Origin of the sequence: Streptomyces sp. NPDC058371, from assembly GCF_042723265.1 — a bacterium.
Taxonomy (GTDB): domain Bacteria; phylum Actinomycetota; class Actinomycetes; order Streptomycetales; family Streptomycetaceae; genus Streptomyces.
Window position 1 is genome coordinate 173,214 of the sequence record NZ_JBHXJC010000011.1, and the last position, 109,513, is coordinate 282,726.

Below are 109,513 nucleotides of genomic sequence, written 5' to 3' on the forward strand. Positions count from 1 at the left end.
GGTGAGCAGGTGCTGTTCGCCGAGCACCTCGCGCCGCGCCTCGTACACCTCGCGGAACTCCTGCTCGGCGGACTCCAGTTGGCCCCGCTCCTTCAGAAGGTCGGCCAGATTGTGGCGGACCACCAGGGTGTGCGGATGCATGTCCCCGAGCAGCCTGCGGCGGACCTCGAACACCTCGCGGAACTCCAGCTCGGCGTCGCCCGGCCAGCCCCGGTCGCGCAGGACGGTGGCGAGGCCGTAGCGCGCCGCGACCGTCTCCGGATGGTCCTCGCCGTAGGCGTCGCCGCGCAGCCGCAGCACCGTGCGGAACTCGCCCTCCGCCTCCGTCAGCAGGCCCCGGTCGCGCAGCACGTCGGCCAGGTCGTGGCGGACCGCGAGCGTGCCGGGATGGCGCTCGCCGAGCACCTCCACGCAGGTACCGAGGGTGTCCCGCAGCTCCTCGTCCGCCCGCCGGAACATGCCCCGCTCGTGACGCAGCCGGGCGAGGTCGTGGCGGGTGGCCAGGGTGTCGGGGTGCCGTTCGCCGAGCTCGTGCCGATAGGCGTCGAGCAGCAGTCCGTACTCCTCCTCCGCCTCGGCGAGCAGCCCCCGCTGCTGCTTCATCCGGGCCACGCCCTTGCGCGCGGCCAGGGTCAGCGGATCGCCCTCTCCGAGCAGCGCGCGGCGGGTCGCGTACACCGTGCGGTACTCGGCCTCCGCCTCCGCCGGCCGGCCCCGGTCGCACAGCAGCTCCGCCAGCGCGTACCGGGCGTCGGCGGTCTCACCGGCCGTGTCCCCGAAGAGGGACCGGGTGTCGTCGAGGACCGCCCGCACCGAGGTCTCGGCGGCGGCGAGACGGCCGCGCAGCTGGAGCAAGTGCGCAGCCGCTGAACGGACTTCGAGCGCGTCCGGGTCCCGGGGGCCGCAGGCTAGGACGACCGGTGCGCAGGCGTCGAGGACCGCCTCCGCCCGGTCCAGCCAGCCGACCTTGAACAGATGGCGCGCCCCGGCCGCCGCGGCCCGCAGCGCCTTGGAGACCAGCTCGTCGTCGGCCTCGTAGGGATCGTCGATGAGTGCCAGCGGGGCGTCGCAGTGCGGCAGCAGGAGTCGCCAGCGCGGCCAGTCCTGCGGGTCGCCCTCGCTCAGCTCGGCGGTGGCCGAGACCACCAGGTCGGCGACGACCGAGGCGTACTGCGCCAGGTGCTCGGTGAGATCCCGCTGGTGGCGGCCCGCGTCCCGGACCAGCGGATGCAGCAGCAGCGTGCGCGCGACGTCCCCGCCCCCGCGCGGGGTGTGCAGCTCGATCAGACCGAAGTCCGCCAGTGAGGTGAGCGCGGTGAACAGCTCCTGCGCGGTGACACCCGGCAGCAGCGACGACTCGGCGAGCCGGTCGGGGCGCAGCAGCCCGACGAGCGGGACCGGCGCCTCGCCCAGACAGCACAACAGCCGCATCAGCGGCCGGGCCTGGTCGATGCCACGCCGTTCCAGCAGGTCCAGCGAGAGCTCCCAGGTGCGGCTCACCTGGACGGCCGAGGTGGTGCCCGGCTGTCCCGGCGGCTCCTCGTCGAGAAGTTCCGTGAACCGTTCGTCGAGGGCGGCCCGGTACTCGGCGTACGTCCGGATCGTCTGCGTGCCCGGCCAGGCGGGGAACGCGGAGGCCGCCGCGAGGTGCGCGCCCGCGATCCGCAGCGCCAGGGGCAACCCGCCCAGCCTGCGGGCGAGTTGCTCCGCGTCCGCCCGCGGCCCAGACCGCTCACCGGCCAGATCCAGCAGTACGTCGGTGGCGTCACCCTCGTCCAGGGCGTCCACGGGGTGCAGCGTCGCCCACGGGCCCCAGGTCGCGGGGCTGCTGTCCCGGCTGGTGATCAGCACCAGGCCCGGCAGTTCGGCGGCCGGCCGGATCCATCCGGTGCCCTCCGCCAACCTCCCCTGCGGCGCGAGGTGTTCGGGCTCGTCGGCGTTGTCCACGATCAGCAGCCAGGGGTACGCCGTGTCGCACAGCCGCCGCCAGAGCAGATCCGTCGCGCTCGAACGCCCCGACCAGGCACGGTCGATGAGATCCGCGGGCGTACCGAGCGCGGCGACCACCTCACGCATCCCGGCGCTCAGCACGGCCGGGTTGCCCGCGGTCACCCACCACACGTCGACGCCCAGCGCGGCGGCGTACGCGGCGATCTCCAGCGCCACCGTCGTCTTGCCGCTGCCGCCCATGCCGTGCAGCACCCGCACGCCCGAGGTCGGCTTGCCCACGAGCTGCTTGAGGGTGTCGAGGAGGGCCTCCCGGCCGCGGACCCGGCGGTCCAGGCGGCCCAGCGGAGGAGCGACGGTGAGCGCCCCGGGCGGACGCTGCGGCACGGCGGCGGGGCCGAGCTGGAACCGGGCGTCGGGAGCGTGAATGACGGTCACGGACGACGCGGACGACCCGAACTCCGCGACGAACGCGCCGAGATGGTCGCCGAGCGACGGGTCCCGCGCGATCAGGCTGCGCAGTGTGGCGTGCCACTGGTCCTGCTGCTCGCGCAGCACCAGCTCACGCCGGTCGGGGGGCGCCGCGTCGATCGCCGCACGGGCGCGGTCCAGGTCCGCCATGCTGCCCCGGCCCAGGATCCGCGTGAGTCTGCGCCGGGCGGCCGACCACGCGTCGGTGGTCATCAGCCCCACCATCGTGCCCGCGGCAGCGGCGGCGGTCTGAGCGAAGAGATCAGCCCCGAACAACGAGGACCCCCTGTCGGCACACCCCTCGACGGCTCTGTCCGAACTGTGTTCAGGTTCTCATGTCGCCCGCGAAAAAGGTGACTTGAGACCGTTCCGGCCACCCGGGCCGCCCCTTGCGACCGCGCGCCGGAACGCGGTGGGCCGTCGGTCCGGGCGTCGGCCGACGCACGGCACCAGCCCCGGGTGGGGCACGGGATCAGTCCGGGTGGGGCACGGGATCAGTCCGGCTGGGGCACGGCGTCAGTCCGGGTGCGGCCCGGGAAGGACCCGTTCCGGAGCCCTCGCAGGGCCCTTTACGTCCGAATTCACGCGATGGTGTGATCATGTCTCGGCCCGCGGATGCTCCCGGGAGGCCCTGGGTAGGGCCGGGCCATGACGCAGCCGTTCGTACTCCCGCACTTCTACATGCCGTATCCCGCGCGGCTGAACCCCCATCTCGACGAGGCCCGCGCGCACACGACGGAGTGGGCGCGCGGGATGGGAATGCTGGAGGGCTCCGGCATCTGGGACCAGTCCGACCTCGAGGCGCACGACTACGGCCTGTTGTGCGCGTACACGCACCCCGACTGCGACGGGCCGGCGCTGTCGCTCATCACCGACTGGTACGTGTGGGTGTTCTTCTTCGACGACCACTTCCTGGAGACCTTCAAACGCAGCCAGGACCGCGAGGGCGGCAAGGCCTACCTGGACCGGCTCCCGCTCTTCATGCCGCTCGACCTCGCCACGCCCGTGCCGGAGCCGGAGAACCCGGTGGAGGCCGGCCTCGCCGACCTCTGGGCGCGCACGGTGCCGGCGATGTCCCTGGAGTGGCGCAGGCGCTTCGCCGTCTCCACCGAGCACCTGCTGAACGAGTCGCTGTGGGAGCTCTCGAACATCAACGAGGGGCGGGTCTCCAACCCCGTCGAGTACATCGAGATGCGCCGCAAGGTGGGCGGCGCGCCCTGGTCCGCGGGACTCGTCGAGTACGCGACCGCCGAAGTACCCGCCTCCGTCGCCGAGTCGCGGCCGCTGCGGGTGCTGATGGAGACGTTCTCCGACGGAGTGCATCTGCGCAACGACCTGTTCTCCTACCAGCGGGAGGTCGAGGACGAGGGCGAACTGAGCAACGGTGTCCTCGTCCTGGAGACGTTCTTCGGCTGTGGGACACAGCAGGCCGCGGAGACGGTCAACGACATCCTCACCTCACGGCTGCACCAGTTCGAGCACACGGCACTCACCGAAGTGCCCGCCCTCGCCCTGGAGAAGGGGCTCACCCCGGACGAGGTCGGGGCCGTCGCCGCGTACACACAGGGTCTGCAGGACTGGCAGTCGGGCGGTCACGAGTGGCACCTGCGCTCCAGCCGCTACATGAACGAGGGAGCGGCCTCGGGACCGCTCTTCGGCGCCGGCGGATTCGGCACCTCCGCAGTCGACGTCGGTGCCCTGCTCTCCGCCGCCGGGGCCGAGCGGCTGCGGTCGTACACCCATGTCCCCTTCCAGAAGGTCGGCCCGTCCCTGCTGCCCGACTTCTACATGCCGTTCCAGGTGACGCTCAGCCCGCACCTGCAAGGCGCCCGGCACCGCCTCACCGGCTGGATGCACGGCATGGGCATGCTCCACGAGGGCGTCTGGGACGAGGACAAACTTGACGCGTACGACCTGCCGTTGTGCGCCGCCGGCATCCATCCGGACGCCACGGAGGAGGCCCTGGACCTCGGTTCGCAGTGGCTGGCCTGGGGCACCTACGGCGACGACTACTACCCCCTCGTCTTCGGCAACCGCCGCGACCTGGCCGCCGCCCGGCTGACCACCGCACGCCTCTCGGCCTGTATGCCCGTCGACGGCGAGGAGATCCCGGTCCCGGTCAACGGCATGGAGCGCGGGCTCGTCGACCTGTGGGCGCGCACGACGGCGGAGATGACACCGGACGCGCGGCGGACGCTGCGGGCCGCCGTCGACGTGATGACGGAGAGCTGGGTGTGGGAGCTCTCCAACCAGCTCCAGAACCGCATCCCGGACCCGGTCGACTACCTGGAGATGCGCCGCGCCACCTTCGGCGCCGACCTCACCATGGGCCTGTGCCGCCTCGGCCACGGCCCGAAGGTCCCGCCGGAGGTCTACCGCAGCGGCCCCGTGCGATCCCTGGAGAACGCGGCCGTCGACTACGCGATGCTCCTGAACGACGTCTTCTCGTACCAGAAGGAGATCCAGTACGAGGGCGAGATCCACAACGGCATCCTCGTGGTGCAGAACTTCTTCGGCTGCGACTACCCGACCGCCCTGGGCGTCATCCACGATCTGATGACCCAGCGCATGCAGCAGTTCGAGCATGTCGCCGCGCATGAACTGCCCATCCTGTACGAGGACTTCAAGCTCTCGGAGGAGGTACGCGGAATCATGCAGGGCTATGTTGTGGAGCTGCAGAACTGGATGGCGGGCATCCTGAAGTGGCACCAGGACTGCCGCCGTTACGGCGCTGCGGACCTGGCCCGCCGCGCCCACGGCTTCGTGCCGGACCAGGTGCCGGCCCTGCCCTTCAGCCGGCCGGCGACCGCGCTGCCCGCGTCCGCCTGACCGCTGCCCGGCCCGCCTCGGAGAGCTCCGCGAGGAGCCCCGAGGCGGCTTCGGTGACCTCGCGGACCTCTTCGGCGAGGGAGCCGTCGGCCCCGGCGGCAGCGGCCACCTCGTCGTGCTCCTCGACGACGAACACACCCAGGTTCGTACCGCGCCAGTGCGCCGAGGGGCCGTCGGCCGGCTCGGCCAGCCCCTCGCGCAGCCGCGCCAAGGCCCTTATGGCGGACGGCAGGTGACCGCTGTCCCGCTCCAGTCGGGCGAGCTTCAGCAGGGCCGGGACGCGGCTCTGGGCCGTCCCCTGGAGCGCCACGTACAGGCGCTGGGCCCGCAGCGCCTGGCAGGAGTCGCCCAACCTCTCGAACCGGTGGGCCAGGGCGTTCAGTTCATCCGCGTCCGAGCTGCCCGGACGCCTGCCCTCGCGCGCGTTCACGAACGCGCGCAGGTCGATCTCGTCGAGCGCGCGTATCAGGGTGACCCGGACCAGCTCGTCCCTTCCCTGCGCCTGCGCGAGGTCGGTCCAGGTGAACGAGGGCTCGTCCGAGGGGTCGGTGCCGAAGAGGGAGTCGTCGAGGCCCTGCGCCCATGCGCGCAGTGCGTCCCCGTCCGCGCCGGGCTCCGGCATCCCGCCCAGCCCGCAATAGGTGTCGTACGTCGTCTCGCGGGCCTCGTGCAGAAGCGGCAGGTCCTCGGTCCGCCCGTGCAGTCCCACCAGGACGGCGGCGAGCCGCAGTTCGTCGGTCATCGAGGCGTCCGCCTCGTGCCGCAGCAGATGGCGCAGCAGGGCCAGGTCGCTGTCCCGGCGGTCGTACTGGGCGGCGCGCAGCGCGAGTGCGCGGCGCGCCGGGGCGTGCGCCACCTCGTCCCAGGACCGCCCCTCGCGCAGCAGGGACAGATCCGCGCGGCCCGGCGCGAGCACCGTCTCCCACAGCGGGGGGCGGCGGTGCCCCTCGAGGAGGCGGTAGGCGCCGCCCTCCTCGGCGTTGAGGAGCAGGAAGTCCGGCTCGGTGCGCAGCAGTGCGGCGTGCAGCCTGGTGACGAGCTCCACGGGCGGGCGCTCCGGCAGGCCGAGTGCCGTGCGCAGCTCGGTGCGCTCGGCGTCGATCCCGTAGGACTCCCGGATCTCCTCCTCCGTCTCGGCGATCCGCGCGAGGATGTGCTCCTCGCCGTCGCCCGGCGCGAGATCCACGTACTCGAGCCGGCCGGGCAGGCCGATCAGGATCTCCAGTGCCTCGTCCACGCTGTTCCCGATGAGCCCGGCCGCACCCTCGGAGTCGGCGTACAGCACGGAACCGTCCGCGCACACGAAATACGTACCCCCCGTGTCGTCGCCGGCGACGGGCTCCAGCGGACCGCCCGACGCGAGCCTGACCTCCTCGACATGGTCCGCGCGGGTCAGGTCGAAATCGAACGGGAAGGCGGCCAGCGCGGCCAGACGGGCGTCCCGGCGGAGCAGCTGGAGGGCACGGTCGGTCATGTCGAGGAACGTAACAGCCACCTCTGACGGCCCATCCGCCCAGGACCGTGGCGCGGGCCACGCGGGCCTGGGCGTCCCTGGCGGCGGTGCGCGGTGCGCGTGGGGCAGCTGGCGCGCGGACAAACTTCTCGAACATGGACAACAGTCTCACTCGTTAGGGAATCGTCGCGCGCCGGAGCGCCGGGTAGAGCATCTGCCGGAGGCGAGCCATGGAACAGACTGCGTTGCGTCCCAAGCCGATGCCGGGCCGCGAGCCGGGCGACGGCCAGAAGCCGGGCGGCGGCCCCCGGCGCCCTCATGCCGCGCGCCGGCGCGGCCGGCGGCTCATGACCCTGCTCTTCGGCCTGTTCGTCGGGACGGTCCTGGTGCTGGCCGGCGTCGGACTCGGCACCGTGGGCGCCACGGTGATCGGGATGAGCAAACTGGCCGACCTGCAGAAGCAGGCCGGAGCCGGCGCGCCGGGACTGCCCGCGCACCCCGGCAAGCCGGGATCGTCCGGACAACCGGGGTCCTCCGGGCAGTCGGGGCAGCCGGGGAAGCCCTCCGGGCCGGTGCCGTCCACCGGCTCCAAGTCGGCTGCGGGCAGCGGAAGTCCGGTCCCGGGGAAGGAGCAGGCCCGGTCCATGCTCGGCATCGAGGCCGTGGACGCCCCCAAGGGCGCCGGAGCCGTCGTCGTCGGTGTCCACGTACCCGGCCCGGGCTACACCGCCGGCCTGGTCCGCGGTGACGTCCTGGTCGCCCTCGGCGCGACCCGCGTCGGCTCGGCCGCCGACCTCGCGCGGGCGGTCGCGTCCGCGCCCCCCGGCACGGCCGTCACGCTCACCGTGCTGCACGCCGACGGCAGCCGGCAGCGGCTGACCACGACCCCGGGCGTGGTCACCTGATGGTCGAGCAGTCGGTGAGCGGCAGCCGCCGGGACGGAACTCCGCGAACCCGGGGGCCGCCTCTCGGCGGCGCACCTCCCCGGGAGCCGGCCACGGCCTCAGGGCCTGTGTCCGGCGGACCATGCCGGAGGCGCGGGACCGTCCGGTGCCGTTGCTCGGACCGGGCCGATCCGCCGGACAGGCCCCAACCGGCTCGCGCCCGCCGCGGCGGAGGGGCAGGATGCTGCCCGGAGCCCCCTGGGGAAGTCCGGACAGACGGAGGTATGCATGACCGGCACGCCCGCGCCTTTCACCGCAGGTGACTACGAGGCCCGGATGCGGCAGGCCGCGGAAGCCGCCGCGCACGCCGGACTGGACGGTGTACTGGTCGCGCCAGGGCCCGATCTGGTGTGGCTGACCGGATACCGGCCCGTGGAGACCGAGCGGCTCACCGTGCTGGTGCTGCGGCGCGGGCAGGATCCCGTGCTGGTCGTGCCCACCCTGGAGGCCCCGGACGCGGCAGCGGCGGCCCCGACCCTGGCGCTCCGTGACTGGACCGACGGCCAGGACCCGTACGAGGCGACCGCGTCCCTCCTCGACGCGAGCGGCGGCTTCGGGGTCAGCGACAACGCCTGGGCCATGCACCTGCTCGCCCTCCAGAAGCGGCTGCCGGACACGCGGTACGTCTCCCTCACCGAGGCCCTGCCGATGCTGCGCGCCGTCAAGGACCCGGCGGAACTCGAGCGTCTGGCAGCCGCCGGAGCGGCCGCGGACGCCACGTACGAGGAGATCGTGAAGGTTCCCTTCGCCGGCCGGCGGGAGACGGACGTCGCCGCCGATCTCGCCGATCTGCTGCGCCAGTTCGGGCACTCCCAGGTCGATTTCACGGTCGTCGGCTCGGGCCCGAACGGTGCCAACCCGCACCACGAGGCCGGCGACCGCGTCATCGAGCGCGGCGACATGGTCGTCCTCGACTTCGGCGGTCTCAAGCACGGCTACGGCTCCGACACCTCCCGCACCGTCCACGTCGGCGAGCCCGACGACGAGGAGCGCGAGGTGCACGACATCGTGCGCGCGGCCCAGGAGGCGGGGGTCGCGGCGGTCACACCGGGAATCCTGTGCCAGGACGTCGACCGGGCGGCCCGCGCGGTCATCGAGGACGCCGGATACGGCGACCGCTTCATCCACCGCACCGGCCACGGCATCGGTGTCACCACCCATGAGCCGCCGTACATGATCGAGGGCGAGGAGCAGCCCCTGGTACCCGGAATGTGCTTCTCCGTGGAGCCGGGCATCTATCTTCCCGGCCGCTTCGGGGTACGGATCGAGGACATCGTGACGGTGACCGAGGACGGCGCACGCCGGCTCAACACCACCTCCCGTGAGCTGGTGGTCGTCGACTGACCGGCGGACCATGAGGAGAGGCACCAACCACTTCCCTCGAACGGCGACGGCGCGACCATGACCCAGGCATCGACACCGACCGCGGACACCGTCCGCCGACTGGTCCGCTCCCTGCTCGCCGAGGGCGGGGCGGCGGGCGCGGGACCGGACGTCCGGCCCGTCTCCGAGGGCGGCGAGCACGCGACCTGGTGGATCGGCACGCGCCATGTGCTGCGGCTCGCCCCCGACCGTGACGCCTCCCTGCGCCAGCGCCGCGAACTGCGCCTGCGCGACCTCCTCCGCTCGCACCTGCCCGTCGCGGTCCCGGCGAGCGTCGCGCACGGCGAGTGGGCCACCGGCCTGAGCTACACGCTCGACACCAGGCTGCCTGGCGGCAGCGCCGAGGAGCAGACCGTCTCGGCCGTGGGCGAGGCGGATCTGGCGGGGCTGCTGACCGGGCTGCGCGAGATTCCCCCGCGGCAGGCCGAGGCGCTCGGCGTCCCGGGCGCCGAGCCGCGCTCCCTGGAGACCCTGCGCGCGGCCGCCGCCGAGGCGGCCCAACACCTCGCCGCCGCCGACGAGTTCGACCCCGCCCGGCTCGGCCGGCTCACCGCGCCCGCGGCGGTGCAGCTCGCCGCCCAGGCCGGCACGGCGGTCCTCGTGCACCACGACCTCAAGGGCGAGCACCTCATCGTCAGCGCCGACGGCCGGGTGCGGGGCGTCCTCGACTGGACCGACGCGGTGACGGGCGACCCGGCCGAGGACATCGCCGGGCTCGCCGTCGCCGTCGGGGCACCCGCGGCCGTACGCGCGGCGACACTCGCCGGGTACGGGGCGCGCCCCTGCCTGCGCGGACTGTGGCTGGGCCGCTGCGACACCGTGATCCGCCTCGCCGACCGGCTGCGGGGCACCGACGACAGCCCCCTGCCGCTGCTGCGGACCCAGCTGCGCCGGGCCTGGGAGCCGATCCTGCTGGAACGGGTCACGGACCTGCAGGAGGGAGTGGACGAGACGCCGTAGCGGCCTCGCGGGCCCGGCGCAGGGCCCGCCGTCATGGCCTTCTCGCGCCTGCGTCGGCCCGCCGTCATGGCCTTCTCGCGCCTGCGTCGGCCCGCCGTCATGGCCTTCTCGCGCCTGCGTCGGCCCGCCGCCATGGCCTTCTCGCGCCTGCGTCGGCCCGCCGTCACGGCGCCTTCTCACGCCTGCGTCAGCACCACGCAGGACTCGCCCGGGAGGCTCAGCAGTCCGTCCGTGCCCGGAGCCTCCACGGGCTCCCACGCGGCGAGCACGCGTACGTGCCGGATGCCCAGCGGGATCACCGCCGGCTCCTTGCCGAGGTTGAGGGCCACGCGCACGTCACCGCGTCGCAGGGCGAGCCAGTGGCCCGCCTCGTCGTACGCCACCTTGACCGCGGCGAGGTCGGGGTCCGAGAGGTCGGCGTGACGGTGGCGGAGGGCGATGAGATCGCGGTACCAGGCCAGCACGCGCGCGTGGAGCCCGTCGCCGTGCCCGGGGTCCGGCTCGGACCAGTCGAGGCACGAACGGTCCCGGGTCGCCGGGTCCTGCGGATCGGGGATGTCCTCCTCGGCCCAGCCGTGCGCCGCGAACTCGCGCCGCCGGCCCCGGCGCACGGCCTCCGCCAGCTCCGGGTCCGTGTGGTCCGTGAAGAACTGCCAGGGCGTGCCCGCGGCCCACTCCTCGCCCATGAACAGCATCGGCGTGAAGGGGCCGGTGAGCGTCAGCGCGGCCGCGCAGGCCAGCAGCCCGGGGGAGAGGGACGCCGAAAGCCGGTCTCCCTGGGCGCGGTTGCCCACCTGGTCGTGGGTCTGGGTGTAGCCGAGCAGGCGGTGGGCCGACACGCGCGTGCGGTCCAGGGGGCGGCCGTGGTGGCGTCCCCGGAAGGTCGAATACGTTCCGTCGTGGAAGTAGCCCGACGTGAGCGTCTTCGCGAGCGCCGCGAGCGGGGCCCGCGCGAAGTCCTCGTAGTAGCCCTGGGACTCACCGGTCAGCGCCGTGTGCACACAGTGGTGGAAGTCGTCGTCCCACTGGGCGTGCAGGCCGAGGCCGCCCTCCTTGCGGGGGGTGATGAGCCGCGGGTCGTTGAGATCCGACTCCGCGATCAGGAAGAGCGGCCGGCCCAGGTCGGCGGCGAGCTCGTCGACGGCCGTCGACAGCTCCTCCAGGAAGTGGCACGCGCGCGTGTCCACCAGTGCGTGCACGGCGTCCAGGCGCAGGCCGTCGAGCCGGTAGTCGCGCAGCCAGGCCAGCGCGCTGCCGATCAGATACGCCCGCACGTCGTCCGAACCCGGGGCGTCCAGGTTCACGGCCGAGCCCCAGGGCGTCTGGTGCGTGTCCGTGAAGTACGGTCCGAACGCGGGGAGATGGTTGCCCGAGGGCCCCAGGTGGTTGTGCACGACGTCGAGCACGACTCCCAGGCCGAGCTCGTGCGCCCGGTCGACGAAACGCTTCAGCGCCTCGGGGCCGCCGTACGGCTCGTGCACGGCCCAGAGCGAGACCCCCTCGTACCCCCATCCGTGCCGCCCCGGGAACGGGCACAGGGGCATCAACTCGACGTGGGTGACGCCCAGTTCCGCGAGATGACCGAGCCGCTCGGCGGCCGCGTCGAGCGTCCCCTCGCGCGTGTACGTGCCCACGTGCAGCTCGTACAGCACCGCACCCGGCAGCGCGCGCCCCGCCCATTCCACGCGCCAGCCGTACCGCTCCTGGTCGACGACCGCGCTCAGCCCGTCCGGGCCGTCCGGCTGGCGCCGGGAGCGCGGGTCGGGCAGTACGGGTCCGTCGTCCACCGCGAACCCGTACCGCGTCCCGTCCCGCGCGTCCGCCTCTCCCGTCCACCACCCCACGCGCGCGGGATCGCGCTGCAGCGCATGCGTGGTGTCGCCGCAGTGGAGCGTCACCCTGTCGGCCTGTGGTGCCCACACCTCGAACTGCACGGACGGTTCTCCCTCGTCTGCTCAGCGTGACGTAGCCCGTCCATCCTGCGTCATCCGAGATCAATTCGCTTTTGAATCCACCCTTTTGCCGCGCCGAAGTGCCCTGTCGGCCGTTTCCCCGTCGACCCGCTTTCTGGACACCCTGCCCGCGCTGTCCGACAATCACCACTGTGACGTCGTCCTTCGAGTTCCACACGTACCCCGCGCGGTTGTCGGACGCCGAGCGTGACAGGGCGCTGAAGGTGCTCCGTGACGGCGCCGCCCTGGGGCGCCTCTCGCACGACACGTTCATCCGGCGCATGGAGCTGGCGCTCGCCGCCCGCCGGTCCGACGAACTCGCCGTGCTCACCGCCGACCTGCGGCCCGAGAGCCGCTGGTCGCGGCTGGTGTTCGGCAGTGTCGAGGCCGTCTCCGGCTTCGGCGTGCGGCTGCGCAGGGCCTGGTGGGCCGAGCGGCTGCCCAAACTGCTGCTGCCGCACCCCGAGAGCGGCTATCCCCTGCGCATCGGCCGTGACCCCGCGAGCGGTCTGCGGCTCAATCACGAGACGGTCTCCCGTGTGCACGCGGAACTGCGCCGCCAGGGCGGCCTGTGGGTGCTGCGCGACCTCGGCTCGACCAACGGCACGTCCGTGAACGGGCGGCGGGTGATCGGCGCCGCCGTCGTCCGGGACGGCGACCAGGTGAGCTTCGGGCGGATGGACTTCCGGCTCTCCTCGGACTGACGCGAGCGGTTGTACGGCGCCGGGCGCTGCGCGAGCCGTCGTGCGGGCGCCGGTGGCTGATGCGAGCCGTCCCGGGGGCGCGCGACTCAGGCACGAGCCGCCGAGCCGTTGCACGGGACCCCGCGACCGACGCGAGCCGTCGTGCCGGCGCGCCCGTCGGCCGAGCTCTGGCCTGGGATTTACGCTGCGAGTTCGACAACTCCCGGGTCGTTCCGCGGTGTTGACGTACCCCTGGAGCCGTGACTGACTGTGCGTACGTGCGTACACCAGGCACACCAGGTGAACCGACGGCACCACGCAGTGGAGGTGTGCCCTGCCGCCACTCCTCCGCTATCCGACCCTGGACGAACTGAGCGCCCGCGCGGCCGCGCTCGTCGCCCGCCACCCGAAGGACGCCAGGCTGCGCCGCGCGGGGACATCACGGGCAGGCAAGCCCCTGTGGCTGCTCTCCGTGGGCCACGGCAGCCGTCAGGCCCTCGTCGTCGCCGGACCGCACGCCAACGAGCCGGTGGGCGGTGCCACCGTCCTGCGGCTCGCCGAGCGGGCCCTGGCCGACCCGCGGCTGTGCGAAGGTGCCGACGCCACCTGGAACCTGCTGCTCTGCCTCGACCCCGACGGCGCGCGCCACAACGAGCGCTGGCTCTCGGGCCCGTACGCCCTCGGTCACTACTTCCGGAACTTCTTCCGCCCCGGCTTCATGGAACAGCCCGAGTGGCTGCCCGAGGGCGCGGAGCGCGCCGCCCTGCCCGAGACCCGCACCCTCCTGGAGCTCCAGGACGAGCTGCGGCCCTTCTTGCAGTGCTCCCTGCACGGCGTCGACGTGGGCGGCGGCTTCGTGGAGCTGACGCGTGACCTGCCCGGCCTCCCGCAGCGCGTCGCGCACACCGCCGCCCGGCTCGGCATTCCGCGCGAACTCGGCCCGTACGACACCCTGTACTGGCCGACGCTCGGTCCCGCCGTCTACCGCATCCCGCCCCCGCGCCGGGGCGACCTCGCCGCCGCCATCACGGAGGCCGCGGTGCAGTCCACGTGGTTCCACCCGCATCCGTACGGCACGGTGACGGCCGTCGTCGAGGCGCCCATGTGGGGCGTGGCCGCCGTGGAGGACGCCCTGCCCGCCGCCGACGGCGACGCGGTGCTGCGTACCGTGAGCCGGTCACTGCGTCACGACACGGGGCTTCTGGAGGGCATACTCGCGCGGCTGCGACCATCGCTGGGCGCCGTGCCGGACGCGGCTCGCCTCCTCGCGCCGGTCGACGACTATTTACTGGTCGGCCCCGGGCTCGCCGACTCATGGGATCCCGACACGCACGCGGACGGCACCCGGTCGCTGCCCCCGCTCAACACCGCCCGCCTCACGGCGCTGGGCATCTCGGGGCGCCGGGTCGCACTGCGTACCGCGGGACTGCTGCACCAGCTGGCGAGCGGCGCCGGGCCCGACGCGGCCGGTGTGCTGCCGGAGCTCGACCGGCTGATCGACGCCTGGTGCGCCGACTACCACGACGGTTACGAGGCGTGCTGGGTACCGGTCGCCCGCCAGGTCGAGTTCCAGGCACGCGTGGTGCTCGCCGCCTTCGAACTGGCCGGGCGGTACGCGCCCGCGCACTCCCATTCGGGTGAGCCCGGGTGGGGCTCGGGGGCCGCCGTGCCGATGCACCGGGAATGACGAGAAGCACTCACGCGGTACGTGGCGCACTGCTGGCGGCGACGGCCCTCCTCGCGGTGGGCCTTGTTCCGGCCCAGGCGGCGCCCCGGCAGACGATCCCGGACAACTGGCTGTACCTCACCGTCACCACCGGCGACACCCGCTCCAACGACACCCGCGGCACGCTGCTGCTCTGCGACCCGCCCCAGGGCCATGTCCGCGCGGTACAGGCCTGCGAGGAACTCCGGGCGGTGCAGGGCGACATCTCCCGCATCCCGCTCAGCGCCGACGCCGTCTGCCCCATGATCTACGCGCCGGTGACCGTCTCCGCACGCGGCGAGTGGTCCGGCCGCCGCATCGAGTACGGCCGCACCTTCGCGAACTCCTGCGTGATGAGGGCGGAGACGCGGGCGGTGTTCGCGTTGGCGGGGTGAGGGGTGAGGGGTGAGGGGTGAGGGGTGAGGGGGTGCGGCGGTGAGGACGCCCCCACGCCCCCCACAGTCTCGTACGCCCCGGGCCCGCCCCTCGCGCCCGCCCGTCACCCCCGCCACTCATCCACCCGCCACGCGGCCTCCTCATGCCGCCCTGTCGCGGGCGTGGCGCGCCGCCGCGATCACTGTGCGGGACTGGTGCTCGACCTGGTGCTCCAGTGGTACCCAGCGGGCGCGGAAGCGCTCGGCGAAGGCCTCGCTCCAGAGGGCGACGAGCTCCTGGAGGCGCGGGGCGGCGAGGTCGTCGGCCTCCTGAAGCACGCGCAGCAGCATCGCGGCGGCCCGCAGCGGCAGCCGTCGGCCGAACGCGTCGACGCTCCCGATGTACGCCATCGTGCTGTCCGGAGGCGGGCCATGGACCCAGTCCCCGGCCAGCCCCGGCACCAGCTCCAGCGCCCACTTGGCGGCGCGCAGCAGCGGCCCGTCGGGACCCGGCAGCCGCGGCATCGCCTCGGCGAGGATCCGCTCCACCTGCGTCGCGTCCCGCGTCAGCCGGCCCGCGAGGTGCCTCAGCGCGGCGACCGGGGCGGGATGCGGGGCCGGATCGTCCACGAGGTCGCTCGCCCACATCGGCACCTCGACGACCGCCGTGAGACCGCCGTACCGGTGGGCGTGGTACCAGGTGCTGTGCCGGGCGTCGTCGGGCATGCTCGGGTACGCCGCGTCCGAGCCGGGCGCCGGCATCACATGCACCCCCGGCCCCGAGGCGGGCCAGCCGGCGGCGTCCGAGGCACCCGTCTCCACCGGGATGTGCAGCTCCGCCGCGGACTTGGCGAACGGCTCGGCGAGCCCCGGGATGTCCTTGGTCAACTGCACCCAGCTGCCGCCCAGGTCGGTCCCGTGCAGGGTCACCTGGAGGTAGGGCCGCAGTTCGTCGATGACCCGCGTGAGGGCGCGCGTCTCGGGCGGCAGCCGGTCGGGCGGCAGCACGGAGGGCGACCACTCCGGCTGCTCGGGCCCCGCCGGGCGGAAGAAGCCGAGGTGGTAGTCGAGCAGGGTGCGCGGCGCCGGCGTCACATGCAGGCTCGCGCCGTCCGGGTCGGCGCAGAGCAGGAAGTGCCATGACGTGTCGGCCCGTAACTCCCGCTCCTGGACGACACGTTCGGCCAGCGCCAGCAGCGTCGAACCGCCGGTGGGCTCATTGGCGTGCGCGCCGGCGACGACGAGCACGGCGCGGGGCGCATGCCCTACGGACAGCAGGTGCAGCGGCCTGCCCGCGCGCGAGACGCCGACCTGTTTCAGCCCGCACAGCGCGGGACGGTGAGCCGTCAGCGCCCGCGCTGACGAGACGAGTTCGATCACACTGGGGTAGCGATGCTCCGGCAGGAGACTCACCCCCGACTTGTCCGCCCGACGTCGCATCCGCAGTACTCCATGTATTGGATGAACTGTCAAGGATTTGCCGGGGCGGCTCCAGGGGGCGCCAGGGGGCATTTACCGGCAGCGGGGGGTACCGCACTGCCGCTACCGCTACTCCGCGCCCCGAACCACTGACTCCATGGGGCCCGGCGAGGTAAAAGGGCGCCGTTTGGTTGCCCGGGGAGGCCGTGCCCCCGGACCGGTCACTGCTGATGCAGACCGCGCCCCGCGAGCGTGAGGAACGCCTCGCCGACCGCCTCCGACAGTGTCGGGTGCGCGTGGATGTGCCGGGCCACGTTGGACGGTTGCGCGTCCCAGCCGACGATCAGCTGGCTCTCCGCGACCATCTCGGAGACGTTCGGACCCACCAGGTGCACTCCGAGCACCTGCCCGCCGCCCTGCTCGGCGATCACCTTCACCATGCCGCCCTGGCCGTGCACCATGCCCTTCGCGACGGCGGTCAACGGCATCGTGTTGACGTCGACCTCGTGCCCACGCGCGCGTGCCTCCACCTCGGTCAGGCCCACCGACGCGGTCTGCGGGGACGAGTACGTGACCCGGGGCACCGCCGCGTAGTCGACCGGCCCGGAGGGGACGCCGGCCAGTGTCTCCGCCACCAACAGGCCCTCGGCGAACGAGGCGTGGGCCAGCCCGAGTGACGGCGGGGGCAGCAGGTCGCCCACGACATGGATGCCGGGTACGGCCGTTTCCAGGCGATCCCAGTCGGCCGGCGCCACGAAGCCGCGCTCATCGGGAGCGAGCCCCGCCGCCGCCAGGTCCAGGCCGTCGGTGACCGGAGTCCGTCCGACGGCCAGCAGGAGCCGCTCGGCCTCCACGGTGCGGGTCTCGCCGCGGGCGGTGCGCACCCGCGCGCGTACCCCGTCCTCCAGCGGTTCGGCGTCCAGCAGCCGTGCCCCCACCTGCACGTCGATGCCGCGCTTCTTGAGACCGCGCGTCAAGTGGCGGCTCACGTCGGCGTCTTCGAGCGGCACCAGCCGTTCGGCGGCCTCCACGAGCGTCACCTCCGCGCCCATGGAGCGGTGGAACGAGGCGTACTCGACGCCGATCGCCCCGCCGCCCAGGACCAGGACGGACGCGGGGAGCCCGGGCGCGAAGAGGGCGTCGTCGCTCGTCACCACGCGCCGCCCGTCCGGCGTGAGCCCCGGGAGCGTACGCGGGCGAGAGCCGGTCGCCAGCACGATCCCGCGGCGCGCGGTGAAGTCGCCCGCGCCCGCTACCCGTACGCTCCGGGGACCGGTCAGCCGGGCGGTGCCGCGGACGACCCGCACGCGCGCGTGGGCGAGGTGAGCCTCGACTCGGGGATGAGCCTGCGTCAGATGGAGTACTTCCTGACCGTCGTCGAGGAGGCCTCGTTCACCCGGGCAGCGGAGGCCCTGCACGTCACCCAGCCCGCGCTCTCGCACCAGATCAAGGCCCTGGAGAAGTCGGTCGGCGGCCCCCTCCTGGAGCGCATGCCGCGCGGTGTGCGCCTCACGCCCATGGGCCGCGCTTTCCGGCCCCACGCCGAACTCGCCGTGCGCAGCGCCGCCCAGGCCCGGCGCGCGGCCGCCGGGGCCGAGGGCGGCGAACTGCACATCGCCGCCGTCCACTCCGTCGCCGTCGGTGTCCTCCCCGACGTGTTCGCGCGCTGGCGTGCCCTCCACCCCGGCGTCCTGCTGCACCTGCACGAGTACGCCACGTCTCAGGTCCTGGAGGAACAGGTCGAGCGCGGTGCCGCGGACCTCGCCGTCGGGCCCGCGCCGACGGACTGGCCCGGCAGCGTCGTCCCGGTGGGCGAGGAGGAGATCGTCGTCGTGGTGCCCTTCGACGACCGGTTCGCGGGCCGTACGACGGTCCGGCTCACCGAACTGTCGGACCGCCCCTGGGTCCGCTGTGCCATGGAGCCCGTCGTCCACGGACAGCGCTTCCTCGACTGGGCCTGCGGACAGGCCGGCTTCCGGCCGCGTACGGCCGAGTTCACCGAGCACACCTCGACCGCCGTACGCATGGCGGCCGCCGGGGTCGGCATCTGCACGGCGCCTTCGCACCTGGTGCGCGACGCGGTCGGCGAGGACTGCGCGGTGCTCTCCGTCGACCCCGCCTGGAAGCGGCCGCTGACCGTCTTCTCGCGCGTGCCGCTGACGGGAGCGGCCGAGGCCTTCGGCGACCTCCTGCGCCGTTCGTGGTCCTACGGGACGGCGCCGGCGTCACCCGTACGGGCGTACGTGGACTGCGCTCCACCGTCCGCGGTGGTCGGCTGAGCACAGCCGCGCGCGATTCTCCGCGCGCAGACACCGAGGCGGGAGGCCGGCGGTGCTGTGTCCTCACGGTCTGCCCGGCGGTGCCACGCCCCTGGCCCCGGCGCTCGAGAAGCCACCCCCGCGCCCGGCCCCGGCGAGTCTGCGCGCGCCCGAGATCGAGTCCGACCCGTTCCCGCTCTACCGCAGGCTCCGTGAGAGCTCGCCGCTCGTGTACGACGAGGCCTTCGGTGCCTGGCTGATCAGCCGGTACGCGGATGTACGCGCCGCTCTCGCGGACCCCCGGCTCGTCACGCCGGGGGAGCGGCCGCTCGCGCACACCGAGGGCGCGGAAGCCCTGCTGCACTCGGCGCTCCAGGAGGGGGCCCTCACCGCCGGGATCGGGCGGGTCGCCCATGTGCTCGCCAGCCGGCTGTCCGCGCGGCAGGAGGCAGACCTCGTCACCGAGTTCTGCCAGTGGCTGCCGGCCGCCGCGGTGGTCGTGGCGCTCGGTCTGCCGCGCGAGGCGACCGCACGCGTCCGGGACTGGTGCCTGCGGGGTGGCGGGGTCCCGCACGTGACGGCCGCCGTGCACGGTGGCACGAAGGACATGGGGCGCGCCGGCGGGGGCAGTCCGCGCGCCGGAGGCGGCCTGCGCGAGGCTCCCGGCGGCCCCTGGGACGCCCTGCTGCGCCCGCTGGTGGCCCGTCGCCGGACGCATCCGCGCGCCGATCTGCTCTCGGTGCTGTGCACCGCCCGGGTCGACGGCCGTCCGCTGCCGGACGCGACCGTGACGGGCCTCGCCGGGACGCTGCTCGACGCGGCCGCGGGGACGGGCCACGCCCTCGCGTCGTTCCTGGCCAACCTCATTGATCGTCCAGGCCAGTTGGAGCTGATCCGCGCGCATCCCGGGTTCATCTCCGGGGCCTGGGCGGAGTCCCTGCGCCGCGACCCGCCGCTGCACATCGTCCTGCGCCGGGCCGCCGAGCCGGTCGGCGCGATACCCGCGGGAGCGACCGTCGCCTGTCTGCCGGGCGCGGCCGGCCGGGACCCGGCCCGCTTCACCGACCCGGACCGCTACGACGCCTTCCGGGCCGACGCCGAAGACTTGGCGCGCGGCACCTTCCGGACCGACGCCGAGGGACCGGCGTACGGCGCTTTCCGGAGCGACGCCGGGCACCTCGCGTACGACTCCTTCCGGGCCGACGCCGGAGACCTGGAGCACGGCGTCTTCCGGACCGACGCCGAGGGACCGGCGTACGGCGCTTTCCGGAGCGACGCCGGACACCTCGCGTACGACTCTTTCCGGGCCGACGCCGAACACCTCGCGTACGGCGCCCTATCGGCCGACGCCGGGGTGTCGGCGTACACCCCCCTCGGGATCCGCCCCGGCAACCCCGGCGCCGAGTTGGCCCGCCGCACCGCCGAGCACGGGCTGTGTGCGCTGCTCGCCGCGCTGCCGCAGTTGCGCTGGGTGCCCGGCTTCCGGCCCAGGCCGGAGGGGCTGGTCAGCCGTTCACCCCGGAGCCTTCTGGTGCGCCTTCGCTGACGTCGGCGATCCGCTCCAGCAGCACCACCGGCAGTTGCGCGAAAAGCTCCTCCACGCGTGCGTGCCCGGTGAACTCCCGCCCCGGGACGAGCAGATCGGCCCACCGGCCGCGCGGCAGCTCCAGACGCGTGTCGCGCCAGCCGCCCGCCTCCGCCAGCCGCAGGGACAGCCGCGTGACGGCCGTGATCACCTCCCCGGAGCGGACGAACGCCACGCAGTGCCCCGCCCCCGGACCCGTGGCCGGCAGTGGCGTGTACGTCGCCGCGTCGCCGAAGACGCCGGGGCGCCGCCTGCGCAGCCGCAGGGCGGCCGTGGTGAGCGCCGCCTTCGCGGACGGCAGCTCCTGCGGAGCGAAGGGCTGTCGGTTGTCCGGGTCGACGAGGGCCCGGTACTCGCCCTCGGTGCCCTGGTAGAGGTCCGGTACGCCCGGCATCGTCAGGTGGAGCAGAGCGGCCCCCAGGACGTTGGCCCGGATCCACGGCTCCAAGGTGCCCCGGAAGTCGTGCACGCGCTGCCCAGGGGCCCCGCACGGGCCTTCCTCGACGAACGCCGCGACCTCCTCCTCGTACGCCTGGTTCTGCTCGGTCCACGAGGTGTGCAGCCCGGCTTCCCGGACGTGCTTGAGCAGGGCCCCCCGGACCCGGTCCCCGTCCGCGGGGCCGAGCCCGAAGACCGTCTGCCAGGCCGCCCACGCGACCTGCGGGTCGGGCACCCCGGCCCCGACGCGGGTCACCTCGGCCAGCACGTCGGCCCACTGATCCGGGCACTCGGTCAGCACGGAGAGGGCCGCACGGACGTCGGCGCTGCGTTTCGTGTCGTGCGTCGACAGCACCGTGCCCGTGGCGGGCCAGTCGCGCTGCACGCGCGCGCAGTAGGCGTGAAAGTCCTCGGGTGACACGGCGGGACTGCCCGGGTTTCCGCCCACCTCGTTCGTCGACAGGAGCGGCACGTAGCGGTAGAACGCCGTGTCCTCCACGGACTTGGCGCGCAGCGCGGACGCGGTCTGCGCGAACCGGGCCCGGAACTCGGCGTGCCCAGGCTCGTCCCCGGCCCGCCCGACCACCAGGTTCCGTACGACCTCCACGGCCTGTGCCTCCTCGGGGACCGTGAAGACCGTACGGGCCTCGGCCGCGGCCTCCTCGGTGACGACGGACGCCGCGTCCCCGGAGGTGTACGGCCGGTACACCTCGAGGCGGACCAGGAGCTCGCGCAGCGCGGTGCGCAGGGCCCAGGGCGCGCGGTCGCGCAGGACCGGGTCCGGCGAGGCCGCGCACAGCCGGCTCGCAGCGCGGGTGAGCCGGTCGACCTCGGCGGCCAGTTCGTGCGTGACGACCTTGTACGCGGCGCGCCGCACCGTCGCTTCGTAGTGACCGCCCCGGTCGGCCTGCGGCGCCGCGAACCGGCGGTACTGGCCGAGGAGTTCGCCCGCGCCCGCCGGGTCCGTGAAGAGGCCGTCCACGTGCCGCAGGGCGTCGTACCCGGTGGTGCCGGCCACGGGCCAGGCCGCGGGCAGCGGCTCCCCGTCGGCGAGGATCTTCTCGACCACCGTCCAGCGGCCGCCCGTGGCCTTGTGCAGCCGGCGCAGGTACGCGTCGGGGTCCGCGAGGCCGTCGGGGTGGTCGATGCGCAGCCCGTCGACGACGCCCTGGTCGAGCAGCTCCAGGATCTTGCCGTGCGTGGCGGCGAACACGTCGGGGTCCTCCACCCGCACCCCGATGAGCTCCGAGATGGTGAAGAAGCGCCGGTAGTTGAGCTCGGTACGGGCCAGCCGCCACCACACCGGGCGGTACCACTGCGCGTCGACGAGCTGCGGCAGCGGCAGCTTCTCGGTGCCGGCGCGCAGCGGGAAGACGTGGTCGTAGTAGCGCAGGACGTCGCCGTCGGCCTCGAGGTGCTCGATCTCCGTCCCGAACGGCTGTCCGAGCACCGGGAGCAGTACTCGGCCGTCCTGGGCCTCCCAGTCGATGTCGAACCAGCGCGCATACGGTGAGTCGGGGCCCTCGCGCAACACCTCCCACAGCGGGCGGTTGTGCCGCGGGGACATCGCCATGTGGTTCGGCACGATGTCGACCACCAGGCCCAGGCCGTGCTCCCGCGCGGTGCGGGCCAGCGAACGCAGGCCCTCCTCGCCGCCCAGTTCCTCCCGCACGCGCGCGTGGTCCACCACGTCGTAGCCGTGCGTCGAACCGGGGACGGCCTCCAGGACGGGGGAGAGGTGCAGATGCGAGACGCCGAGCGAGGCCACGTACGGCACGGCCGCCTCGGCGGCCCGGAAGGTGAACTCCGGTTGCAGCTGCAGCCGGTACGTCGCCGTGGGGGCCACCAGCGGGTCAGGACGCTCAGATGTCATGGGAACCTACGTACCCGCCTGGCCGCCTTTCGTGTCATCGACGCATGCGCGGGCACGCTCGCGGGTGGTTAGTTTCGACCGATGGGGACTTCCGGGCAGCACGGCACGCTGAAGACGTACCGCACGGTGATCGGGCTGACCGGCCCGTCGCTGCCCGTCGTGTCCTTCCTCGGCCGGCTGCCGACCGCCACCGTCCAGTTCGGCAGTGTGCTGCTCGTCGCCCGGACGAGCGGCTCCCTGGCCACGGCGGGTCTGGTGGGGGGTGCGCTCGCCGTCGGACAGGTCTCCTGCGGCCCGCTGGTGGGCCGGCTGGCGGACCGGCACGGCCAGCGCACCGTCTCCCTCGTCTTCTCGCTCGCCAACGCGCTCGCGATCGCCGCCCTGGTGACGGGGGCAGTCGTCCGGCTGCCCGTGGTGCCCCTGGCGCTGCTCGGCGTCCTCGCCGGCGCGAGCGTGCCCCTCATCGGCCCGCTGGCCCGGGCCCGGGTGGTCGCCCTGGCCCGCGGCACGGAGGCGGACGAGGCCACCGTCGATGCCGCCCTCTCCTTCGAGGGCACACTGGACGAGATCTCCTTCGTCCTGGGACCCGCCCTGGTGGGCGTCGCGTCCGTGCTCGCCCACCCCGCGTACGCGCTGTCCGGCGCGACGGTCCTGGCGGCCGTCTGCGGCACCGCCTTCGCCCTCCACCCCACGGCCACCGCGGTACGCCCGGCGAAGCCGCCCGTAGCGCCCGGAACACGGCGTCCGTCGGAGCCCCCTGTGCCGGCCGGGCACGGAACACGGCGTCCGTCGGAGCCCCCTGTGCCGGCCGGGCACGGAACGCCGCGTCCGCCGGAGCCGCCTGAGCCGCCCGCGCTCCCGCGCCCGCCTGAGCTACCGCGCCCGCCCGAGCCGCCCGCGCCCGAAGCGCACGGAACACCGCATCCAACACGCGCGCGTGCCGCCCGCACGCCCCCCGCACGCCCGCGCATGCCCCGCTCGGTCCACGCCCTCCGCGCCGCCCTCGCGCTCCAGGGCGCCATGTTCGGGGCCTGCCAGGCCGGGATCACCGCGCTCACCGACCGTCTCGGCCGGCCGGATCAGGCGGGGCTCGTGTACGCCGCGATGGGCGTCATGAGTGCCGTGGCGGGGCTGTCCATGGCGGCGGTGCCCGCTCGCTGCGGACTGCGCGCGCGGTGGCGGGCGGCGACCGCCGCGTCCCTCCTGCTGTCGCTGCCGCTGCTGTGGACGGAGACCCTCGGGGGCCTGTACGCCGTCATCACGGTCCTCGGCATCGCCTACGCGCCCCACCTGATCACGGTGTTCGGGCTCACCGAGCGGGCAGTGCCGCCGACCCGGCTCGCGGAGGCGATGGCCTTCGCGACGAGCGCGATCGTCGGCGGTCAGGCGCTCGCCGTCGCGGTCACCGGCCGGCTGGCCGAGTCGTACGGACCCGCCGCGGCCTTCTCCGTGGGCAGCACGGCCGCCGCGCTCACCTGTGCGATCGCGCTGACGGTGCGTCCGGCGACGTACTCGCGAAGGCCGTACAGGGAGGGGCGTACGACGGAAGGGCACGACACGGGGAGGGCGGCGCCAGAAAACGCCCTCCACGCGCGCGTGCCCTCCGGCACCGATCATGTCCCCGGCCGGGCGGACCGCTCACTCACCGGCCGGGCACTCCACTCCGGCAACGACCCCGGCTAGGCGGGTCGCTGCAGCACCGTCATACTCCGGTCCACCAGGGTCAGCCGGTCGCCGGCCTGGATCTTCGGGCCGGTCTCCGGGGCGGCCGCCCCGTCCGCGCGGGCGGTGTCGACGACCACCTGCCACTGCCGCCCGTGATCGACCGGAACCACGAACTCCAGTGTCTTGGGCGAGGCGTTGAACATCAGCAGGAACGAGTCGTCCGAGATCCGCTCGCCGCGCGGGCCCGGTTCGGAGATCGCGTTGCCGTTGAGGAAGACGGTCAGCGCCCGCGCCTGCGCGGAGTCCCAGTCGCGCTGGGTCATCTCCTTGCCCTCCGGGGTGAACCAGGCGATGTCCGACAGGTCGTCGTGGGTGCCCTCCACCGGCCGCCCGTGGAAGAAGCGCCGGCGCCGCAGCACGGGATGGTCGCGCCGCAGCCACACCATCGCGCGCGTGAAGTCCAGCAGCTCGCTGCCGTCCTCGGGCCACGGCACCCAGGAGAGGTCGCCGTCCTGGCAGTAGCCGTTGTTGTTGCCGCGCTGGGTGCGCGCGAACTCGTCGCCGTGGCTGAGCATCGGCACTCCCTGGGAGAGCATCAGCGTCGCCAGGAAGTTGCGCATCTGGCGCCCCCGCAGCTCCAGCACGGCCGGGTCGTCGGTCTCGCCCTCGGCTCCGCAGTTCCAGGACCGGTTGTGGCTCTCGCCGTCGCGGTTGTCCTCTCCGTTGGCGTCGTTGCGCTTCTCGTTGTAGGAGACGAGGTCGTGCAGGGTGAAGCCGTCGTGGCAGGTCACGAAGTTGATGGAGGCGAGCGGGCGACGGCCGTCGCCCTGGTAGAGGTCGGAGGAACCGGTGAGCCGGGACGCGAACTCCGCGAGCGTGCGCGGCTCACCCCGCCACATGTCCCGCACGGTGTCCCGGTACATGCCGTTCCACTCGGTCCACAACGGCGGGAAGTTGCCCACCTGGTAGCCGCCCTCACCGACGTCCCAGGGCTCGGCGATCAGCTTCACCTGGGAGACCACCGGGTCCTGCTGCACCAGGTCGAAGAAGGAGGACAGCCGGTCCACCTCGTGGAACTGCCGGGCCAGCGTCGCCGCGAGGTCGAAGCGGAACCCGTCGACGTGCATGTCGGTCACCCAGTAGCGCAGCGAGTCCATGATCATCTGCAACACGTGCGGGGAGCGCATGAGCAGGGAGTTGCCGGTTCCCGTGGTGTCCATGTAGTAGCGCGGATCGTCGGTGAGCCGGTAGTACGACGGGTTGTCGAGCCCCTTGAAGGACAGCGTCGGGCCCAGGTGGTTGCCTTCGGCCGTGTGGTTGTAGACGACGTCCAGGATGACCTCGATGCCGGCCTCGTGCAGCGCACGGACCGCCGACTTGAACTCCAGGACCTGCTGTCCGCGGTCGCCCCAGGAGGCGTACGCGTTGTGCGGGGCGAAGAAGCCGATGGTGTTGTAGCCCCAGTAGTTGTTCAGGCCCATCTCCACCAGACGGTGGTCGTTCACGAACTGGTGAACAGGCATCAGTTCCAGGGCGGTGACGCCCAGTTTGGTCAGGTGTTCGATGATGGCCGGGTGGGCCAGCGCCGCGTAGGTGCCGCGCAGCTCGTCGGGCAGCGCCGGATGTTTCATCGTGAGGCCCTTCACATGGGCCTCGTACAGCACGGTGTGGTGGTACTCGGTGCGCGGCCGCCGGTCGTCGCCCCAGTCGAAGTACGGGTTGACCACGACCGACGCCATCGTGTGCGGCGCCGAGTCCAGGTCGTTGCGCTTCTCGGGCGCCCCGAAGTGGTAGCCGTAGACCTCCTCGCCCCACTTGATCTCGCCGCTGATCGCTTTCGCGTACGGATCCAGCAGCAGCTTCGCCGAGTTGCAGCGCAGCCCGCGCGCCGGCGCGAACGGGCCGTGCACACGGAAGCCGTACCGCTGCCCGGGCATGATCCCCGGCAGATACGCGTGCCGTACGAACGCGTCGGTCTCCCGCAGCTCCACCGCTGTCTCCGAGCCGTCGTCGTGCAGCAGACACAGCTCGATCCGGTCGGCGGCCTCCGAGAAGACCGCGAAATTGGTTCCGGCGCCGTCGTACGTCGCGCCGAGTGGATACGCCTCTCCAGGCCAGACCTGCATGGATACGACTCTTCCAGTAGTGCTGTGCCCCTGGGGGCGACTCCGGCCCGAGTCTTCCTGAAAGTAGGGGAACCTCCTAGGACTTACGGCCCTCTTACCCAGTGACCGGGGCATACGCGGTATGCCGAACCAGTGGGGCTCCAGGGACCACAAGTAACACAGGGGGAGTAGGGGGAGAATGTGCGCAAGATAGTGCAGCGCCATCTCGGCAAGGTGGTGGCGGGAGCGGCCATCGCGGTGGCCGGGACGGCGGCGATGGTCGCGGTCACGCTGCCGGGGGCGGCGGGAGCCGACGACTCCGGGGGCACCAAGGGGGCCGGCCAGTCCGCCCAGGGGGCGGGACAGGAGCAGGGGGCCGCGCAGCCGGGCGTCGTGGAGCAGGCGCCGGCCGAGGGCGACAAGGGCAAGGGCCGCGACCCGCTGACCGACGACGAGACGAAGCGGGTCGAACAGATCGCGCTGAACCGGCAGCTGTTGTCCTCCAGTGAGAACGTCGAGGGGGACCGCGGTCCGCAGCGCATCGGCGTCGACCTCGCCGAGCCCGAGGCGGACGAACTGGACGATCCGAACGCGCCTCGCCGCGCCGACGTCCGGTTCTACGACTACAAGGACGACACGCTCGTCACCAAGACCGTCAACCTCGACACCGGCAAGGTCGAGCAGACGGACACCCAGCGCGACGTCCAGCCGCCCATCAGTCACGACGAGATGGTCGAGGCCGCCCAGCTGCTGATCGCCGACCCGCTCGGCACCGGCCTGAAGGCGGACTACAAGGACGCCACCGGCAAGGAACTGACCTCGCCCGACCAGCTGATGCTCAACAGCATGGTCTACCGGGCGACTTCGGGCGCGCAGCCCGCCGTGCTCGCCGACTGCGGCAAGCACCGCTGCGTACGGCTGTTCCCCAAGGTCACGAACGGGCCCTGGATCGACAGCCGCGACCTGGTGATCGATCTGAGCGCCCGCAAGGTCGGCAAGCTCGGCTGAGCCGCGGCGCGGTTGACCACCGCTCGCCCGCACACCGGCCGTCTTTCCGGCTCCGTCCGTCTTCCGTGCTCTTCTTTCGTGCTCTTCTGCAAGGGAGTCACTTCTTCATGCGCGTCAACAGATTCAGCCGTGCCCGCAGCCGGACGGCGGTGGGCCTCTCGGTGGCCGCGCTCGCCGTCGGCGCGACGACCGCCGCGGGGCCGGCCGTCGCCCAGCCCAAGGCCGCCCCCACGGCGGCCGCCGACTGCAGCGCGGCGTACAAGATCGAGCAGACGCTCTCCACCGGCACCACCTGGCGGATGTGCTGGCACTACGAGAGCGAGGCCGGGCTCGTCCTGGAGAACATCTCGTACCAGCCCAAGGGCGAGGCCCAGCCGATCAAGGTCCTCACCAGCGCCAAGCTCGCCCAGATCCATGTGCCCTACGACGACGGCAAGGCCGAGTACAGCGACCTCACCGGCGCCGGCTTCGGCCAGGGCCTGATGAACATGGCCCCGGGCGAGTGTCCCGGCGGCTCCATCAAGACGGTCAAGGTCCCCGAGGCCTGGGACCCGGCGCACGCCAACGTCAAGGGCCTGTGCGCCACGACGCGTTCGCGCGGCCACGCCTACCGCATGCAGGGCGACACGGCGAACAAGGTCTGGCAGACCCAGGGCAAGGACCTGCTCGTCTACACCGTCAACCAGGTCGGCTGGTACGAGTACATCACCGAGTGGCGCTTCCAGGACGACGGCACCCTCCACATGAACGTCGGCGCCACCGGCAGCCTCTCGCCGGGCGACTACAACGCCGGTGACGGCCGCGGCTGGCCGATCGGCAAGAACGCCACGTCGTACGCCACCAGCCACAGCCACAACGTCTTCTGGCGGCTCAACTTCGGCCTGGACGGCTCCTCCAAGAGCAAGGTCGAGCAGTACGACTCCGTGGTCAGCCCGCCCAGAAACGGCAACGAGGGCCCGACCAACAAGACCACCCGCACCAAGGTCACCAAGGAGCTCGCCGGTGACGCCAAGAACATGCGCTGGTGGCGCGTGGTCAGCAACTCCGGCAAGAACAAGGACAATCACGCGCGTTCGTACGAGATCGTCCCGGGCGCCACCACCAAGTACCTCGGCCGTCCGTACACCAAGCACGACATCTACTTCACCGAGTACAAGAAGTGCGAGCAGTTCGCCAGCGACAACCTGCGCAACTGCGGTACCGGCGGCGGCAAGTCCGTCGACAAGTGGGTCAACGGGCAGACCCTCACCCATCCCATTGTCTGGATGAACGTGGGCTTCCATCACGTCGCCCGTGACGAGGACCAGCAGCCGATGCCGGTCCACTGGCAGGGATTCTCGATCGCCCCGCGCGATGTCACCGCTATGAATCCGCTCACTCCGGCCGACCTCGCGGACCAGAACGGGCAACCCCGAGAAGGTAGTTGAGAAACGACCTGTCCATCGGGCTGCACCGCCGACCGGTCCCGGAGTACCCTTCCTTGATCGTTGATTGGGGCCTGGCCCCTGGGGAGAGCTCGGGGGAGCGGAAGGCGGTGCGCGGGTGGGCTCGGGAGGGCTGGAGTTGCCTCCTGGTGACGAGGGTCACGAGGGGAACTCCACAGATGTCCCGCCCGGCGCGGTGTCCCTGGCACGGCCGATGGAGATGGGTTCCATTGGACCGGAACTGGACTGGGGGGCCGACGCCTGGCGCGAGGTGCGTACGCGCGCCCAGCGGGCCGGACGGGCGTACATCTGGCTGAATCTGGTCGAACAGCGGCTGCGCGCGGTCGTGGCCGCTGTTCTCCGCCCCATCTACGAGCCCGTCCACGGCGACGAGTGGGTGGTCGCCGCGGCCGGACCCGCCGGCCAGGAGTGGGTGCAGCGCGCGGTCGCCGTACGCGAAGTCAGCCGCCGCAAGGGCTACTTGCTCGACCCGGCCGACGACAACGTCCTCAGCTTCCTCACGCTGCCCCAGCTGCGCGAGCTGATGGTGCAGCACTGGCCGTGCTTCGAGCCGTACTTCGACGAGCGCCGGGACGTCGAACTCGCCCTGGACGAGCTCGAAGTCACCCGGAACGTGGTCTCCCGCAACCGCGCTCTGTCCGAGGCCGTTCTGGCCCAGGCGGAGCGCGCCTCGGCCCGGCTCCTGGAAATCCTCGGCGCGGGCAGCGACGTCCCGTCCGCCCGCCGGCTGCCCGTCGACGCGGTCGAGAATCTGGTGGGCGACCGGTACGCGGACGTCGTCGCGGTCCACTCGGACCGGGTACGGCTGCTGCGGCAGTTCCCCGCGGAGGACCTCTTCGGCGGCGCCCGCCGGCTCGACGCCATCGGCATCGGCCTGAACCTGCTGGTGCAGAACTTCTCCGGGCGGCGCCTCGTGCGGCTGGCCGAATCGGGGTGTCGGGTACGGCTGCTCTTCCTGAACCCCGCCTCCAGCGCGATCAAACGGCGCGAGCGCGAACTGGGCATCAAGCGCGGCGAATTGGGCCGTGCGGTCGAGATGAACATCCTGCACATGCGCCGGGTCAGGGCACGGCTGCGCGATCCCGGTGCCTTCGAGATCCAGGTCTTCGACGAGACACCGCGCTTCACCGCGTACCTCGTGGACGGTGACGGCTCGGACGGTGTCGCGGTCGTGCAGTCCTATCTGCGCCGGACCCGTGGGATGGAGGCGCCGGTGCTGGTGCTGCGCGGCGGGGGCCGAGTGGTCAAACCGGATGAGGCCGGCGAAGAGGGCCTTTTCCCGACATACCGCGAGGAGTTCGAGGTCGCCTGGGCGGATTCGCGGCCGGTGTCCTGAAGCGGGTGTTCCCGAAGTTGGTGTTTCTGAAGCGGGTGGCCGGGAGCGGGTGGCCGGGAGCTGTTGGCCCGGGCCGGGGCCGCCGGGCTCCCGCTCGTCGGCGGGCCCGGGTGAGCGCTCCCGGTCCGGGTGAAGCGGAATGCGGTCCTCGGATTGTCAGTGGTGCATGGGATCGTGGAGACCACTGGGGGAAAGCACCACAAAGAAGGGGGGCCGCCCATGGGCTGGCACCGGGAGCTGCTGATCGGCTTCGACCTGGAGACGACCGGCACGGACCCGCGCGAGGCGCGCATCGTCACCGGGGCGGTGATCGAGCTCAGAGACGGGGAGCCGGTCGGGCGCCGCGAGTGGCTGGCCGATCCGGGCGTGGAGATTCCGGCGGACGCCGTGGCGGTGCACGGGATCAGCAATGAGCGGGCGGCGGCCGAGGGCCGGCCGGCCGACCAGGTCGCCGACTCCATCGCGGCCGTCCTCGTCGGCTACTGGGAGGCGGGCGTTCCGGTCGTCGCGTACAACGCGGCCTTCGACCTGACCCTGCTCTCCGCCGAGCTGCGGCGCTACGGACTGCCCTCGCTGCGCGACCGCCTGGGCGGCATGGAGCCGGCCCCGGTCATCGATCCGTACACCATCGACCGTTCCGTGGACCGCTATCGCCGCGGCAAGCGGAATCTGGAGGCGGTCTGCACGGAGTACGGGATCGCGCTCGACTCCGCCCATGACGCCATGGCCGACGCGCTCGCCGCGGCCCGGCTGGCGAGTGCCATAGCCGGCCGCCACCCGAAGGTCGCGTCCCTCGGCCCGGCGGAGCTGCACCGCCGCCAGATCGAGTGGTACGCGGAGTGGGCGGCGGACTTCCAGAGCTTTCTGCGCCGCAAGGGGGACCCGGCGGCGGTGGTGGACGGGGTGTGGCCGTTGCGGGACCTCGCGGACGAGACGGTCTGAGGGGCGCCCTCGGAAGACGCGACCGTCGGTAGACGCGACCGTCCGGTGCCGGTCGCCCCGAACACGCCGGTGCCCGGGGCGGAACGGCGTCGCCGGAGCAGCGCAGGCTCCCCGCAGAGTCCCGTCCTCAGAAGGGATACCAGCGCACGGTCTCGTCCCCGTCCCGCAGTGACGCCACCCGGCGCTCGAACTCGGCGAGGGCCTTCGGATTGGCCGGCGCGTGCTGGGCGACCCAGGCGCAGCTGGCCGTCTCACGGGCGCCGCGCAGCACACCGCAGCCCTCCCACTCGCGTACGTCCCAGCCGTAGGTCTGAGTGAAGGAGTCGTACGCCTCGGCGGGCAGCCCATAGCGGTCGCGGGAGAGAGCCATCACCACCAGGTCGTGCTCGCGCAGATCGGCCGAGAAGGTCTCCAGGTCGACCAGGACCGGTCCGTCGGGTCCGGCGTGGACGTTGCGGGGCAGCGCGTCGCCGTGGATCGGGCCCGGCGAGAGATGCGGGCGGAGGGCGGCCGCGGCCGTCGCGAAGCCGTCGCGCCGCTCCCGTAGATACGCCGCGTCCGCGGGGTCGATCGCGTCGCCCGCCAGGCGCAGCCAGCGCTCGACACCGCCCAGCAGTTCGCGCGGCGGCAGAGTGAACGGAGGGGAGGGCAGCGCATGGACGACCCGCAGCAGTTCCGCCAGGTCCCGGGGTTCCGCGGGGCGTACGGGATCGGGCAGCCGGTGCCACACCGTCATCGGATGGCCGTCCACCAGCAGCGCCTTCGGCTCGGCGGCCCGCACCGCGGGTACGCCTTCCTCGGCGAGCCAGGCCGCGATGTCCAGCTCCCGGCGGGCGCGGTCGAGGAGTTCGGCGTCGCGTCCGACCTTGACCACCAGGTCTCCGGCCGCGAAGACCGCGTTCTCGCCCAGGGCAAGGAGCTCCGCGTCCCGTGCCGGACCGGGCAGCACCCCCGTGGCGGCCAGCACGTCCCGCGCCCGCGCCTCGTCCATCCTTCGCCTCCGTGTCGTCGTGTGTACGGCGTTCTGGTCACGCTGTGTTGTGGTGTGGACGGCGTATCGGTGGCGCCGTGCCGTCGGGTGGGCGGCGCCGCACTCACGCCGTGTCTCCGGACGTACCGGAGTGCGTCCGCGTACGGGAGCGCGTTCCGGCCATCCGTCGGTCAGTGTCGCATTTGCACAGGTCGGACAGGTCACAAGGGTGTGCGCGCTGCCTTGACGCCGTGTCAGTCCGTCAGGACCATGACGGGGGCCGCCGGGGCGGCCGGATCCGCACGAGCCGCCCAAGGAGCCGAATCCGTGACAGTGGCGACCGCGACGAAGCGGTCAACGAAGCGCGCGCCGCGAGACGGCGGGAGCCCACCTCCCGCCGACCACGGCGCCTGGTTCCTCGTACTGCCCGCGCTGATCCCCATCCTGGTGCTCAGCGTGGGGCCGCTGCTCTACGGGATCGCGCTGGCGTTCACCGACTCCCAGTCGGGCCGGACCGCGCCCACGCAGTGGATCGGCGCGCTCAACTTCCGTGATCTGGGGCACGACACGCTGTTCTGGGACTCGTTCCGGATCGGCCTGGTCTGGGCGTTCGGGGTGACGGTGCCGCAGTTCCTGCTCGCGCTGGGGCTGGCCCTGCTGCTCAACCAGGACCTGAGACTGCGCTGGCTGGCCCGGGCGCTGGCGATCATTCCGTGGGCGATGCCCGAGGTCGTGGTCGGCATCATGTGGCGGCTCGTCTACAACCCGGACGCGGGCATCCTCAACGAGACCCTGCGCGATCTGAGCCTCGGCGACGGGCGTGACTGGCTGTCCGGACTGGGCACGGCCCTGCCGGCGGTGATCGTCGTCGGCATCTGGGCCGGGATGCCGCAGACGACGGTCGCCCTGCTCGCCGGTCTGCAGAACACCCCGCGCGAGCTGCACGAGGCGGCCGCGATGGACGGCGCGGGTGCCTGGCGCCGCTTCCTGACGGTGACCTGGCCGGCTCTGCGCCCGGTGGCCCTCGCGATCACGGCCCTCAACTTCATCTGGAACTTCAATTCCTTCGCCCTGGTCTATGTCCTCACCAACGGCGGGCCGGGCGGCCGGACGCGGCTGCCGATGCTGTTCGCGTACGAAGAGGCGTTCCGTTACGGGCAGTTCGGCTATGCGGCGGCGATGGGATGCGTGATGGTCGCGGTGATCTCGGTGATCCTCGCCCTCCAGCTGGTGGGCCGGCTGAGGGGAGGCGACGACCAGTGAGCGCCGTGCCGCGGGCGAGCAAGCGTGCCTCGGGTCTGCGTACCAGCGGACAGGCCCGCGCCGGACAGTACCTCGCGCTGCTCGCGTATCTCGTCTTCCTCGCCTTCCCCTTCCTGTGGCTGATCTCCACGGCCTTCAAACCGCCGCGCGAGCTGGCCGGCCTGCACCCGACATGGATCCCCAAGGACCCCACCCTCGCCAACTTCCGGCAGGCCTTCGACGAGCAGCCACTGCTGCACGCCGCCCTCAACTCCCTGATCGCGGCGCTCGGGGCGGCCGTGATCGCCGTTCTGATCGCGACCCCGATGGCCTATGTGATGGCCCGGCGCCGGACGCTGCTGGCGAAGGCGGCCACGGGATGGGTGGTGGTCAGTCAGGCGTTCCCGTTCGTACTGGTGATCATCCCGCTGTTCCTGGTCCTGAAGAACCTGCGGCTGATCAACTCCGTGCCCGGACTGATCATGGTGTACGTGGTGTGGGCACTGCCGTTCGCGCTGTGGATGCTGGTGGGATACGTACGGGCCGTGCCCACCGAGCTGGAGGAGGCGGCGGCGGTCGACGGGGCGGGGAAGGTGCGCACGCTGGTCTCGATCACCGCGCCGTTGCTGGCGCCGGGGATCGTGGCCACGGCGCTGTTCGCGTTCATCAGCGCGTGGAACGAGTTCTTCTTCGCGCTCGTACTGCTCAAGACCCCGGAGAAACAGACGCTGCCGGTCGTCCTCACGCACTTCATCGGCGCGGAGGGGGTCGCGGACCTCGGCCCGCTGGCCGCCGCGGCGTTCCTCGCGACGCTCCCCTCCCTCGTCATCTTCGCGGTCATCCAGAAGCGGATCACGGGCGGCATGTTCGCCGGGGCGGTGAAGAGCTGATGCGGCGCAGGCGCTGGATCCCGGTGCTGGCCGCGCTCGGGCTGCTGCTCGCCGGCTGCTCCGGCGACGGCGGGTCCGAAAGCGGTGGCCCGGTGACTCTCCACTTCCAGTCGCTGGCCTGGCAGCAGGAGTCCGTCACCGCCAACAAGGAGCTGGTGAAGGAATGGAACGCCACGCACCCGGACGTCAAGGTCGAGTACGTGCAGGGGAGTTGGGACAGCATTCATGACCAGCTGCTCACCTCCTTCGAGGGCGGCGAGGCGCCGGACATCATCCACGACGCCTCGGACGACCTCGCCGACTTCGCGTACGGCGGCTATCTCGCCGACCTGAGCGAGCTGTTGCCCGAGCGGCTGAAGTCCGCGATCCCGCAGCGCAGTTGGGACACGACGACGTTCGGTGGCGGGATCTACGGGGTGCCGTTCCTCCAGGAGCCACGGGTCCTGATCGCCAACGCCAAGTGGCTCAGGAAGTCGGGTGTGCGGATTCCGACGCCGGAGAAGCCGTGGACCTGGGAGGAGTTCCGGGAGATCGCGAAGCAGCTGAGCGGCAAGGGCACCTACGGGGTCGCCTGGCCGCTCAAGGAACCGGTCTCGGCGACGCTCAACCTCTCCTTGTCGGCGGGCGGCCAGTTGTTCCACCGGGGCGAGGACGGCAAGGTCACGGTCCGCTTCGGGGCCGCCGACGCGGTGGTGCCCCGGACCGTCCGCGACGAGGTGAACACCGACAGGAGCGCGTCCAGCACCACGCTGGGCATGGGCGGCTCCGACACCCTGCCCGGGTTCTTCGGCGGCAAGTACGCGATGGTCCCGCTCGGCTTCTCCTACCGGCAGCAGCTCGCCCAGCAGGCACCCAAGGGCTTCGACTGGCAGGTGCTGCCCGCCCCCGCCGGCGCCGGAGGACTGGCCCAGGGCGTCAGCCCGCAGACGCTCTCCATCGCCGAGGACAGCCCGCACAAGAAGGAGGCCGCCGAGTTCATCGACTTCCTGCTGCGGCCCGCGAACATGGTCCGGCTCGCGCTCGGCGACTGGATGCTGCCCACCGGCACGGAAGCCCTCAAGGACCCGGCCCTGCACACCACCAAGGACGACTGGGCGACCGGCACCGCACTGGCCGCGCAACTGCGCTCGGCGCCCGCCCAGTCCGTCCGCGGCTACGCCGAGTGGAAGGACAAGGTCGCGACGCCCGCCTTCCAGGAGTACTACAGCGGAGCGATCGGCCTGGACGAGCTGAGACACCGGCTGGAGAAGGACGGGAACCTGGTGCTGGCGCGCTATCAGCGGTGAGTCGGCCCGCGGCGCGGGCCGCGCAGCCGTCCGGCATACGCCGCCGTCCGGCATACGCAGCCGTGCCGCCGTCCGGCACGCGCAGCCGTGCAGTCGTCTGGCATACGCAGCCGCACGGCACGCGCAGCCGCCCGGCGCACGGCTGCCACACAGTCGCCCGGCGCACCCAACGACACTGCCGCGCCGCACCGCCCTGGCTGACGTACGGACCCCAGTGCGAGCCCACGTGGAGCCCTGCGGGCTCCCGTGGGGGCATGCTCAAATAGGCTGCACGAGACGTCTCGTCTCGCTTAGCCTCGCGTCATGACCACTCCACGCGCCCATATCGCCATGTTCTCCATCGCCGCCCACGGCCATGTGAACCCGAGCCTCGACGTCGTACGGGAGCTCGTGGCCCGTGGGCACCGCGTGACCTACGCGATTCCGCCCTCCTTCGCCGAGAAGGTCGCCGAGACCGGGGCCGAGCCCAAGCTCTGGAACTCCACGCTGCCCACGGACGATGATCCGGACGCATGGGGGACCGAGTTGATCGACAACATCGAGCCGTTCCTGGCGGACGCCCGCCAGGCCGAGCCGCAGCTGGCCGCGGCATACGCGGGGGACGAACCGGACCTCGTGCTGTACGACATCACGGCGTACCCGGCCCGGATCCTCGCCCATCGCTGGGGCGTCCCGATCGTCCAGCTCTCCCCGAACCTGGTGGCCTGGGAGGGGTACGCGGAGGAGGTCGGCAAGCCGATGTTCGAGCCGCTGAAGCGGACTCCGCGCGGCAAGGCCTTCTACGACACCTTCGGCCGCTGGATCGCCGACCACGGCATCGAGCTGAGTGTCGAGGACTTCATGGGCCGGCCGGACCGCTGTCTCGTCCTGATCCCCAAGGCGCTCCAGCCGAACGCCGACCGGGTCGACGAGGGGCGTTACACGTTCGTCGGCGCCTGCCAGGGCGACCGGTCCGAGCAGGGCGACTGGCAGCGCCCCGCCGGCGCCGAGAAGGTCCTGCTGGTGTCGCTGGGGTCCAGCTTCACCAAGCAGCCGGACTTCTACCGGGCCTGTGTGCAGGCGTTCGGAGACCTTCCGGGCTGGCATGTGGTGCTCCAGATCGGCCGCTTCGTCGATCCGGCGGAGCTCGGTGTGATCCCCGCCAACATCGAGATCCGCTCGTGGGTACCGCAGGTGGCGGTCCTTCGTGAGGCCGACGTGTTCATCACCCACGCCGGTGCCGGCGGCAGCCAGGAGGGACTCGTCAGCGGCACGCCCATGGTCGCCGTACCGCAGGCCGTCGACCAGTTCGGGAACGCGGACATGCTCCAGTCCCTCGGTGTGGCCCGCCATGTGCCGATGGAGGAGGCGACGGCGGAGACGCTGCGCGCGGCGGTGCTGGCGCTCGTCGACGATCCCGAGGTGCACCGGCGTCTGAAGGAGGTTCAGGAGGAGATGGCGGGGGAGGGCGGAACGCGCCGGGCCGCGGACCTGATCGAGGCGGAGCTGCGCGCGACGCGGCACCCCGCGTGAGGCGTGCGTCGATCTCCGGACGGCCCGTATGCGGTGGAATGTCACCGTCCGCGGGGCTCGGCGCTCCGGCGCGTGACGGTTGCACGGAAACTGTGAAGTCCTGGCGCCCTTTGGATAACGGTCGGGTCATTCGATAACGCTCGGGTAACGCAGGCGCTGCCCAGGAAGTGCACGGACTCGTCCGAGCAGTTCGACCGTTACCCCCCGAGGAAGGTTGCGCAGGCGGGATCTTGTTCCTGGGGGCAACGGCTTCTTAGCGTGAGATGAATTCCAGTCGAACGCCAGGAAGTTGACCCATGCGATCCCCACGCCGAGACATTCCGCCGCTCATCGAGGTCCGACGTATCACGCAGAAGAAGCGCGACGCATGGTGGACCGTGTTGCTGGTCGACCCGGTCGCCACGCCCCTGGTCCGCCAAGTCGCGCTGCGCACCCGGATCACGCCCAACCAGATCACCTGGGGCGCGTTCCTGCTGGGGCTGGTGTCGGCGGTCTGTTTCGCCTTCGGTGACTGGCGCTGGCTCATCGCCGGCGCGGTCGTCTACCACCTGAGCTTCATCCTCGACTGCGTGGACGGCAAGGTCGCCCGGCTGACCGGTCAGGGCTCGGTGTTCGGGGCCTGGCTGGACTTCGTCTTCGACCGCATCCGGGTGCTGGTGTGCGGGGTGGCGCTGATGGCCGGGCAGTACGAGCGCAGCGGCGAGACGGTCTACATCTGGCTGGCCCTGGCCGTCGTCGGCCTGGACACGCTCCGGTACATCAACTCCCTGGAGATCTTCAAGATCCGTCACTCGATGCGCAAGCAGATCAAGGCCCGCCTGCGGGAGGCGCGCCGCGCCGAGAACCAGACGGAACTCGCCTTCATGGAAGACCTGTTGCGGGACAACCCCGAGGCGGACATCGAGCAGGACCTCCGCACGTCCGCGGCGGCGCAGGACACCGCCGCCACCCCCGCCACCCCCGCCACGACCGAGGCGGCCACTTCCGCCACGGCCCAGGCCGCCACCCCCGCCACGGCTCAGGCCGGAACCCCCGCCACGGCCGACGAGACGGACGAGACCAACGAGATCGACGAGACCAACGAGACCGACGGCACGGACGCCCCGGGCAGCCTCCCGCCCACCCGAGTCATCGACCTGCACCAGGAGTTCCGCCACCGCTTCCCCGTGTATCTGCGCGCCCGCGGCTTCCTGCTGCGTCATCGCATCCGCACCCACCTGATCAGCGGGATCGAGTTCCAGATGGGCGTGTTCATCGTCGGACCGCTGCTCGACTCGGTGATCGAGGCGACCATCGTCTCCGGCGCCCTGTTGCTGGTCTTCGAACTCGCCATCATCTACAAGCTGTTGCTCTCCACCCGCGACTTCACCCGCACCATCGACTCCTTCGACCGCGACCACGTGACGACAGCGGCCTGAACCGACAGCAGAGTGGCCGGGGTGCGTGCACCCCGGCCACGTACAACAGGTGAAGCGGTCAGACCCCGACCCGCTCGCCCTCCACGGCCGGCGGGTGCGGCGGCTCGGCGACCGGCTCCGGCGACTCGTCGTGGGTGAGGTCGGGCAGGCGGTGCAGCCACTTCGGGAGGTACCAGTTGCGCTCGCCGAGCAGCGCCATGACCGCCGGGAGCAGCACTCCGCGGATGATCGTCGCGTCGATCAGCACGGCGGCGGCGAGGCCGACGCCCATCTGCTTCATGGACTGCATGGACAGCGTGCCGAAGATCGCGAAGACGGCGACCATGATGACGGCGGCGCTCGTGACGACACCGGCCGTGGTGACCACGCCGTGCTGGATGGCGTCCCTGGTGCTGCGCCCCCGCAGCCGTGCCTCACGGATCCGCGAGACGACGAACACGTGGTAGTCCATCGAGAGTCCGAACAGGATCACGAAGAGGAACAGCGGCAGCCAGGTGATGATGGCTCCCACACCCTCCGCGCCCACCAGCGAGGCGCCCCAGCCGTGCTGGAAGACGGCGACCAGGATGCCGTAGGCGGCGCCCACGGACAGCAGGTTGAGCACGATCGACGTGATCGCGATGGTCAGGGAGCGGAAGGACAGCAGCATCAGCAGGAAGGCGAAGACCACCACGAAGGCGAAGACCGGGACCACCGAGCCGATCAGCTGGTCGTTGAAGTCCTGGTTCCCCGCGACCTGTCCGGTGATCGGCGCCTGGACGCCGTCGACCTTCCCGAGCGTGTCGGGCCGCACCGTGTCGCGCAGCAGCTCCAGGCTCCTGCCGGCCTTGTCCTGATCGGAGCCGCCGACCAGCGGGACGTACACGAAGGCGACGTTCTGCCCGTCGTGCACCTTGATCTCGACCGGGCCTCGGGTGGCACCCGAACTGATCGCCTCCGCACGGAAGTCGGCGAGCGCCGTCTTCACCTCGGCGGCGTTGATGTCCTCGGCCTTGACGATCACCTCGGCCGGCTCGGAGCCGCCGGGGAAGGCGTCGTTGACCCGGTTGTACGTCCCCACGATCGGCAGGGAGTTGCCGAACTCCTGGTCCAGCGTGAGGTTCTGCGTCTTCATGCCGAGCGCGGGTGCGGCGATGGCCAGCAGGGCGCCGGCCGCGACGAGCAGCGAGATCGCGGGCTTGGCGAGCACGACCCGGAGCACGGCGCCCCAGAACCGGCTCTCGCCGTTGCCCTTGGGCGCCCCGCCGTTCCTGCCTCGCTTGGCCCGGTGCAGGAAGGGGATGCGACCCTTCTCCACGCGCTCGCCGAGCAGCGAGAGCAGCGCCGGCAGCACCGTCACGGAGCCGACCATGGCGACCGCCACGACCATCAGCGAGGCCAGGCCCATCGCCTCGAACTCGGCGAGTCCGGTGAAGAGCATGCCGGCCATCGCCACGCACACCGTGACACCGGAGACGATGATGGCCCGGCCGCTGGTCGCGGCGGCGATCCGCAGCGCGGTATCGGCGTCCCGGCCGGCCTCGCGCTCCTCGCGCTCGCGCCGCAGATAGAAGAGGCAGTAGTCGACACCGACGGCCAGACCCACCAGGAGCATCACGGAGTTGGCCGTGTCGCTCATCGGCATCACATGGCTGACGATCCCCATCAGGCCCATCGTCGCCATGATCGCGGTGACCGCGAGCGCCACCGGAAGCAGTGCCGCCACCAGCGCGCCGAACGCGATCAGCAGGATGCCGAGGGCGACGGGTACGGCCGAGAGCTCGGCCTTCTTGAAGTCGTCTCCGAAGGCGTCGGCAAACGTCTTCATCATGCTGGCGCCGCCGATCTCCTCGATCCGCAGCTCGGCGTGGTCCTTCTGCACCCCCTCGACGGCCTTCAGCACCGGCTCGACGCGATCGCCCGCGGTGTCCGAGTCGCCGCGCATGTCGAACTGCACCAGCGCGCTGCGGCCGTCCTTGGAGATGGTCTTCGTGTCGTACGGCGAGGTCACGTCCGTGACCTCGCCGGTCGCGTCGACGGCCTCGACGACGGCGCTGACGGCGCTGCGGAACCCGGCGTCCGTCGCCTTGGCCCCCGCGTCCTTCGCCTGGATCAGGACGCTCTCACTGGCCGGTTCCTCGATCCCGGCGTCCTCGATGATCTTGGCGGCGGTGTGCGTCTCACCCTTGAGCTGGTCGCTGTCCTTGACGTCGACGCGCCCGGCGGCCGAGCCGAGGCCCATCGCCAGGACGACGAACAGCACCCATATACCGACGGCCGCCCATCGGTGCCGGGCGCTCCAACTGCCCGCCCGGGCGGCGATCCCCCGCACCCTTGTGTCTCCGCTCCCCATGACGGGCCTGCCCCCTCGTATGCCGGTGCCGGCCCCCTGCCGCCACCTTTCGTTCTGAAGGTATGGGCCGAATAAGGCCATCTCCTCGTGCTGTTCGATGAACCGGCGGGGGCCGGACTCCACCCCTCGGACCCCGTCCCCTCAGCAATGCGGACGACAGACGCCCCTTACACGTAACCGGGGATCTCGGGGCTCTGGATCAGGGGCCGAAGCTGTGTCCGAACTGTGAGGCACGGCCCATTTTGTTATTGCGAACGCTTGTTGATTGGGTCACAGATGCATGAAGGGGTTGATCGGTGCGCGTCAATCGACCAGGGTTTCGAGCGAACCCACGGGTAATTTACGTTGCCTGAAAAAGGGTCAATCCCCCCACAAAACCCACGAGGAGAACCCTCTTCATGGCAACTCACCAGCGTGCTCGCACGTTTCGGCTGACCGCCGCCATAGCCACCGCCGCCACCGCGATCGGCGTCACCGCCTTCACCGGACCCTTCGCAGGTGCGAGCACTCCCGCAGAGGGCAAGGTGTACGGGCTCGACGCCAAGGGTGCCGTCTCCGGCAGCTATATCGTCCTGCTCGACGGCAAGGCGACCAAGACCACCAAGAGCGGCCTCGCCGAGGAGTACGGCGGCACACTGAAGCGCAACTACGGCTCGGTCGACGGCTTTTCGGCCTCCGGCCTCTCGGAGACCGAGGCCAAGCGCCTCGCCGCCGACCCGTCCGTTGCCAAGGTCGTCCAGAACAAGAAGTTCCACATCGACGCCACCCAGGACAACCCGCCGTCGTGGGGCCTGGATCGCATCGACCAGAGCGCCACCGCGGGCGACGGGAAGTACACCTACCCCGACTCCGCGGGTACGGGCGTCACCGCGTATATCATCGACACCGGCGTCCGTATCAGCCACCAGGACTTTGCCGGCCGGGCCTCGTCGGGCTTCGACGCCATCGACAACGACGACACCGCGCAGGACGGCAACGGCCACGGCACGCATGTCGCCGGCACCGTCGCGGGCCAGGCGCACGGCGTCGCCAAGAAGGCGAAGATCGTCGCCGTACGCGTCCTCGACAACTCCGGCTCCGGCACCACCGAGCAGGTCGTCGCGGGCATCGACTGGGTCACCCAGCACCACTCGGGCCCGTCCGTCGCCAACATGTCCCTCGGCGGAGGAGTGGACGAAGCACTCGACTCGGCGGTGAAGAAGGCCATCGACTCCGGTGTCACCTTCGCCGTGGCGGCAGGCAACGAGTCCGCGGACGCGAGCACCAGCTCCCCGGCCCGGGTCCCCGAAGCCCTCACCGTCGCCTCCTCCACCAAGGACGACGAGCAGTCCGACTTCTCCAACTTCGGCACCGGCGTGGACCTCTATGCCCCCGGTTCCGACATCACCTCCGACTGGAACACCGGCGACTCAGCCACCAACACCATCTCCGGTACGTCGATGGCCACCCCGCACGTCACGGGAGCCGCCGCCGTCTACCTCGCCGGCCACCCCGACGCGACCCCGGCCCAGGTCGCCGAGGCGCTCACCGGCGGCGCGAGCGCGGACAAGATCTCCAACGCCTCCGACGGCACGCCGAACAAGCTCCTGAAGATCGTCGAGTAACCGGCTCGGTCCCACCGGCCGCGGCCGTCGTGCCCACCCCCACGGAGCACGACGGCCGCTTTATGGTGTGCGGATGACGATGTATGCGGCGCTGCTGCGCGGGATCAATGTGGGCGGCAGCAAGAAGGTGCCGATGGGTGAGCTGCGCACCCTGATGCAGGGCCTCGGGTACGCGGATGTCGCCACGTATCTGCAGAGCGGCAACGCCGTGTTCGGCAGCGACCACGGCGACGAGGAATCGCTCGCCGACGAACTCGCCGCGGCCATCGAGAAGCACTTCGGCTTCACCGTCGGCGTGCTGGTGCGCGACCACGCCTATCTGAGGGCCGTGCGCGAGGCCTGTCCGTTCCCGGCCGCCGAGCTGGAGGGCAAGCAGCTGCACGTCACGTACTTCTCCGAGGCGGTCGACGCGGAACGCTTCGCCGCGGTCGCCCCGGCGGACTTCCTGCCGGAGGAGTTCCGCCTCGGCGACCGCGTCCTGTACCTGTACGCACCCGACGGCCTCGGCCGCTCCAAGCTGGCCCCGGTCCTGGCCAGGCCCCGGCTGCTGAAGGGCCTCACAGCCACCACCCGCAACTGGAACACGGTCGTCAAACTCGAGGAGCTGACGGGTGTCTGACCACAACCCCGCCGTCGAGGCGGCGATCCAGGGCGAACTGCGGCTGCTCGACCCGGAGATCCGCCGCTCGCCCGAACAGGTCGGTGCGCTGCTCCACCCCGAGTTCCACGAGTTCGGCGCCTCGGGCCGGCGCTGGGACCGGGCCTCGGTCATCGCCATGCTGGCCGCGTCCGCCGAGCCGGGAGTGCGGGCGAGCGTCACCTCGGGCATGCGGGGCGTCCAGCTCGCGGCGGACCTGGTCCACCTCACGTTCGACACCGAGCACAACGGCGCGCGCACCCACCGGAGTTCGCTCTGGCGCAGGATCGACGAGGAGTGGCTGCTCTACTTCCACCAGGGGACGCCGTTCAGCGCCGGCCGGCCGCGCGCAGGGTGACCTTCCGGACGCCGCCGTAGGTCGTGTACGAAACGATCTCGTCCGGGACCGTGAGGCGGGGGTCCCGGTAGAGACGCCGCAGTTCCTCCTCCGAGCCGGCATCGGCGACCGCGTCGGCCAGGACCAGGTCCGCCTCGGTGAGCGCCCCGTCGTCGAGGACCTCCGGGCCCCAGCCGTCCCAGGGGAGCACCTCGACGCCGTTCAGGGCGGCCAGGTCGTGCAGGACATTGCCCCGCACGAACCACAGCCCCTGGAGGCCTTCGAGGTGGCTCACCCCGAAGGTCGCCGCGTCGGCCCGGCCCGCCCGGCACAGCCGCCAGGCGTCACCCGCCACCAGGAACTGGTCCCTCGGCACGTCCAGCGGATCGAACGGCACCTGGTACGACGGGTCGAGGATCTGCGCGTCGACCAGCCGCCAACTCCCGTCCGGCAGCCGGTACTCGGCGACCCAGTGATCGTCGTGGAAGCCCACCGCGAAGTACCGGGCGAAGCCGCACCGGATCCGGGCCGCCGTGCCCGTGGCCCGCAGCAGCGAGCACAGCAGCAGCGCGAAGTCCCGGCAGGTGCCGACGAATCGCTCCTCCGGCGGGCGGGGGCGGGTGAGCGGGGCGTCGGACCGTTCGCGCAGGAGCCGCAGGATCTCGACGGCGTACCGGGACTCCGCGTCCTCGTGCAGCCGTTCCTCGGGGACGGCGTACCCGACGTGCGCGCACTCCAGCCGATGGATGATCAACTGCCGTACTACGGCGGCCAGTTCGTCCGGATCGCGGGGCAGTGCGTCCGTGTCGAGTCCACCGGGATCGCTGAACACGCTCTGTGTCTCATAGACGTCCATGCAGGGAGCCTCGGCTCTGCCCCAGGGGCAAGGTCAAGCCTGGGGCGCCGGTTTGCTCGGGGATGCGTCGTCCAGGCGGGTCAGGTCCGCCGCGGTGAGGCGGACGTCGGCCGCGTCCAGGTTCTCCTCCAAATGGGCCCGCGAGCCCGTGCCCGGGGTCGGGCACAGGACGGGGGAGCGGTGCAGCAGCCAGGCCAGGGCGATCTGCCCCGGTGTCGCCCCGTGCGCGGCGGCGATCTCGGAGCACACCGGGTCGGCCGTCAGTGAGCCGTTGCCCAGCGGGAACCACGGCAGGAACGCGATCCCGCGTGCCTCGCACAGCTTCAGCAGCGGCTCCGAAGTACGGTCCAGGACGTTGTAGCGGTTCTGCACCGAGGCGATGTCGGTCAACTCCAGTGCGGCTGCCAGCTGTTCGGCGTCAACGGTGTCGAGGCCGATGTGCCGGATCTTGCCCTCGTCCCGCAACTCGCCCAGCGCACCGAGCTGTTCGGCCATCGGCACCTCCGGGTCGAGCCGGTGCAGCTGATACAGGCCGATGGTGTCGAGCCGCAGCCGCCGCAGGCTCGCCTCGCACATCGCCCGCAACTGCTCGGGCCGCCCCGCGATGTGCCAGGCGCGGTCACTTGTCCGGACCACCCCGCCCTTGGTGGCGACCACCAGCCCCTCGGCGTACGGATGCAGGGCCTCGGCCACCAGCTCCTCGGCGATCGACGGCCCGTAGTTGTCGGCCGTGTCGATCAGCGTGACCCCGCGCTCCACGGCGCGGCGCAGCACGGCCACCGCGTCGCGCGCGTCCCCCCGCGGGCCCCAGTAGCCGGGACCGGTCAGTTGCGCGGTGCCGTACCCGAGCCGTCGCACCGTCGTGTCGCCGCCGAGCGTGAATCTTTCCGAGGCCATTTCATGGAGGGTACATACAGCTGTGCGAGGCTCATCCCATGCGCTACATCATCATCGGAGCGGGAGCCGTCGGCGGAGCCATCGGCGGCCGGCTGGCGGGGTCGGGCCACGAGGTGGTCCTGGTCGCGCGGGGTGCGCACTACGAGGCGCTGCGGGCCGACGGGCTGCGGTTCCTGGCCCCGGACGGGCCGTACACCTACCGGCTGCCCACGGTCGACGGGCCCGAGGCGCTCGGCGAGCTGCGCCTGGACGACGTGCTGGTGCTCGCGGTCAAGACCCAGGACAGCGAGGCGGCCCTGCGGGCGTGGGGTGCGGCCCCCGTGACGGGCGGCGGCACGGCGGCCGAGCGGCTGCCGCTGCTCTGCGCGCAGAACGGTGTGGAGAGCCAGCGGCTGGCGCTCCGCCGCTTCCGGCGGGTGTACGGCGTCTGCGTCTGGCTGCCCGCCACCTTCGTCGAGCCGGGTGTCGTGTCCGCCCCGGGCGCCCCGCTCACCGGCATCCTGCACCTCGGCCGCTATCCGCACGGCACGGACGAGACGGCCCACCGGATCGCCGCGGACCTGGCCCGCTCCCGCTTCGAGGCGCCCGTCGTGCCCGATGTGACGCGCTGGCAGTACGCCAAACTCCTCGGCAATCTCGCCAACGCGATCGAGGCGGTCAGCGGGCCGCTCACCGGCGACGAGGGCCGGGTGCTCCAGAAGCGGGTGCGGGCGGAGGGCGAGGCGGTGCTCGCCGCCGCCGGGATCGCGTACGCCGGTGAGGAGGAGCAGAGGACACTTCGCGCCGACAAGATCCGCTTCGAGTCGTTCGACGGCGCCGAGCGCGGCGGCGGCTCCTCCTGGCAGTCCCTCGACCGCGGCACCGGCACCATCGAGGCCGACTACCTCAACGGCGAGATCGCCCTCCTCGGCCGGCTGCACGGCGTACCGACCCCCCTGAACGACCTGCTCCAGCGGCTCGCGAACACCTTCGCGCGCGAGCGCAGGAAGGCCGGCTCGATGCCGGTCCCGGAGCTCGTGCGCCTCGCCGACGAAGCCGTCGCGACAGGCTGAACAGGCAGTTCCTCGCGACGGTCGCGGGGCTGTCGCGTTTGTTCAAGAGCGGCGCGCGCGGCGCTTCTAGCGTGGAAGGCATGAGCAATCCGTACAAGAACGTGCACCCGTACATGGTGGAATGCGCCGCCGAGGCGGCCCGGGTGGCCCGCGGGGTCACACCGGCGCAGCTGACCGAACCCACGCACTGTCCCGACTGGGACGTGCGCACGCTGGTCAACCACTGGGTCCTCTACACCTCGCACGGCATGGAGCACCGCGCCCTGCGCAAGGAGTTGCCCGAGGCGCTGACCGGCCGTGACTTCACCACCGATCCGGACTGGGCCGAGGCGTACGGCGCCCAGCTCGACCGGGCCGTCGCCGCCTGGGACGACCCGGACGTGTGGGAGGGCGAGGTCGACCTCGGCATGGCGGCGATGCCCGCGGCCGAGCTGGCCTCGATGATCGTCAAGGAGACAGCGGTCCACGGCTGGGACGTCGCCGTCTCCACCGGCCAGGAGTTCCGGATCTCCGACGGGGCGGCCCGGCTCGTCCTGGAGGTGGTCGAGACGCACGGCGAGCTCTACCGCCAGTACGACGGCTTCGCCGACCCGGTCGCCGTACCGGACGACGCGCCCGTCTTCGAGCGCGCGCTCGCGGCGAGCGGACGGGACCCCCGGCAGCCGGCGAAGGGAAGAGCGGACCACTGAGACAGCGGGAAGTGGACCACTGAAGCAGCTCCGGATTGGACCGGGTTCCTGAGCCATTCGGGAACTACCGTCGACATCATGACGAAGCACCCGCCGAGTACGGCGCCCACCCGCGTGGACTTCTACTTCGACCCCGCCTGCCCCTTCGCCTGGATCACCTCCCGCTGGCTCCTGGAGGTCGAGCGCACCCGTCCGCTCGACCTCCGCTTCCACGCGATGAGCCTCCACCTGCACAACATCGGCAACGAACTCCCCGACTGGTACCGGCAATTGGTCGACAAGTCGATCGGGCCGGTGCGGGTCGCGGTGGCCGCCGCGGAACTGCACGGCGAGAAGGTGCTCAGGGACCTGTACACGGCCTTCGGCACCCGCATCCACGAGTGGAAGAACGAGGACTTCGACGCGGTGGTCGCCGAATCCCTCGCCGAACTGGGCCTCCCGGCCGAACTGGCCGACGCCGCCCACGACCCGGCGTACGACGACCGTGTCCGCCGCAGCCACGACGCCGGCAAGGAACCCGGCTCCGACGGCTACGTGGGCACACCCACCCTCCACGTCGACGGAACGGTGTGGTTCGGACCCGTACTGCGCGCCGTGCCCCGGGGCGAACGGGCGGCGGAACTCTTCGACAGCTTCCGCGTGCTGGCCGCGCACCCCGACTTCTTCGAGCTGAAGCGGACCCGGACCGGCGGTCTCTCCTTCGACTGAGCCGCAGCCGCAGCCGCAGCCGCAGTCACAGCCCGAGCCCGAGGCGACGGGGACCCGGCCGCGTTACGCGCCGACCGCCGCCAGCGCCGGGAGTCGCGCCTGGTCGTACCGCTCCAGAAGGACGCGGGCCACCTCCGGTGCGGGACCGAGCACATCGGCGAGGACGTCGGCCTCGGCGGCGCCGCGGGCGATCCGGTCCGGCAGGTAACCGGGCGCCAGGACGTACGGCGCCACCGCCACGCGGGCACACCCGAGCGCCCGGAGTTCGCGCACGGCGTCCTGCGTGCGCGGAAGGGATGCGGAGGCGAACGCAGGCCGCACGGCGCACCAACCGGTGTGCCGCCACTCCCGCGCGATTTCAGCGATCACTGCGATCGCCTCCGGGTCTGAGGACCCCGCCGAGGCCAGCACGACCCCGGTCGAGGACTTGTCGGCGGGGCCCAGCCCCGCCTCGTACAGCCGGCGTTCCAGCGCGGCGGTCAGCAGCGGTGACGGGCCGAGCACCTCCGCCTGGCGGATGCGCAGCCGCGCGGGTGCCGCGCGCAGCACCGCCGGGATGTCCGACTTCGCATGGAACGCTCGGGTCAGCAGCAGGGGCTGCGTCACCACGTCCTGCACACCCTCCGCCGCCAGGGACTCCAACACCCCGTTCACGGACGGGATGTTGAAGTCCAGGAAGCCGGTCTCCACGCGCAGCCCCGGCCGCAGCGACCGCAGCCGCCGGACGAGGGCGTGCACCGTCGCGGCATGACGCGGGTCGCGACTGCCGTGGGCGATGACGACGAGGACGGGGTGAACCGGCTGGTGGCGCATGGGAGTTCAGCTCTTGACGAGGAGACCGCGGCTGCGCAGCACCCGCCGCTCCAGCGGACTGAAGATCAGCAGATCGATGGCGATGCCGACGAACAGGATGAGGAAGATGGCCAGGAAGACCATCGACATGGAACTGGCGTTGCGCCCGTTCTCCAGGAGCTGACCGAGGCCGACACCCAGATCGGGGGAGGAGGCGATGATCTCCGCCGCCATCAGCGAACGCCAGGCGAACGCCCAGCCCTGCTTCAGGCCCGCCAGATAGCCGGGCAGCGCGGCGGGCATCACGATGTGCCAGGTGCCGCGCAGGCCGGTGGCGCCGAGCGTGCGGCCCGCCCGCAGATACAGCGGAGGCACCTGGTCGACACCCGACACGAGACCGTTGGCGATGGACGGGACGGCGCCGAGCAGGATCACCGCGTACATCATCTTGTTCTCCAGGCCCAGCCAGATCACGGCCGGCGGCACCCACGCCACCGACGGCAGGGACTGGAGGCCCGAGAGAATCGGGCCGATGGCCGCGCGCACGAACCGTACCCGCGCCACCACCAGACCCAGCGGTGTGCCGATCACCAGCGCCAGCAGGAAGCCGAGCAGGCCGCGCGAGACGCTGGTCCAGATGTAGCCCAGCAGGGTGCCCTGCAGCCAGGCGTCCTCGACCTCGCCCCACACCGCGGACGGCGAGGGCAGCTTGGACGGGTCGGTGACGACCTCGAACGAGATCAGCCCCTGCCACACCACGAGGACCAGCGCCACGGCGATCAGTGGCGGCAGGGTCTTCTGGATGAACGTCTCCCGCAGCGGAGTACGGCTGTCGGCGGTGTCCTCCAGGGCGTCGAGGCCCGCCTCGAGGCCGCCGAGACCGTAACCGTCCTTGCTGTCCTCGACGGGAGCCTGCGGCGTTTTCGTCTCAGTGCTGGCCATGGCGGCGGATCTCCCCACGCAGTTCTTCGGTGATCTCGACGGACAGCTCCGCCACGGCGGCATCCTCGATCCGGCGCGGCTGCGGAATGTCCACCGTCCACTCGCGCGCGATCCGGCCGGGACGGGAGGAGAGGAGGACGACGCGCTGCGCGAGCCGTACCGCCTCGCGCACGTTGTGCGTGACGAACAGCACCGACACGTTCGTCTCGCTCCAGATCCGGGTCAGCTCGTCGTGCAGCACATCCCGCGTGATGGCGTCCAGCGCCGCGAACGGCTCGTCCATCAGCAGCAGTTGGCTGTCCTGCGCGAGCGCGCGGGCCATCGACACCCGCTGTCGCATACCGCCCGACAGCTCGTGCACCCGCTTCCCGTACGCGCCGTTCAGCCGTACGAGTTCGAGCAGCTCCTCCGCCCGGTCGCGCCGCTCCGTCTTCGCGACACCCCGGAGCTTCAGGGCGAGTTCGATGTTCTTGCCCGCGGTCAGCCACGGGAACAGGGCGTGCTCCTGGAACATCAGGGCGGGGCGCCCGTTCGTCCCGATGCTGCCCGCGGTCGGGGCGTCGAGCCCCGCGACCAGATTGAGCAGCGTCGACTTGCCACACCCGGAGGCCCCCAGGAGGGTGACGAACTCGCCCGGCGCGACATCGAGAGTGATGTCGTCCAGGACGAGCTGCCGCCCGGCGGGTCCGGAGAAGGACTTCGAGACATGCTCGATCCGGGCGGCGTGCGTGGCCGCCTCGGGTGCGCCGTCGGCGGCCTTGGCGAGGGTCGTGGCCATGGTCGTCACCTCCTGGGAACTCAACGTGTCTGTGGACGGACTTACTTGACGCCGAGACCGGCGTCGTCGACCGCGCTCTCGCCCTGGGCCTTGAGGACCTTGTTCAGGAGCGTGAGGTCGTAGATCCCGTTCAGATCGGGCTTCTCCAGGAGGCCGGCCCTGACCGCGTGATCGGCCTCGGTGTTGAGGGTGGAGGCCAGCGGGTCATTGGTGATCTGGATCGACTTCCAGGCCGGGTCGAGGACCTCGGCCGGGAGTGCCTTGCCGGAGTCGGCCTTCAGCTGGGCGTTCGCCGCGGCCTTCGCCTTGTCCGGGTTGGCGGTGATCCACGCGTTGGTCTTCACCGAGCCGTTCAGCACGGCCTCGACGACCTTCGGGTGCTCCTTCAGGAACTTCTGCGACACGATGATGTTCGTGATCACGAACTTCTTGTCGGGCCACAGCGACGACTCGTCGAGCAGCACCTTGCCGCCCTCGGCGACCAGCTTGGACGCGGTCGGCTCCGGCACCCAGGCGCCGTCGATGGAGCCGGACTTGTAGGCGTCCGGGGTGATCTTGTTGTCCGTGCGGACGACCGAGACATCGCCCTTGCCGCTCTGCGCGTCGACCTTCCAGCCCTGGTCGGCGATCCAGTTGAGGAACGCGACGTCCTGCGTGTTGCCGAGCTGCGGGGTCGCGATCTTCTTGCCCTTGACGTCCTTCAGGGACTTGATCTTCTTCGGGTTGACCACGAGCTTCACACCGCCGGCCGCCGAACCGCCGATGATGCGCAGGTTCTTGCCGTTGGACTTGGTGTAGCCGTTGATCGACGGCGAGGGGCCGATCCAGCCGATGTCGATCGAGCCCGAGTTCAGGGCCTCGATCTCGGAGGGGCCGGCGTTGAACGTGGAGTACTTCGCCTTGGTGGCACCCAGTTCCTTCTGGAACAGGCCCTCCTGGCGGCCCACGAGCGCGGTGGCGTGGGTGAGGTTGCCGAAGTAGCCGATCTTCACGGTGTCGAGACCGTCGATCTTCTTGGCACCGGCGGCGACGTTCTCCTTCGAGGAGGAGTCGTCCTTGGAGTCGGAGCCGTAGCTGCAGGCGGCGAGCGCGAGCAGGGGAAGTGCCACGGCGGCGGCAATGCCGCGACGAACAAGCACTGAGCGGTAGGCAGGCACGGGAGGTGTTCCTCTCGTTGGCCCGGCGGGTCACGGTCTCTCAGGTCGTGGCCGGGAGGTCGGCAGGTCTTCGTCCTGTCCGGGACGACGGGTGGGGGGACGGGGCGCGCAGGCAGTGCGCGTACGTCAGCGCGCACATCGCGCCACTCCGCCCTGCCCGCTGCCGAGGGCGCCGCTGCCGACGCGGCCGCCCTCCTTCGCGAACGTGGAGTAGAAGTCGGTGGAGGTCATGTCAGAAGTCCCACCCGTCGTCGTCGCCCTCGTCCTTGACCGGCTCCGGCGCGGCGAAGGACTCGCCGACCATGCCCGCGGTCAGCGTGGTGCCGTCCGCCGGGTCGATCAGGATGAACGAGCCGGTACGGCGGGAGTCGGCGTACGAGTCGAGCGGCAGCGGCTCGGCGGTACGGATCTTGACCCGGCCGATGTCGTTGGCGACCAGCAGACCCGGGTGCGGGTGCAGCGAGAGGTCGTCGAGGGTCAGCCGGGACGGAATGTCCTTGACGATCGCCTTGACCGTGCGGGTGCCGTGCTTGAGCAGCACCCGGTGGCCGATGGTGAGCGGCTGGTCGGCGACATGGCAGACGGTCGCCTCCACGTCCTGGGTGGTCGCCGGAGCGTCCTTGCTCGGCACGATCAGATCGCCGCGCGAGATGTCGATGTCGTCCTCCAGCAGGAGGGTGACCGACTGCGGGGTCCAGGCGACGTCGACCCGCTTGCCGAGCAGGTCGATCCCGGCCAGCCGCGTGGTGCGGCCGGACGGCAGGACGGTCACGCTCTCGCCGACGCGGAACGTGCCGGCCGCGATCTGGCCCGCGTAACCGCGGTAGTCGGGGTGCTCGGCGGTCTGCGGGCGGATCACGTACTGCACGGGCAGCCGTGCGTGGCAGTGGGCCAGGTCGTGGCTGACCGGCACGGTCTCCAGGTGCTCCAGGACCGTCGGACCGCCGTACCAGTCCATGTTCGCGGACGGCTCCACCACGTTGTCGCCGGTGAGCGCCGAGATCGGGATCGCGGTGATCTCGGGGACGCCCAGCTCGGACGCGTACGCCGTGAACTCCTCGGCTATCGCGGCGAACACGGACTCCTTGTACTCGACGAGGTCCATCTTGTTGACGGCGAGGACGACGTGGGGGACGCGGAGGAGGGCGGCGACGGCGGCGTGGCGGCGGGTCTGTTCGATGACGCCGTTGCGGGCGTCGACCAGGACGACGGCGAGGTCGGCGGTGGAGGCGCCGGTCACCATGTTGCGGGTGTACTGCACGTGGCCGGGGGTGTCGGCGAGGATGAAGCGGCGGCGTGCGGTGGCGAAGTAGCGGTAGGCGACGTCGATGGTGATGCCCTGTTCGCGTTCGGCGCGCAGGCCGTCGGTGAGCAGGGCGAGGTCGGGTGCCTCCTGGCCGCGGCTGTGCGAGACGCGCTGGACGGCCTCCAGCTGGTCGGTGAGGACCGACTTGGAGTCGTGCAGCAGCCGGCCGACCAGCGTGGACTTGCCGTCGTCGACGGAGCCCGCGGTCGCGAAGCGCAGCAGGGTCGTCGCCGACAACTGCTCGACCGACAGCGGCTGCGTGGGTTCGGTGGTGCTGGTCATGACTAGAAGTACCCCTCGCGCTTGCGGTCTTCCATCGCGGCCTCGGACATCTTGTCGTCGGCGCGGGTCGCGCCCCGCTCGGTGAGCCGGGAGGCGGCGATCTCGGCGATCACGGCGTCCAGCGTGGTGGCGTCGGAGTCGACGGCACCGGTGCAGGACATGTCACCGACGGTCCGGTAGCGGACGAGCCGCTTCTCGACCGTCTCGCCGCCCTTCGGGCCACCCCATTCGCCGGCGGTCAGCCACATGCCGGCCCGCTGGAAGACCTCACGCTCGTGCGCGAAGTAGATCTCGGGCAGCTCGATCTCCTCGCGGGCGATGTACTGCCAGACGTCCAGCTCGGTCCAGTTGCTGAGCGGGAAGACGCGGACGTGCTCGCCGGGCGCGTGGCGGCCGTTGTAGAGCTGCCACAGCTCGGGGCGCTGACGGCGCGGGTCCCACTGCGAGAACTCGTCGCGCAGCGAGAAGACCCGCTCCTTCGCCCGCGCCTTCTCCTCGTCCCGGCGACCGCCGCCGAAGACCGCGTCGAAACGCTCGGCCTGGATCTTCTCCGTCAACGGCACCGTCTGCAACGGGTTGCGGGTGCCGTCCGGGCGCTCCTTGAGGACACCGCGGTCGATGTAGTCCTGCACGGAGGCCACATGGAGCCGGAGTCCATGTGCGGCGACCACACGGTCGCGGTACTCGAGGACCTCGGGGAAGTTGTGTCCCGTGTCGACGTGCAGCAGCGAGAACGGGATCGCCGCGGGGGCGAACGCCTTCAGCGCCAGATGCAGCATGACGATGGAGTCCTTGCCACCGGAGAACAGGATCACCGGCCGCTCGAACTCCCCCGCGACCTCGCGGAAGATGTGCACCGCCTCGGACTCCAGGGCGTCCAGGTGGCTCAGCGCGTACGGGCTGCCCGTCTCTTCGGTGACACCGGCGACGGTCGTCATGCGAGGCCCCTCTCGGTGAGCAGCTGGTGCAGCGCGGCCGCGGACTCCGGCACGGTCTGGGTGTGGGACTCGATGCGCAGATCGGGCGCCACCGGCTCCTCGTACGGGTCGTCGACACCGGTGAGCCCGGATATCTCGCCCGCCGCCTGCTTGGCGTACAGCCCCTTCACATCGCGCACGGAGCACACCTCGACCGGCGTCGCGACATGCACCTCCAGGTACGCCGCGCCGCTGGCCTGATGCCGCTTGCGCACCGCCTCGCGGCTGTCCGCGTACGGCGCGATCACCGGTACCAGCGCCTTGACGCCGTTGCGGGCGAGCAGGTCGGCGAGGAAGCCGATGCGCTGCACGTTCGTGTGGCGGTCCTCGCGGGAGAAGCCGAGACCCGACGAGAGGAACTCGCGGATCTCGTCGCCGTCGAGCACCTCGACGCGGTGGCCCTCCTCGCGCAGCCGGCCGGCCAGCTCGTACGCGATCGTGGTCTTGCCGGCGCTCGGCAGACCCGTGAGCCAGACGGTGGCTCCGGTCGTCACTTGCTTCTCCTGGGAGTTCTCGGAGTTTTCGGAGTGCTCTGCGGACTCCGCGTTCTCGGTGTGCTGCGTCGACGTCGTCATCCGTGCAGCCCGCACTCGGTCTTGGAGCTGCCCGACCAGCGGCCGGCTCGTGCGTCCTCGCCCTCGGCCACCCGTCGGGTGCAGGGCGCGCAGCCCACCGAGGGATAGCCGTCCATCAGCAGGGGGTTGGTGAGCACCCCGTGCTCGGCCACGTACGCGTCCACGTCGTCCTGCGTCCAGCGGGCGATCGGCGAGACCTTGACCTTGCGGCGCTTCTCGTCCCAGCCGACCACCGGGGTGTTCGCCCGGGTCGGGGACTCGTCGCGGCGCAGCCCGGTCGCCCATGCCTCGTACGCGGTCAGGCCCTGCTCCAGCGGCTGGACCTTGCGCAGCTTGCAGCACAGATCGGGGTCGCGGTCGTGCAGCTTCGCGCCGTACTCCGCGTCCTGCTCGGCCACCGTCTGCCGCGGGGTGAGCGTGATGACGTTGACGTCCATCACGGCCTCCACCGCGTCGCGGGTGCCGATGGTCTCGGGGAAGTGGTAGCCGGTGTCGAGGAACACGACGTCCACACCGGGGAGCGCCCGGGAGGCGAGGTGGGCCACCACCGCGTCCTCCATCGAGGAGGTCACACAGAACTTCCCGCCGAACGTGTCCGCCGCCCACTGGAGGATCTCCAGGGCGGAGGCGTCCTCCAGGTCCCGGCCGGCCTGCTCCGCGAGCGCCTTGAGCTGCGCGGCGCGCGCCGCCTCGGGGTCCGTCTCCGTGTCCGTCCGGGCGTCTGCCTGAACAGTCGTCATGTCTCGTCCCCTCCAAGGTCGTTGTGCTGAAGGCCCCGGGCCAGCAGCCCGAGGAACTTCAACTGGAAGGCTCGATTGCACGCCGCGCATTCCCAGGCGCCGTGACCCTGCTCGCTGGGACGCAGGTCCTCGTCGCCGCAGTAGGGGCAGTAGAAGGGGGCCGCACGCTCGCTCATGACAGCGCCTCCTCGGAGGCGCGCGCCGCCCAGGTGGCGAAGCGCTCGCCGTCCTCGCGCTCCGCCTGGAAGCGCTTGAGGACCCGCTCGACGTAGTCGGGCAGCTCGTCCGAAGTGACCTTCAGACCACGGACCTTGCGGCCGAACCCGGCCTCCAGACCGAGTGCGCCGCCCAGGTGCACCTGGAAGCCCTCGACCTGGTTGCCCTGGTCGTCGAGGACCAGCTGACCCTTGAGACCGATGTCCGCGACCTGGATACGGGCGCAGGCGTTGGGGCAGCCGTTGACGTTGATGGTGACCGGCTCGTCGAACTCGGGGATGCGGCGCTCGAGTTCGTCGATCAGGGAGGCACCCCGCGCCTTGGTCTCGACGATGGCCAGCTTGCAGTACTCGATGCCCGTGCAGGCCATCGTGCCGCGCCGGAAGGACGAGGGCTTGACCCTGAGGTCGAGCGCCTCCAGGCCCTCCACCAGCGAGGCGACCTGGTCCTCCGCCACGTCGAGCACGATCATCTTCTGCTCGACGGTGGTGCGCAGCCGGCCCGAGCCGTGGGCCGCGGCCACCTCGGCGATCTTCGTGAGCGTGGTGCCGTCCACGCGGCCGACGCGCGGCGCGAAACCGACGTAGAAGCGGCCGTCCTTCTGCCGGTGCACACCGACGTGGTCGCGCCAGCGGGCGACCGGCTCGGCCGGCGCCGGGCCGTCGACCAGCTTCCGCTCGAGGTATTCGTCCTCCAGGATCTGGCGGAACTTCTCGATGCCCCAGTCGGCGACCAGGAACTTCAGCCGGGCACGGGTGCGCAGCCGCCGGTAGCCGTAGTCGCGGAAGATGGAGATGACGCCCTCCCAGGCGTCCGCGACCTCGTCCAGCGGAACCCAGGCGCCCAGGCGCTGGCCGATCTTCGGGTTGGTGGAGAGACCGCCGCCGACCCAGAGGTCGAAGCCGGGGCCGTGCTCCGGGTGGTGCACGCCGACGAAGGCGATGTCGTTGATCTCGTGGGCCACGTCGAGGAGCGGGGATCCCGAGATCGCCGTCTTGAACTTGCGCGGCAGGTTGGAGAAGGCCTTGTCGCCGATGAAACGGCGGTGGATCTCGTCGATGGCCGGGGTGCCGTCGATGATCTCGTCCTCAGCGATGCCGGCGACCGGCGAGCCGAGGATGGTGCGGGGCGTGTCACCGCAGGCCTCGGTCGTCGACAGCCCGACGGCTTCGAGACGGTTCCAGATCTCCGGGACGTCCTCGATGCGGATCCAGTGCAGCTGGATGTTCTGCCGGTCGGTGATGTCGGCGCTGCCGCGCGCGAACTCCTGCGAGATCTCCCCGATGACCTGCAGCTGTTCGGTCGTCAGCCGGCCGCCGTCGATCCGTACCCGCAGCATGAAGAACTTGTCGTCCAGCTCCTCCGGCTCCAGGATCGCGGTCTTGCCGCCGTCGATCCCGGGCTTGCGCTGGGTGTACAGACCCCACCAGCGCATCCGGCCGCGCAGGTCATTGGGGTCGATCGAGTCGAAACCCCGCTTGGAGTAGATCGTCTCAATACGTGTCCGCACGTTGAGACCGTCGTCGTCCTTCTTGAACTGTTCGTTGCCGTTGAGCGGGGTGAAGTGACCCACGGCCCACTGACCCTCACCGCGGTGACGGCTCACCTTGCGGCGGGGCGCGGCGGGATTCTGCGGGGTGGCGGCCATGGCTGATACGTCCTTCGGGACTACGGGACAGGCAGGAGAGCGGCTCTGACCTGCACATACGGGCGCATACAAAAGTATGGGCGCGTCATTGCGCGGGGCTCATGCAAGGGGGATCTCGGCGGCGCTGTGCTGTTCAGCTCGCCGGACAGATGGCGCTGGACATGCGGCAGAGATCGACGTGTCGCCGACTCACCAAGGCAATTCCAGTTCCAGACATGACGGAAGCGTGTCACGGGGATCTCGGGGGAGTCCACCATCGTCCGCAATGTGGACACCCTGGTCCCGAATGGCGAGACGAGGGTGTTGTCGGTCACAAGGCCGGACCCGAATCCGGGTCATCGCAGGTCAGACGGCCTGCGCTCCCGGCCAGGGGCCGGGTGGGGCCACCTCCGGCTCCTGCTCCACCTTGGTGTCGAAGAGCTGGAATCCGCGCCGCAGGTAGTTGTCCATCGCGTGCTCGCCGTCCTTGGTGCATGTGTGCAGCCAGACCCGCTTGGTCTCGGCCCGGCCCGGCCAGCGCCCGGCCAGGTCCCACGCCCGCGCGACCCCGTACGAGAGCAGGTGGCCGCCGATCCGCCGGCCCCGGAACGCGGGGATCAGCCCGAAGTAGACGATCTCCACGACCCCGTCGTCCTGCGGCTCCAGCTCGACGTACCCCGCCGGCGTGCCCCTGTCGTAGGCGACCCAGGTCTCCACGCCGGGCCGGTCCAGGGCCTCCCGCCACTGCGCGTAGGTCCAGCGGAGCCGGTCGGTCCAGCGGATGTCCCCGCCGACCGACGCGTACAGGAAGCGGCTGAACTCCGGCGAGGGGACCTCGGAGCGGACGATCCGGACGTCCCCGTCGGGCGCGGGCGCGGGCAGCAGGTCGGTCGGGGCCGTCTGCTCCAAGGACCAGGTGGTCACAGTGACGTTGCTCATGCGGGCCAGGGAACCACGGTGCCGGGGCCGCCTCCAAACGACGGCCTCCGGGCCCCGGATGCCGCTACTCCAGCGCGTCGTCGACCGAGGACAGCGGGACCGCGTACAGCACCCGCTCGGGGATCGCGTCGGGCTCCCACTGGTTGTCCTTGTTCGCCGCCCACTCGGTGAGTGTCCACAGCTCACCCGTCTCCGCCCAGTACGACATGGACTCGGTGTGCTGGCCCCAGCAGGCGTACGACTGGTCGGCGGTGCACTTGGCGGCCTCGGTGCCGTCGGTGTTCTGCCGCCACAGGGTGCCGTGCTTGCCGCGGCTGCCCGGGGCGTAGTCGACGTACCAGTCGGCCTTGTCCGCGCCGCTCCGCTTGTGGGAGATCACGCCCTGGAGCCCGACGGCCTTGGTCTCGTACGCCTCGTCGGCGTTGACGTTGTCGCTGGAGTTGCTGCCGAGCAGGCCGGTGCGGTCGCTCGCGGTGCTGTAGTAGTAACGCCAGACGCGGGCCGGCTCGGTGCCGCCGGAGCTGAACCACTCGCCCGCGACCAGGCTGTCCGGCGTCGAGGTGCGGTCCAGCGAGATGGACCCGAAGCAGGGAACGGCGTTGTCGTTGCCCGCCGTACAGGCGCCGCCGGTCAGGTCGTACGAGCCGATGGCGGGCAGCACGTACTGATAGCCGTGGGCCGAGTAGCCGCCGCTGACCTTGCCGACCGCGTCGCTGTTCACGTTCGCCTGCAGGATGCGGTGCATGTCGAAGACGAAGAGGGCGTTGTTGTGGTCGGCGCCGTTCTGCGCGGTGACGATCAGCTTGTCCTGGTACCAGACCATGCCGCCGATGTGGGAGCGGACGGCGCCGAAGTCCGCGCCCCCGCTCAGCGGGGCGACCAGCAGGACCCAGCGGTACTTGAGGTTGCCGGGGTCGTTCGCGTCGATGAAGGCGATCCGGGCCAGGCCCTTGTCGTCCGCCGGCTCGCCCGCCTTGTGGTCGTTGTGCGTCCAGCCGGAGAGGATGACCCGGTCCTCGCCCCACTTGCCGTCGTTGTCCGCGTCGCCGGAGGTGGTGACGGACTGCGGCAGCCACTTCTGGGTCGTGGCGTCCCCGCTGTCCCAGCAGTACGCGCGCGAGGCGGTCGGTTCCACGGGCAGCGCGGCGGCTTCGGTGCCGGAGCAGGCGGACTTGTTCCGCATCGGGTGGTTGGCGTTCTGCAGTACGCCGTGGACGCCGACGTTGCCGCCCATGTTGCCGGTGAGTGCGGTGAGGCTGCTCGGGCTGACCAGGTTCTCGTGGAGCTGGAGCTTGCCGATCTCGGCGGAGGAGGCGAGCTGTACCAGCTTCCCCGGGTCGTCGCCGCCCGCGGCCTGCGACGTACTGATCAGCGTGGCGGCGGCGGTGAGCCCGAGCGCCGTGCCGGTCAGCACGGCCCGCAACGCCTGCCCCCTGCGCTTGCGACGGTGCCTGCCGCGGTACGTCATACGTCCTCCCGAGGACCAACTGCCCCTCATGATCCAGACGTTGAGCGAGGAGCGGGTGGGGTGGCCCGTGCGAGGGATGCTACGGCAGAGAGGGCACGGGAAGGTCGAAGACGCCGGAATTGGGGCAGCCCAGGCCCCGACCGGCCCTGCCCGGACGGACTCCCCGACCCCACCGTCCGACCTCGCTTCCCGGAGTCACGGCCGCGCCCCCGGCCGAGCCGCGCCCCAATTCACCCCAGGTCTGCCGACGCCTCCGCACCCCGGAGCCACTCCGCGCGCTCCTTCAGGACGGCCGGAGCCGTCGAGTGCGGCAACAGGTCGGCCGGGTGGTCGGGGAGCACGATGTCGACCTCCACCGCGTCGCGGAAGCGGTACGGGCGGTGATCGAGAAGGCCCATGAGACGCCGGCGCAGCCGGGACAGCTCGGCGCGGACGGTCACCGTGCGCGTGGGGTCGCCGAAGAGGTCGACGGCGAGCTGGGCGGCGGTGCGGCCCTGCCGGTGCACGGCCAGCACGTACAGCAGCTCCGCGTGGCGCGGGCTCAGGTCCTGGGTCCAGCTGCCCGCCGCCCCGGCAACGGTGGCGCGCGGCCGGCGGGGCTCGCTCAGGTCCAGCACCGCACGGCTCGCGCTGTCGGAACTGTCGGAGCTGTCGGCCTCCGTGATCCGCAGCAGCCAGCCGCCGGGCATCGGCTCCGCCACGCAGGTCCCGAGCGAGGGCAGCCAGACCCGGCCGGCCCCGAGCGAGTCGGGCAGCGACACCCGGTCGACCGGCGGCATTCCGGTGACCGCCGCGAGCCAGCCGTGGACGTCCACCACCAGCGCCCTGCCGCCCAGCCGGCACAGCAGGGGCGCGGCCACCGCCCGCAGCCGCTCGATGGCCGCCAGATGCCGGTTGCGCAGCTCGCTCTCGGCGAGCCGGGACACCGAGTCGACCAGGGCGAGGGTGGCCGGATGGAAGCTGCTCTCCGGCCCGCTCACGTCGATGACGCCCAGCAGTCGTCCGTCCCGCGGGTCGTGCACCGGGGCGGCGGCACAGGTCCAGTTGTGCAGGGTGCGGAGAAAATGTTCGGCCGAGTGCACCTGGACGGGGGCGCCGGCGGTCAGCGCGGTCCCGATCGCGTTGGTGCCCGTCGCGTCCTCGCTCCAGGCGGCGCCCTCCTCCAGGCAGATGGTGTCGGCCCGGCGCAGCACGCCCGCGTGGCCCTCGCGCCACAGCACCCGCCCCTCCGGGTCCGTGACCACCATGATCTGGAGCGACGCGTCGGCGACCGACCCGAGCCCCCCGCTGAGCAGCGGCATCACCTCGGCGAGCGCGGTCGAGGTGCGGCGGTGCTCGAGCTCGTCGGTCGGCAACAGGACGCTGTCGGTGCCCTGTTCGGGGGAGACGCCGAAACGTTTCGCTCGACGCCAGGACTCGCCGATGACCGGCCGCGGTACCACCGCCGACCGCCCGCCCGTGAGCGCCGCGGCCCACGTCTGTTCCAGGCGCCGGGCCGTGACGGACGGGTCCAGCGGGGCGAAACGAGCCGGGTTGAACGATGTGATCTTCACAGAGCACTCTCCAAACACCGGTGCCGCGTACGAGCTGTGACGTCGTCGTCTCTCATCGTGCCTGCTCTCGGCTCGGAGCGCCGGTGGTTCGGCGAGGAATGCAACGGTCTGCAACTCTCGCCAACGGCTGCCGGGTTCATTGAAACTGACACGACGCCGCCCGTGCGGCGTCCGCGCTCCCGAATGGGGCCGGTGCGCGGGGGTGGTGCCGTGTCGGCGCAGCACCACCCCCGTTTCGCAGACAGCCGCGGGACCCCTCCGGCTCACCGTGGCTGAACCGCCGGTCAGCTCACCGGCCGGGCCCGTTCCACCACCGACGCCAGATCGAGGCTGTGCGGAAGCGTGCCGAAGGCCGAACCCCAGTCACCGCCCAGGCGCGAGGCACAGAACGCGTCGGCGACCTCCGGGGGCGCGTAGCGCACCAGCAGCGAGCCCTGGAGCACCAGCGCGACGCGCTCCACGAGCCGGCGCGCGCGGCCCTCGACGCCGTCCAGATCGGCGAGTTCGGTCAGCAGGTTCTTGATCGCCCCGTCCAGCCGGTGATCGGCGCCCCGGGCCAGCCCCACCTCCCGCAGATACGCGTCCAGCGCCCCCGGCTCCCGCTGGAGCGCGCGCAGGACGTCGAGCGCCTGCACATTGCCCGCGCCCTCCCAGATGGAGTTCAGCGGCGACTCGCGCAGCAGCCGGGGCATGCCGGACTCCTCGACGTACCCGTTGCCGCCCAGGCACTCCAGCGCCTCGACCGCCACCGGCGTACACCGCTTGGTCACCCAGTACTTGGCGGCCGGCACCGCCAGCCGCAGGAACGCCCGCTCCTGCTCGCTGCCGTCGTCGTACGCGGCCGCCAGCCGCAGCGCGAGCGTCGTCGCCGCCTCCGACTCCAGGGCCAGGTCCGCCAGTACGTTCCGCATCAGCGGCTTGTCGATCAGCGTGCCGCCGAACGCCTCGCGGTACGTGCTGTGATGGATGGCCTGCGCGACGGACTGCCGCATCAGCGAGGCCGAACCGAGCACACAGTCCAGCCGGGTCGCCGCGACCATCTCGATGATGGTGCGCACCCCGCGCCCCTCGTCCCCGACCCGGCGCGCCCAGGTCCCGTCGAACTCCACCTCGCTCGACGCGTTCGACCGGTTGCCGAGCTTGTCCTTGAGCCGCTGGATGCGGAATACGTTGCGCGTGCCGTCCGCCAGGACGCGCGGCACGAGAAAGCACGTGAGACCCTCCGGTGCCTGCGCCAGCACCAGGAAACCGTCCGACATCGGCGCCGAGCAGAACCACTTGTGGCCCGTCAGCTCGTACGTCCCGTCCTCGGCGAGGGGCCGGGCGGACGTCGTATTGGCCCGTACGTCACTGCCGCCCTGCTTCTCCGTCATGCCCATCCCGAAGAGCACACCGGCCTTCTGGGAGGCGGGCCGCAGCCCTTCGTCGTAGACGGTGGACGTCAGCCGCGGCTCCCACTCGGCGGCCAGCGCCGGGTCCGTGCGCAGGGCCGGCACCGCCGCGTGGGTCATCGACAGCGGGCAGCCGTTGCCCGCCTCGACCTGCGTCCAGACCACGAAACCGGCGGCGCGCCGGACATGCCCGCCGGGACGCGTCCAGGCCGCGGTCAGACCGGCCGAGACGCCCTTGCCGAGCAGCCGGTGCCAGGACGGATGGAACTCGACCTCGTCGACCCGGTTGCCGTAGCGGTCGTGGGTGCGCAGCTTGGGCGGGTTCTCGTTGGCCAGCACCCCCCACTCCTGCACCTGCGCGGAACCGGCCGACCGTCCGAGCCCCGACAGCTCGTCGCGGGCCTCGTCGAGAAGTGGTGGTTCGAGATGCCGTTCGACCGCCTCCACGAGGGCCCGGTCGGCGGCAAAGACGTCATATGCGACCAGGGGCGGAGCCTGGTTGGTCACGGTGTGGGTGCTGGCTGCCATACGGATACGGTAAGGACGTGCACCAGGCAAAAGAAACACCTGAACGGCCTCCCTCGGGCCGTCTTCACCGCGCCAAAGCGCTGTACCGGAACGTGTCGAAGCGCAGGACCGCCTGGCTGCTGCTCAAGGACACCGTCAACTCGTGCATGGAGTACCGGATCCTGGGACTGGCGGCGGAGGCGGCGTTCTTCACGCTGCTCTCCGTGCCGCCGCTGCTGCTGAGCATGATCGGACTGCTCGGCTATGTGGACGACTGGACCGGTGCCGACACCATCGCGAGCCTGGAGAACAACCTCCTGGAGGCGTCCCGCACGGTCCTGTCCGACAAGGGTGTCGCCCAGATCGCCCAGCCGATCCTCGACGACGTGATGAAGGGCGGCCGCCCCGACGTCATCTCCCTCGGCTTTCTGTTCGCCCTGTGGTCGGGCTCCCGCGCGGTGAACGTCTTCATCGACACCATCACCGTCATGTACGGCCTCGACGGCACCCGCGGGATCGTGAAGACCCGGGTGATGTCGTTCCTGCTCTTCGTCGTGGCGCTGCTGATCGGCTCGGTCGCGCTGCCGCTGATGGTGGCAGGCCCGGACGCGGTGGTGAAGATCGTGCCGTGGTCGACGACCGTCGTGCAGGTCCTGTACTGGCCCGTCGTCATCGTCCTGTCCATCGTCTTCCTGACGACGCTCTACCACGTGTCCGTGCCGGTCCGCTCGCCCTGGATCGAGGACGTGCCGGGCGCTCTGGTGGCCCTCGCCATGTGGGTGCTCGGCAGCTTCCTGCTCCGCATCTACCTGACCAGCACCGTCGAGGGCCCGACGATCTACGGATCGCTCGCCGCGCCGGTCGCCGTGCTGCTGTGGATCGGTGTGTCCGCCTTCGCGGTGCTGGTCGGTGCCGCCGTCAACGCCGCCATCGACCGGGTCTGGCCGGCCGCCGCCACGGCCGCCGCCCGTGCCGCCAACGAGCGGCTGCGCGAGGCCCAGGTCGCCGAGTACATCGCCCGCGCCTCCGCGGCCCGCTCGACCGATCCCGACCCGGACCCGGGCGACCCGGACATGCCCTCCGAGTTCCCCGAGCGCTGGTCGCGCTTCCTGCCCCCGGAGGACGTGACGTCCCGGCTGCGGACGCACGCCAAGAACACCCACCACCAGCACCCGCACCAGCGCGGGGACGAACCGCCTCCGGGACACTGACCCGCCGAGCATCCCGCCGCGGCCGCCCGGCTACACCTTCCAGACCCCCGCCGCCGCGTTCTCCCGCACGAAGTCCGAGAACTCGCGCGGCGCGCGGCCCAGGATCTGCTGGACACCGTCGGAGAGATAGGCGTTGCGCCCGTCGAGCAGGCTCTCGAAGAGCTCGACGAGGAACTCGGACTCCTCGGCCGGCACCCCGAACCCGGCCAGCGTGTCCCCGTACTGACGGGCCGTCACCGGCGTGTACGTCACCTTGCCGCCCGTCGCCTCCGCGATCTCGGCGACCGCCGCACGGAAGGTCAGCAGACGCGCCCCGGAGACGGCGAGTTCCTGCCCGACGTACCGGTCGCCCGCCGTCAGCGCGGCCACCACGACATCCGCGATGTCCCGCACGTCGATGAACGGCTCCGCCACCTCGCCGGCCGGGAACACCAGCTCCCCATGGCGCAGCCCCTGCACGAGCGGGCCCTCGCTGAAGTTCTGCGCGAACCACGAGGACCGGACGATCGTCCAGTCGGCGCCCGACGTCCTGAGCGCCTCCTCGGTCGGCCGGGCCCGCTCCTCACCGCGCGACGACAGCAGCACCAGCCGCCGCACGCCGAGTGCGACCGCCTCCCGGGCGAGGGCGCCGACCGCTTCGACGGCTGACGGGGAACCGACGTCCGAGGGGTGCACGAGATAGGCCGCGTCGGCGCCCCGCAGCGTGTCCGCCCACGTCGCCCGGTCGTCCCAGTCGAAGCCCTGCGCGCGGGACGCGGCCCGCACCGTGAGACCCGCCGCCCGCGCGGCCTGAACGACCCGGCTGCCGGTGCGCCCCGAGGCCCCTGTCACCAGCACCGTCATGTCCGGTGTACGTGCCGTGTTCTGTGTCATGCGACCAGTCAACTGCCGTGCCCCGACAGGGACCATCGCTGAACGGCTCATTCCCATAAGCGGACGTCTACGACAGTTCCCCCGGGGCGTCTACGCTGGCGCCATGGACGCACTCGCAGGTCTGCTGGAAGGTCCACGCGCGCGTGGCGCCTTCATGATCCGCGCGTGCTTCGACCCGCCCTGGTGCGTGCGCGTCGAGGACCGCGCCCCGCTGACGATCATGCTGGTGGTCCGCGGCGAGGCCCGGATCATGCCGGACGGCGGGGAGCCGCTGGCGCTTCGGGCCGGGGACCTGGCCATCGCGCGCGGCCCGGGTCCGTACAGCTGCGGCGACGCGCCGGGGACCGCGCCGCAGGCGGTGATCCTGCCGGGCGGTGAGTGCACCTACCCCGACGGGCAGTCCCTCAAGGGCCACTGGGACCTCGGTGTGCGCAGCTGGGGCGACCGGCTCGACGGCTCCACGGTGCTGCTGATCGGGACGTACATGATGCAGGGGGAGGTCAGCGGACGGCTGCTGGACGCCCTGCCGCCGCTGCTGTCGCTGACGTCCGACGACTGGGAGTGCTCGCTGCTGCCGATCGTCGCCGAGGAGATCGTGCGGGACGAGCCCGGCCAGGAGGTGGTGCTCGACCGGCTGCTCGACCTGCTGGTCATCGCCGCGCTGCGGGCCTGGTTCTCGCGCCCCGACGCCGAGGCGCCCGCCTGGTACCAGGCGCTCGCGGACCCCGTCGTGGGCCGGGTGCTCCGGCTCGTCCAGGACGACCCGGCGCACCCCTGGTCGGTGGCCACGCTCGCCGCCAAGGCCGGGGTCTCACGGGCCGCGCTGGCCCGCCGCTTCAGCGAACTCGTGGGCGAGCCCCCGATGACGTATCTGACCGGCTGGCGGCTCGCGCTGGCCGCCGACCGGCTGCGGGACACCGAGGAGACCATCGGGGCGATCGCCCGCCAGGTCGGTTACGGCAGCTCGTTCGCGCTGTCCAGCGCCTTCAAGCGGGTCTACGGCGTCAGCCCGCAGGAGCATCGGACGCGGGCGGCGTAGCCTGACATACGTGGCTGTCGAGCGCTCCGCAGCGGCTCCGGGATACACGGAACGGGCCTCCCGGCTGGCCGGCGCGGTGGTCTGGTCCCGCCGGCCGTCCGGCGCCGGGACCACGCCCGTGCTGCCCGACGGCTGCATGGACCTTCTCTGGCACGAGGGACGGCTTCTCGTCGCCGGACCCGACACCCGCGCGTACGTCCCCGCAGGCGCGGACGGCCGCTGGGCGGGCGTGCGCTTCTTCCCCGGTACGGCACCCGCCCTCCTCGGCGTACCGGCGCACGAACTGCGCGACCTGCGCCCGGAGTTGGCGGACCTGTGGCCCGCCTCCGAGGTGCGGCGCCTGACCGCACGGGTCGACGCGGCGGCCGATCCCGTGACCGCGCTCGAAGACATCGCCCTGGAGCGGGCGGCCGGCGCACCGCCCGCCGATCCGCTGCTGAGGGCGCTCGTGGCGGCCCTGGACGCGGGCCGCCCGGTGGCCGTGACCGCCGGTGAACTGGGCCTCGGCGCACGCCAGTTGCACCGCCGTTCCCTCGCCGCGTTCGGCTACGGACCGAAGACGCTGGCCCGCGTCCTGCGGCTGCAACGCGCCCTCGCGCTCGCCCGCGGCGGGGTGTCCTTCGCCGACACCGCGACCAGGGCCGGATACGCGGATCAGGCCCATCTGGCGCGAGACGTAAGGGAGTTGGCGGGCATGCCGCTCCGGGAACTGCTCGGACGCGCTGATCCGAACGGCAGCCGCTAGGGCGTGCCAGGGGTCGCGGGGCAGACGGGACTTTGCGGACTGCCCTAGGGGGTGTCCGGCAGCGGGGCGAACAGGTCCACGCCGTTGCCGTCGGGGTCGTGGACGACCGCGTACCGCATCCCCCAGAACGCGTCCCACGGCTTGAGCTCGCCGTGGTGTCCCGCGCTGACCAGCTCCTCGTACACGGAGTCGACCTCGGACGGGTCGTCGCAGCGGAAAGCGAGCCCGATCCGGCCCCCGGCACGGGCCGGCGGCTGCCAGTCGGCGTGGAAGGACCGGATGGTCGCCTCGGTGTCGAGCGCCAGCCGGAGCCCGCCGGGCAGCTCCGCCTCGACATGCGGCTGGTCCTCGGAGCCCTCGGGGAAGACCAGACCGAGACGGCGGTAGAACGTGAGCGTGGCGGCCATGTCGGAGACGACGAGGCCGACCACATCGAATCGTGGAGTCATGCGGACACGGTAGGCAGGCCGCAGGCGCCGGGTCTTGAACGAATCGGACACCGGCGCGGTGCGGCCGCAACCGCCCGGGCGACGGGCTGATCCATCCGGCGCCCCGTACCCCGTACCCGACGCCTAGGCTCGGAGCATGGCCTTCAACGTCCTCGTGTACACCCGCACCACGGGCTACCGGCACGACTCCATCCCGGACGCGGTCGCCGCCGTGCGCTCCCTCGGGGCCGCGCACGGCTTCGGCGTTGACGCGAGCGAGGCCCCCGGTGTCTTCGAGGCGCCCCTCGACGCGTACGCGGCGGTCGTCTTCCTCTCCACCAGCGGGGAGGTGCTGACTCCGGAGGGGCGGACCCGCCTCACCGCGTACGTCGAGTCGGGCGGAGGTTTCGCCGGGGTGCACGCGGCGGCCTGCACCGAGTACGACTGGCCGTACTACGGCGAGCTGCTCGGGGCCCGGTTCGCCCGCCACCCCGACCACCAGCCGGGCAGGGCCGTCGTCGAGGACCGTGCGCACCCGGCGACCCGACACCTGCCGCCCGTCTGGGAGTTCACGGACGAGTGGTACGACTTCCGCAGCAGTCCACGGACTTCGGTCCACGTGCTCGCCTCCGCCGACGAATCCTCGTACACCGGAGGCGGGATGGGCGCGGACCACCCGCTCGTGTGGTGCCGGCGGCAGGGCACGGGCCGGGTCTTCTACACCGCGCTCGGACACGCCGCGGAGGCTTACGAGGACCCGGACTTCCGCGCCCATCTGCTCGGCGGGATCAATTGGGCGGCCGGCGTCTCACGATGACGGCGTCGAGCCGTACGCCGTCAGGAAGCGGTCGCGGAAGGAGCTCATCTTCCAGACCGGGGCGTCGTGCTTCGGCTGCAGTCCGTCCGTCCAGCCCCAGTCGGCGATCTTGTCCAGCACCTTCGGGTCGTGGGCGACGATCGCGCACGGCACATCGCGGCTGGCCTGGTTGCCGCTGACCTTGGCCATCGGCTGGTGGTCGCCGAGGAAGACCAGGACGGTGTTCTTGTTGCCGTACTTGACCACGTAGTTGATGAGGCTGTTCACCGAGTACTGGATGGACTTGCCGTACTCCTGCTTCACCTTGGTGGAGTCGTAGAAGACGTCCGCGGGCTTCTTGCCGGCCTTCTGGATGGCGTTGTAGACCGAGCCGTCGCCGACCTGGTCCTGGGGGATCGTCTTGGGGATCGGGGCCCAGGGCTGGTGGCTGGAGGTCAGGATGATCTCGGACATCAGCGGCTTGTCGTGCTTCTTGCCGTGCTCCAGGCGCTCGAACGCGGTCAGTGCGTACTGGTCGGGCATGGTCGACCAGCTGAACTTCGGTCCCTGGTAGCCGAGTTCGCGTGAGTCGTAGAGGTGGTCGAGGCCGTAGAACTTGGCCTCCGGCCAGTTCTTCTGCACGCCGGGCATGATGCCGACCGTGCGCCAGTCACCGGTCTTCTTGAAGGCGCTGGTCAGGGTCAGATGATCGCCCGCCGTGACCGTGCGGTAGCGCTGCTGGTTGTCGATCCACAGGCCCGACAGGAACGTGGAGTGGCCGAGCCAGCTGCTGCCGCCGTAGGTCGCGGAGGTGAGCCAGCCGCTCTTCGCCGAGTAGCCGGCCTTGCCGAGCTTCGCCGTCGCGGAGGTGAGCGTCGCGTCGACGCCCGGCGCCATGATCGGGTCCTCCACCGCGCTGCGGCCGTAGCTCTCGATGAAGGCGAAGATCATGTCCTTGCCCCGCAGCCCCGTCAGCAACTGGTCCGGCGGGGTGCTGCCGAAGGTGTCCGTCTTGGCCACCTTGGCGAACTCGGCCTCGTCGCGCAGGGTGGCCCGCACCCGCTTCGCCCGGTCCTGGACGGATGCGGCGGTGTGCTCGGAGGCGACCGGCACGCCGGAGTACTGGGCGCCGGTGGCCATGCAGAGCACCCAGACGGTCCCCATCGCCAGGATCGAGCGGGTCGCCACCGCGCTGTGCCCGGCCATCAGGTGGGCGAGCCGCACCACGGACAGCGTCATGAGGACGAGCACCGCGAGGACGAGGACCACGGCCAGGGCGGCGGCAGCAATAGCGCCCGTCGACCCGAGGGAGTCCTGGAGGTAGGACTGGGCGTCGCTGAACAGGGCCCAGTCGAGGACGACGTTGAACCCGCGTCCGAGGAATTCGTTGAAGCCCATGTCGAGGAGGTTCAGAACCGTCAGCGCGCCGAGGCTCACCCCGGCCAGCACCGCCACCACGAGCCGGGGCCTGCGCGGCAGGACGATCAGCACGGCCGCGCCGAAGACCGCTTCGACCGGTATGCGTACGAACTCGGCCGGCCGCAGGTTGGCCAGGTTGTTCGGCAGCAGCAGGGCGACGACCACGAAGGCGAGCGCCAGCGCGCTGGTGCCCCAGGCCACGGCGCGCGCCGGAACGGGGTACCTGGCGCGCCATCCCCGGCTGCCGGTACCCGGGTCCGCATCGACGGCCGCATCGGCACCCGTATCCGAGCCCGCACCAGCACCCGTATCCGTGCCCGTATCTGTGTCCGCGCCCTCGTCGGAGGCGGCGTCGGCGACGACCCGCGCCGTGGGGACCTCGGCACTCTCGTCCGCGGGCGCCGTCCCCTCGTGCCGCTTTGCCTTGTCCGGGTCAGGGGACCGCTGTGAGCGCGTGAAGAGAGACAACCCGACGTTCCTTCCGTGCAATGCCCGGTGATGGGCGGCGGACCGGGCTCAGCAGGCCCCGCCCTTACTCCGTACGGTCGGCCGGCGGGTTCTGTTCAATCACCGGGGCCACTCATAGGAAAGCCACTGTGACCAGGGGCGGGTCGTCACGGAGCGTCGTGCGGTCCGCGCCGGGAGACCGCCGTGCCGGCCGTTCGGGCTGCGGGTCGCGGGACTGATGTGATGCGGTGGCGGGGCAGCTCCGCGCACGGCCGCCCGGCGGTGAGGACAAGGACAGGGACGAAAGCGGGCAGCGGTAAGGATGAGGGCAGCGGTGAGGAGAGGGACGTATGGGACGCAGCGTCGATCCGTCCGAGGGCCCGGTGGTCACCACCCCGTACGGCGCCGTACGGGGCCGGTACGAGAAGGGTGTCGCCGTCTTCCGCGGCATCCCTTTCGCCGCGCCGCCGTTCGGCCCGCACCGCTTCCGCCCGCCGGTGCCGCCCGAGCGGTGGGACGGTGTGCGCGACGCGGGCACTTTCGGACCGACCCCGCCGAAGCCGCCGTACTCCGAGGCGTTCGCGCGGCTTCTGTCGGACCCGGTGGTGGCCGGTGACGACTGCCTCAACCTCAATGTGTGGACGCCTGATCCGGCGCCCGGTGCCCGGCTCCCGGTCATGGTGTGGGTCCACGGCGGGGCCCTGACCAGGGGCTCGTCCGCCGTCCCCGTCTACGACGGCAGCAGCTTCGCACGCGACGGCATCGTGCTGGTCTCCTTCAACTACCGCCTGGGCCTCGAGGGTTACGGCCTCTTCCCGGACGCGCCGCCGAATCTCGGGCTGCACGACCAGCTCGCCGCCCTGGAGTGGGTGCACGACGCGATCGCCGGATTCGGCGGCGACCCGGACCGGGTGACCGTCTTCGGCGAGTCCGCGGGCGCGATCAGCATCGGTGCGCTGCTGGCGAGCCCGCGCGCCGCGGGACTGTTCCGGCGGGCGGTGCTGCAGAGCGGGCCGCCGGAGGCCACGGAACGCGAGAAGGTACGGCGCCTGGTGCGACGGATGGCGACCCGGCTGAAGATCCCGGCGACCGCAGCCGCCTTCGCCGCCGTCGACCGTCCCCTGCTCGCGGAGGTCCAGGCCGAGGTCGGCCGCCGCGCCAGCCCCATCCTGGGCGGACCGGCCTTCGGCATCGTCGTCGACGGCGACCTGGTGCCGCGCGATCCGCTGGCGGCGCTGCTGGACGGCGCCGCCCGGGACATCGACCTGATGATGGGCTGGACCAGCGAGGAGTACCGGCTGTGGCTCGCGCCCACCGGGCTGGTCGAGCGCATCGACCGGCTCGGGCCGGTCGCCGTCGCCGGCGCGATGGCGCGCTGCCACTGCGGCCCCGACGTCCCCCGCGGGTACCGCGCCGCCCACCCCGACGCGGGCACCGCCGACCTGGTCGGCCAGCTGGTCACGGACCATCTCCTCCGCGTACCGCTGCACCGGCTAGCGGACGCCCGACTGCACCCGCTCTCCCCGGCGCACGACGCCTCCGGACCCCCGCCTGAGGATCTCGCGTACGGCGTCGACGGGCGGGGGCGCCCGGGCTCCGGGGTGTATCGCGTCGACGGGCGGGGGCGGCCGGGCTCCCGGGCGTACGGCGTCGACGGGCGGGGCTCCGCCGTCGGCTCCGATGGCACCGGGACCACGGGCAATGGCTTCCACGGCAATGGCTCTCACGGCAATGGCTCCCACGGGACTGGGGCTGACGGCGCCGGGACCCTGGGGCTCGCCGCCCCCTCGTACGTCTACGAGTTCGCCTGGCCCTCCAACGTCCCCGGCCTCGGCGCCTGTCACGCCCTGGAGCTGGGCTTCGTCTTCGACACGGCCGACGTCCCGGAGTCGACGACTCTCGCGGGGGGCGGCGCCCCGCAGGAACTCGCCGACGCGATGCACGGGGCGTGGGTGCGCTTCGCGGTGGACGGTGATCCGGGCTGGCCCGCCTGGGACGCGTCGCACCCCGTGCGCATCTTCGGTGCCGAGCCGGAGCTCCTGCACGGCCCCCGGGACCATGAAATGGCCCTGTGGCAGGCCGAGTACCGGCGACAGGAAGCGGCCCCCGCCTCGGCCCCGGCCAACGGTTCGCCCACCCGCACCGCGGCACCGCTCTCGGCGGTACGACGCCTGCGTCGCCCGGGAGGCGTCCGGCGTACGTGAAGAGTCCGCACGTAAGGAAGAGGACGCCGCGCGGTGTGAGCGGCGCAGTCGATGACGGTCATGAAGGATCCGCCACCGGGCCCTCCCGCCGGCCGCGGCTCGCCCATGCCAGGGCTTACGCCGCCGTACGCCCGACCGCCTGCGAGATCCCCGTGATCGCGGTGGGTCCCACCCGGCAGCAGCCGCCGATGAGCCGGGCCCCCGCCCGCCGCCAGCCGGTCACCTGCTCGGACGTGAAGGTCGGGCGGCCGTCCCAGGCCCGGGCTCGCGCGTCCCAGGTCTCGCCGCTGTTCGGGTAGACCACGACGGGCTTGCCGGTCACCCGCGCGGCGGTCTCCACGGCGCTGTCCACGTCCGCCGGGCTGCAGCAGTTCACGCCCACCGCGATCACCTCGTCGGCGTCCGCGGCCAGGGCGAAGGCGTCCTCCAGGGGCTGCCCGGCCCGCGTGCGGTCGCCGTCGACGGTGTACGACAACCAGGCCGGCACGCCCAGCCCGCGCACCGCACGCAGCAGCGCGCGCGTCTCGTCCGTGTCCGGCACGGTCTCCAGGGCGAGCACGTCAGGTGCGGCGGCGGCCAGCACCTCCAGGCGCGGGCGGTGGAAGCGCTCCAGCTCGTCGACGCTCAGGCCGTACCGCCCCCGGTACTCGGAGCCGTCCGCGAGCATCGCCCCGTACGGGCCGGCCGACGCGGCCACCCACAGCGGTCGGGTCACGCCCCCGGCGTGCGCGCGCCGGGCGGCCTCGCGCGCCAACTCGACGCTGAGACCGATCAGTTCGGCGGCCCGCTCGGGTCCCACAGCACGCTTGGCGAAGCCCTCGAAGGTGGCCTGGTAGCTGGCGGTGACCGCCACGTCCGCGCCCGCCTCGAAGTAGGCGAGGTGCGCCTCGGTGATCGCCTCGGGGCGCTCGGCGAGCAGACGCGCCGACCACAGCTCGTCGCGCAGGTCGTGCCCCGCCGATTCGAGCTGGTTGGACATACCACCGTCCAGGACGACCGTGCCGGTGTCCAGGGCGTCGGCGAGCGTGCGGGAGGTGTCGCTGGTCATGTCACGACGCTAGCCGATACGCGGTGGGGTACCTGGGTGTGTCCGTCAGGTGAGCGGTATGTCCAGTATATGAGATGGCGGGGAGGGGTGCGGGCCGGCGTCGGCAGTTCACCTCGGGACGACGTCAGATATCGGCGGCAAGCCGTGCACTTCGACCTGATCCGCCCCGGAACCATCGTCCCGACCTCTAGTGCCGACGGGCTTGGTGAGATGAAGTGGACTCCTGGGGCGCTCCGTCCGGAACCGGGGCGTCCCAGGTCCATGCAGGAGACCGGACACCGTTCGGCCGTCACCGAACCGTCCCGCACCTAACGTCGGCGTATGACAGAGACCCGGCAGCAGACACCGGCGGAAGCCCTCGTAGGTATGGTCGATCACGTGCTCGCGGCGGCCGCGACCCGGACCGGAGGGGACGGGGAGCCCCTGCGGGTGGACGAGCGGGTGTACGCGCCGCGCGTGGCGATCCGGAGAGGCGCCGATCATCTCGTCGACCACCTGGCCGAGTTGGAGACACGGCTGGTGGGGGAGGATCCGGGGGCCGACCGGTGGCCTGCGTCGGGGAGCACGACCGACGGGGATCTCGCGCCCTTCACGGCGGAGGATTCCAACGAGGCCCGCAGCCGGCTCGTCCGGCCCGGCCTGATCTGGGCCGCCCGGCTCGGTGCGCCGACCGAGGAGCAGTTCGACGACTCACCGGGTGACGGCTGGTCGTTCCGGGAGCCGGCCTCCCATCTCAAGGGATCGACGTACTACGTCGACGCGCTGGGGCGGCTGTCGTGACCGGCTTCCGCGACCTCCACCACACCGACGCACCCCTTCTCCTGCCCAACGCCTGGGACCACGCCTCCGCCGCGGGTCTCGCCGCCCAGGGGTTCGCGGCGATCGGCACCACCAGCCTGGGAGTGGCCGCGGCCGCCGGCCTGCCGGACGGCGCCGCCGCGACCCGCGAACTGACGGTGCGGCTTGCCCGGCAGCTCGGCCGGGGGACGTATCTGCTCTCCGTCGACGCCGAGGACGGGTTCGGCCAGGACCCGGACGACGTGGCCGAGTTGGCGCGCGAGCTCGCCGACGCCGGAGCGGCCGGCATCAATCTGGAGGACGGTCTCGCGTCCGCACGGCTGCACGCCGCGAAGATCGCCGCCGTCAAAGCCGCCGCACCCGGTCTCTTCGTGAACGCCCGCACCGACACGTACTGGCTCGGCGACGGCGGACACGCCGAGACGTGCCGCCGTCTCGACGCCTACCAACAGGCGGGCGCCGACGGTGTGTTCGTGCCGGGCCTCAGTGACCCGGCGCGGATCGCCACGCTGGTGAAGACGCTCGACGTGCCGCTCAACATCCTCTACTCGCCCCTGGGCCCGACCGTCGCCCACCTCGGCGACCTCGGCGTACGACGCGTCAGTCTCGGCTCGCTGCTGTACCGGCGGGCGCTGGGCGCGGCCCTCGACGCGGCCGCCGACATCCGGGCGGGACGAGCGCCGCACGGCGCGGTGCCGACCTACACGGAGGTGCAGGCGCTCAGCGTCGAAGGCCCCGACAGCTAGCGCCCCGATCTGTGCCCCGGACGGCAGCGTCACCAAGGGCGGAACCCGCTTGGCGACCGGCCATCCTTCAGGGGATCCTGGTACGGTTGACACTTTCGCGGGTATCAGACCCAGTGGACTCCCAACCGGCGAGGGACCGAGGAACCATGGACATGGACATCCCCGGCGACAAGCGACTGGCGGCCGCCGTCGTGATGCACAAAGGCCGTGTGCTGCTCGTCCGTCGCAGTGAGACCGAGCGGTTCCTGCCCCGGGTGTGGGGCGTGCCCTGCGGAAAGCTGGAACCGGACGAGAGTCCCCGGGACGGCGTCCTGCGGGAGTTGAAGGAAGAGACCGGGCTGCTGGGCGAGGTCGTCCGCAAGGTCGGTGACTCGTCCTTCGTGAGCGAGTACCGCGGGCACGAGGTCAAGAACTGGCAGGACAACTTCCTGGTCAGGCCCCTCTCCCGGCACGTCACGCTCCCCGAGGCGGATCAGGCGTACGTCTGGCTGACGCCCGCCGAGCTGTCCACCGTCGACATCGACGAGTACAACCTGGACGTCGTACGACAGGCACTGAGGCATCGCTGAGGCATTTCTTGAAGCGCGCCGACCGGTCCTCCGCCCCGGGCCCGTCCCCTCACGCCGTCCTGAGCAGCTCGGACAGCGCCTCCAGCTCCCCCAGATAGTCCTTCACATCCAGCGGCATCTTCGGCACCGCCCCGGCGTGCGGTCCCGCTGCCGTGAACACGTCGGTGTGGCGCCGCCGTTCGCTGCCCGTCTCCAGGAAGAGCGTCACCGTCGGCCCTGCCGTGTCGCTCCACGCGCGGTGCAGGGTGTGCGCCGGCAGCGCGTAGGAGCTGCCTGCCGCGTACTCCGCCACCTGGGTCAGGTGCAGCCGCGCCGGACCGGCCGGTTCCAGGATCCAGTCGGCCGTCCCGGCGGAGAGGGACTCCTGGTAGCGGGCGGCGGAGACCCCGCCGTCGCCGCGTGGCTCGTAAAGCTCCATGGCCAGTCGGCCCCGTACGACGTAAGAGGCCAGCGGGGAGCGGTGGTTGTGGATGTCCTCCTTGCCGGCCGCGCTGCCGCCGGCATGCCAGAGGTGGGCGCGCAGCTTGTGCCGGGGGCCGCCGTCGATCAGCAGCAGCTTGTCGAAGCCGAGGACATGGCGGTACGAGAGCAGGGCGCACGCGGCCGGGTCGCCCTCACCGGAGGCGAGTTCGGAGACAAGCTCCAACAGCCGTTCCGGTGAGCCCAGTTCGGCCACCACGGCGCGGGCCACTGACGCCACCTCGTGTTCGGGCAGTTCGTCGTCCAGTGCCTCGGTCAGCAGACGTCGCGCCGCCAGGACCTGCCGACCGCCCATGCACACACCCCTCGGTAGTCCGCTCAGCGCCGTAACCTGCCCCGCCCCGGGGCCCGTTGGGTGAATCTCGTTCACCCGGCTTGATACATCCATACGGCATGTGCCCGCAGCGCCGAAAGGCCTTGGTAGGTCATCCACATGGGGCTGCGCAGTTCGGTGGTGTCATCGCGGGCCCAGGACCAGATGCCGTCCCTCTGCCCTGCCCACACCGCGGCTACCGCGCCGTCCAGCCGGTCCCGCCAGCCGTCCTCGAGTCCGTCCTCGCGGGCGATCTCCCGGGCACCGGCCGTGAGCAGGGCCCGCACGACCCAGGAAGCGGTGAAGTGCCGTACGTTCAGTACCTCGTGGCGAGAGGGGTCGTCGGTACGCGGTCTGCGTACCTCCTCCCACATGTTCTCCAGGTCGAGGCAGGCGTGGTGCGGCGCGTCCGGGCAGGCCAGCAGCCAGCGGACACCGTCCTCGCGGGCGGCCCGTGCATTGGCGCTCTCGCCGAGCACGCGGGCCGCGCGGTCGAGAGCGACCACGGCCTGGGCGGTGTGCAGCGGAGAGGGTCGCCCGTGGTCCGTGGTGAGCCGGTGGCCCCAGCAGCGGCGGTGGTCGCGCCGCGGATCGGTGATCGCGCCGTCGACGAGTGCCTCGCGCAGCAGGGGCAGGGCCGTCGACCGGGGTGCGGCGCGCAGCAGCCCGCGCAGCACCGTCGTCACGACATGCGTCAACTGCCGTCCGGAACGGTCCAGTTCGAGGGTGAAGCCCGCTTCGCACCGGGCGGCCTCCTCGGCCAGCCGCTCCGGCGAGGCCCCGGCCCGGGCCAGCGCGCCCAGCACCTGGGCGGTGACCTCCGGGCGCGGTTCCGAACCTTGCGACCGGGCCGACCAGCCGCCGTCCGGCAGGCGCAGCCGCCACAGCGTGTCCACCAGCGCACCCGTGCTCAACCGTCCCTCGGGGACGCCGAGTTCGAGCACGGTGTGCAGGCCGTACGCCGTACCGACCGAGGTGGGGCGCACCGGCGCGCTCTCGCCCGGGTCCTCGCCCAAAGCGTGCGACCAGCCGATGAGCCGCCCGCGGACCGGGTCGTCGACCACACTGACCTGATCCAGGAGTGTGTCGTACGCGCTCGCGAAGACCTGGGGGAGCGGGCCGGGGCCGGACAGCGGTGTCGGCGCGGGGACGAGCACCCCGGCCCGGATGTGCTCGGTCGCGCGTGCCCGCACCAGCGCCGCCGACAGCCAGGCCGCGGCGGCCGTACCGACTCCGCTGACACCGGCGATCAGGTACTGGGCCAGCTGAACGTCGATGCCGTCGGGCAGCACCGAGAACAGGAACTGGAAGACCCCGTAACCGGCGGCCAGGCAGCTGAAGCCGCCCAGCCACCCCACCAGCCGCCGCACCGGCGTGCCCGGCTCGGACACGGGACCCGACGGTGCGGGACCACGACGCAACGAACCCCGGCCCAGCTGCTGTTGAGACAAGGCGCGTCCCCTCCCCCCAGGGTGGCACCTGGCAACCGACGAAGCTTTCAGTCTAAGTGGTCACCGGTACGCCTGGGGTGGCGACTGTGTCAGCGCCCCGACGAGCCGCTCCGCGAACTCCCCGGGGTACTGCACGACGCCGACATGGCCCCCTGGGAACTCGGCGAAGCCTGCGCCGGTGAGCTCGGCGGTCAATGCCGCCGTGCGGTACAGGAGTTGACCGCGTGAATCGGTTCCGGCAGCCAGGACGAGCCGCGGCGCCAGGCCCTTCAGAGCCACCAGGTCCGGTGCGTACGCGGTGAACTGGCGCAGCACACGGGTGAGGAAGAGGGCCATGGGGCTGGACAACTCGTCCTCCGGGGACGGCGGGTGAGCGCCCACGCCCCCGTGCCGCTCCTCCGACGCACCCTCGCTCTCCATCAGCCCGGCGGTGAGCCGGGCCCCCGCGGCATCCGGGCCGGCGGCACGGTAGGCGTCGTACACCTCGGTGAACATGGCCCGGTGGCGCGCCGCGTCCGGCAGTACCGCCACGCTCGGCGGCTCGTGCGCCACCACGCGCCGCAGCCGCTGCGGATACCGGGTGAGCAGGTCCAGCGCCGCGATAGCGCCGGAGCTGGTGCCGAAGACGTACGCGCCCTCGCCGCCCGGCAGCACCTCGTGAAGCACCCGATGGGCTCCCTCGCTCCACGACCGCACCCGCTGGTCCTCAACGGGGGAGCCGAGCCGACCGTGGGCCAGACCCAGCGGGTCGTACGTGACCACGGTGAACCGGTCGGCGAGCCGCTCCGTCAGCCCGCCGAGCCCCATGGGGTGGCCCGCCCCGCCCGGGACGACCAGCAGCACGGGCCCGCTGCCGCACACCTCGTAGTGAAGCGCCGTCCGAGGATCCGTCTCACTCATCGCCCGCCTCCTCGCGCGGCCAGTGCTCCAGCAGGACGTGCAGCGCGTCGACCATGCGGTCCCAGGACGCCTGTACGGCGCGGGGCGCGCCGAAGCCGCCGGTGGCCTCCAGGCCGCAGAATCCGTGGAAGGTGCTGCGCAGCAGGCGTACGGCGTCGGTGAGATCGGGTTCGTCGAGGCCGTAGGCGCGCAGCATGCCGTACGTGATCTCGGCGGTCCGGCGGAGGGCGCGAGTGCCGGCGACGACGTCCTGATCGATCTGGATCTGGGTGGCCGCGTACCGTCCCGGCCGCTCCAGCGCGAACTCCCGGTAGGCGCCCGCGAAAGCGGCCAGTGCGTCCTTGCCGGCCCGCCCGGCCACCGCACCGGCGATCCGGTCGATCATCTCCTCGCCGGCCAGCAGGGCGACCCGGACGCGCAGGTCCTGCACGCTCTTGACGTGCGAGTACAGACTCGCGTCCTTCACGCCGAAGTGGCGGGCCAGCGCGGAGACGGTGACGTTCTCGAAGCCGACCTCGTCCGCGAGGTCGGCCGCGGCCACCACGACCCGATCGACCGTCAGCCCGGCACGGACCATGGGCGACCACCGCCTCTGCACGCTCTCGAACCTAGACCCTCTAGGCAGCGGCCTAATATACACAGGTGAGCGGCTCGAAGCGCGGGGTTTTCCCGCGCACCGCACGGACGGCCGCTGTGTGTCCCCTGTGCGGCCGCCTGCGGAGGTCGCCTCGGCTCGTCATGCGGCTGACGCGCCAACAGGGGCCGGTACCAGGGGGTTTGGGGGGAGAGGGGAGTCCCACAGGGGTGAGCTGTCGCTCCCGGGCCGCCCGGTGATCATGCGGGCGTCGATCAATGTTCATGTTTCACGTCGAGTCTCCTTGCGCGCGGCCGTATGGCGCCGCCCGACTCAGGAGACCGACATGGGGCACGGACACGCACACGGACACGCACACGGGCATCACCACCATCACGCGGCCGACGCCACCGCCCTGCCCGCCGCCTTCGACACCTCCGTGCCCGACGAGGAGCTGACCGAGGACCAGCGGTCGCGACGCTCGTTGCTGCGCCGCGCGGGCCTGCTGGGAGCCGGACTCGCCGCGGGCAGCGTGCTCGGCCAGGGCGCGGCCGCTCCGGCGTACGCCTCGCCGAGCCGTCGGGCCAGTGGTGGCCCGGGCGGCTTCCTCTGGCTGTCCGGCGACCACCACATCCACACCCAGTACAGCGACGACGGCAAGTACCGGGTGGGCGACCAGGTCCGCCAGGGCGCCCGGCACGGCCTGGACTGGCTGGTCATCACCGACCACGGCAACGAGACGCACGCCAGGATCGGTGTGGAGAAGGTCAACCCCGACATCAAGGAGGCCCGGGACACGTACGACGACACGCTCGTCTTCCAGGGCCTGGAGTGGAACATCCCGGGCGCCGAGCACGCCACGGTCTTCGTGCACCCCGGCAAGAACGAGGTCGCCGTTCTCAAGGAGTTCGAGACCTCCTACGACGGCCGGGTGAAGAACGCCAACGACTCGACGCCCACCAACGAGGCGCTCGCCGTCGCGGGCCTCCAGTTCCTGTCCGAGCAGGTCCAGCGGCGCAAGGTCAAGGACGCCCTGATGCTCGCCAACCACCCCGCGCGGCGCGGCATCGACTCGCCGCACGAGATCCGCGGCTGGCGGGACGCCACCCCGGAGAGCCACCGGATCGCCGTCGGCTTCGAGGGCGCGCCCGGCCACCAGGCCTCCGGCATTCCCACCCCGCTGGGCGTCGGCCGGGCCCGGGGCATCTACGACAACAACCCGAGCGCCAACTCCTTCGCCGGTTACCCGCTGGAGAGTTACCGCACCTGGGGCGGCTTCGACTGGATGACCGCCACCGTCGGCGGGCTCTGGGACAGCCTGCTCGCCGAGGGCAAGCCGTGGTGGATCACCGCCAACTCCGACTCGCACCAGGTGTACGCGGACACCACCGTCCGCGGCGGCCCGGACAGCGACTTCACCGTCAACGGCAAGCACACGGACCCGGTGTACGGCGGAAAGGTCGACCTCGCCCAGAGCGACTACTGGCCGGGCCAGTACAGCCGGACCCACGTCGGTGCCGAAAACTTCTCGTACGCGGCCGTCATGGACGGCATCCGTGCCGGACGCATCTGGGTCGACCACGGCCGGCTCATCAGCGGCCTCGACGTACGGCTGGCGGGCGGCAGCCGGTGGGCCACCCTCGGCGGCGCGCTGCACGTGAAGAAGGGCACCAAGGTCACCCTGACGGTGGACGTCTCCCTGGCCGGCGGCCCCAACTGGGCCGGTTTCGTGCCGAAGGTGGCCCGGGTCGACGTCATCCAGGGTGATGTCACCGGCGCGGTCTCCGACCGGGACACGTTCACCGCGCCGACCGCGCGGGTCGTCCAGTCGTACGAGGTCGGGAAGTCCACCGGCACCGTCCGGCTGACGTACTCCCTCGGCACCGTCGACCGCCCGCTGTACGTCCGGCTGCGCGGCTCGGACGGCAACCGTTCCGCGACCGGTCTGATGGGTGCGGCCGTCGACCCGAACGGGCCCGCGCTGGACGTCGTCGGCGATGCCGACCCCTGGCGCGACCTGTGGTTCTACTCCAACCCGGTCTGGGTGCTCCCCACGTGACCCGGTACGTCATCGGCCTCGACGCGGGCACGACGAACCTGCGCGAGGCCGATCACCTGCTCGTCGCGCTGGCCGCCGAACTAGTCCTTCCGGAGGGCGTGTTCGGCTGCACACACCTGGTGCGTGGCGACCGGCCGCGGGTCGCCCTGTCCTTCACGCTGCCGTCGGAGGCGACGTTGCGTGCGGCCCGCGAGGGACTCGCGGCCAAGGGGTACGAGGCAACGGACGGGGCGCCGGACGCGGTGGGACGCGCGGTGCTGTACCCCGGAGTCCCGGAGCTCACCGGGACGGTGACGGTAGGTCAGCTGTTGGCGGGCTCCGCGATCGACCGCGTCACGGTGCTCGGCACGCCCGGAGTGCCCGCGGCTGACCTGCCGTTGATCACCCGGGGCCATGTGCGGCCCGGGTGGCAGGGCCCGGAACTGGTCCTCGCGGCGGTGCCCGCGGCGGGCGGAACCCTGGTCCCCTTCGAGGTGCCGGACCCGACGCCGTGCTGCGCGGACCACTGAACGCGGTGGGGTAAACCCCTCACCGACCGACGGGCTTGCCGGATGGTGGGTGTTCCGGCGGCTCCCTACCGTCGGAGCATGAAACGCATACGAAAGTTGCAGTCGGTCACGGTGCGCCGTCGCGTCGTGCGGGCCGCTGTCATCGCGGGGGTGGCAGCGGCGGTCGCGGTGAGCGGTTCGGTGTCCGCGGGCGCCGGCACTTCGGGGGTCACCATGGCCGCCGTACGGACGGACGCGGGGGAGCGGGGGCGGACGGATCCCGCCTGGCGGGGGCAGGTGGTCTCGGTCGAGCACCTGCGCACGCTGTCGGCGGGGCGGGTCGCGGCCGAGCTGAAGGGGGACGAGGCGGGGGCCTGGGACACCGGGGCCGTCCGGTACGGCGTGGACCTGTACCGGGTGGTGTACCGCACGGTGGACGCCCTCGGCCGGCCCACGACCGCCAGCGGCCTGCTCGCCCTGCCGCGCAGCGGGGACCACCGGCTGCGCACGGTGTCGTTCACCCACGGCACCGAGCTCTTCAAGGGCGACGCGCCCTCGGTGGCGAAGGACGTCTGGGGGCAGGCACCGGCGCTGACCTACGCGTCCGCCGGTTTCGCCACCGTGCTCCCGGACTACCTCGGCCTGGGCCTCGGCCCGGGACCGCACCCGTGGATGGACGTGCCCTCGGAGACGACCGCCGCCCTCGACATGCTGCGCGCGGCACGCTCGTTCGTGCCGAAGACCGGGCGTCAACTGGAGCGCGAGACGCTGGTCACGGGGTTCTCGCAGGGCGCGTCGGCGGCCCTGGGACTCGCGCGGGCGCTCCAGGAGGGCGCCGACCCCTGGTTCCGGCTCGGCGCGGTCGCCCCGATCAGCGGCGCGTACGCCTTCAAGGACGTGGAACTGCCCGCGCTGCTGGCCGGCGACACGAACGACAAGGCCGGCGCCATCTACGCGGCCCTCACCCTCGTCAACTTCAACCGGCTGCATCACCTCTACGACTCACCCAGCGAGGTCTTCCGGACGCCCTACGACACGACCATCGAGGGGCTGCTGGACGGCACGCACCCCGGCCGGGAGGTCGAGGAGAACACCCCGGCCACCGTGGGCGATCTGCTGACGAAGAAGGGGCGCGCGTTGCTGGAACACCCCACCGGACCGCTGGCCGCGGCTCTGCGGGTGGCCGACGGCGTGTGCACGGACTGGACACCGCGCGCTCCCCTGCGGATGTACTACGCCCAGGAGGACGAGCAGGCCGTCAGCGCCAACAGCGAGCACTGCCGGGCGGATCTGCGGGCACGCGGCGCCGACGTACCGTTGACCGACCTCGGCACACCGCAGTACGGCGGCTCCCGCCATCTGGGCACCCAGCAGGCGGGAACCGCCGCCGTGGTCCGCTGGTTCAGGTCACTGGACAGGACCTAGCCCCGCGGTTGTCCCCGTCAGTCCCGCGTCAGCCCGCGGCCGTCCCCGTCAGCCCGCGGCCGTCCCCGTCAGCCCGCGGCCGTCCGCGTAGAGTCCGCGCCTGTCCGCGTCAGTCCTGAAGCTCCGTGAAGACGAACGAGAACTCGGCGGGCTCGGTCCGCAGTCGGTACTCCGGCAGCACGCCCGGACCGCACGACTGCGAGCCGATGCCCTGCTGGCCGTGGTCGAGATTGACCCAGGCCGTGTCGCCGGGCTTCAGGTCGGTGAGATGGCGGGCGGCGTCGAGCTGCTCCGTGGTCCAGCGGCGCCCCGTGAACCAGAACTCCGGGTCCCCCTCGACGCGCAGGCCGCCGAGCTCCGCCCAGCGCACATCGGGCCGCGCGCCGTTCTCCTGAGGTCGGACGTACGGAGTTTGGAGACCGTCCACCGGTGCCTCCCAACGGCCGTACAGAGACGCCGACTTGGTGTCGGGGTAGCCCTCGCCGGGGCCGCCGCCGAACCAGCGCACGCGGTCCGCGGACGACGGCAGCCCGAACCGGATCCCGAGCCGCGGCAGGGGCAGCTTCCAGTCCCCCTCGGGTGCCACCGACACCGTCAGCCGCAGTCGCGTCCCGTCGGACGTCCACCGGTACACCGTCCGCAGGCCCACTTCCCGGCCGGCCGGCGCCACCCGGGTCCGTACGGTCAGGGCTTCGTCCGTCAACTCCACCGCGTCCAACCGGTGTTGCATCCGGTGCAGGCCCAGCTTGCGCCAGAGCGGGCCGAGACGCGCGTCCGGCTGCCAGGGCGCGCCGTCGTCGTTGTCGGTCGGCGCACGCCACACGTCCAGGCGCAGACCCCTCACGACGACACCGCCGATCGTCCGCAGCGCGCCGGTGCGTGCGTCGAAGACGGCCGGGCCGAGCGTGATCCGGCGCGCGCCGAGCACGGGCGCGGCGGACTGGGCGACGCGCGGGGGGACGGGCCCGCTGACCGGCAGTTGCGTCCAGGCGACCGGGTGTCCCCTCGGGGCCCACGCGGTGTGCGAGGCGAGCACCGCCCGCACTGTCCACTGCGTCTCGGCCGCCCGGCCGTCCACCGGTGGCGGAGGCAGTTTCACCTCGGCGGTCTCACCCGGAGCGAGCGCCGGCACCGGCAGGGTGCCGTTCGCCACCGACTCCCCGTCGACCTGGTACGACCATTCGAAGGCCAGGGCCGAGAGGTCCGCGAAGTCGTACCCGTTCCGCACGAGGACCGCACCGTCCCTGCCGTCGCCCTCGATGCGCACCGGTTCGATCACCTTCCCGTACTCCACCAGCCCCGGTGAGGGAGTCCGGTCCGGGAAGAGCAGCCCGTCGCAGACGAAGTTCCCGTCGTGGAGTTCCTCGCCGAAGTCGCCGCCGTACGCGAAGCCGTGGCGCTCGTCCTTGATGCCGTGGTCGATCCACTCCCAGACGAACCCGCCCTGGAGGCGGTCGTGCGCCTCGAAGAGACGCTGGTAATCGGCCAGCCCACCCGGGCCGTTGCCCATCGCGTGTCCGTACTCGCAGAGCAGGAAGGGAAGTTCGCGACGCCCGTGCGGACCGCCGTCCACGCCCCGGCCGATCCGCTCGACCTCGGCGTGATCGGCGTACATCCGCGAATACACGTCCGTGTCACGGCAGCTGAGGTCACCCTCGTAGTGGAGGAGCCGTGAACCGTCCCGGCCGCGGATCCACTCGGCCATGGCGGTGAGGCCGCGTCCGGTGCCTGCCTCGTTGCCGAGGGACCAGACGACGACGGACGGATGGTTCTTGTCACGCTCGACCATGCGGGCCGCGCGGTCCAGCAGCGCCGGGGTCCAGCGGTCGTCGTCCACCGGGTTGTCGCGCCACGCCTGCTCGGTGAAGCCGTGGGTCTCCAGATCGCACTCGTCGACCACCCACAGGCCGTACTCGTCGCAGAGGTCGAGAAAGGCGGGGTGGGGCGGGTAGTGCGAGGTGCGCACGGCGTTGATGTTGTGCCGCTTCATCAGCAGCACGTCCCCGCGCATGGTCTCCGGGTCCAGGGCGCGGCCGGTCACCGGATGCCACTCGTGCCGGTTCACGCCCTTGAAGAGGACCGCCCTGCCGTTGACCTTGATCAGCCCGTCCTCGAGCGCGACCGTGCGGAAACCGATGCGCAGTGGTACCCGCTCGCCCTCCGTCGCCAGGACCCCGTCGTACAGCCGGGGTGTCTCGGCCGTCCACGCCCGCACCGGCACGGTCACGGACTCGCCCGTCTCCACCGCGATGTCCAGCTCGGGCACGATGACCCGCCCGTCCACGTCGGATTCGACGCGCAGGGTGCCCGCACCGGCCGTGTGGTCGTACGAGGCGTGCACGAAGAAGTCGAGTGCGCTGCCGGCGGGCCGGTGCAGCAGCGTGACGTCCCGGAAGATGCCGGGCAGCCACCACTGGTCCTGGTCCTCCAGATAGGAACCGGCCGACCACTGGTGGACCCGGACGGCGAGGACGTTGCCGTGCGGCTTCAGCAGATGCCCGACGGCGAACTCGTGCGGCAGCCGGGACCCCCTGAACTCGCCGATGTCCGTGCCGTTCAGCCAGACCCGGGCGCACGACTCGACCCCGTCGAAGCGCAGCAGCGAGCCACCGTCCGCGGGCCAGTCACCGGGGAGGTCGAAGACCCGCAGATGATCGCCCGTGGGGTTCTCGGTCGGCACCCGCGGCGGGTCGACCGGGAACGGATAGAGGTGGTTCGTGTAGATCGGCGCGCCGTGGCCCTGCAGCACCCAGTGGCCGGGGACGGACACCTCCGCCCAGTCCCCGGCGTCGTACCCCTGCACGGCGAAGGAGTCGTCCTCGGCATCGGCGGTGGGCGACAGACGGAAGCGCCAGGCTCCGTTCAGGGAAAGGGACTTGGCGTCCGAGGATGCGTACCAGGAGCGTGCCGGCAGCGCACCGCTGCCGGGTGAGACGTCCTCGACGTAGTCGCTGGCGGTCGGGATGCGGAATGACATCGGTCTCCTACTGCCGGGAGAGGACTTCCTCCGCCTGGACGTCGAGCACGTCTCGTACGAAGGCGTTGCGGAACGTGCCCTTCGGGTCCAGCTCGTCGGCGAGCGCCCGGAAGGCGGCCAGCCGCGGGTAGCGCCCGCGCAGCACGACCGGCGGCATGGTGAACACCTTGCCCCAGTGCGGCCGCGGATCGAAGGGGGCGAGGGCCGCCTCGACCCGCCGCACCACGGGCAGGACGGCCTCGGTGTCCTCGACCCAGGTGAAGTGCAGGGCCACGGTGTCCCGCCCGTGGGCGGGGCTCAGCCACTGGCTGTCCGCGGCGACGGTCCGCACCTCGCACACCTGGAGCACGGGCGCGACGGTCGCACGGATCGCGTCGACGGCGTGCAGCGCGGCCAGGGCGTCCGCGCGGGGCAACAGGTACTCGGACTGCAGCTCGGCGCCGCTGCTCGGCGTGAACTCGGCCCGGAAATGGGGGAGTCGCTCGTGCCACGGCCCTGGGACACCGAACTGCCGGGTGCAGTTCCGGGCGGGCATGCCCGGCACCGGGTGCATCGCCTCGGTGGCGGGTGCGGCCCACGGGACATCGGGCATCGGCTGGTCGGTGCGCCGCTTGAGCCACAGTTGCCGGAACCCCGGTCGCCCCCAGTCGGTGAAGAGACTGACGCTGTACGCCGACGCCGCCACCGCCTCGAAGTCCAGCCCCGCCAGCGGCAGTTCGGTGAAGACGTGCTGGCTCACCTCGAAGTCCGGCTCCAGGTCGAGGGTGAGCCCGGTGACGACACCGAGGGCGCCCAGGGAGGTGACGGCGCCGTCGAAGCGCCGGTCGCCGCGACGGATCAGCTCGGCCGAGCCGTCGGCCGTGATCAGCTCGACCTCGCGTACGACGGAGGCGAGCGAGCCGTTCGTGACGCCCGAGCCATGGGTGCCGGTCGCCACCGAGCCGGCCACCGAGATGTGCGGGAGGGACGCCATGTTGGCCAGCGCGAAGCCCTGCTGGTGCACACGGCGGGCGAGTTCGGCGTAGCGGACGCCGCCCGCGACCCGTACCGTACGGGCCGCCGTGTCGACGTCCACCGTCGGCGGCAGGGCGGTCAGCGAGACGAGTACGCCGTCGCCGCCGGGGTCGGCGATGGCGTTGAAGGAGTGGCCGCTGCCCAGCACCCTGACCTTCGCGCTCCGGGCGACCAGTGCCGCGAGCGCGTCGAGTGAGGGCGGGCGGTGCAGCTCCTCGGCGGTGTACGTGATGTTGCCCGCCCAGTTGGTCAGGGTCCGTGTCATCCCCGTCGTCCCTCCCCGGAAGTCACTGTCCGCGGCCGGTGTCGCGGCCACCGCTGGAAACTACCTCGGCAGGGCGGCAGCCTCGCCTCCGGCCGGCCAGGTGGATCCGGACGCGGGTCCGAAGTGGGAGGCCTGAGTGCCTGTTTTCCGCAGCCCGCGCAGGTCTAAGCTCTGCGGATGACCTTGGAATGGGAACAGGTAATCGTTCACTCGGTGGATCCGGCGGCCCTGGGACAGTGGTGGGCCGAGGCTCTTGGCTGGGTTGTCGTCCACTCCTCCGACGACGAGTTCGAGATCCGCCCGGAGCCGGATCGCCTGCCGGGGCTGGACTTCGTCCGGCTCGATGAGCGCAAGAAGGTCAAGAGCCGACTGCATCTCGACTTCAGGCCTGATGACCAGGACGCCGAGGTGGCTCGCCTGGTGGCTCACGGCGCACAGCGGGTCGACATCGGCCAGGGTGATCAATCGTGGGTCGTGCTGGCCGACCCCGAAGGCAACGAGTTCTGCGTCCTCGGCCAGCGGCGTCAGTGACGCTCTCGCCTCGCCGGAATTGCGTGCATCGCCGTCCCGCGGCCGACCGGTGAGCAATGTCGGGCGTCGGCGGCTTCCTGAGTCCCGCACAGCCCCGCAAGGCGCTGGCCGACTCTCGGAATCTTCCGCATCACGGGCTCTCAGTGCGAGACCGCCGTGGTGCGGATTTCGTTGTCTTTCGATTCCTGAGTGATCAATACGCCAGAATTGTAGCCCTGTGCGGGCGATATCGATAGCGTCCGGGGCATGACGCACCGCCCGCTTTCCGACACCCTCCCGCAGACCGACCTGACCCGTCACCGCCGCCTTCGCGAGCAGGGCAGCCTGGACCGGGCCGACCTGGACGCCGTTCTCGACGCCGGGTTCATCTGCCATCTCGGCGTGATCATCGGCGGACGGCCGCTGGTGGTGCCGACGGTGTACGGACGGGACGCGGAGCAGCTGTACCTGCACGGCTCGGTCGCCAGCCGCAGCCTCGCGGCGGACGCCCCGGTCTGCGTCACCGTCACACACGTCGACGGGCTCGTGCTCGCCCGTTCCGTGTTCGAGCACGGCGTGAACTACCGCAGCGCGATCATCCACGGTGTGCCGCGCAGGATCACCGACCCGGAGGAGAAGGCCGAAGGCCTGCGACGGCTCACCGAGCACGCCGCACCCGGCCAGTGGGACTACGCCCGCCGGCCCAGCCGCAAGGAGCTGGCCGCCACCACCCTCCTCGCGCTCTCCCTCGAGGAGGCCTCGGTCAAGATCCGTACCGGCGCCCCGGACGACGGAGATGGACCCGACGCCGAGCTCGGCCTGTGGGCCGGCACCCTGCCGCTCGTCCCGACCTGGGGCGCACCCGAGCCCGACCCGCTGCTGCCGGCGGGCGTCGCCGCCCCTGCACACATCGCGGGGCGCGAGGGGACCCGGCACGGCTGACCCGCGGGCCGGGGCATACCGTGAGGAGTCGAGCACATTCGCCGGGAGCGAGGAGGACGGGATGGGCAGCCGGACCGCGCTGGTCGAGGATCTGATGGAGCGGTTCCCGCACGTGCCGCGGGAAGCCGTCTTCAAGGAGGACCTGCTCCGTGGGGGAGTCGCCTTCGACGCCTCGGCGCTCAGCGACAACGACGACGGCGACGTCAAGCCGAAGTCGTACTTCATCTTCTCCTTCGACCACGGCACCCTGCCCGAGCTGGGCGAGGCCGCGCTGCGCCGCCCGCCCGAGGAGATCATCCTCACCGGTGGCCCGTACGACCTGCGGCGGACCGTGGTGTCCGTGCGCGTGAACCCGGCCTCGCCGTACCGGGTGGCCGCCGACGAGGAGGGGATCCTCGGGCTCTATCTCGACGGGAAGCGGATCTCCGACGTCGGGGTCCCGCCCATGCCCGAGTACTACCGGCACAAGCTCTCCAACGGGAAGTCCGTGATGGAGGTGGCCCCGACGATCCAGTGGGGGTACCTGATCTACCTCACCGTCTTCCGGGTCTGCCAGTACTTCGGCGCCAAGGAGGAGTGCCAGTACTGCGACATCAACCACAACTGGCGCCAGCACAAGGCGGCCGGCCGTCCGTACACCGGTGTGAAGGACGTCGAGGAGGTCCTCGAAGCGCTGGAGATCATCGACCGGTACGACACCGCGAAGACCTCCACCGCGTACACGCTGACCGGTGGTGCGATCACCAAGACGGTCGCCGGACGCGACGAGGCCGACTTCTACGGCCACTACGCCAAGGCCATCGAGGAGCGCTTCCCGGGACGCTGGATCGGCAAGGTCGTCGCGCAGGCGCTGCCGCGGGACGACGTGCAGCGCTTCAAGGACTACGGGGTGCAGATCTACCACCCCAACTACGAGGTGTGGGACCGCCGGCTGTTCGAGCTGTACTGCCCCGGCAAGGAGCGTTATGTCGGCCGCGACGAGTGGCACAAGCGCATCCTCGACTCGGCGGAGATCTTCGGCGCGCGCAATGTGATCCCCAACTTCGTGGCGGGCGTGGAGATGGCCGAGCCGTTCGGGTTCACCACGGTCGACGAGGCCATCGCCTCCACGACCGAGGGCCTGCGCTTCTTCATGTCGCAGGGCATCACGCCCCGGTTCACCACCTGGTGCCCGGAGCCGACCACCCCGCTCGGCAAGGCCAACCCGCAGGGCGCGCCCCTGGAGTACCACATCCGCCTGCTGGAGGCCTACCGCTCCACGATGGAGGACTTCGGGCTCTCCTCGCCCCCCGGATACGGTCCGCCCGGACCCGGACGCGCCGTCTTCTCGGTGAGCTCCTTCATGGACAGCCTTCCCGCCCGGGAGTCCGAAGCGGAGCCCTCGCATATTTGAATAGGCTGCTTGTCAGTTGTGTGGGAGCCGTGAAAGGCTCGGTGCTGTCGCGAGACAAATCCCAACTCACCGGCGCAGAGGGCGAGTTGACGTATCTTGTGGATGCACTTGACGCAGGAGCTCCCCATGCCCGACCTGCCGGCCCCTCAGGACGCCACCGAAGCGGCACTGTTCTCGGAGTGCTGGGACGCGGTCCTCTCGTACGCCGATCTCTGCACGTCCGGTTCGGGGGCCGCCACCCAGCTGGCCACCGAGGCGTTCACCCACGGCATCCGGGAGGCGCGCGCGGGCGAGGCCGTCGCCAAGAGCGGCGGCCTCCGGACGTTGCGGCTGCCCCGCGTTCCCCTGCTGCTGACTTCCGTGCGGACCACCGCCGCCGCCTGGGACGCACAGGGGCAGGGGCACCGGCTCGACCCCGATCTGCGGCTGTGGCTCAACTCCCCGAAGGCCGCCCGCTACACCGGACCGCCGCTTAACCGCCCGCTCGCCCTGCGCGGCCTCAGGGACATGCAGGAACCCGACGGCGCGCTGCTGTGGCTCGCCGAGGTGGAGGCGCTCCCGCTGCCCGCCGTGTCCCGCAGGCTCGGCCTCGACCCGGCGTCCGCCGCGGAGGAACTCGCCCAGGTACGGGCGCTGTTCCGGGGCCGCTGCCACCGCAACCACCTCGACACCCCGATGGACGCGCCCTGCCGCAGCTACGCACGGCTCCTCGACGCGGTCACGCGCTCGCCCGGCGCCGACACCCCCGACGACCTCTCGCGGCACCTGGCCCGCTGCGTGGAGTGCGCCGAGGCCGCTGCCTGTCTGCGGCTGCACGGCGGAGGGCTGCCTGCGGCGCTGGCCGGCGGAGTGCTGGGCTGGGGCGGTCTCGCGTATCTGGAGCGCCGGCGCCGTGCCGCCGAGTCGGGCCTGGCCGGCGGGCGTTCCGCCGTGGACGCGGACAGCGGCCTCGCCGAAGCCCGGGCGGCCGGACCCCGGATCGGCCTGGCCGGCATCCTGGGCGGGGCCCTCGTCGTCTCCGCGCTGGCGCTCGCGGTCTCACTGATGCCCTTCGACGGCTCCGGAAGCGGGGGCACGGTGGCGCGCGACGCGTCCGGGGAAGGCCGGCCGGTGGCCGACCCGGGGCCCTCCTTCCCCACGATGGGCCCTCTCCCGTCGAGCCCGACCGCCTCGCCCCGGCCGTCCGTCACCACCACCCGGTCCGCGACGAAACCCGACGCCGGGGCCCAGGACAAGTCCTCGGCCCCCGCCCGCAGGACCCAACGCCCGGCCGTCCCCGCCAAGAGCCCGGCCGCCGCCACCTGCCGGGTGACGTACAAGATCGCCAACCAGTGGCCGGACGGTTTCGAGGCCGCCGTCACCGTCACCTCCAGCAAGGCACTCGACACCTGGCGCGTCGGCTGGACCTACCGGGACGGCCAGCGGATCACCCAGATGTGGGACGCCGACTACGTCCAGCGCGGCTCCCGCGTCACCGCCACCGCCGCCGACTACAACAAGTCCGTCTCCGCGGGCGGCACCTTCGGCTTCGGATTCCTCGGCTCCTGGCACGACGGCAACTCGCCGGCCCGCGACTTCACGCTGAACGGGCGCAGCTGTACGACGGGTGGTTGAGCGGGGGAGAGCGGAGCTGAGCACGACGCGGACGCGGCCGGGGGTTCGCCGGGCGTGCGCGTGTTTCCTCACGACGGCAGTCGCCGTGTCACGCCGACGCAGCGCCCCCTGCTAACGGGAGGGTCACAGCAAACTCCCTATGGCTGTACGGGCCGCATGGCTGTACGGGCCGCGCCAGGGCGGCCCGGCTTTCAAGGGGTGAATCAGTCGGTCCGACGTGACGGTTGTCCGGCGTCACGGTTGGTCGTGAGCCGCGCCGTCGCAAGGGCGCGGATGGAGCCGACGGCATCCTCGGTTCGCCGGCTCAGGCCGAGATCGCCCCCAGGGTCAGCGCGGCGAGCGAGGCGACCAGCAGCACGGCCGCGTTGGGCAGACCCTTGAAGTCGCTTTTGCGCAGGTGGGCGCCGACCGCGCCGACGAAGTAGAGCACCAGCCCGATGGCGGCCGCGACGCCCAGCGGCCGGTACCAGACTCCGATCACCAGACCGGCCGCCCCGGCTATCTCGCATGCAGCCAGGAACGGGAACATTCCCAGCGGCACGCCGAGGCTGGTGAGGCCGTCGACAAGCTGTTGGGACCGGGCGAGCTTGGCGGCTCCCGAGACCAGCACGATCACGGCGACCAGAACTCCGACGATGTCGTAGGCGAGGGACATGTCCACTCCAGAAGATCAAGGCCGATTCACCATGGATGGTAGCCGATAGTGGAAGAGCTTCCACTATCGGGAGGGACCGATCATACACGGGCTGCTAGGATTGTCTCCGTGATGAACGAGCGTCCAGGGCTGGAGCTGGCTTTCGCAGGGCAGATGGCCGGCACGCGCATCCAGAAGGCGCTGCGTGCGCTCGGCCTCAAGAACAGCCATGCGCGCGTGCTGATGATGCTGGCCGACGAGGGAGCGACCGGGCAGCAGGCCCTCGTCCAGGCGCTTGAGGTGGATCCGAGCGTGCTGGTCGCGATGCTCAACGACCTGGAGACGGCGGGGTTGGCAGAGCGGCGCCGCGACCCGGCGGACCGCCGTCGGCACATCGTCGAGATTTCACCGCGCGGTACGCGGCTGGTCGCGGACGTCTACGCCGGCATCGCGTCCGTAGAGGCGGAACTGTTCACCGGCCTGGACGCGAGCGAGATCGCCACGCTGCACAGGCTGCTGGTCCGGATCAGGGCCACCGCCGGCGACCGCACCTGTGCCGGGGACGAGGAGTCCTGAGCGGCGCCGTGACCGTCGGCTACGACAGCAACGAAGAGCGGTTGCTGCTCGTGGCCGAGCTCAACGGCCAGGCGGGAGCAGATCAGCGCGTGAGGGCTCGGCTGTGCCCTGAGACTGCCCAAGCAGAAAAGGGTTGGCCTCCCTCCGGGGCCTATGGCTAGGATTTCTCTCGATCCGTTGGCGGCTGGTGGCCGCCATTGTTGGCTGAGTGCGTTCGGGAGGTGTGACCGATGGCTGTCGTTGAGATGGGCGCTGCCCGCATCCGGAAGTTCATCAAGTCCACTTCCGTGGCCTCCGGCTGACCTCTCTTCTCCCGTGCCAGTGAGCGCGGTGCCGGGGCCACCCTTGTGAAGGGTCACCCCTTGTCTTTCTCTTCTCTCCTCGGCTCGTCGTCCTCCACCTCGCATCCCCTCGCGCCGTACGGCTGGGACGGGGACTGGGAGGCCGAGTTCGTCACGTATGCCGAGCAGGGTCTTCTGCCCGGCCGCGTCGTACGGGTCGACCGCGGTCAGTGCGACGTGGTCACCGGCGACGGGGTGATGCGCGCGGACACCGCGTTCGTGACGCCGCACGATCCGCTGCGGGTCGTGTGCACCGGTGACTGGGTCGCCGTCGAACCCGCGGGCAACCCGCGCTATGTACGGACGTATCTGCCGCGCCGTACCGCCTTCGTACGTTCCACCTCCTCCAAGCGCTCCGAGGGGCAGATCCTCGCCGCGAACGTCGATCACGCGGTCGTCGCCATTTCGCTCGCCGTCGAACTCGACCTCGGCCGCATCGAACGCTTCCTGGCGCTGGCCTGGGAGTCGGGCGCGCAGCCCGTGGTCGTGCTGACCAAGGCCGACCTGGTGGTGGACCCGGTGACGCTCGGGCACCTCGTCCAGGACGTCGAGACCACGGCGCCGGGAGTGCCGGTACTGCCCGTCAGCGCGGCCGCCGGGGACGGCCTCGACACTCTGACGGCCGTCCTGTCGGGCGGTACGACGGTCCTGCTCGGGCAGTCCGGTGCCGGCAAGTCGACCCTCGCCAACGCACTGCTCGGCGAGGACGTCATGGACGTGCAGGCCACCCGCGACATGGACGGAAAGGGGCGGCACACCACGACGACCCGCAACCTGCTCGCCCTGCCCGGCGGGGGCGTGCTCATCGACACCCCGGGACTGCGGGGAGTCGGCCTCTGGGACGCCGAGAGCGGGGTCGGCCAGGTCTTCTCCGAGATCGAGGAACTCGCCGCCGACTGTCGCTTCCAGGACTGCGCGCACATCGCCGAGCCGGGATGCGCGGTCCTCGCCGCGGTCGAGTCCGGGATCCTTCCCGAGCGGCGCCTCGACAGCTATCGCAAGCTGCTGCGCGAGAACCAGCGGATCGTCGCCAAGACGGATGCGCGGGCACGGGCGGAGCTCCGCAAGGACTGGAAGCGGCGGGGGGCCGAGGGGAAGGCGGCGATGGAGGCGAAGCGGGGGCGTTGGCACTAGGCATCACCGGGGGCTTGCCGGGCCCGCGCCGATTTGCGGCGCCGCCCGGCAAGCCTCTCTCCGCTGCCCGCCCGCCTGCCCGGCTGCCCGGCTGCCCGGCTGCCCGCCTGCCCGGCTGCCCGGGCGAGCGGAGAGGCCGTGCGCCGTCCTCCCGCCGGTCGGGAACCTGTGAGCCTGTGGGGTCTGCGGGCCTGTGGGGTCTGCGTGTCGATCGTGCCGGTCGGGGCCCCAGGGCCGGCTCGCAGCAGGCGGGCCGCCCCGTCGGGAACGTCGTGTCCGATTCCCGCCAGCGGATGGTGCGGGGATGGCCGAGACTGGGGTGCGTGATCGATGAAGAGACCAGGTACGAGGCGGTGCGCAGTCGGGATGCCCGGTTCGACGGGGAGTTCTTCTTCGCCGTCGAGACGACCGGGATCTACTGTCGGCCCAGTTGCCCGGCGGTGACGCCGAAACGACAGAACGTCCGGTACTACCTCACGGCCGCCGCCGCCCAGGGCTCCGGCTTCCGGGCCTGCCGCCGCTGCCGTCCCGACGCGGTCCCGGGATCGGCCGAGTGGAACGTACGCGCCGACGTCGTCGGCCGCGCCATGCGCATGATCGGCGACGGCGTCGTCGACCGGGAGGGCGTCGCCGGACTCGCCGTACGCCTCGGGTACAGCGCCCGCCAGGTGCAGCGACAGCTCACCGCGGAGCTCGGCGCCGGGCCCGTCGCGCTGGCCCGCGCCCAGCGCGCCCACACCGCGCGGGTCCTCCTGCAAACCACGGGACTCCCGGTCACGGAGATCGCGTTCGCCGCCGGGTTCGCCAGTGTGCGGCAGTTCAACGACACGATCCGGGCGGTGTACGCGTCCACTCCCAGCGAGCTGCGCGCCGCGGCGCCCCGCCGCGGTTCCGGCGGCCGGCGCGCGGCCACCCCCTCCGCAGGGATCCCGCTGCGCCTCGCACACCGTGGCCCCTACCAGGCCGCCGCCGTGTTCGACCTCCTCGCCGGCGAGGCCGTCGCGGGGGTCGAGGAAGTGAGCGGCACCCGCGGACGCCGTACGTACCGGCGCACCCTCCGCCTCCCGTACGGCACCGGCATCGTTGCGGTCGACGAGCGTCCGGGCGGCCTGCGACGGCCGGCGACCGGCGAGGGTCCGGGCGGCCCACGAGGGCCGGCGACCGGGACAGCGGCCGGACCCTCCGGCGGCGGCTCGCACGGCGTCGCGGTCGACGAGCGCCCGGGTGGCCCGCGACGGCCGGTGACCGGGACACCGGCCGGGCTCACCACCGGCGGCCCGGACGGCGTCGCGGTCGACGAGCGTCCGGGTGGCCCGCGACGGTCGGCGACCGGGGCAGCGGCCGGACCCACCGGCGGCGGCTCGGGCGGCGCCCCCCTCGACACGGACGCGTCCGGGGTCACGGCGGACAGCCCGCTGCTCGTGACGGCGGCCAGCGTGCCGTTCGACGCGGAAGCGTCCGGAGTCGCGCCGGAGAGCGGACCGCTGGACGGAGGCGCCCCGCAGGTGCCGGCCCGCCCCGGTGGCTGGCTCGACGCCCGGCTGCACCTCACCGATCTGCGTGACCTCACCACCGCCGTACAGCGGCTGCGCCTGCTGTTCGACCTCGATGCCGACCCGTACGCCGTGGACGAGCGCCTCGGTGCCGATCCGCGGCTGGCTCCGCTGGTTGCCGCGCGTCCGGGGCTGCGTTCGCCCGGCACCGCCGATCCGGACGAGCTGGCGGTGCGCGCGCTCGTCGGACGGAGCGAGTCCGAGCGGCTCGTGCAGCGGTACGGGAAGGCCCTGGACGCCCCCTGCGGCACGCTCACGCATCTCTTCCCCGAGGCCGCCGTCCTGGCACAGGCGGAACCGGAAGGCACCCTCGGCGCGCTGACCGCCGCCCTCGCCGACGGCGTCCTGCGGCTCGACGCGGGCGCCGACCGGGACGACGCGCAGGAGGCGCTGCTGGCGCTGCCGGGAATGGACGCCCGGACCGTCGCCGTCATCCGCGCCCGCGCGCTCGGCGATCCGGACGCGGCGCCGGCCGGCGACGACGTCCCCGACACCTGGCGCCCCTGGCGCTCCTACGCCCTGCGGCACCTCGCGGCCGCATCCGAGCCGGAACGGGAAACCCACTGACCATGACCGACCACAGCCCCGCCCGCGTCACCTACTGCACGACCCTGGACAGCCCGGTCGGCCCGCTGCTCCTCACCGCCGACGACTCCGGCGCCCTGACCTCGCTGTCCGTCCCGGGCCAGAAGGGCGGCCGTACGCGTCTGCCGGAGTGGCGTGACGCACCGGACCTCTTCCGGGCGGCCGAAGAGCAGCTCGCCGCCTACTTCGCCGGTGAACTCAAGGATTTCCAGCTGGAGTTCAGCACCAAGGGGAGCGTATTCCGGGAGGAGGTCTGGGCCGCCCTCGACTCCGTGCCGTACGGGGAGACCACGACGTACGGCGCCATCGCCGCGAGCATCGGCGCCCCGCGTGCCGCCGTCCGTGCCGTCGGAGGCGCGATCGGCGCCAACCCGCTGCTGATCGTCCGCCCCTGCCATCGGGTGATCGGCGCGAGCGGCTCCCTGACCGGATACGCGGGCGGTCTCGAACGCAAGCAGCAACTCCTCGGCCTGGAGGGATACTTGACCGTCGGCTAGTCAGCCCTCCAGCCCCCAGCTGTGGATCCGTGCCGGGTGGATGCGGATCAGCTCCTCGCTGAAGTGCGGGCCCAACTCGTGCGGGCCGGTGAGCAGTTCGGCCTCCCCGCGGATGTCGATTCCGCGTACCTTCCACGGACTGAGGCTGACGATGTCGTCGACGACGAGGGCAACCTTCGGGTTCTTCTGGAGGTTGCGCCATTTCTTGGTGGTCCCCATCGCGTATCCGCCGATGAGGATCGTCCCGTCGTCCTGCGGGAAGAAGCCGACGGGGTTGGCCTGCGGCTGCCCGTGGGTGTCCACGGTGGCCAGCCGTCCCAGCCGCTGCGATGAGAGGTAGGTGCGCTCGGCCTCGCTGAATTCGGTCATGGCAGCAGCCAACACCTCCCGTACGCGGTCCGCATCGGGTCTTGGGCCCAGGGCCGAGGCAGGAGGGCGGTGCGGCCAAGAGGGTGAGGGTGCGTTGCGGTGGCCGGGGGCCAGGGAATCCATGGCCCCATGACCCGAGCGATCAAGGTCCGTCATCTCGTCGCCGCCCTGGTGACAGCCCTGGCGCTCGCTCCGCCGGCGGCCGGCGCGGACATGGACCCGGGGGCTCTCCCGGGCGCCGACGCCACCTCGGCCGCGGACGCGCTGTTTGCCGGTGGGCTCGCCGCGGACACGGACCCGGGGCCGCTCCCGGGCGCCGACGCCACCTCGGCCGCGGACGCGCTGCTTCCCGGAGGACTCGCCGCGGACGCCCTCGCTTCCGGTGCTCTCGTCGCCGACCCCTTCTCCGCCGCCGACCCGGGTGGCGCTCCCTTCGTCGCCGGTGCCGCGGCCCCCGGCGGCCCGGACTGGACCGGGACCTGGGAAGCCGCCGCCTCCGGAACCGTCCCCGCGCCGCCGGGCGCCTCCCTCCGCAACGTCGTGCACACGAGCGTCGGCGGCAACGCCCTCCGGGTCCGGATCTCCAACCGGCTGGGCACCGTGCCGCTCCAACTCAGCTCCCTCACCGTCGCGTTGCAGAAGCAGGACGCGCCCGCGAGCCCGAACGCCGTCGCCGGCTCGCTGCGCACCGCCACCTTCGACGGCGCCCCCTCCGTCCGTATCCCGGCCGGGAAGGACCTGGTCACCGATCCCGTCCGGCTCACCGTGCCCGCCGGCGCCAACCTGCTGATCTCGGTGCACACACCTCCCGACTCGGGCCCGGCGACGTACCATCGCTCGGCTCTGCAGACCAACTTCCTTGCCCGGCAAGGCGATCACACGCGTGATGTGGACGGCGCCGCGTACACCGCCACTGTCGGCAACTGGTACTACGTGACCGGCGTCGACGTGCTGGGCGCGCCCGCCGCGGGCAGCGTCGTCGCCCTCGGTGACTCCCTGACCGACGGCTCGGGTTCGACGTTCGGTGCCAACCGGCGCTGGCCCGACCGGCTCGCCGAACGGCTGCGCGACGAGCCGCAGCGCCGCCGTCTCGGCGTCCTCAACGCGGGCATCGCCGGCAACCGGGTGCTGCGCGACGGGGTCGGGCCCAGCGCCCTGTCCCGCCTCGACGCCGACGTCCTCTCCCGCACCGGCGTGCGCGCGGTGATCGTCATGGAAGGCATCAACGACATCAAGGGAACGCCGGAGCAGACGGACCCCGCGGCGTTCGAGGACGCGTTCCGCCGCATCGTGAGCCGCGCCCACGCCCGCGGTGTCCGGGTCATCGGCGCCACGATCACCCCGTACGGCGGTCACGTCGCGTACACGGAGACCCGCGAGGCCGTACGCCTCGCGGTCAACGCCCTCATCCGCACCGGCGGTCTCTTCGACGAGGTCGTGGACTTCGACGCCGTCGTCCGTGATCCCGCCCGGCCGCACCGCATCCTCCCGGCGTACGACCCCGGCGACCATCTGCACTTCAATGACGCGGGCATGCGGGCGCTGGCCGACGCGGTCGACCCCGCCTCCCTCGTGCCGTGAGGAATCGAGGCGATGGAACCGCCGCCTAGCCCCAGATCACCGCACCCAGCCAAGCCCCCATGATCAGCAGGCAGGCGAAGAACTCCGTCAGCACGCTCCATCCGCCCGACCGCATCGCCGTCCGCAGGGCCGTCACGGCCTCGCCGTGCCGCCCGAGGCGCAGCCGCTCCGAGAGATAGATGCCGGCCATGAAACCGGGCAGCGCGCCGAGCACCGGGATCACCAGGAAACCGAGCACCGCGCCGACCCCGGCGTACACCCCCATTCGCGGGGTGGCGCCGCTCTCGCGCAGCCGCCGGGCGGGCAGTCCCCAGCGGATCGCCTGGGACAGCAGAAGGACCACGGTCGCCCCCACGAGCACCTCCCAGGAGAGGGGCCGCGGGTCTTCCAGGGCCCACCAAAGGACCGCGGCCCACACGAGCCACGACCCCGGCACGCCGGGCACCAGTACTCCCAGCAGGCCGAGCAGTATCACCACGCCGACCAGCAGGAGTGGCCACACTCCCATCTGCCCAGCCTGCCGGACAACGGGCGAAACCGCAGGTCAGTCCAGCCGCTCCCGGGCCACCCAGGCCCGCTCGTACGCGTGCCAGCCCAGCTGCAGCCGGGTCGTCACGCCGGTCAGCTCCATCAGCCGCTTCACCCGGCGCTGCACGGTCCGCAGCCCCAGATCGAGCTGCTTGGCGACGCTCGCGTCGGTCAGACCGGCGAGCAGCAGGGAGAGGATCTCCAGGTCGGTGCCGTCCGGGCCGTCCGGCTCCTGTTCCGCCACGCCCCGGCTGCCGAGCCGCAGTGGCAGTGCCTCCCGCCAGACCGACTCGAAGAGCCCCGACAGCAGCTCCAGGAGCCCACTGGCGTGCACCACCAGCGCGGCCGGCTCCGCGGTGCGCGAGGTGAGCGGCACCATCGCGAGCGTCCGGTCGGCGATCACCAGCTTCGTCGGCACCGTGTCCACGACCCGCACCCGCTCGTCCCGGCCGAGCGCGGCGGTCAGCTCGGTGATCCCGGTGGGCTGGTCGAGGACGGCCCGCTCGACGACCACCCGGTAGCGCACACCCCGGTCGGCGGCCTGCTCCTCGGCGTCGTTGTCCATCCCGGAGACCACGACCGGATTTCCGGTGACCAGCGCGCACACCTCCTCGCTCGCGCCGAGCTGGAGCTGGAGGAAGCGCTGCGAGACCGCGGCCGCGCCGATCACCACCTCGACCAGGTCGTGCACGGCGGGCTCGACGGCCTGCGCGCGGTACTCCTCGGCGAGCAGCGCCGCCGCCAGCTCCGCCTTCTCCAGCTCGTGCCGCTGCTGGGTGAGCAGCGCGCCCAGGGCGACCCCGGGCGGCGCCGCGACCCAGCGGCCGGGCCGCGCCGACGACTGGGCCGCCAGACCGTGGTGCTCCAGCCGGCGCAGCGCGCGCTCCGTGTCGTACTCGCCGAGCGTGAGCCGCCGTGCGAGATCGGGCACGTCGGCGGCGCCCACGGACACCAGCGCCCGGTACGCCGACTCGTGCGTGTCGTCCAGTCCAATCGCTCCCAGCATGCGGCGATGTCCCTCCCCGAGGATCTGTTCCGGACCGGCCGTGGCGGAAACCGGCCACGGCGCAAACCCGCCTGGGCACATCATCGCCGTACCACCCGCATCTCTGCCAAGGTGACGCCACCGCAGCACCAAGTGCCGCCCCTAATGCCCGGCTTGGGGTGACTTGGCCTGCGCGAATACGAGCCGGACGGGCTCGTGGGGGCAGCGCCGGCCGGTCCGGGTGGACGCGGGCGGACGATCTTGGGGAGTGGAATCTTGGCCAGTGGGGCGTGGGGGAGAGCGGCCGTGCGTACGGCGCCGGTGGTGGCGATCGCCGCCGTCCTGGCCGTCACGACAGCCGTGCCCGCGGGGGCCGCACGCGACCGGGAACGGCCGCTGACGGGCAGCGCGGGCACGGCTTCGGGCTCCGTCGTCACCCTCGTCACCGGCGACCGCGTCCTGGTCACGAAGGACGGGGCCACCGCCCTGCCCGGTGCGGACGGCACCACCCCGTCCACCCAGACCCGCCAGTCCGGCAAGGACCTGTACGTCTACCCCGACAGCGCCGTCGCCGCGATCGCCGCCGGCCGCGTCGACGAGGAACTGTTCAACGTCACCGGCCTGGTCCGGCAGGGCTACGACGACGCGCACACCGCGACACTGCCGCTCATCGCCACGTACGACCGGTCCGTCGCCCGGAGCGTCCCGGCCACCCCGCGCGGCGCCCGGCGCGGCCTCGTGCTCGACCCGGTCGACGGGGTCGCGCTCAAGGCCGACAAGAAGAAGGCCGCCGAGTTCTGGACCGACGTCACCGGCACCCGCAGCCGGGCGGCCGGTGTCCTCAAGAAGCTGTGGCTGGACGAGAAGGTGCAGGCCACGCTCGACCGCTCGACCAAGCAGGTGCACGCCCCCGAGGCGTGGGCCGCGGGCTTCGACGGCAAGGGCACCAAGGTCGCCGTCCTGGACACGGGAGTCGACGCCGACCACCCCGACCTCGAGGGCCGGATCGCCGCGTCCGAGAACTTCACCGACTCGGAGGACGCGAGCGACCACCAGGGCCACGGCACCCACACCACGTCCACGGTCGGCGGCACGGGTGCGGCGAGCGACGGCAGGAAGAAGGGTGTCGCCCCCGGCGCCGCCCTCCTGAACGGCAAGGTCCTCAACGACTCCGGTTCCGGGGCCACTTCATGGATCATCGCCGGGATGCAGTGGGCGGTCGACGAGGGCGCCGACGTCGTCTCGATGAGCCTCGGCAACCCCGAGCGGACCGACTGCACCGACCCGATGAGCGAGGCGACGGAAGAGCTCGCCCGGTCCGGCAAGAACACCCTCTTCGTCATCGCGGCCGGCAACACGGGCCCGACCCTCAACTCCGTGTCCTCGCCGGGCTGCGCGCCCAGTGTCCTCACCGTCGGCGCCGTCGACCGCGACGACACCACCGCGTCCTTCTCCAGCCGCGGCCCGGCGTACGGCTCGCACACCCTCAAGCCGGAGATCACCGCGCCCGGTGTGGACATCTCGGCCGCCAACGCGGGCGGCCGCGGCGTCTACGCGTACCAGTCCATGAGCGGTACGTCGATGGCGACCCCGCATGTCGCGGGCGCCGCGGCGATCGTGAAGCAGCGCCACCCCGACTGGAACGCCCAGCAGATCAAGGCCGCGCTCGTCTCCGCCGCCGACGCGGACCTTCCCGGCGACGTACGCGAGACGGGCGGCGGACGCCTCGACGTGAAAGCCGCCGTCGACCAGACCGTGCTCGGGACGCCCGCCGTGCAGGGCGGCACCTTCAACTGGCCGCAGGACAGCAGCGACCGTACGACGGTGGACGTGCCCTACACGAACACCGCTGACCATGCAGTGCAGTTGAAGCTCTCGCTCGGCGCGGTCACCGGCAACGACGGCTCGGCCGTACGCTCCTCGATCGCGCGCCTCGGCGCACGCTCGGTCACCGTCCCGGCGGGCGCCACCGTCAAGGTGCCTCTCGTGCTGAGCCCGAACGCCTCGCTCGCCCGCGCCCAGTACGGCGACATCACCGGCCGGGTCCTTGCCACGGCCGGCGGCGTCTCCGTCTCGACGCCGTTCTCCCTCTACGTCCAGCCGGAGACCGTCACCCTCCGCGTCAAGCTCGTCGACCGGCTCGGCAAGCCCGCCGACGGAGCGTCCTCCGTGGACCTCGTCGGGACGGACGACGCGAGCGGCGAACGCCGGTTCAACGAGGGCGCCACCGACCAGACGTACCGGGTCCGGCCCGGCAGCTACTTCCTCTCCAGCTTCATCGCCACGCCCGAGACCCGGGGCACGCTGGTCAACTCCCTTTCCTACCTGGCTCATCCGCAACTCGACCTGCGCAAGGACACGACCGTCGTCCTGGACGCCCGCACGGCACACCGGCTGACCGTCCGGACGGACAGGGCGTCCGAACTCCGGGGCGCCACCCTCGGGTTCGCCCGCTCCTGGGGCTCCTGGCTGCACGCGGGAACGGCCGCGGGCGGGCGTGCGCTGCGCGGCTACTACGCCTCCGTCACCGGCCGGGCGAGCACCGGCACCTTCGAGTTCGACAGCTTCTGGCGGGCGGCGGCCCCGCAGATCTCCGAACTCGCGGTCGTGGGCGGGCCCGTGCTGCACCCCGTGACCGCTTCGACCGGGTCCGCCAACCTCGACGGCACCGGGCGGGCCCGGCTCGTCGACGCCAAGTCGGGTACGCCGGCGGACCTCGCCGGCGCGAGGGGGAAGATCGCCCTCGTCGAGATCCCGGCCGGCGGCAGCGCGGCGACCGTCGCCGCCGACGCGAAGGCGGCCGGTGCGGTCGCGGTCCTCGCCCACCGCGCGGCACCCGGCCGCTGGTATCCGTCCACCGGCTTCACGGGCGGACCCCTGCCCGTCCTGGCCGTCCCGGCGGAGGAGGCCGCCGCGTTGCTCGCCGCCGGTGCTGTGACCCTGCGCTGGAAGGCCACCGCGAAGAGCCCGTACGTCTACAACCTGGCCTTCCCGGAGACGGGACCGCTCCACGACGCCCGTACGTACCGGGTGCGCGACCGCGAGCTGGCGGCCACCCGGGCGACGTACCGGGCGATGGGCACGGCCACCGACTATGTCGACCTGCCCTCCGTCACCCGCCCGAGCGGACTCACGGGATACTTCGGCGACTTGGAGACCGTGCCCGCGCCCTTCGCGCGGACCGAGTACTACTCGGCGGGCAGCACCGGCTGGGGGCACGAGGTGTCCAGCAGCTTCCCGTGGGGCGAGTTCATGATCGACCCCGTGCGGACGTACGACAGGGGTGAGCGGCGGACGGAGGAGTGGTACGGGGGAGTGCTCGCTCCGGCGACTCCGCTGGACGCCTCCGGGCAGCAGGCGCTCGCCGCCGAACGGCAGGGAAACCTGATCGGTGTCGCCCCCGGCTTCTGGGGTGACACCCAACACCACGGAGTTCCCGGGAGTTTCGGCGACATCGGCTCCATGCTGCTCAGACGCGACGGTGAGACGATCGGCGACAGCCCTTATCCCTTCGGGGTGTTCGAGGTGCCGGCCGACGACTCCTCGTACGAACTCAGCCTCGCGACCGCCAAGATCGGCTCGCGGGTCTGGAACCGGTCCCCGCAGACGGTCACCACCTGGAGTTTCCGCTCCCACCTCGACGAGCACGTCTCCTCGCAGGGCATCCCGCTGCTCTTTCCGCGCTACGGGCTGCCGGAGGACGGCTTCAAGACGCTGCCGGCCAAGGACGGACAGCGGATCTCACTGACCGCGACGGGCCACGCCGGGTACCGTCCCGGCGCGCTCACCTCGGTGAAGCTGTCGTACTCGTACGACGGTGGCAAGACCTGGACCGATGCGAAGACCGGCCGCCGGAACGGTGGATGGACGGCGACCGTGCATCACAGCGGAGCCTCAGGGAACCAGGTGACACTCAGGGTCGATATGACCGACGACCGGGGCAACTCGGTCACCCAGACCGTGACCCGGGCCTACGACGTGCGCTAGGCCCAGGTCACTCCGGCGCCGCCGGGCGGTTCTCCCGTGGGGGGTGGGACCGCCCGGCGGTTTCTTCGTATTCGTGTTCGACGTTTCGTCCGACACGCCGTTCGACCGCCAGTCTCCTGGCCGGTTTTTCCGGATGCCCCGTTTTCATCCGGCTCCCACGGTGGACAATTACGGGCATGAGCCAGCAGGGGGACAGGCCCACCGGTCACGAGGACGACTGGTGGGGTCAGTTGTACGACGACTCCACCGGGGACACGGGGCCTGCGGCCGCGGCTGATTCCCTCGACGACCGGTTCGCGTCGGCCGCCGACGCGGTGCGGCGGGGCCCCGCGGGGTCCCGGCCGGGGGAGGCGCCGGCGGTCCCGGAGCAGCGGAGCGGTGGGTCTTGGCACCGCCCGCCCGGCCTACCGGCCGATCTCCAGGCCGATCCACCGCCCGGCCCACCGCCCGGCCCATCGGCCGACCAGCCGGCCGGGCCACGCGGCGCCGCATCCGCCGCACCGGGACACTCCGGGCCGCCCCGCCCCGGCACCCCCGGGCCGACGCCCGACGTGCCGCGGGGCTGGGCCTCTCCGGATCCGTACGACGGCGCCGCGCAGGCTGACGGTCCCGGGCGGGGTGATTCCTCCGGGCAGGGTCCGGAATCGGCGGGGTGGGATGCGGGTTCTGAGTCGGGTGCGGGGTCGGCTTGGCGGGGAGACGGTCCCGGGCGGGGTGATTCCTCCGGGCAGGATCCGGAATCGGCGGGGTGGGATGCGGGTTCTGAGTCGGGTGCGGGGTCGGCTTGGCGGGGAGACGGTCTCGGGCGGGGCGGTGCGCCGGCGTGGTGGGACGACGGCCCCCGACGGGGTGCGGATTCCGCGCGGCGGGATGCGGTCCCCGGGTCTGACCCGGCCCCGGAACCGATGCGTTGGGACGACGGGCCGGGACGGGGCGCGGGAGCCGCACGCGGCGACGACGGCTCCGGCGAAGCCGGGCGTGACGACGACGCCGGGCGGGGGCCGGAGCCGGTGCGGCGCAATACGGGTCCTGAGGCTGCTCCAAACACGGCGCGGCGGGATCTCGGCCCTGGAGAGGGACCGGAAGTGGGGCGGGATATCGGTCCTGCACAGAGGCCGGAAGCGGCGTGGGATCCCGGTCCGGCACAGGGGGCGGAGGGTGCGTGGGATCCCGGTCCTGCGCAGGGCGGGGAAGGTGCTCGGGATCTCCCTCCTGGGCAAGGGACGGAAGCGGCGGGGCGGGACAGTGGCTCCGGATCGCGTCCTGGGCCGGTGCGTCGCCGGGGGCTGGGGCGGCGGGTCGCGCCGTGGGAGCCGCCGTCCGCCGAGCCGTCGGCGCCCGTGAGTTTTCCGCCTGGGTCCAAGCCGCCCGGCTTCCGTCCGGAGTCGGACGCCGCGCCTCCGGACGGACCCGGCACACGCGGTGACGTGACCGGCCGGAGCGGGACCGACGCCCCGGAGGACGCCGTACCCCCGGCTCCCGTCGCCTCGCCGGTGACCACGGACCTCAACCCGGCCCCCCAGTCGCCGACCACTGAGCTCAACCCCCCGGCCCAGCCCCCGTCCCCCCACCTCGACCCCCCGGCCCAGCCGGCTCCCGTACCCCCCGACCCCCCGGTGCCCCCGGCCTATCCGCCCGCCGCCCCCGGGCCGGTGGTCGCGGTGTCCTCCGTGTATGTCGATTACGTCGGCTCCGGGCCGCCCACCTATGACGCGGAGCCGACCGCGCTGCCGGTGGCGGATCCTGACGGGCTGGACGAGCTGGTGGCGGACGCGGTGCTGGACGGGGCGCGGTACGGGGCGTGTACGGTGCGGGCCGTTTCCGTACGGGGGGACTCCGCTCGGTACCGGGGGGAGCCCCGCCGGGACTCCCTGCTGACCGCCCGCTTCGGGACGGGGGACCAGGCCCTGGTGCTGGTCGCCATGGCGACCGGCGCGCGGGCCACCCCGGGCGCGCACCGGGCGGCCGCCGAGGCCTGCCGGTGGATCGGACGGGCCGTGGGACGCAGCCACGCCCGGCTGGCCGAGGACATCAGGGCCGGCCGCCGCGGCGACCTGAAGTCGGGACTGCACCGGCTCACCGACCGCAGCCTCGGCAAGCTGCGGGCCAGCGCGGCCGAACAGGGCGTCGGACCGGAGGAGTACACGGCCGGCCTGCGGTGCCTCCTGCTGCCGGCCGACCCGGAGTGCCGTACGCGGGTCTTCTTCGGCGTCGGAGCCGGCGGCCTGTTCCGGCTGCGGGACGGCGAGTGGCAGGACATCGAGCCGCAGGTCGCGGACACCACCGGCGAGGCCGTCGTCGGCTTCGGATCGCTGCCCCACGAGACCCCCGAGGGCGACCGGCTCACCATGGACCTGGGGATCGCGACGCCGCCGAGCCCGTACGAACCGGCTCCCGCGCCGCCCCGCGCCCCTTTCCGGTTCCGCGTGTCCGTCGCCCGGCCGGGTGACACGCTGCTGCTCTGCACCGGCGGCCTGGCGGAACCCCTGCGCGGTGAACCCGAGCTGGCCCGGCATCTGACGGCCCGCTGGTCGGCCGCCGAAGCCCCCGGACTCGCGGCCTTCTTCGCGGACAGTCAGGTCAGGGTCAAGGGCTACGCCGACGACAGGACAGCCGCGGCGGTTTGGGAGGCGTAACACCCGGCGTTGTGAATTCATGGAACCCGAAGGGATCTCCGGAGACCGAAGGGCACGTGAAGTCATGGCCAAGCAGAACGTCGCCGAGCAGTTCGTCGACATCCTCGCCCGCGCGGGCGTCAAGCGCATGTACGGGGTCGTCGGCGACAGCCTCAACCCCGTCGTGGACGCCATCCGGCGCAACTCGGCCATCGACTGGGTCCACGTCCGGCACGAGGAGACCGCCGCCTTCGCCGCGGGCGCGGAAGCGCAGATCACCGGAGAGCTGGCGGCCTGCGCCGGCTCCTGCGGTCCCGGCAACCTGCACCTCATCAACGGCCTGTACGACGCCCACCGCTCCATGGCCCCCGTGCTCGCCCTCGCCTCCCACATCCCCTCCAGCGAGATCGGGCTCGGGTTCTTCCAGGAGACCCACCCCGACCAGCTCTTCCGCGAGTGCAGCCACTACAGCGAGATGATCTCCAGCCCCCAGCAGATGCCCCGGCTGCTCCAGACGGCGATCCAGCACGCCATCGGGCAGAGCGGCGTGAGTGTCGTGACGCTGCCCGGCGACATCGCGGACCAGCCCGCGCCGGAGAAGGCCGTCGAGACCGCACTCGTCACCTCCCGGCCCAGCGTCCGCCCCGGCGACGCGGAGATCGACAAGCTCGTCGCGCTGATCGACGAGGCCGACCGGGTCACCCTGTTCTGCGGCAGCGGCACGGCGGGCGCGCACGCCGAGGTGATGGAGTTCGCCGAGAAGATCAAGTCCCCGGTCGGACACGCGCTGCGGGGCAAGGAGTGGATCCAGTACGACAACCCGTACGACGTCGGCATGAGCGGTCTGCTCGGCTACGGCGCGGCCTACGAGGCCACCCATGAGTGCGATCTGCTCATCCTGCTGGGCACCGACTTCCCGTACAACGCCTTCCTCCCCACCGATGTGAAGATCGCCCAGGTCGACGTCCGGCCCGAGCGCCTGGGCCGTCGCTCCAAGCTCGACCTGGCCGTGTGGGGCGATGTGCGCGAGACCCTGCGGTGTCTGACCCCGCGGGTGAAGACCATGAACAACCGGCGCTTCCTCGACAAGATGCTGAAGAAACACGCGGACGCGCTGGAAGGCGTGGTCAAGGCGTACACCCGGAAGGTCGAGAAGCACGTCCCGATCCATCCCGAGTACGTGGCCGCGGCCGTCGACGAACTCGCCGCCGAGGACGCGGTGTTCACCGTGGACACCGGCATGTGCAACGTCTGGGCGGCCCGCTACATCTCACCCAACGGCCGTCGCCGGGTGATCGGTTCGTTCTCCCACGGGTCGATGGCCAATGCCCTGCCGATGGCCATCGGCGCCCAGTTCACCGACCGCAACCGCCAGGTCGTCTCGATGTCCGGCGACGGCGGATTCAGCATGCTGATGGGCGACTTCCTCACCCTCGTCCAGTACGACCTGCCGGTGAAGGTCGTCCTCTTCAACAACTCCTCGCTGGGCATGGTGGAGCTGGAGATGATGGTCGCCGGCCTGCCCTCGTACGGCACGGCGAACAAGAACCCCGACTTCGCCGCCGTCGCCCGCGCCTGCGGGGCCTACGGCGTCCGGGTCGAGAAGCCCAAGCAGCTCGCCGGTGCGCTCAAGGACGCCTTCAAGCACAAGGGGCCGGCCCTGGTCGACATCGTCACCGACCCCAACGCCCTCTCCATCCCGCCGAAGATCAGCGCCGAGATGGTCACCGGCTTCGCCCTCTCCGCCTCGAAGATCGTCCTGGACGGCGGTGTCGGCCGCATGCTCCAGATGGCGCGCTCCAACCTGCGCAACGTGCCGCGGCCGTAAGGCGGTTGACCGTCCCACCACCCGCGTCGCCGGCCCGCGTCGGGTGTGTACGGAAGCTCCGGCACCGCCCGGGACGTCGAGCCCCAGGAGACACTCGTCCTTCTCTCGTACGGCCGGATCGTCAGTCGCGTCTCCGTAGATGGATCGACTGTCCGCGGTCACTGCGTCACCACCGGTGTAGCCCCGGGGCCGTGCGGGGTCGCCGGGCCGGCCCCCGCGGACCAGCGGCAGATGCACCGGCTCGTCCGGTCCGCACCGTCCGGGGCGGGCCGGGTCCGCCCGGTCCGTGCGCCGTGACCCGCGCACGAAAGGCCTCCGCGCGCGCTCCGGACACCCCTCCACCAGCGCTCGTACGCCGTGCGCGGCGGCGCATCCGGATTCCACCGGCTCAACCGGGAATCGAGCCGGTCGGTGCGGCCGCACATTCCCGTGCGCGTACAACCGGTGGTTGACGATTCAGCATGACTGTCGCCTTCCGGAGGGGGGCATGGTTCCTCGTGAAGGTGTTCGAGCAGGAAGGGAAACCGACATCAGTGCGGGCGGGGGCCATGAAGAGGCAGGCACGAAGGGGCGGTCCGGTGGCAATGGGGGCGTCCTCGGCGAAAGCGATGGAGGACACGGTCGAGAGCGCGACGGAGCAACCGGGTGCGGCGCACTTGCGGCGCCGGCTCGGGCGGGGGGACCTGCGGGCGGTGCCCGATGCCCGCAGAGCGCTGCGCGAACTCCTACGGCACTGGGGGAGGCCGGGACGATCCGAGGTGGCCGAGCTGCTGACCAGCGAGCTCGTCACCAACGCGCTGATACACACCGACCACGACGCGGTGCTGACGGCCACCGTCTCACCGCGCGGACTGCACGTGGAGGTCCGTGACTTCGTGGGACACCGGCCTCGGCTTCGGGTACCGCACGCCGACGACGGTACGCACGGCAGAGGCCTCGTCCTGGTGCAGTCCCTCGCGGACACGTGGGGCGTACGGGCACACGGGGTGGGCAAGACGGTGTGGTTCGAACTGGACGGCGGGGGGGGGGGGGGGGACCCCCCCCCCCCCCCCTGGCGCGTCCCCTCTCCCCCCCCCACCCCCCCCCCACCCCCAAACCCCCCCCCTCCCCCCCCCCC

At 72.0% G+C, this 109,513-nt stretch carries 87 protein-coding genes and 2 pseudogenes; 49 read left to right on the top strand and 40 right to left on the bottom strand.

Annotated features, from left to right (window positions below; genetic code table 11):
* Positions 1–2,631: tetratricopeptide repeat protein (locus ACFWM2_RS28255; protein ID WP_383285778.1), on the bottom strand; the 2,631-nt coding region annotated here is incomplete at its 3' end.
* A 435-nt stretch (positions 2,632–3,066) separates the two neighbouring features.
* Between ACFWM2_RS28255 and cyc2 the strand changes: the two genes are divergently transcribed.
* Complete coding sequence (gene cyc2, locus ACFWM2_RS28260) at positions 3,067–5,247, top strand: germacradienol/geosmin synthase Cyc2 (RefSeq protein ID WP_383285780.1); 2,181 nt, start codon at positions 3,067–3,069, stop codon at positions 5,245–5,247.
* Here cyc2 and ACFWM2_RS28265 read toward each other — a convergent pair.
* The gene (locus ACFWM2_RS28265) at positions 5,210–6,721 is read right to left on the bottom strand and encodes a hypothetical protein (protein WP_383285782.1); all 1,512 of its coding nucleotides are present in this window, start codon (positions 6,719–6,721) and stop codon (positions 5,210–5,212) included. The genes cyc2 and ACFWM2_RS28265 overlap by 38 nt on opposite strands.
* Before the next feature lie 209 nt (positions 6,722–6,930).
* On the opposite strand from ACFWM2_RS28265, the gene ACFWM2_RS28270 reads away from it, so the two are divergent.
* The 3 genes from ACFWM2_RS28270 (at position 6,931) to ACFWM2_RS28280 (ending at position 9,987) form a co-directional block, all read left to right on the top strand.
* The gene (locus ACFWM2_RS28270; RefSeq protein WP_383285784.1) at positions 6,931–7,605 is read left to right on the top strand and encodes a PDZ domain-containing protein; all 675 of its coding nucleotides are present in this window, start codon (positions 6,931–6,933) and stop codon (positions 7,603–7,605) included.
* Positions 7,606–7,872: 267 nt separating this feature from the next.
* A complete protein-coding gene (locus tag ACFWM2_RS28275) occupies positions 7,873–8,988 on the top strand; it encodes a M24 family metallopeptidase (protein ID WP_383285786.1) in 1,116 nt (371 codons plus the stop codon).
* Positions 8,989–9,045: 57 nt separating this feature from the next.
* A complete protein-coding gene (locus tag ACFWM2_RS28280) occupies positions 9,046–9,987 on the top strand; it encodes an aminoglycoside phosphotransferase family protein (protein ID WP_383285788.1) in 942 nt (313 codons plus the stop codon).
* A gap of 176 nt (positions 9,988–10,163) precedes the next feature.
* On the opposite strand, the gene treZ is transcribed toward ACFWM2_RS28280, so the two are convergent.
* The gene (gene treZ / locus ACFWM2_RS28285; RefSeq protein ID WP_383285790.1) at positions 10,164–11,921 is read right to left on the bottom strand and encodes a malto-oligosyltrehalose trehalohydrolase; all 1,758 of its coding nucleotides are present in this window, start codon (positions 11,919–11,921) and stop codon (positions 10,164–10,166) included.
* Positions 11,922–12,091: 170 nt separating this feature from the next.
* Between treZ and ACFWM2_RS28290 the strand changes: the two genes are divergently transcribed.
* The 3 genes from ACFWM2_RS28290 (at position 12,092) to ACFWM2_RS28300 (ending at position 14,722) form a co-directional block, all read left to right on the top strand.
* Complete coding sequence (locus ACFWM2_RS28290) at positions 12,092–12,643, top strand: FHA domain-containing protein (protein WP_383285792.1); 552 nt, start codon at positions 12,092–12,094, stop codon at positions 12,641–12,643.
* A 340-nt stretch (positions 12,644–12,983) separates the two neighbouring features.
* Positions 12,984–14,309, top strand: coding sequence for a M14 family zinc carboxypeptidase (locus ACFWM2_RS28295; protein ID WP_383285992.1), 1,326 nt, complete (start codon positions 12,984–12,986; stop codon positions 14,307–14,309).
* A complete protein-coding gene (locus ACFWM2_RS28300) occupies positions 14,306–14,722 on the top strand; it encodes an SSI family serine proteinase inhibitor (RefSeq protein ID WP_383285794.1) in 417 nt (138 codons plus the stop codon). Before ACFWM2_RS28295 ends, ACFWM2_RS28300 begins: the two co-directional genes overlap by 4 nt.
* Before the next feature lie 141 nt (positions 14,723–14,863).
* Here the strand turns inward: ACFWM2_RS28300 and ACFWM2_RS28305 are convergent, their stop codons facing one another.
* On the bottom strand, positions 14,864–16,114 hold the full coding sequence (locus tag ACFWM2_RS28305; RefSeq protein WP_383285994.1) for a M14 family zinc carboxypeptidase: 1,251 nt from the start codon (positions 16,112–16,114) through the stop codon (positions 14,864–14,866).
* Positions 16,115–16,341: 227 nt separating this feature from the next.
* Positions 16,342–17,463 (bottom strand): annotated as a pseudogene (locus ACFWM2_RS28310) (FAD-dependent oxidoreductase); the annotation flags it as partial.
* Between ACFWM2_RS28310 and ACFWM2_RS28315 the strand changes: the two are divergent.
* Both ACFWM2_RS28315 and ACFWM2_RS28320 read left to right on the top strand, forming a co-directional pair.
* Entirely contained in the window at positions 17,461–18,399 is a 939-nt protein-coding gene (locus ACFWM2_RS28315; protein ID WP_383285796.1) for a LysR family transcriptional regulator, read from the top strand. The pseudogene ACFWM2_RS28310 and the gene ACFWM2_RS28315 sit on opposite strands and share 3 nt — an antisense overlap.
* A gap of 52 nt (positions 18,400–18,451) precedes the next feature.
* The gene (locus ACFWM2_RS28320) at positions 18,452–19,924 is read left to right on the top strand and encodes a hypothetical protein (RefSeq protein WP_383285798.1); all 1,473 of its coding nucleotides are present in this window, start codon (positions 18,452–18,454) and stop codon (positions 19,922–19,924) included.
* Here ACFWM2_RS28320 and treY read toward each other — a convergent pair.
* Complete coding sequence (gene treY / locus ACFWM2_RS28325) at positions 19,884–22,274, bottom strand: malto-oligosyltrehalose synthase (RefSeq protein WP_383285800.1); 2,391 nt, start codon at positions 22,272–22,274, stop codon at positions 19,884–19,886. The genes ACFWM2_RS28320 and treY overlap by 41 nt on opposite strands.
* 81 nt (positions 22,275–22,355) lie before the next feature.
* Here treY and ACFWM2_RS28330 point away from each other — a divergent pair, with 81 nt between their 5' ends.
* Entirely contained in the window at positions 22,356–23,957 is a 1,602-nt protein-coding gene (locus ACFWM2_RS28330) for an MFS transporter (protein WP_383285802.1), read from the top strand.
* Here ACFWM2_RS28330 and glgX read toward each other — a convergent pair.
* Positions 23,954–26,065, bottom strand: coding sequence for a glycogen debranching protein GlgX (gene glgX, locus ACFWM2_RS28335; protein WP_383285804.1), 2,112 nt, complete (start codon positions 26,063–26,065; stop codon positions 23,954–23,956). The genes ACFWM2_RS28330 and glgX overlap by 4 nt on opposite strands.
* Positions 26,066–26,245: 180 nt before the next feature.
* Here glgX and ACFWM2_RS28340 point away from each other — a divergent pair, with 180 nt between their 5' ends.
* From ACFWM2_RS28340 to ACFWM2_RS28355, 4 genes are all read left to right on the top strand, one after another.
* Positions 26,246–27,052 carry a Tat pathway signal sequence domain protein gene (locus tag ACFWM2_RS28340; protein WP_383285806.1) on the top strand — a complete coding sequence of 269 codons (807 nt, stop codon included), beginning with the start codon at positions 26,246–26,248 and terminating at the stop codon, positions 27,050–27,052.
* Positions 27,053–27,159: 107 nt separating this feature from the next.
* Positions 27,160–28,479, top strand: coding sequence for a copper amine oxidase (locus ACFWM2_RS28345; protein WP_383285808.1), 1,320 nt, complete (start codon positions 27,160–27,162; stop codon positions 28,477–28,479).
* Between the two features lie 115 nt (positions 28,480–28,594).
* Positions 28,595–29,833, top strand: coding sequence for an SAV2148 family HEPN domain-containing protein (locus ACFWM2_RS28350; RefSeq protein ID WP_383285810.1), 1,239 nt, complete (start codon positions 28,595–28,597; stop codon positions 29,831–29,833).
* A 219-nt stretch (positions 29,834–30,052) separates the two neighbouring features.
* Positions 30,053–30,775 carry a 3'-5' exonuclease gene (locus ACFWM2_RS28355; protein ID WP_383285812.1) on the top strand — a complete coding sequence of 241 codons (723 nt, stop codon included), beginning with the start codon at positions 30,053–30,055 and terminating at the stop codon, positions 30,773–30,775.
* A gap of 127 nt (positions 30,776–30,902) precedes the next feature.
* Here ACFWM2_RS28355 and ACFWM2_RS28360 read toward each other — a convergent pair whose 3' ends face one another.
* The gene (locus tag ACFWM2_RS28360; RefSeq protein ID WP_383285814.1) at positions 30,903–31,766 is read right to left on the bottom strand and encodes a phosphotransferase enzyme family protein; all 864 of its coding nucleotides are present in this window, start codon (positions 31,764–31,766) and stop codon (positions 30,903–30,905) included.
* A gap of 306 nt (positions 31,767–32,072) precedes the next feature.
* On the opposite strand from ACFWM2_RS28360, the gene ACFWM2_RS28365 reads away from it, so the two are divergent.
* From ACFWM2_RS28365 to ACFWM2_RS28385, 5 genes are all read left to right on the top strand, one after another.
* Positions 32,073–33,008 (top strand): carbohydrate ABC transporter permease, encoded by a 936-nt coding sequence (locus ACFWM2_RS28365; protein ID WP_383285816.1) that lies wholly within the window; start codon positions 32,073–32,075, stop codon positions 33,006–33,008.
* Between the two features lie 35 nt (positions 33,009–33,043).
* Entirely contained in the window at positions 33,044–33,877 is an 834-nt protein-coding gene (locus tag ACFWM2_RS28370) for a carbohydrate ABC transporter permease (RefSeq protein WP_383285996.1), read from the top strand.
* Positions 33,877–35,163 carry an ABC transporter substrate-binding protein gene (locus ACFWM2_RS28375; protein ID WP_383285819.1) on the top strand — a complete coding sequence of 429 codons (1,287 nt, stop codon included), beginning with the start codon at positions 33,877–33,879 and terminating at the stop codon, positions 35,161–35,163. The genes ACFWM2_RS28370 and ACFWM2_RS28375 overlap by 1 nt, the downstream gene beginning before the upstream one ends.
* A 303-nt stretch (positions 35,164–35,466) precedes the next feature.
* Positions 35,467–36,675: a macrolide-inactivating glycosyltransferase gene (gene mgt / locus ACFWM2_RS28380; protein ID WP_383285821.1), complete on the top strand. Its 1,209-nt coding sequence runs from the start codon at positions 35,467–35,469 to the stop codon at positions 36,673–36,675.
* A gap of 296 nt (positions 36,676–36,971) precedes the next feature.
* Entirely contained in the window at positions 36,972–38,093 is a 1,122-nt protein-coding gene (locus ACFWM2_RS28385) for a CDP-alcohol phosphatidyltransferase family protein (protein WP_383285823.1), read from the top strand.
* Positions 38,094–38,151: 58 nt separating this feature from the next.
* On the opposite strand, the gene ACFWM2_RS28390 is transcribed toward ACFWM2_RS28385, so the two are convergent.
* A complete protein-coding gene (locus ACFWM2_RS28390; protein ID WP_383285825.1) occupies positions 38,152–40,425 on the bottom strand; it encodes an MMPL family transporter in 2,274 nt (757 codons plus the stop codon).
* Between the two features lie 398 nt (positions 40,426–40,823).
* On the opposite strand from ACFWM2_RS28390, the gene ACFWM2_RS28395 reads away from it, so the two are divergent.
* The 3 genes from ACFWM2_RS28395 to ACFWM2_RS28405 all read left to right on the top strand — a co-directional run bounded on the left by ACFWM2_RS28395 (position 40,824) and on the right by ACFWM2_RS28405 (position 43,024).
* Positions 40,824–42,029 (top strand): S8 family serine peptidase, encoded by a 1,206-nt coding sequence (locus ACFWM2_RS28395; RefSeq protein ID WP_383285827.1) that lies wholly within the window; start codon positions 40,824–40,826, stop codon positions 42,027–42,029.
* A gap of 73 nt (positions 42,030–42,102) precedes the next feature.
* Positions 42,103–42,648: a DUF1697 domain-containing protein gene (locus ACFWM2_RS28400; protein ID WP_383285829.1), complete on the top strand. Its 546-nt coding sequence runs from the start codon at positions 42,103–42,105 to the stop codon at positions 42,646–42,648.
* A complete protein-coding gene (locus ACFWM2_RS28405; protein WP_383285831.1) occupies positions 42,641–43,024 on the top strand; it encodes a DUF4440 domain-containing protein in 384 nt (127 codons plus the stop codon). The genes ACFWM2_RS28400 and ACFWM2_RS28405 overlap by 8 nt, the downstream gene beginning before the upstream one ends.
* Here ACFWM2_RS28405 and ACFWM2_RS28410 read toward each other — a convergent pair.
* Both ACFWM2_RS28410 and ACFWM2_RS28415 read right to left on the bottom strand, forming a co-directional pair.
* Positions 42,996–43,859 (bottom strand): transglutaminase-like domain-containing protein, encoded by an 864-nt coding sequence (locus ACFWM2_RS28410; RefSeq protein ID WP_383285833.1) that lies wholly within the window; start codon positions 43,857–43,859, stop codon positions 42,996–42,998. The genes ACFWM2_RS28405 and ACFWM2_RS28410 overlap by 29 nt on opposite strands.
* Positions 43,860–43,892: 33 nt before the next feature.
* Positions 43,893–44,756, bottom strand: coding sequence for an aldo/keto reductase (locus ACFWM2_RS28415; RefSeq protein ID WP_383285834.1), 864 nt, complete (start codon positions 44,754–44,756; stop codon positions 43,893–43,895).
* A gap of 38 nt (positions 44,757–44,794) precedes the next feature.
* Between ACFWM2_RS28415 and ACFWM2_RS28420 the strand changes: the two genes are divergently transcribed.
* The 3 genes from ACFWM2_RS28420 to ACFWM2_RS28430 all read left to right on the top strand — a co-directional run bounded on the left by ACFWM2_RS28420 (position 44,795) and on the right by ACFWM2_RS28430 (position 47,205).
* Entirely contained in the window at positions 44,795–45,808 is a 1,014-nt protein-coding gene (locus tag ACFWM2_RS28420) for a ketopantoate reductase family protein (RefSeq protein WP_383285836.1), read from the top strand.
* A gap of 80 nt (positions 45,809–45,888) precedes the next feature.
* Entirely contained in the window at positions 45,889–46,497 is a 609-nt protein-coding gene (locus ACFWM2_RS28425) for a TIGR03086 family metal-binding protein (RefSeq protein WP_383285838.1), read from the top strand.
* Between the two features lie 78 nt (positions 46,498–46,575).
* Positions 46,576–47,205, top strand: a complete 630-nt coding sequence (locus ACFWM2_RS28430) for a DsbA family protein (RefSeq protein WP_383285840.1) — start codon at positions 46,576–46,578, stop codon at positions 47,203–47,205.
* A 63-nt stretch (positions 47,206–47,268) separates the two neighbouring features.
* On the opposite strand, the gene ACFWM2_RS28435 is transcribed toward ACFWM2_RS28430, so the two are convergent.
* The 15 genes from ACFWM2_RS28435 to ACFWM2_RS28505 all read right to left on the bottom strand — a co-directional run bounded on the left by ACFWM2_RS28435 (position 47,269) and on the right by ACFWM2_RS28505 (position 62,476).
* Entirely contained in the window at positions 47,269–48,018 is a 750-nt protein-coding gene (locus ACFWM2_RS28435) for a sirohydrochlorin chelatase (RefSeq protein ID WP_383285842.1), read from the bottom strand.
* 6 nt (positions 48,019–48,024) lie between these two features.
* Entirely contained in the window at positions 48,025–48,939 is a 915-nt protein-coding gene (locus ACFWM2_RS28440; RefSeq protein ID WP_383285844.1) for an ABC transporter permease, read from the bottom strand.
* Entirely contained in the window at positions 48,926–49,717 is a 792-nt protein-coding gene (locus tag ACFWM2_RS28445) for an ABC transporter ATP-binding protein (RefSeq protein WP_383285846.1), read from the bottom strand. The genes ACFWM2_RS28440 and ACFWM2_RS28445 overlap by 14 nt, the downstream gene beginning before the upstream one ends.
* A gap of 41 nt (positions 49,718–49,758) precedes the next feature.
* Positions 49,759–50,874 carry an aliphatic sulfonate ABC transporter substrate-binding protein gene (locus ACFWM2_RS28450; protein WP_383285848.1) on the bottom strand — a complete coding sequence of 372 codons (1,116 nt, stop codon included), beginning with the start codon at positions 50,872–50,874 and terminating at the stop codon, positions 49,759–49,761.
* Positions 50,875–51,106: 232 nt separating this feature from the next.
* A complete protein-coding gene (locus tag ACFWM2_RS28455) occupies positions 51,107–52,462 on the bottom strand; it encodes a sulfate adenylyltransferase subunit 1 (protein ID WP_383285850.1) in 1,356 nt (451 codons plus the stop codon).
* 2 nt (positions 52,463–52,464) lie between these two features.
* Positions 52,465–53,400, bottom strand: coding sequence for a sulfate adenylyltransferase subunit CysD (gene cysD / locus ACFWM2_RS28460; protein ID WP_383285852.1), 936 nt, complete (start codon positions 53,398–53,400; stop codon positions 52,465–52,467).
* Positions 53,397–54,014 (bottom strand): adenylyl-sulfate kinase, encoded by a 618-nt coding sequence (gene cysC / locus ACFWM2_RS28465; protein WP_383285854.1) that lies wholly within the window; start codon positions 54,012–54,014, stop codon positions 53,397–53,399. Before cysC ends, cysD begins: the two co-directional genes overlap by 4 nt.
* Complete coding sequence (locus ACFWM2_RS28470) at positions 54,011–54,754, bottom strand: phosphoadenylyl-sulfate reductase (RefSeq protein ID WP_383285856.1); 744 nt, start codon at positions 54,752–54,754, stop codon at positions 54,011–54,013. The genes cysC and ACFWM2_RS28470 overlap by 4 nt, the downstream gene beginning before the upstream one ends.
* Positions 54,751–54,930, bottom strand: a complete 180-nt coding sequence (locus tag ACFWM2_RS28475; RefSeq protein ID WP_383285858.1) for a hypothetical protein — start codon at positions 54,928–54,930, stop codon at positions 54,751–54,753. The genes ACFWM2_RS28470 and ACFWM2_RS28475 overlap by 4 nt, the downstream gene beginning before the upstream one ends.
* Entirely contained in the window at positions 54,927–56,618 is a 1,692-nt protein-coding gene (locus ACFWM2_RS28480; protein ID WP_383285860.1) for a nitrite/sulfite reductase, read from the bottom strand. The genes ACFWM2_RS28475 and ACFWM2_RS28480 overlap by 4 nt, the downstream gene beginning before the upstream one ends.
* 133 nt (positions 56,619–56,751) lie before the next feature.
* A complete protein-coding gene (locus ACFWM2_RS28485; RefSeq protein WP_316944184.1) occupies positions 56,752–56,835 on the bottom strand; it encodes a putative leader peptide in 84 nt (27 codons plus the stop codon).
* A 128-nt stretch (positions 56,836–56,963) separates the two neighbouring features.
* Positions 56,964–57,536 (bottom strand): GNAT family N-acetyltransferase, encoded by a 573-nt coding sequence (locus ACFWM2_RS28490; protein WP_383285862.1) that lies wholly within the window; start codon positions 57,534–57,536, stop codon positions 56,964–56,966.
* A 64-nt stretch (positions 57,537–57,600) separates the two neighbouring features.
* Positions 57,601–59,004, bottom strand: a complete 1,404-nt coding sequence (locus ACFWM2_RS28495) for a hypothetical protein (RefSeq protein ID WP_383285864.1) — start codon at positions 59,002–59,004, stop codon at positions 57,601–57,603.
* 230 nt (positions 59,005–59,234) lie between these two features.
* Positions 59,235–60,557: a GAF domain-containing protein gene (locus ACFWM2_RS28500; RefSeq protein ID WP_383285866.1), complete on the bottom strand. Its 1,323-nt coding sequence runs from the start codon at positions 60,555–60,557 to the stop codon at positions 59,235–59,237.
* Positions 60,558–60,841: 284 nt separating this feature from the next.
* Positions 60,842–62,476 carry an acyl-CoA dehydrogenase family protein gene (locus ACFWM2_RS28505; protein ID WP_383285868.1) on the bottom strand — a complete coding sequence of 545 codons (1,635 nt, stop codon included), beginning with the start codon at positions 62,474–62,476 and terminating at the stop codon, positions 60,842–60,844.
* A gap of 17 nt (positions 62,477–62,493) precedes the next feature.
* Between ACFWM2_RS28505 and ACFWM2_RS28510 the strand changes: the two genes are divergently transcribed.
* Entirely contained in the window at positions 62,494–63,666 is a 1,173-nt protein-coding gene (locus tag ACFWM2_RS28510; RefSeq protein ID WP_383285870.1) for a YihY/virulence factor BrkB family protein, read from the top strand.
* A gap of 30 nt (positions 63,667–63,696) precedes the next feature.
* Here the strand turns inward: ACFWM2_RS28510 and ACFWM2_RS28515 are convergent, their stop codons facing one another.
* Complete coding sequence (locus ACFWM2_RS28515; protein WP_383285872.1) at positions 63,697–64,539, bottom strand: NAD(P)H-binding protein; 843 nt, start codon at positions 64,537–64,539, stop codon at positions 63,697–63,699.
* A 103-nt stretch (positions 64,540–64,642) separates the two neighbouring features.
* Between ACFWM2_RS28515 and ACFWM2_RS28520 the strand changes: the two genes are divergently transcribed.
* A complete protein-coding gene (locus tag ACFWM2_RS28520) occupies positions 64,643–65,578 on the top strand; it encodes an AraC family transcriptional regulator (RefSeq protein ID WP_383285874.1) in 936 nt (311 codons plus the stop codon).
* A 10-nt stretch (positions 65,579–65,588) separates the two neighbouring features.
* Positions 65,589–66,323 (top strand): helix-turn-helix domain-containing protein, encoded by a 735-nt coding sequence (locus ACFWM2_RS28525; RefSeq protein ID WP_383285876.1) that lies wholly within the window; start codon positions 65,589–65,591, stop codon positions 66,321–66,323.
* 44 nt (positions 66,324–66,367) lie between these two features.
* Here the strand turns inward: ACFWM2_RS28525 and ACFWM2_RS28530 are convergent, their stop codons facing one another.
* Complete coding sequence (locus tag ACFWM2_RS28530; RefSeq protein ID WP_383285878.1) at positions 66,368–66,772, bottom strand: VOC family protein; 405 nt, start codon at positions 66,770–66,772, stop codon at positions 66,368–66,370.
* Between the two features lie 136 nt (positions 66,773–66,908).
* On the opposite strand from ACFWM2_RS28530, the gene ACFWM2_RS28535 reads away from it, so the two are divergent.
* Positions 66,909–67,568, top strand: a complete 660-nt coding sequence (locus ACFWM2_RS28535; RefSeq protein WP_383285880.1) for a ThuA domain-containing protein — start codon at positions 66,909–66,911, stop codon at positions 67,566–67,568.
* Here ACFWM2_RS28535 and ACFWM2_RS28540 read toward each other — a convergent pair.
* Entirely contained in the window at positions 67,560–69,434 is a 1,875-nt protein-coding gene (locus ACFWM2_RS28540; RefSeq protein ID WP_383285882.1) for a sulfatase, read from the bottom strand. The genes ACFWM2_RS28535 and ACFWM2_RS28540 overlap by 9 nt on opposite strands.
* A gap of 329 nt (positions 69,435–69,763) precedes the next feature.
* Between ACFWM2_RS28540 and ACFWM2_RS28545 the strand changes: the two genes are divergently transcribed.
* Positions 69,764–71,617: a carboxylesterase/lipase family protein gene (locus tag ACFWM2_RS28545; protein WP_383285884.1), complete on the top strand. Its 1,854-nt coding sequence runs from the start codon at positions 69,764–69,766 to the stop codon at positions 71,615–71,617.
* A 115-nt stretch (positions 71,618–71,732) separates the two neighbouring features.
* On the opposite strand, the gene mmuM is transcribed toward ACFWM2_RS28545, so the two are convergent.
* On the bottom strand, positions 71,733–72,665 hold the full coding sequence (gene mmuM, locus ACFWM2_RS28550) for a homocysteine S-methyltransferase (RefSeq protein WP_383285886.1): 933 nt from the start codon (positions 72,663–72,665) through the stop codon (positions 71,733–71,735).
* A gap of 321 nt (positions 72,666–72,986) precedes the next feature.
* Between mmuM and ACFWM2_RS28555 the strand changes: the two genes are divergently transcribed.
* The 3 genes from ACFWM2_RS28555 (at position 72,987) to ACFWM2_RS28565 (ending at position 74,778) form a co-directional block, all read left to right on the top strand.
* Positions 72,987–73,445 (top strand): hypothetical protein, encoded by a 459-nt coding sequence (locus ACFWM2_RS28555; RefSeq protein ID WP_383285888.1) that lies wholly within the window; start codon positions 72,987–72,989, stop codon positions 73,443–73,445.
* A complete protein-coding gene (locus ACFWM2_RS28560; RefSeq protein WP_383285890.1) occupies positions 73,442–74,209 on the top strand; it encodes an isocitrate lyase/phosphoenolpyruvate mutase family protein in 768 nt (255 codons plus the stop codon). Before ACFWM2_RS28555 ends, ACFWM2_RS28560 begins: the two co-directional genes overlap by 4 nt.
* A gap of 146 nt (positions 74,210–74,355) precedes the next feature.
* On the top strand, positions 74,356–74,778 hold the full coding sequence (locus tag ACFWM2_RS28565; RefSeq protein ID WP_383285892.1) for an NUDIX hydrolase: 423 nt from the start codon (positions 74,356–74,358) through the stop codon (positions 74,776–74,778).
* Positions 74,779–74,827: 49 nt separating this feature from the next.
* On the opposite strand, the gene ACFWM2_RS28570 is transcribed toward ACFWM2_RS28565, so the two are convergent.
* The 4 genes from ACFWM2_RS28570 to ACFWM2_RS28585 form a co-directional block, all read right to left on the bottom strand.
* Positions 74,828–75,553, bottom strand: coding sequence for a hypothetical protein (locus ACFWM2_RS28570; protein WP_383285894.1), 726 nt, complete (start codon positions 75,551–75,553; stop codon positions 74,828–74,830).
* A gap of 71 nt (positions 75,554–75,624) precedes the next feature.
* Positions 75,625–76,962: a hypothetical protein gene (locus ACFWM2_RS28575; protein WP_383285896.1), complete on the bottom strand. Its 1,338-nt coding sequence runs from the start codon at positions 76,960–76,962 to the stop codon at positions 75,625–75,627.
* 120 nt (positions 76,963–77,082) lie between these two features.
* A complete protein-coding gene (locus tag ACFWM2_RS28580) occupies positions 77,083–77,922 on the bottom strand; it encodes an alpha/beta fold hydrolase (protein WP_383285898.1) in 840 nt (279 codons plus the stop codon).
* On the bottom strand, positions 77,915–78,499 hold the full coding sequence (locus tag ACFWM2_RS28585) for a TetR/AcrR family transcriptional regulator (protein ID WP_383285998.1): 585 nt from the start codon (positions 78,497–78,499) through the stop codon (positions 77,915–77,917). Before ACFWM2_RS28585 ends, ACFWM2_RS28580 begins: the two co-directional genes overlap by 8 nt.
* A gap of 343 nt (positions 78,500–78,842) precedes the next feature.
* On the opposite strand from ACFWM2_RS28585, the gene ACFWM2_RS28590 reads away from it, so the two are divergent.
* The 3 genes from ACFWM2_RS28590 (at position 78,843) to ACFWM2_RS28600 (ending at position 82,468) form a co-directional block, all read left to right on the top strand.
* Positions 78,843–80,555: a PHP domain-containing protein gene (locus ACFWM2_RS28590; protein ID WP_383285900.1), complete on the top strand. Its 1,713-nt coding sequence runs from the start codon at positions 78,843–78,845 to the stop codon at positions 80,553–80,555.
* Positions 80,552–81,064, top strand: coding sequence for a hypothetical protein (locus tag ACFWM2_RS28595; RefSeq protein ID WP_383285902.1), 513 nt, complete (start codon positions 80,552–80,554; stop codon positions 81,062–81,064). Before ACFWM2_RS28590 ends, ACFWM2_RS28595 begins: the two co-directional genes overlap by 4 nt.
* A gap of 78 nt (positions 81,065–81,142) precedes the next feature.
* Positions 81,143–82,468 (top strand): alpha/beta hydrolase family protein, encoded by a 1,326-nt coding sequence (locus ACFWM2_RS28600; RefSeq protein WP_383285904.1) that lies wholly within the window; start codon positions 81,143–81,145, stop codon positions 82,466–82,468.
* A 109-nt stretch (positions 82,469–82,577) separates the two neighbouring features.
* Here ACFWM2_RS28600 and ACFWM2_RS28605 read toward each other — a convergent pair whose 3' ends face one another.
* Positions 82,578–85,445 carry a glycoside hydrolase family 2 TIM barrel-domain containing protein gene (locus ACFWM2_RS28605; protein WP_383285906.1) on the bottom strand — a complete coding sequence of 956 codons (2,868 nt, stop codon included), beginning with the start codon at positions 85,443–85,445 and terminating at the stop codon, positions 82,578–82,580.
* Positions 85,446–85,452: 7 nt separating this feature from the next.
* Entirely contained in the window at positions 85,453–86,724 is a 1,272-nt protein-coding gene (locus ACFWM2_RS28610; protein WP_383285908.1) for an FAD-binding protein, read from the bottom strand.
* A 177-nt stretch (positions 86,725–86,901) separates the two neighbouring features.
* Here ACFWM2_RS28610 and ACFWM2_RS28615 point away from each other — a divergent pair, with 177 nt between their 5' ends.
* From ACFWM2_RS28615 to ACFWM2_RS28630, 4 genes are all read left to right on the top strand, one after another.
* Positions 86,902–87,255: a VOC family protein gene (locus ACFWM2_RS28615; RefSeq protein WP_383285910.1), complete on the top strand. Its 354-nt coding sequence runs from the start codon at positions 86,902–86,904 to the stop codon at positions 87,253–87,255.
* Between the two features lie 246 nt (positions 87,256–87,501).
* Positions 87,502–88,176 (top strand): pyridoxamine 5'-phosphate oxidase family protein, encoded by a 675-nt coding sequence (locus tag ACFWM2_RS28620; RefSeq protein ID WP_383285912.1) that lies wholly within the window; start codon positions 87,502–87,504, stop codon positions 88,174–88,176.
* A gap of 61 nt (positions 88,177–88,237) precedes the next feature.
* Entirely contained in the window at positions 88,238–89,569 is a 1,332-nt protein-coding gene (locus tag ACFWM2_RS28625) for a radical SAM protein (RefSeq protein ID WP_383285914.1), read from the top strand.
* 126 nt (positions 89,570–89,695) lie between these two features.
* Positions 89,696–91,183 (top strand): cellulose binding domain-containing protein, encoded by a 1,488-nt coding sequence (locus ACFWM2_RS28630; protein WP_383285916.1) that lies wholly within the window; start codon positions 89,696–89,698, stop codon positions 91,181–91,183.
* A gap of 304 nt (positions 91,184–91,487) precedes the next feature.
* Here the strand turns inward: ACFWM2_RS28630 and ACFWM2_RS28635 are convergent, their stop codons facing one another.
* Positions 91,488–91,838 (bottom strand): DoxX family protein, encoded by a 351-nt coding sequence (locus ACFWM2_RS28635; RefSeq protein WP_383285918.1) that lies wholly within the window; start codon positions 91,836–91,838, stop codon positions 91,488–91,490.
* A gap of 111 nt (positions 91,839–91,949) precedes the next feature.
* Between ACFWM2_RS28635 and ACFWM2_RS28640 the strand changes: the two genes are divergently transcribed.
* The 4 genes from ACFWM2_RS28640 to ACFWM2_RS28655 all read left to right on the top strand — a co-directional run bounded on the left by ACFWM2_RS28640 (position 91,950) and on the right by ACFWM2_RS28655 (position 96,503).
* Positions 91,950–92,393 carry a MarR family winged helix-turn-helix transcriptional regulator gene (locus ACFWM2_RS28640; RefSeq protein ID WP_383285920.1) on the top strand — a complete coding sequence of 148 codons (444 nt, stop codon included), beginning with the start codon at positions 91,950–91,952 and terminating at the stop codon, positions 92,391–92,393.
* Positions 92,394–92,755: 362 nt separating this feature from the next.
* Complete coding sequence (gene rsgA, locus ACFWM2_RS28645) at positions 92,756–93,868, top strand: ribosome small subunit-dependent GTPase A (protein WP_383285922.1); 1,113 nt, start codon at positions 92,756–92,758, stop codon at positions 93,866–93,868.
* Positions 93,869–94,161: 293 nt separating this feature from the next.
* Positions 94,162–95,988, top strand: coding sequence for a DNA-3-methyladenine glycosylase 2 family protein (locus ACFWM2_RS28650; protein WP_383286000.1), 1,827 nt, complete (start codon positions 94,162–94,164; stop codon positions 95,986–95,988).
* Between the two features lie 2 nt (positions 95,989–95,990).
* Positions 95,991–96,503: a methylated-DNA--[protein]-cysteine S-methyltransferase gene (locus ACFWM2_RS28655; RefSeq protein ID WP_383285924.1), complete on the top strand. Its 513-nt coding sequence runs from the start codon at positions 95,991–95,993 to the stop codon at positions 96,501–96,503.
* Here the strand turns inward: ACFWM2_RS28655 and ACFWM2_RS28660 are convergent, their stop codons facing one another.
* Positions 96,504–96,872, bottom strand: coding sequence for a PPOX class F420-dependent oxidoreductase (locus tag ACFWM2_RS28660; protein ID WP_383285926.1), 369 nt, complete (start codon positions 96,870–96,872; stop codon positions 96,504–96,506).
* Between the two features lie 129 nt (positions 96,873–97,001).
* Between ACFWM2_RS28660 and ACFWM2_RS28665 the strand changes: the two genes are divergently transcribed.
* Entirely contained in the window at positions 97,002–98,453 is a 1,452-nt protein-coding gene (locus ACFWM2_RS28665) for a GDSL-type esterase/lipase family protein (RefSeq protein ID WP_383285928.1), read from the top strand.
* Positions 98,454–98,478: 25 nt separating this feature from the next.
* Here ACFWM2_RS28665 and ACFWM2_RS28670 read toward each other — a convergent pair whose 3' ends face one another.
* Both ACFWM2_RS28670 and ACFWM2_RS28675 read right to left on the bottom strand, forming a co-directional pair.
* Positions 98,479–98,961 carry a DUF456 domain-containing protein gene (locus ACFWM2_RS28670; RefSeq protein ID WP_383285930.1) on the bottom strand — a complete coding sequence of 161 codons (483 nt, stop codon included), beginning with the start codon at positions 98,959–98,961 and terminating at the stop codon, positions 98,479–98,481.
* Positions 98,962–98,997: 36 nt separating this feature from the next.
* Positions 98,998–99,987 carry a winged helix-turn-helix transcriptional regulator gene (locus tag ACFWM2_RS28675; protein ID WP_383285932.1) on the bottom strand — a complete coding sequence of 330 codons (990 nt, stop codon included), beginning with the start codon at positions 99,985–99,987 and terminating at the stop codon, positions 98,998–99,000.
* Between the two features lie 285 nt (positions 99,988–100,272).
* Here ACFWM2_RS28675 and ACFWM2_RS28680 point away from each other — a divergent pair, with 285 nt between their 5' ends.
* From ACFWM2_RS28680 to ACFWM2_RS28695, 4 genes and pseudogenes are all read left to right on the top strand, one after another.
* On the top strand, positions 100,273–103,953 hold the full coding sequence (locus ACFWM2_RS28680; RefSeq protein ID WP_383285934.1) for a S8 family serine peptidase: 3,681 nt from the start codon (positions 100,273–100,275) through the stop codon (positions 103,951–103,953).
* A gap of 1,271 nt (positions 103,954–105,224) precedes the next feature.
* Positions 105,225–106,589 (top strand): protein phosphatase 2C domain-containing protein, encoded by a 1,365-nt coding sequence (locus tag ACFWM2_RS28685; protein ID WP_383285936.1) that lies wholly within the window; start codon positions 105,225–105,227, stop codon positions 106,587–106,589.
* Positions 106,590–106,653: 64 nt separating this feature from the next.
* The gene (locus tag ACFWM2_RS28690) at positions 106,654–108,396 is read left to right on the top strand and encodes a pyruvate dehydrogenase (RefSeq protein ID WP_383285938.1); all 1,743 of its coding nucleotides are present in this window, start codon (positions 106,654–106,656) and stop codon (positions 108,394–108,396) included.
* Between the two features lie 608 nt (positions 108,397–109,004).
* Positions 109,005–109,418, top strand: a pseudogene (locus tag ACFWM2_RS28695) (ATP-binding protein); the annotation flags it as partial.
* Positions 109,419–109,513 lie beyond the last annotated feature (95 nt).

Excerpts from the sequence above, each read along its gene's own strand:
- cyc2 (WP_383285780.1), top strand. The coding sequence starts at position 3,067 with ATGACGCAGCCGTTCGTACTCCCGCACTTCTACATGCCGTATCCCGCG.
- ACFWM2_RS28265 (WP_383285782.1), bottom strand. The coding sequence starts at position 6,721 with ATGACCGACCGTGCCCTCCAGCTGCTCCGCCGGGACGCCCGTCTGGCC.
- ACFWM2_RS28270 (WP_383285784.1), top strand. The coding sequence starts at position 6,931 with ATGGAACAGACTGCGTTGCGTCCCAAGCCGATGCCGGGCCGCGAGCCG.
- ACFWM2_RS28275 (WP_383285786.1), top strand. The coding sequence starts at position 7,873 with ATGACCGGCACGCCCGCGCCTTTCACCGCAGGTGACTACGAGGCCCGG.
- ACFWM2_RS28280 (WP_383285788.1), top strand. The coding sequence starts at position 9,046 with ATGACCCAGGCATCGACACCGACCGCGGACACCGTCCGCCGACTGGTC.
- ACFWM2_RS28300 (WP_383285794.1), top strand. The coding sequence starts at position 14,306 with ATGACGAGAAGCACTCACGCGGTACGTGGCGCACTGCTGGCGGCGACG.
- ACFWM2_RS28315 (WP_383285796.1), top strand. The coding sequence starts at position 17,461 with ATGAGCCTGCGTCAGATGGAGTACTTCCTGACCGTCGTCGAGGAGGCC.
- treY (WP_383285800.1), bottom strand. The coding sequence starts at position 22,274 with ATGACATCTGAGCGTCCTGACCCGCTGGTGGCCCCCACGGCGACGTAC.
- ACFWM2_RS28330 (WP_383285802.1), top strand. The coding sequence starts at position 22,356 with ATGGGGACTTCCGGGCAGCACGGCACGCTGAAGACGTACCGCACGGTG.
- glgX (WP_383285804.1), bottom strand. The coding sequence starts at position 26,065 with ATGCAGGTCTGGCCTGGAGAGGCGTATCCACTCGGCGCGACGTACGAC.
- ACFWM2_RS28345 (WP_383285808.1), top strand. The coding sequence starts at position 27,160 with ATGCGCGTCAACAGATTCAGCCGTGCCCGCAGCCGGACGGCGGTGGGC.
- ACFWM2_RS28355 (WP_383285812.1), top strand. The coding sequence starts at position 30,053 with ATGGGCTGGCACCGGGAGCTGCTGATCGGCTTCGACCTGGAGACGACC.
- ACFWM2_RS28360 (WP_383285814.1), bottom strand. The coding sequence starts at position 31,766 with ATGGACGAGGCGCGGGCGCGGGACGTGCTGGCCGCCACGGGGGTGCTG.
- ACFWM2_RS28375 (WP_383285819.1), top strand. The coding sequence starts at position 33,877 with ATGCGGCGCAGGCGCTGGATCCCGGTGCTGGCCGCGCTCGGGCTGCTG.
- mgt (WP_383285821.1), top strand. The coding sequence starts at position 35,467 with ATGACCACTCCACGCGCCCATATCGCCATGTTCTCCATCGCCGCCCAC.
- ACFWM2_RS28385 (WP_383285823.1), top strand. The coding sequence starts at position 36,972 with ATGCGATCCCCACGCCGAGACATTCCGCCGCTCATCGAGGTCCGACGT.
- ACFWM2_RS28390 (WP_383285825.1), bottom strand. The coding sequence starts at position 40,425 with ATGGGGAGCGGAGACACAAGGGTGCGGGGGATCGCCGCCCGGGCGGGC.
- ACFWM2_RS28395 (WP_383285827.1), top strand. The coding sequence starts at position 40,824 with ATGGCAACTCACCAGCGTGCTCGCACGTTTCGGCTGACCGCCGCCATA.
- ACFWM2_RS28400 (WP_383285829.1), top strand. The coding sequence starts at position 42,103 with ATGACGATGTATGCGGCGCTGCTGCGCGGGATCAATGTGGGCGGCAGC.
- ACFWM2_RS28410 (WP_383285833.1), bottom strand. The coding sequence starts at position 43,859 with ATGGACGTCTATGAGACACAGAGCGTGTTCAGCGATCCCGGTGGACTC.
- ACFWM2_RS28415 (WP_383285834.1), bottom strand. The coding sequence starts at position 44,756 with ATGGCCTCGGAAAGATTCACGCTCGGCGGCGACACGACGGTGCGACGG.
- ACFWM2_RS28420 (WP_383285836.1), top strand. The coding sequence starts at position 44,795 with ATGCGCTACATCATCATCGGAGCGGGAGCCGTCGGCGGAGCCATCGGC.
- ACFWM2_RS28425 (WP_383285838.1), top strand. The coding sequence starts at position 45,889 with ATGAGCAATCCGTACAAGAACGTGCACCCGTACATGGTGGAATGCGCC.
- ACFWM2_RS28430 (WP_383285840.1), top strand. The coding sequence starts at position 46,576 with ATGACGAAGCACCCGCCGAGTACGGCGCCCACCCGCGTGGACTTCTAC.
- ACFWM2_RS28435 (WP_383285842.1), bottom strand. The coding sequence starts at position 48,018 with ATGCGCCACCAGCCGGTTCACCCCGTCCTCGTCGTCATCGCCCACGGC.
- ACFWM2_RS28440 (WP_383285844.1), bottom strand. The coding sequence starts at position 48,939 with ATGGCCAGCACTGAGACGAAAACGCCGCAGGCTCCCGTCGAGGACAGC.
- ACFWM2_RS28445 (WP_383285846.1), bottom strand. The coding sequence starts at position 49,717 with ATGGCCACGACCCTCGCCAAGGCCGCCGACGGCGCACCCGAGGCGGCC.
- ACFWM2_RS28455 (WP_383285850.1), bottom strand. The coding sequence starts at position 52,462 with ATGACCAGCACCACCGAACCCACGCAGCCGCTGTCGGTCGAGCAGTTG.
- cysD (WP_383285852.1), bottom strand. The coding sequence starts at position 53,400 with ATGACGACCGTCGCCGGTGTCACCGAAGAGACGGGCAGCCCGTACGCG.
- cysC (WP_383285854.1), bottom strand. The coding sequence starts at position 54,014 with ATGACGACGTCGACGCAGCACACCGAGAACGCGGAGTCCGCAGAGCAC.
- ACFWM2_RS28470 (WP_383285856.1), bottom strand. The coding sequence starts at position 54,754 with ATGACGACTGTTCAGGCAGACGCCCGGACGGACACGGAGACGGACCCC.
- ACFWM2_RS28475 (WP_383285858.1), bottom strand. The coding sequence starts at position 54,930 with ATGAGCGAGCGTGCGGCCCCCTTCTACTGCCCCTACTGCGGCGACGAG.
- ACFWM2_RS28480 (WP_383285860.1), bottom strand. The coding sequence starts at position 56,618 with ATGGCCGCCACCCCGCAGAATCCCGCCGCGCCCCGCCGCAAGGTGAGC.
- ACFWM2_RS28485 (WP_316944184.1), bottom strand. The coding sequence starts at position 56,835 with ATGTCTGGAACTGGAATTGCCTTGGTGAGTCGGCGACACGTCGATCTC.
- ACFWM2_RS28490 (WP_383285862.1), bottom strand. The coding sequence starts at position 57,536 with ATGAGCAACGTCACTGTGACCACCTGGTCCTTGGAGCAGACGGCCCCG.
- ACFWM2_RS28495 (WP_383285864.1), bottom strand. The coding sequence starts at position 59,004 with ATGACGTACCGCGGCAGGCACCGTCGCAAGCGCAGGGGGCAGGCGTTG.
- ACFWM2_RS28505 (WP_383285868.1), bottom strand. The coding sequence starts at position 62,476 with ATGGCAGCCAGCACCCACACCGTGACCAACCAGGCTCCGCCCCTGGTC.
- ACFWM2_RS28515 (WP_383285872.1), bottom strand. The coding sequence starts at position 64,539 with ATGACACAGAACACGGCACGTACACCGGACATGACGGTGCTGGTGACA.
- ACFWM2_RS28520 (WP_383285874.1), top strand. The coding sequence starts at position 64,643 with ATGGACGCACTCGCAGGTCTGCTGGAAGGTCCACGCGCGCGTGGCGCC.
- ACFWM2_RS28530 (WP_383285878.1), bottom strand. The coding sequence starts at position 66,772 with ATGACTCCACGATTCGATGTGGTCGGCCTCGTCGTCTCCGACATGGCC.
- ACFWM2_RS28535 (WP_383285880.1), top strand. The coding sequence starts at position 66,909 with ATGGCCTTCAACGTCCTCGTGTACACCCGCACCACGGGCTACCGGCAC.
- ACFWM2_RS28545 (WP_383285884.1), top strand. The coding sequence starts at position 69,764 with ATGGGACGCAGCGTCGATCCGTCCGAGGGCCCGGTGGTCACCACCCCG.
- mmuM (WP_383285886.1), bottom strand. The coding sequence starts at position 72,665 with ATGACCAGCGACACCTCCCGCACGCTCGCCGACGCCCTGGACACCGGC.
- ACFWM2_RS28555 (WP_383285888.1), top strand. The coding sequence starts at position 72,987 with ATGACAGAGACCCGGCAGCAGACACCGGCGGAAGCCCTCGTAGGTATG.
- ACFWM2_RS28565 (WP_383285892.1), top strand. The coding sequence starts at position 74,356 with ATGGACATGGACATCCCCGGCGACAAGCGACTGGCGGCCGCCGTCGTG.
- ACFWM2_RS28570 (WP_383285894.1), bottom strand. The coding sequence starts at position 75,553 with ATGGGCGGTCGGCAGGTCCTGGCGGCGCGACGTCTGCTGACCGAGGCA.
- ACFWM2_RS28580 (WP_383285898.1), bottom strand. The coding sequence starts at position 77,922 with ATGAGTGAGACGGATCCTCGGACGGCGCTTCACTACGAGGTGTGCGGC.
- ACFWM2_RS28585 (WP_383285998.1), bottom strand. The coding sequence starts at position 78,499 with ATGGTCCGTGCCGGGCTGACGGTCGATCGGGTCGTGGTGGCCGCGGCC.
- ACFWM2_RS28590 (WP_383285900.1), top strand. The coding sequence starts at position 78,843 with ATGGGGCACGGACACGCACACGGACACGCACACGGGCATCACCACCAT.
- ACFWM2_RS28600 (WP_383285904.1), top strand. The coding sequence starts at position 81,143 with ATGAAACGCATACGAAAGTTGCAGTCGGTCACGGTGCGCCGTCGCGTC.
- ACFWM2_RS28605 (WP_383285906.1), bottom strand. The coding sequence starts at position 85,445 with ATGTCATTCCGCATCCCGACCGCCAGCGACTACGTCGAGGACGTCTCA.
- ACFWM2_RS28610 (WP_383285908.1), bottom strand. The coding sequence starts at position 86,724 with ATGACACGGACCCTGACCAACTGGGCGGGCAACATCACGTACACCGCC.
- ACFWM2_RS28615 (WP_383285910.1), top strand. The coding sequence starts at position 86,902 with ATGACCTTGGAATGGGAACAGGTAATCGTTCACTCGGTGGATCCGGCG.
- ACFWM2_RS28620 (WP_383285912.1), top strand. The coding sequence starts at position 87,502 with ATGACGCACCGCCCGCTTTCCGACACCCTCCCGCAGACCGACCTGACC.
- ACFWM2_RS28625 (WP_383285914.1), top strand. The coding sequence starts at position 88,238 with ATGGGCAGCCGGACCGCGCTGGTCGAGGATCTGATGGAGCGGTTCCCG.
- ACFWM2_RS28630 (WP_383285916.1), top strand. The coding sequence starts at position 89,696 with ATGCCCGACCTGCCGGCCCCTCAGGACGCCACCGAAGCGGCACTGTTC.
- ACFWM2_RS28635 (WP_383285918.1), bottom strand. The coding sequence starts at position 91,838 with ATGTCCCTCGCCTACGACATCGTCGGAGTTCTGGTCGCCGTGATCGTG.
- ACFWM2_RS28640 (WP_383285920.1), top strand. The coding sequence starts at position 91,950 with ATGAACGAGCGTCCAGGGCTGGAGCTGGCTTTCGCAGGGCAGATGGCC.
- ACFWM2_RS28650 (WP_383286000.1), top strand. The coding sequence starts at position 94,162 with ATGGTGCGGGGATGGCCGAGACTGGGGTGCGTGATCGATGAAGAGACC.
- ACFWM2_RS28655 (WP_383285924.1), top strand. The coding sequence starts at position 95,991 with ATGACCGACCACAGCCCCGCCCGCGTCACCTACTGCACGACCCTGGAC.
- ACFWM2_RS28660 (WP_383285926.1), bottom strand. The coding sequence starts at position 96,872 with ATGACCGAATTCAGCGAGGCCGAGCGCACCTACCTCTCATCGCAGCGG.
- ACFWM2_RS28665 (WP_383285928.1), top strand. The coding sequence starts at position 97,002 with ATGACCCGAGCGATCAAGGTCCGTCATCTCGTCGCCGCCCTGGTGACA.
- ACFWM2_RS28670 (WP_383285930.1), bottom strand. The coding sequence starts at position 98,961 with ATGGGAGTGTGGCCACTCCTGCTGGTCGGCGTGGTGATACTGCTCGGC.
- ACFWM2_RS28675 (WP_383285932.1), bottom strand. The coding sequence starts at position 99,987 with ATGCTGGGAGCGATTGGACTGGACGACACGCACGAGTCGGCGTACCGG.
- ACFWM2_RS28690 (WP_383285938.1), top strand. The coding sequence starts at position 106,654 with ATGGCCAAGCAGAACGTCGCCGAGCAGTTCGTCGACATCCTCGCCCGC.